This window comes from Streptomyces sp. 3211.6 (assembly GCF_003634815.1).
GTDB lineage: Bacteria > Actinomycetota > Actinomycetes > Streptomycetales > Streptomycetaceae > Streptomyces > Streptomyces katrae_A.
Map to the genome: position 1 here is coordinate 2419191 of NZ_RBXC01000001.1, position 115343 is coordinate 2534533.

A 115343-nucleotide genomic window follows, 5' to 3' on the forward strand; every position below is an offset into this window, starting at 1 on the left:
CGCCCTCGGCGGCCGTCTCGTGCACGGCTGCCAGTCCGTGCCGGACCAGACCGGCGGCGGCGTCGCGCCCTACGGCGCCTCGATGGCCAACTTCCGTGACGACCTCGCCGCGTTCAAGGCGGGCTGGATCGAGCAGGTCTACGCCCACCGCGTGACCGCCCCCGAGTAGGCCCCAGTCCGGCTTCGGGGCGGACGACACGCTCGCCCCGAAGCCGTCCATCCCCCCCTCCGGAGACACCCCCATGGACCAGAGCCTGACCACCACCCTCCTCGACGACCTGTGCACCCTCCTCCACAAGCCCGTCCCCCAACGCACCGAAATCCGTGTCTGGGGCATGTCCGGCGTCGAACGCGTCACCTTCCCCGACGGGACCACCTCCGTCTTCAAGTACGCCAAGGAGCCCTTCGACCGCGAAGCCCAGGCCCTGCGAATCGCCCACCAGCGCGGTCTGCCGGTCCCCGAGCTCCACGCCACCGCCGTGCAGGACGACTGGCTCGGGATGCTCATGGACGACCTCGGCACTCCGGTACGTGAGGCCGACGACGTAGACGGTGCCACCGCCGCCGTCCTGCTCCACCGGGCCCGCCCGGCCAACGGTCTGCCCTTCCTCGACGGCAACGGTCTGGCGTCCCTCCCCACCCGGGCCCTCGACCACCTCCAGCGCCTCCGCAAGGCCGGTCGGTGGACGGACTGCGACGACATCGAAACCGCGCTGCGAAAGACCTCCGCAGCAGCCGGGGCCCGCGCCCGGGGAGCGACACTGGACCCGTTCGGCTGGGTCCACTCCGAGTTCCACCCCACCAGCCTCCACATCGGCGAGAACGGCTGGCACCTGCTCGACTTCGCCCGCGCCTTCACCGGCCCCGGCCTGATCGACCTCGCCTCGTACCACGGCACCACCGACACACCGGACCCCGTCCGCCTCCGGGTGTTCCTCGATCAGTACGTCACCGCAGGCGGCCACGAGGACGCCCTCGCCCCCCGGGGCGGCCTGGCGGCCGAGGCATGGGCCCTGGGCTGGCACCGCATGTGGGCCGTCGAGTGGTTCATGGAGCAGGCGATCCGCTGGATCAACGATCCGACCAGGGACTTCGCTTACATCCCGGTCGTCCGCCGCCACCTGGGTGACGTGGTCCACTTCCTGGAGGTCTAGTGCTCGCCCAGGTCTCCCCCTGGTACGCCCACGCCGTCCAGCGCCTCGCCGGCGCCCCGACGCACGCCCTCACCCCTCCCGCACGGATGGAGTGGACCACCCGCCCCGGCCTGGGCCCCGGCGCGGAGCTCCTCGGCCGGGACCTGCGCGGCAAGCGCCTGCTGGAACTGGGGTGCGGCCCGGGCCACAACGTCGCCCACCTCGCCCACCACCATCAGGCCCCCACGACGGGCGTCGACCTGGTCGGCCTCCAGGTCCGCCGGGCACGCTCCCACTACGGCCACATCACCGGCACCACCTTCTCGGCCGGCCACGCCCTGCACCACCTCCAGGCCACCGCCCGGACCTTCGACGGGATCTACTCCGTCTTCGGCGCCGTAGGCCTGGTCGCCCCGGACCTCCTCCTCGCCGAGATCTCCCGCCACCTGGCGCCCGGCGGCGTCCTGGCCTTCTCGGTTCCCCACCCGGCCCGGGCCGGAAGACATCCTTCGCCGGACGACCGCCCCCGCGAGGACTACGTCACCATGCCCGACCGCACCCGCCACCCCATCGCCCGCTGGGAGTTCGACGCGCACCGCTGGGCCGCCCACCTCGCCCGCACCGGCCTGCGCATCACCGCCGCCCTCGACCTGCGCCACCCGCGCCTGGACCCGTGGCCCACCACCCTCCTGATCACCGCCCGCAAACGCTGACCGCCACCGGAGGCACCGATGCCCCTACCCCACCTCCTCCTGGACATCGACGGCGTCCTCATCCCCTTCCCGACTCCCGACGGCAGCACCCCACCAACCCACACCCGCCACACCGTCCTCCCCACGGGCCGCAACCCCGGAGACCCCGTCCCCGTCTGGCTCAACCCCGCCCACGGCCCGATGCTCACCGACTTCCTGAACAGCGGCCTGGTCGCCCCCGTGTGGTGCACGAGCTGGCGCAAGGACGCCACCGGCATCATCGGCCCGCTCCTGGGCCTGCCCCACTTCCCCTACCTCGACCTCCCCCGCCCCCGTATCACCACCAGCCACCCCAACGGCTACCTCTGGAAGCGCGACCACGTCGATCCGTGGCTCGGCGAATCGGCGGTCGCCTGGATCGACGACGACTTCACCGACCTCGACCACACCTGGGCCGCCGAGCGCACCGCCCAAGGCCACCCCACCCTCCTCGTCCAACCGGACCCCCACCACGGCCTCCAGCCGCATCACCTCGCTGAGGTATGGGAGTGGGCCTCCCACCAGATCTCGTTCGCTGCTGGCATCAGCCCAAGGCGGCCGCCAGACGCTGAGATCTGAGGAGCGCGTAGCGATCTGACGCGCCCAACGGCCCCCGACACCGCTCTGGTTGGCATGCAGTGCAGGTAGCAACCCCGGCCGGCCGCCGGCCGCCGAGACGGGAGATGCGCGTAGCGATCTGATGCGGGCGGAGGCCCCGGCTGCGCCTGATGGGGCCCGGATGCCCGGTCTGCCGGCCCCCGGTCTGCCCGGCTGGTCGCTGATCCCGCCGATTGGCCGTCTTCGGTCCGTCCCGTTCCTTTGGGGGGTTCCCGGCAGTCTTCGGCATTTCGCGGCGGGTCGGTCTGTCAAGGGTCGCCGAAGGCGATCGCGCAGCGACGCGACGAAGGAGCGCCCTTGACTGACCGGCCCGACGCGGAAGGACGATGAGACTGGCGGGAACCCCCCAACCCTCCCCGAGACCGCCAGGCTCAAGTCCCGCCCTCCCGCATCCCGGCCAGCTGTGCCGTCACCGCCCGGCGGGACCCCGCCCCCCACCCCACCGGCCCGCAGACAGGGAGGCGGGTGGGCAACCACCGACCCGCCCCCGACACCTCGAGGGGGAGATGGCGGGCCCCCGCCGCGAGAGCGCGCCCCTACGCCCCTGCCCCCAGCCGGACCGCCGCCAGGACCGGGAGGTGGTCCGTTGCCGTGCGGAGGTCGGTGGGCGGGAGGCCCGTGGGGACGCCGCAGGCGAGGACCTCCACCCCCGGGGTGGCGAACAGGGCGTCGATGCGGCGGGTCGGGGCTGTCGAGGGGAAGGTGGCCTCGCCGCCCCAGGGGGCGGCCGTCCAGCAGTCCTGGAGGGTGGCCGACAGGCGGGTGAAGGCGGGGCCGCCCGGGGTTTCGTTGACGTCGGCGGCGGCGATGACGTGCGGGGCGTCCAGGGTGGCGACCCGGTCCAGGAGGAGCTCGGCCTGGGCGGCGCGCTCGGTCGCGTCCAGGGAGAGGTGGGCGCTGACCACGCCCACCCGGGCCGCGCCGAAGCGGACGACCGCCGTGGCGAAGCCGCGCCGGTGCAGGCCGGGGGTCAGCGGCAGCAGGACGTCCTCCGTGTGCTCCACGAAGGCCCTCAGCGAGCACAGCAGCAGCGGTCCCGCCGCCGTCGCTCCGCCGCCCAGGACGACCAGGTCGGCCTTGGAGGCCAGCCGGGCGGCGTGCTTGCGCCAGCGGAAGAAGCGGGGGGCCTCCTGGACGAACACCAGGTCCGGTGCGCAGGCCCGGATCACCCGGGCCAGTGCCTCCTCGTCGTCGCGCATCGAGCGCACGTTGTAGCTGAGGACGCGGATCACGGCGGAGCCGTCCGGTTCGGTCAGGGACTTGGGCAGTGCGTCGGGTACGGCGTCGGCGTCGGGCAGTGGCTGGGGCGGGGGCAACGTGTCGGGCACCATGCCCGCAAGATACGCAGCCGCCCGCCGCTCCCACAGGGGGCGCGGCGGGCGGCTCGAGAGGTGTCCGAGCGGGGCTCAGCCCCGGCGGGCCGGCGGGTTCAGCCCTGGCGGGCCAGGTCCGCCGCGCCGACCAGGCCGGCCTTGCCGCCGAGCTGGGCGGCCAGGACCTGCGCGTGCGGCCGCCAGGCGCCGCCGATCAGCCAGCGCTTGAAGGACTTGCGGATGGGGTCGAGGACGAGGTCGCCCTCGTCGGAGACCCCGCCGCCGACGATGAACGCCGACGGGTCGAAGAGGGAGGCGAGGTCGGCCAGGCCCGCGCCGGCCCAGCGGGCGAGCTCGCGGAAGGAGTCGACGGCCACCGGGTCGCCCTGGCGGGCGGCCTGGCTGATGTGCTTGCCCTCGATGCCCTCGGGGGTGCCGTCGCCGAGGCCCAGCAGGACGGTCGCGTTCTCGGGGGTGGCGTTGGCGCGCTGCTTCGCGTAGCGGACGAGGGCGCGGCCGGAGGCGTACTGCTCCCAGCAGCCCTGGCTGCCGCACCCGCACAGCAGGCCGTCGGGGACGACCCGGATGTGCCCGAACTCGGCGGCGACGCCGAAGCGGCCTCGGCGCAGCTTGTTGCCCATGATGATGCCGCCGCCCAGGCCCGTGCCGAGGGTGATGCAGATGACGTCCTCGTGGCCCTGGCCGGCGCCGAAGCGGTACTCGCCCCAGGCGGCGCAGTTGGCGTCGTTCTCGACGACGACGGGGAGGCCGATGCGCTGCTCGACCTTGTCCTTGAGCGGTTCGTGGCGCCAGTTGATGTTGGGCGCGAAGAGGACGGTCGCGCGCTTGTCGTCCACGTATCCGGCGGCGCCGATGCCGACGGCCTCGATGGTGTGGTTGCTGCTGACCTCGGAGACGGCGGCGCAGATCGCCTCCGTCACGCCGTCCGCGGTCGGCGGGGTGGGCACCTTGTACGTCTCAAGGATGGTGCCCTCTTCGTCGACCACGCCGGCCGCGATCTTCGTGCCGCCGATGTCGACGCCGATGGTGAGTCCCATTAGTCCCTCGGTTTTCCGGTCAAGCCCCGCCACGGCCAACCGTACCCGAGCCCGGCGGAGTCTCAGTCGAGGTCGATCCGCTGGGCCGGGCCCTCGTCCGGGCCGTGGTCGTGGCCCTCGTCGCCGTCGGTGTGCTTGCGGGGGGCCGGGGGCTCGTCCCGGACCCAGCGGCGTTCGTGGCCTTCGACGGCCGAGCGGTAGGCGGCGAGCAGCTCGGAGCCGGCGGCGGCGAGGTGGCCGAACACCTCCGGGTTGCGCTCGATGACGGGTTTGGCGGCGGTCTTGGCCTGGTTGACGAACTGGCGTACGGCGTCCTGGGCGGCCGCGGCGAGCTCCGGGTTGTTGAGGGCGGAGACCTTGTCGGCGACGGCGCCGAAGAGCTTGAACAGTTCCTCGGCGGCGGTGCCGGTGGCGCCCGCGCCGGCCCCCGCGCCGGCGCCCTGCTCGCGCTCGGCCCGGCGGCGCTCCCGTTCGGCGGCGAGGTCCTCGGCGCAGGCCTTGGCCCAGGCGTCATCGTCGGTGGGGCGGTCGGTGGCCTCGCTCATGGCGGACTCTCCTGCGGCTGCGGTAGGGGCTACTTCCGACGGTACCCGAACGGAGGTACGCAGCTCAGCGCGCCCGGGGCCACAGCTGCGGGTCGGGGGTGAAGCGGATGCGGAGCACCCCGTCGGTGAGGGCGGCGCCGGAGACGGTGCAGCGGCGCAGGGCGGAGGGGAGGGAAACGGTCCTGCGGTAGGGGCCCACCGCGAGGTGCAGTTCGTCGCCGCGACGGACAAGGTCGAGCTCGCTCTTGCGGGCGCGGGGCAGGGGGACCGCCCAGACGAGCACCCCGTCCTCGGCGAGCCGGTCCTCGACCGTCCAGCCGGGGCGGGCCGCGGGGGCGGGGCCTGGGCCGGGGCTCGGGGCGAGGCCTTCGGCGCCGGCGAGCTCGCCGGGGTGCTCGGGGTCCCGGCCGAGGTGCGCCAGCGGGACCACGGGGGTCTCCTGCCGCCACTGCGCCAGGTACTTCTCCTGCTGGGCGGCGAGTCCGGCCGTCCACGGGTCGGCGGAGTCGCGCGGGACGAGCCGGTTGGCCACCAGGTCGTGGACGGGCAGCTCGTACAGGGCGAGGCCGAGCGTCCCGGTGCGCAGGGCGGCGTCGGCGGCGGGACCGGGTTCGGCGACGAGGCGGACCCGGGTGGTGGGGGCCTCGACGACGGCCTGGACGGCGGCGAGCTCCTCGTCCCAGCGGGCGGCGGTCTCGTAGAGCCACTGGGCGGGCATGGGGACCCCGGCCAGCTGGGCCAGTACGGGGCGCAGGGCGCGGGCCGCCTGGCGCTCCGCGGGCAGCAGGCGGGCCAGGTAGCGGCGCAGCTGGGCGGGGAGGGCGAGGGTGGTGAGGGCCTGGTGGAGCGGGGGCATGTCCACGACGACGAGGTCGGTGGCGGGGGTGGAGGCGGCGCGGCGCAGGCCGCGCAGGAGGGCGAACTGTTCGGCTCCGGGGAGCTCGGTGAGTTCCTCGGCGCCGAGGGGGCTGCCGCCGAGCATGGAGAGGAGGGTGGCGCCGCGTTCCTGGAGGGCGGCGAGTTCGGTGCGGAACTCGTCGCCGGAGTCGATGCGGGCGAGGCGGAGGCGGTCGGGGGCGGGGGCCGGGCCGCCGGCCCAGGGGTCGTCGGCGCACAGCAGGAGCACGCGCTGCCCGGCGCGGGCCGCGGCGAGCGCGGTGGCGGCGGCGACGGTGGTGCGGCCTGACCCGCCGGGGCCGGTGATGAGCAGGGTGTGCGGCATGGTGCGGCGCTCCGGGTCGTAGATCATCCTCCCCCGAACGCTACGCCGCCCGGCGGCGGCCCCGGCCCCGGGGGCTGTGGCCCCCGCCGCGCGGCCGGCCGGCCGGTCCCCGGGGCGTGCGGCCCCCGCCCGGCGGCCGCGCCGGTCCCGGGGACCTGCGGGCCCCCGCCGCGCGGGCGGGCTCGGCCTGGGGCATGCCCTGCCTGCGGACCTGGCCAGGCCGATCCCCGGGCGTGCGGGCCCCGCCCGGGGGCCGCGCCGGTCCCGGGGACCTGCGGGCCCCCGCCGTGCGGGCGGGCTCGGCCTGGGGGACGGCCCGCGGGGCTCTGGCCGGGCCGGTCCCCCGGGTTGTGCGGCCCCGCCCGGGGGCCGCGCCGGTCCCGGGGACCTGCGGGCCCCCGCCGTGCGGGCGGGCTCGGCCTGGGGGACGGCCCGCGGGGCTCTGGCCGGGCCGGTCCCCCGGGTTGTGCGGCCCCGCCCGGCGGCGGCCCCGGTCCCGGGGACCTGCGGGCCCCCGCCGTGCGGGCGGGCTCGGGCTGGGGGACGGCCCGCGGCTCTGGCTGGGGCGGCGCCGGGCGGGTGCCGGTCGGCGGTGGGGCGCTGCGCGGGGCGGAGTGCCCTGCCCGCCCTCCTCCGTGCCCAGGGGCTCCGCCCCAGGCCCCGTGCCGGGGCGCCGGCGAGGCTGGAGTTCGGTGCGGCCCGCCGGTCGTACGCGGCGGCATGTCGCGCAGCGGAACGTCAGCCCGTGCCGGGCGTGCCTCCCAGCGCGGCGCACCGGGCGCGCAGCGTCGGGTGCGGAGTCCCTGGCGGAACGGGGGAAGGGGTCAGGCGGCGGATTCCACGCGCTTCTTCAGGCCCGCCAGGGCGCGGTCGATGATGACCTTCTCCGCCTTGCGCTTGATCATGCCGAGCATCGGGATCTTGACGTCGACGGTCAGCTGGTAGGTGACCTCCGTGCGCCGCCCCCCGTCCAGCGGGGCGAGCCGGTAGGAGCCGTCCAGCTGGCGGAGCATCTGGGACTTGTGGAGGGTCCAGGCGACCTCGTCCTGGCCCTTCCAGCGGTAGGACAGGGTGTGGTCGTCCTTGATCGCGCCCGCGTCCAGCAGCAGGCGCACCTTCTCGGCGCGGCCCTCGGCGTCGGTGGACAGCACCTCGGCCTCCTTCACCTCACCCGTCCACTCCGGGTAGCGGGCGAAGTCGGCGATCACGGCCATGACCTCGGCCGGCGAGGCGTCGATCGTGATGCTCGAGCTGGTGTGTTCCGCCATCGCGGTCGCTCCTCCGGGGGAGAGTGTTCGGCAAGTGTGCAGGGGCCTCCGGCCGCCGCCGCGTGAAGGCTACCGCGCGTACCGGTGCCGACACTGCGGGGCCCCGGTCCGCGGGCGTGTGGTCACCACTCCAGGGCCCACGGCTTCCCCGTCGCCGCGAAGTGGCCCACGTTCACGCACTCCGTGCCTGCGATCCGCATGCGCCGCGCCATCGGCTGGTGGACGTGGCCGAAGAGGGCGTAGCGGGGCCGGGTGCGGCGGATCGCGGCCAGGAGGGCGGTGCTGCCGCGTTCGAAGCGGCGGGCGACCGTGTCGTAGCAGAGTTCGGGGACCTCCGGCGGGATGTGCGAGCAGAGCACGTCCACCTCGCCCAGCGCCTCGACCTTCGCCGCGTACTCCTCCTCGTCCACCTCGTACGGGGTGCGCATCGGGGACGGCAGGCCGCCGCCGACGAAGCCGAAGACGCGGCCGCCGATCTCCACGCGCTGCCCGTCCAGGACGGTGGTGCCGGGGCCGGCGTACTCGTGCCAGAGGGCGGGGACGTCGACGTTGCCGTAGGTGGCGTACGTCGGGCTGGGGAAGGCGGCGAACATCTGCGCGTACTGGCGGCGCACCGCTTCCTCGATCATCCGCTCGCGGTCCAGCCCGTCCCACAGCCGGCGGCCGAATTCGCGCGCTTCGGCGAAGCGGCGCGCCGTGCGCAGTTCGACGATGCGGTGGGCGTTCTCGACGCCGAAGAGGTCGGGGAAGATGCCGCGCGAGTGGTCGGCGTAGTCCAGGAAGAGGACCAGGTCACCGAGGCAGACGAGGGCGTCGGCGCCGTCGCCGGCCCGTGCGAGCGCTTCGGTGTTGCCGTGGACGTCGCTGACGACGTGGACTCGTGTACGCCTCTTGCTGGCACCCATGTCCGCCACCCTAGGGGTGCCGGTGCCCGGCTGGTAGAGCGGGGCTCGCAGGTGGCCGGACCTGCGGTTACTTCCGAGTCTCGGAGGCGGTCGACTACTGTCGGCAGCGCTGTGGCGGCGTTTGCGATGCACGGCGAAGTCCAGAATGTGACGCACGGAACATCTGGCCGGTTCCCTCTATCGGGAACCCACTACCGGTGGGTAACGTCCGGTCGGTCCACACGGTGGCGATGGCGCCCAGAGGAGCAGCAGTCTTGCGCGAGTTCAGCCTTCCGGCCCTGTACGAGGTCCCTTCGGACGGGAACCTGACGGATCTCATCCGCCGCAACGCCGCCCAGCACCCAGACACCGCCGTCATGAGCCGCAAGGTCGACGGCCGCTGGCAGGACGTGACCGCGACGGAGTTCCTCGCCGAGGTCCGGGCCGCCGCCAAGGGCCTGATCGCCTCCGGCATCCAGCCCGGCGACCGGGTGGCCCTGATCTCGCGCACCCGCTACGAGTGGGTCCTGTTCGACTTCGCGATCTGGAGCGCGGGCGCGGTCACCGTCCCGGTGTACGAGACCAGTTCCCCGGAGCAGATCCAGTGGATCCTCGGGGACTCCGGCGCCGTCGCGGCCATCGTGGAGAGCCCGGGGCACGGCGCCCACGTGGAGGCCCTGCGCGACCGGCTGCCGGAGCTGCGCGAGGTCTGGCAGATCGAGCAGGACGCCTTCGGCGCGCTCAAGGCCGCCGGGGCCGGGGTCCCGGACGCGGACGTGGACGCCCGCAGCTCCCTCGCGAACGCCGACGACCCGGCCACCATCGTCTACACCTCGGGCACCACCGGCCGTCCCAAGGGCTGCGTGCTGACCCACCGCAACTTCTTCGCCGAGTGCGGCAACGTCGTGGAGCGGCTGAAGCCGCTGTTCCGCACCGGCGAGTGCTCGGTGCTGCTGTTCCTCCCGGCCGCGCACGTCTTCGGCCGCCTGGTGGAGGTCGCGGCGGTCCTGGCGCCGATCCGGCTGGGCTGCGTACCGGACATCAAGAACCTCACCGACGAGCTCCAGTCCTTCCGGCCCACCCTGATCCTGGGCGTGCCGCGGGTCTTCGAGAAGGTCTACAACTCGGCGCGCGCCAAGGCCCAGGCCGACGGCAAGGGCAAGATCTTCGACGCCGCCGCCGAGACGGCCATCGCCTACAGCCGGGCGCTGGACCTGCCCTCGGGCCCGTCCTTCGGCCTGAAGCTCAAGCACAAGATCTTCTCCAAGCTGGTCTACAGCAAGCTGCACGCCGTCCTCGGCGGCCGCGGCGAGTACGCGATCTCCGGCGGCGCCCCGCTGGGCGAGCGCCTGGGGCACTTCTTCCGCGGCATCGGCTTCACGGTGCTGGAGGGCTACGGCCTGACGGAGACCTGCGCGGCCACGGCCTTCCTCCCGTGGGACAAGCAGAAGATCGGCACGGTCGGCCAGCCGCTGCCGGGCTCGGTGCTGCGCATCGCCGACGACGGCGAGGTGCTGGTGCACGGCGAGCACGTCTTCAAGGAGTACTGGAAGAACGAGGCGGCCACCGCCGAGGCGATGTCCGACGGCTGGTTCCACACCGGTGACGTCGGCACCCTCGACGAGGACGGCTACCTGAGGATCACCGGCCGCAAGAAGGAGCTCATCGTCACGGCGGGCGGCAAGAACGTCGCCCCCGCCGTGATCGAGGACCGGATCCGGGCCCACGCGCTGGTCGCCGAGTGCATGGTGGTCGGCGACGGCAAGCCGTTCGTGGCGGCGCTGGTCACCATCGACGAGGAGTTCCTCGGCCGGTGGGCCGCGGAGAACGGCAAGCCGGCCGGTTCGACGGCGGCGGACCTGCGCGAGGACGCGGACCTGATGGCCGCCGTCCAGAAGGCCGTGGACGACGGCAACGCGGCGGTCTCCAAGGCGGAGTCGGTGCGGAAGTTCCGCATCCTGCCCTCGCAGTTCACGGAGGAGTCGGGCCACATCACGCCGTCGCTGAAGCTCAAGCGCAATGTGGTGGCGAAGGACTTCGCGGACGAGATCGAGGCCCTGTACCGCTCCTGACGCGGCGCTCGCCCTAACGCGGGTCCTCGGCCAGGATCCGCTCCATGTTCCGCTCGGCGAGGGCCGTGATCGTCACGAACGGGTTCACGCCGAGCGAGCCGGGGACGAGCGAGCCGTCAGTGACGTAGAGCCCCCGGTATCCCTTCACCCGCCCGTAGGTGTCCGTGGCCTCGCCGAGGACGCAGCCGCCGAGCGGGTGGTAGGTGAAGGTGTCGGCGAAGGCCTTGTTGTCGCCGAACAGGTCGTAGCGGTACATGGTGAAATTTCTGAGGTTGACGCGGTCGAAGAGGTTCTTGGCCGCCGCCACCGAGGGGGCGTTCTGGTCCCGGGTCCACTGCAGGCGCGCCGAGTCGGTGGCGGCGTCGTAGGTGAAGTGGCCGCGCTCCGGGTTCTTGGTGATGGCCAGGTACATCGAGATCCAGTGCTCGATGCCCATGGGGAGCGGGGCGATCTCCGCGAAGACCGGGTTGGCCGGATTGTCCCAGTCGTCGATGCCGAGGGCGGGCATGGTGGCCTGGTTGGCGCCGACGGTGTCCCAGAGGTGATTGGCCCGGGCGGTCATGATGTTGCCGTTGGTGCCCCAGTTCTGCCCGACCCGGTCGTTGAGCGCGGGCAGGGCGCCGGTCTCGCGGGCGCGGAGCAGGATCTCGGTGGTGCCGAGGCTGCCGGCGCCGAGGAAGAGCTGGGCGCAGCCGAGTTCGCGGACCTGGGTGACCTTGCCGGTGACGTCGCTGGTCCGGACGGTGAGGACGTATCCGCCGGCCGGGTCCGGGCGTACGGCGACCACGCGCTGCATGGTCTCGATGGTGACGTTGCCGGTGCCGAGGGCGGCCGCGAGGTAGGTCTTGTCGACGCTCTTCTTGCCGTGGTTGTTGCCGTAGATGACCTCTCCGGCGAGTGCGGACTTCGTGGCCGTGCCGGCCGCCTCGCGCTGCATGTACCCGAAGTCGTAGACGTTGGGCACGAAGGTGGTCTTGAGGCCGGTGTTCTGGGCGTGCTTGCGGGAGATCCGGGCGAAGCGGTACCACTCGGTTGACTCGAACCAGTCGGGGTCGATGGTGTTGACGCCGAGCATGGTGCGGGCGCGGGGGTAGTAGGTGCCGTACATCTCGTCGGCGTCGACCTGGGGCAGCACCTCGGAGAAGTAGGAGCGGCGGGGCGTGGGCGCCATGCCGCCGTTGACCAGGGATCCGCCGCCGACTCCGCGGCCGACGTAGACGGACATGTCGCCGTAGTTCACGCGGTCGAGGACGCCGGGGTAGGGGCTGATGTCGCGGTTGACGACGTCCAGCCAGAGGAAGGTGGCGAGGGGGGCCTCGGTGCGGGTGCGGTACCACATGGAGCGCTGGTCGGGGGCGGTGGTGGGCGGGAAGACCTTGCCGTCGGGGCCGGGGGTGTCCCACAGGCGCCCCATTTCGAGGACGACGGTACGGACGCCGGCCTGGCCGAGTCTGAGCGCGGCGACGGCGGATCCGTAGCCGGACCCGACGACGATGGCGGGCGCGTAGCGGGCGGCGGGCGGGGCCTCGGCGGCGGTGGCGGTGGTCAGGCCGATCCGGGTGAGGCCGAGGGCGGCGGCGGTGCGGAGCGCGGCGAGGCCGAGTTGACGGCGCGTCAGGTTGGGGTTCATGGGCGCATCATGAGCGGATTCCGCCCAACCGGCCATAACGCGGGTTGCCACGCATCTGAGTAACAGTCAGTCATGTGCCGGACCGTAACCGGCCGCTGCTGGGGACTGCCGCTTTCCGGCCATTGCGCCCACGGCGCGACTTTCCGCCGCAGCGGGCCCGGTCCCCTGCACGCGCGGCGGGATTTCGCGGCCCCCGCCCGGGGCTACAGCAGCTCGCGGAGGCGGTCCGCCAGGAGGTCCCAGCGCCACTTCTCCTCCACCCAGGACCGGCCCGCCGCGCCCATGCGCGCCCGCAGGGCGGGGTCCTGGAGGAGGGGCACGATGCGGTCGGCCGCCGCGGCGGGGTCGCCGCCGCGGACCACCCACCCGGTCTCCCCCGGCAGCACCGCGTCCGGCGCCCCTCCCGAGTCCCCGGCCACCACCGGCAGCCCGGTCGCCGAGGCCTCCAGGTAGACGATGCCGAGGCCCTCCACGTCCAGGCCGCCCCGCCGGGTCCGGCAGGGCATCGCGAAGACGTCCCCGGCCCCGTAGTGGGCCGGCAGCTCCGACCACGGGACGGCGCCCGTGAAGACCACCGAGTCCGCGACCCCCTTCGCCGCGGCCAGCGCCCACAGGTCCGCCTCGTAGGGACCGCCGCCGACGATCAGCAGCACGGCGTCCGGCACCTGCGCCCGGATCCTCGGCATCGCCTCGATCAGGGTGTCCTGCCCCTTGCGCGGCACCAGCCGCGAGACGCAGACGACGACCGGGCGGTCGCTGAGCCCGAGCCGGGCGCGGACCTCGGCTCCGCCCGAGCCGGGGTGGAAGGTCTTCTCGTCGACGCCGGGCGGGAGTTGGACCATCCTCGCCGCCGCGGACGCCGTCACCGCCGAGGCGATCCGCGAGCGCGTGTACTCCCCCAGGTAGGTGAGGGTGTCCGTGCCCTCGCCGATCCGCCGCAGCAGCTGCCGCGCGGCCGGCAGCTGCGCCCAGCCCGCCTCGTGCCCGTGGGTGGTGGCGACCAGCCGCCGTGCGCCCGCCCGGCGCAGCGCCGGGCCCATCAGGCCGAGCGGGGCGGCCGCGCCGAACCACACCGACTCGCAGTCGTGTTCGCGCAGCAGGGACACCGCCCGCCGGGTGACGCGGGGGGTGGGCAGCAGCATCGTGGTGCGGTCGCGGACCACGGTGAAGGGCTGCTCGGCGTCGAAGGCCGCGGTGGCCTCGCGGCCCTCGGCGCTGTGCTTCCAGGTGGATGCGTAGACGACGACCCGCTCGGGGTCCAGCCGCAGCGCCATGTTGTGCAGGAAGGCCTGGATGCCGCCCGGGCGCGGCGGGAAGTCGTTGGTCACGATCAGCGTCTTGTGCATCCCCGCCAACGTACCCGACGGCCCGGGGGTGTCCGCACGGCGGCGCCCTGCGCCCGGACGCCGCGGGGCTGCGGGCGCTACTCCTCGGAGGTCCCCTGGCCCAGGTCCTCGCGCAGCGCCTGCTGCCAGGCCTTCGTCAGGGCGGGCAGGTCGGTGCCCAGGGCCTGGTCGAGGGCGGTCGGCAGGGGTTCGCGGCCGGCGAGTGCGTAGAGGCGGACGAGGGCCGCGTCCCCCCAGCGGGCGGCGATGAGCCGGCAGGCCAGCCAGGCGCCCTCGTAGGCGCGGGCCATGGCGTCCTGGCCGCCGCCGAAGGCGAAGGCCCCGTCCGCGGGGAGGGCGGCCGGCAGGTCGCCGAGGCGGACGGCCCGCGCGAGGGTGGGGGCGGCCTCGGCGGGGCCGAGCGGGCCGTCCCGGTAGGCGGCCCAGTCCGCGAAGCCCTCGGACAGCCACTGCGGGGTCCGGGCGGTGGTGGCGGTGCGGGTGGCGACGTGGGTGGTCTCGTGGGTGAGGACGGTCTGCCGGCCGGCCTGGGAGAGCTCCGCGTACCCCTCGGGGTTGACCACCACCCGGTCGGCGGGGGCGGGGCCGCCGCCGGTGGCGCCCGTGGTGACGGCCCCCATGCCCCGGTAGGCGTCGGCGGGCCGGCCCAGCAGCGCGGCCATCGCGTCGAGGGTGGCGGGGACGAGCACCACCACCCGCCGCGCCCACGGCCCCGGCCAGGCGGCGCTCGCCGCCGGGACCGCCCGGTCGGCCTCGGCGGCGATCCCCGCCAGGGTCTGCGGGCTCTGGCCGGCGCCGAGGACGAGGCAGTGGGCGCCCCGTACGACGGCGACGGGGTCCGGCTGGTCCCACAGCTGCGCCGGGGCCCCCGGTGCGGGCCGTTCGGCGGTGACCCGCCAGGCCGTACCGCCGCTGCCGCTGCCGCTGCCGCCATCACTGCGGGTCAGCGTCAGCTCGCGGGCGGAACCGGCGGCGGCGGTGTCGTAGCCGGCGAGCCGGTAGCGCAGCTCGGCGCGCACGTCGGCCCGGGCGCCGTCCCGCCGGACCGAGGTGACCTCGTAGGACCAGCCCTCCAGCGGGATCGAGGCGAGCCGTGCCGGCGGGGCCGCCGCCCAGTCGGCCACGGCCCGCCGCACTTCCGCGTCGGCGGGCGGGGCGGGCGCCGCGCACCCGGCCACGGCCACGAGCGCGCACAGGGCCGGCGCGAGCAGGCGTACGAGGGCGCGGCGGACGGGATCCATCCGCCGATCGTACGCAGGGGGCGGCTCAGGGCCGGGTGACCGCGGACACCGGCATCATCCCGACGGGGTCGTAACGGACCCGGGCGCCGGGGTAGGGGGCGTGGATGACCTGGCCGTTTCCCACGTACATGCCGACGTGGCTGGCGTCCGAGCGGTACGTCACGAGGTCCCCGGGCTGGGCCTGGGAGAGCGGCACCCGGCGGCCCGCGTACCGCTGGGCCTGCGAGGTGCGCGGCAGGGAGACGCCCGCCTGGCGGTAGGACCACACCATCAGCCCGGAGCAGTCGAAGCCGGAGGGGCCGGTGGAGCCCCACACGTACGGCTTCCCCACCGCGGCCCGGGCGGCCATCACGGCGACCATGGCCCGGCCGGAGGCCCGGCCGCCGACGGGCAGGTCGGGCAGGTCCGGCAGGACGTCGGCGCGGCCGCCGGAGCGCGAGGCCCGCTCGAAGTCGGCGCGCTCCTCGGAGGGCATCTCGTTCAGCAGCCTGCGGGCGGCGGCGAGTTTGGCGGTGACGGCCCGCTTCTGGGTGGCCACCTCGGCGCGCAGGGTCTCCAGTTCGGCGAGTTTGCGGGAGGCGTCCTGGCGCTGCCGGCCGATCCGGCCCTGTTCCTCGCGGAGTTCGCCGAGCTGTTTGGCCTGGCGGCCGCTCAGCCGGTCGAGGACGGCGGCCTTGTCGAGGTAGGCGCCGGGGTCCTCGGAGAGCATCAGCTCGACGGTGGGGTCGAGGCCGCCGGAGCGGTACTGGGCGCCGGCGAAGGTGCCGAGGACCCCGCGCATGGTGTTGACGCGGTCCTGGGCGCGGGCGACGGCGTCCTGGGCGCGGGCGATCTCGGCGCGCAGCGCGTCGGCCTTCTCCCCGGCCTGGTTGAACTTCTCGGTGGCCTGCTCGGCCTCCTCGAAGAGCCGGTCGACCTGGGCACGGGAGCTGGTGGCGGGTTCCTGCGGGAGGCCGGGCGCGGCGCTGGCGGGTACGGCCGTCATGGCCACGGCGGCGGTGGCCGCGGCGGCGGTGAGGACGGTGACCTTGGCGTTCCGGTCGAGGCCGCCGCTCCCGGGCCGGCGATGGGATCCCACGTGGCACCGCTCCCTGTCCGCTGTGCGGGCCCGGGTCCGTCCCGGTGGACGGCCGTGTGCCGGGTTCCGCGCTGGCAGACAGTAGCCGCGCCGCCACGCACCGGCCAACGACCGCCGGAGGGGCCGTAGGGGGGCGCCCCGCCTCTGGCACAGGTCAGGGGCGGGGCGTGAGGTCAGGGCGGGTCCGCGCAATTCCCCCGGATGGGCGGTGTACGGCGCGTCCCGGGGAGCCGGGGACGCGGGTCAGCCGACGCGGACGCCGAACTGGAAGGGCATGTTGCTCATGGCCTCGTAGCGCACGCCGCCGGTGGGGTTGGAGGCGTGGAAGACCTGGCCGTTGCCGGCGTAGAGGCCGACGTGGTGCAGGTCGCTGTAGAAGAAGACGAGGTCGCCGGGCTGGAGCTCGTTGCGGCCGATGCGCGTGCCGTCGTTGACCTGGGTGTAGGTGGTGCGGCTGATGCTGACGCCGGCCTGGGCGTAGGCCCACTGGGTCAGGCCCGAGCAGTCCCAGGAGTCGGGGCCGGTGTCGCCCATGTGGTAGGCGTCGCCCTCCTGGGTGATGGCGGCGGCGAGGGCGGCTCCGGCCCGGCCGGAGCCCTTGGCGGCACCGGACTTGGCGCCCCCGCCTCCGGCGGCCTTCGCGGAGGCCGCGCCGTCCTTGGCCGCGTCGCTCTTGAGTTCGCCGCGCTGCTCGGCGGTCAGGGTGTTGAGGAGGGCCTGGGCGTCGGCGAGCTTGCTCTGGGATGCGGCCTTCTGCTCGGCCAGCTCCTTGCGGACGGCGGCGAGGTCGGCGAGTTTGCCCGTGGCCTCCTGGCGCTTCTGCGCGAGGCTGCGCTGCTTGGCCTGGATCGCCGTGATCTGCTCGACCTGCTTGCCGCTCAACTGCTGGAGCGTGGAGGCCTTGTCGAGGTAGGTGTCCGGGTCGCCGGAGAGCAGGAGGGCCACGGTCGGGTCGATGCCCTCCCCGCGGTACTGGGCGGCGGCCATCGAACCGAGGGCGTTGCGCAGGGAGTTGACCTCGTCCTGGCCGCGCGCCACCTGGTCCTGGAGCTGTGCGATCTCCTTCTCCAGCTTGTCCTGCTGCTCCTTGGCCCCGTTGTACTTCTCCGTGGCCTGCTCGGACTCCTCGTAGAGGGCGTCGACCTTGGTCTTGACCTCGTCCTTGTTCGGCTTGTCCGGTGCGGGTGCGGCCATGGCCGACTGGGAGGAGAGGGCGACGGCCGCGGTGGCGAGGGCGGTGAAGACGCTCACGCGGGTGCGGGTCGGCGGCTTGGGTCGACGGTGGGACGCCACGGACGCGAGCTCCTCCTTGCTGGAGCCGCCGAAGACGGTCGGGCACTCGGCAGCACGCCTCCGTCGACACCCCGAATGAGTGACCTACCGAACGGAGGTTTGAGCAGACCCTAGTGACCCGTCTGTGATCACTTCAAATCCCGGAACGTAAAAATCCGCCCGCCTGCCGGCTTCTTTACCCGGCGCCCACGCTGCGTGCAGCCCCCTTGACGGTACGTCTCCCGGACGCACCGTCAATTCGGGCATCACGCACACTGGTCACATCAGAGGCACAAGCCGCCAAGCGCTACGAAACGCGCGCGAGCCGCTTGAGCAGCAATGCCGACGCCACGGGCCGGGCACCCGCCTTCGCCACCCCGTCGGCCACCTCGCGGTCGGTGGAGACCACGACCACCGGACGGCCCGGCGGCTCGGCCCGCACCAGCTGGCGGATCAACTCGTCCGCCGTCACACCGGCCTTGGAGAACAGCACCCGCACCCCGCGCGGCGGCGCGAGCAGCACGGGCGCCGCCAGCTCCGCCCCGTCGAAGACGCACGTCATCTCGGCGCCGGTCTGCGCGGCCAGCATCGACAGGCCGCCCAGCAGCCGCAGCCGCTGCTTTTCCAGGGGCATCGTCGGATAGCCGGTCTTCGTCACGTTGTAGCCGTCGACCACCAGATGCGCCTGCGGCAACGCCAACAGCTGGTCCAGCAGCGCCGGATCGGTCTCCGACAGGGCCCGCGCCGCGATGTCCTTCGGGGTCATCCGGCCCGGCTCCACCGCGTCCACGGTGTCCGCGGGCCGCGTCGACACCGGCGGCAGCGCCAGCTCCCGGCGCAGCCCCGCCGCCGCGTCCAGCACCGTGTCCAGCAGCAGCCGCAGCCGCATGTCCTCGACGCTGCGCCCCTCACGCGTGGCCCTGCGCGCGGTCTCCAGCGCCGACTCCGCCTCCGCCAGACGGGACTTCAGCCGGCGGGACTCGCTCTCGGCGGCGGCCACCTGCGCGGCCGCCTCGGCGCGGATCCCGTCGATCTCGCCGCCGAGCTTGCGCAGCGCCGCCTCGCCCCGCTTGACGTCGCTCAGGGCGCTGCGCAGCTTGCGCTGAAGCGATTCGGCTTCCTTGCGCGCGAGCTCCAGATCGCCCCGCACCTGCTCACTGCCGCTGCGCTGCGCCTCCCGCAGCTGCGCCAGCTCCTCGCGCAGCCGCTCCAGCTCGCGCCGGTTCTCGTCGCCCACCCGCTCGGCGTCGGCGCGCTGCGCCTCCTCGCCCGCGGCGGCCACCAGCTTGACCCAGCCGGCCGGCCTCAGCACGTAGGCGGCGGCCGCCACGTCCAGCGGGTCCGCGGCGGCCGGCGGGGCACCCGACTCCAGTGCCCCGGACAGTTCCGGCTGCGCCTCGCGCACCTTCTCCGCCACCCGGCTGCGGAAGACCCCGTCGCTCTCCACGGCGGCGGCCATGGCGTTGCCGGCGAACTTGGCGCGCCGGGTCGGGGTGAACCGGGCGTACTGGCGCAGCTGCGCGGGGAGGTCGGCGACCGTCAGGCCGCCGAAGGCGTCCGAGACGAGCGAGACGACCCGGCGCCGCACGCCTTCCGGCAGCGGGCGGTCGAGGACCTCCGCGGCGTCGCGGGCCGCGTCGGCCGGCCCGGCGCCGCTTGCTGGCTCCACAATCCGTCACCCCTACCGTGATCTACCGTGGGCCCGGCTCCGTCAGGAGTCGGCGCCCGGCCTGTCGACGAGCTCGATCTGGTCCACCGCGTTGCACCAGCGGCACCGGACCGACTCGATGGTCTCACTGACCACCTCGCGCTCCTCGACCTTGGGCTCCCCGGCAAGATCGAGGTGGACGTACTCCACGACCTTCGACGATCGGGTGACATCGAACCGCGTGAGGTTGCCGCACAGCGTGCAGCGCCACCGGGTGGTGTCGGTCGGCAGGGGAACCGTCGTCATCAGGCCGCTCTCTCCTTCGTAGCTCATTCAATTAAAGCCTTCCGCGGCGGTCTGCGGACTGCAGCACGTAACCCTACGGCCTGGCACCACCCTCAGGGGGGCCCGCCTGCGTCATGCTCTGTCGCATGATCGTAAAGTGGCGGGCCGTCCGCGAGGCGGCGCGGGGCCCCGTGGTCACCTACGCGCTGATCGCGGGCTGCTGCGCGGCCTTCCTGACGAGCCCCGCTTCCGGCCTGAACCCCTCCTTCGGCTCGGGCGAGCGGCTGATGGCGACGGGGACGGCCTACTTCCGGCACTGGGGCGTGGTCCCGGACGAGCTCTTCTCCGGGGCCGCCCGCCCCCTGCTGACCCCGCTGACGGCGCTCTTCGTCCACGGCAGCTGGCTGCACCTGCTCGGGAACATGCTCTTCCTCTACGTCTTCGGCGCCATGACGGAGCAGCGGATGGGCCGGCCGGCGTTCCTCGTCTTCTACCTCTGCACCGGTTACGTGGCCCTGGCCGTCTACGCGGCCGCCAACGCCTCCTCCGACCAGACCCTGGTCGGGGCGTCCGGCGCGATCTCGGCGGCGCTGGGGGCGTTCCTGTGCCTCTTCCCGCGGGCGCGGGTGACGAGCCTGTTCCCGTTCCTGCTGTTCCTGCCGCTGCGGTTCCCGGCGTGGCTCGTGCTGATGTTCTGGTTCGGGCTCCAGTGGCTGGCCGCGCACCGGGCCGGGAGCGGGCCGGGGGTGGCGTATCTGGCCCATGTCGTGGGCTTCTCGGTGGGGTTCTGCTACGCGTGGGCGCGATATCGCCGTACGACTAGAGTGAGGCGAACAGTCACTGCCGGCGAGGGAGACAGCCAACCGTGATCACCGCGATCGTGCTCATCAAGACCAGCGTGGACCGGATCCCCGAGATCGCCGAGTCCATCGCGCAGCTGGACAGTGTCAGCGAGGTCTACTCCGTCACCGGTACGTACGACCTGATCGCGCTGGTCCGCGTGGCCCGCCACGAGAACCTGGCGGACATCATCCCCGGCCGGATCAGCAAGATCCCGGGCGTCGAGGCCACGGACACGCACGTCGCGTTCCGCACGTACTCCCAGCACGACCTGGAAGCCGCCTTCGCCATCGGGCTCGACGCGTAGGTTTCCGCCGCACACGCCGGCGGGGCCGGAATCGCCGCGCAGCGGCGGCATCCGGCCCCGCCGGCGTCTGAGGCGCGGGGTGCAAGGCCAGAGCCCCGCTACACCGCGGGGACGCAGCGGCCGTCCTCCGTGCGGTACTGCCACTTCGCGCCGGACGTCACCAGCTCCTTGACCGCCCGCACGAAGCGGTCCACGTGCTCGTCCGGGGTACCCGCCCCGAAGCTGACCCGGATCGCGTTGAGCGACCTCTCCCCCGGCGCCGCCTCCGGCGCCCCGCACTCGCCCTGGGCCTGCGGCTCGCTGCCGAGCAGGGTGCGGACCAGCGGGTGGGCGCAGAACAGGCCGTCCCGGACGCCGATGCCGTACTCCGCGGACAGCGCCGCCGCGAAGTGCGAGCTGTTCCAGCCCTCGACCACGAACGAGATGACGCCGACGCGCGGGGCGTCGTCCCCGAAGAGGGACAGGATCCGGACCTCGGGAACCTCCGCCAGGCCCTCGCGGACCTTGGCGATGAGGTGCCGCTCGCGGGCGACGAGGCCGTCGAAGCCGGCCTCCTGCAGTGCCCGGCAGGCGGAGGCGATGGAGTAGACGCCGATGACGTTCGGGGAGCCGGCCTCGTGGCGGGCGGCGGTGGTGTGCCACTCGACGTCGACGCCGCCGTCCTCACGGCGGGCCACCGTGCGGGAGGCGCCGCCCCCGGCGAGGTACGGCTCGGCCTCCTGGAGCCAGTCCGCGCGCCCGGCCAGCACGCCCGAGCCGAAGGGGGCGTACAGCTTGTGCCCCGAGAAGGCCACCCAGTCCACGTCCAGCTCCCGCACCGAGACGGGGTGGTGGGGCGCCAGCTGGGCGGCGTCCAGCACGATCCGCGCGCCGTGGGCGTGCGCGGCGGCGGCCAGCTCCTTGACCGGCCACAGCTCACCGGTGACGTTGGAGGCGCCGGTCACGCAGACCAGGGCCGGGCCGTAGGGGTTGCGGTCGGCCAGCGCCCGCTCCAGGGTGGCGACGGCCTGGGCCGGGGTGCGCGGGGCGTCGAGGCAGGTGACCTGCGCGTCGCGCCAGGGCAGCAGCGAGGCGTGGTGCTCGGTCTCGAAGACGAAGACCTGGCAGTCGGCCGGGAGGACGGCGGCGAGCAGGTTGAGGGAGTCGGTGGTGGACCGGGTGAAGACCACCTGGTCGCCCGCGCGGCAGTCGAGGAACCCGGCGACGGTGGCCCGGCTCTGTTCGAAGAGGTCGGTGGAGAGCTGCGAGAGGTAGCCGGCGCCGCGGTGCACGCTGCCGTAGTACGGGGCGTACGCGGCCACGTCGTCCCAGACCCGCTGGAGCGCCGGGGCGCTGGCCGCGTAGTCCAGGGCCGCGTAGCCGACCTCGCCGCCGGTGACGAGCGGAACGGTGACGTCCCGGCCGAGGACGGCCAGCGGCTCGGCACAGCAGGGGTCGGCGGCGGCGGTGCGGGCGTCGGCGGTGGTGGCGGCGGTCAGGGATGCGGACATGGCGGAATCTCCCGGCAGGCAGTGCTGAATGGCTTCGGTGTGCCCGTACGCGGGTACGGCGGTGCGCGGATGCGGGGACCGGCCGTCAGGGGTACGGGAAGTGCCTCGGACGCGGTGCGGGTACGCGGAAGGGACCCTGTTTCCGAGGGGTGAAGTAGGGGCGGAGTCGCCCTATCGCATTCGCTTGCTCACGGAAAACGCTCCTCGAGAGACCAGGACCCCTGGTGTCGAGGGATCCGCGCTTGCCGTAGACCTCGCTGCCTACGGCCTGGTCATCACCCGGGGCACCCCGCCACGGAAGGAGGGTTGCCGGACAGCAAGCCGGGGCCAAAACGCTGTCACTCGTGACCTTGGAGAGCATCCTGCCACAGGGTCCTCGGAACGCAAGACCCCGGTCCACGATGTGGACCGGGGCCGTGGCGTGAAAGAACCCGTCCGGGTCAGGCGTTGCTGGCCGCCACCCAGCGCTCCAGCGCGGCCCGGGCGGCGCCCGAGTCGATGGATTCGGCCGCACGGGCCATGCCCGCGGACAGCTCCTCCTCCAGCGAGCCCGTGCCCGGGTCCAGGGCGACCAGGGCAGACGCCGCGTTCAGCAGGACGGCGTCACGCACCGGGCCGGTCTCCCCCGCCAGCAGCCGGCGGGCCACGTCGGCGTTGTAGGAGGGGTCGCCGCCGCGCAGGGCGGAGATGTCGACGGTGTCGATGCCCACGTCGCGCGGGTCGAAGGCGTGCTCGGTGATCCGGCCGTCGCGCACCCACCACACCCGGGAGGTGCCGGTGGTGGTCAGCTCGTCCAGGCCGTCGTCGCCGCGGAAGACGAGGGCGGAGGTGTTCCGCTCGGCGAGCACCCCGGCCATGATCGGGGCCAGCCGGCCGTCCGCGACGCCGACCGCCTGGGCCGTGACCCGGGCCGGGTTGGTGAGCGGGCCGAGGCCGTTGAAGGCGGTGCGGACTCCGAGGTCGCGGCGGGCCGAGGCCGCGTACCGCAGGGCGGGGTGGAAGACGACCGCCGCGCAGAAGGTGATGCCGGCCTCCTCGGCGACCTCCGCCACCCGCTTCGGGGTCAGGCCCAGGTTGACGCCGAGCTTCTCCAGGACGTCCGATGAGCCGCTGGCGGAGGAGGCGGCCCGGTTGCCGTGCTTGACGACCTTCGCGCCCGCGCCGGCGGCGACGATGGCGGACATGGTGGAGATGTTGACGGTCTTGGCGCCGTCGCCGCCGGTGCCGACGATGTCCACGGTCCGCCCGGGCACCTCGATCAGGTTGGCGTGTGCGTACATCGTCCGGACCAGGCCCGTGTACTCCTGCACGGTCTCGCCCTTGGCCCGCAGGGCCACCGCGAAGCCCGCGATCTGCGCGTCGGTGGCCTCGCCGAGCATGATCCGCTCCATGGCCCAGGCCGTGTCGTCGGCCACCAGGTCCCGCCCTTCGAGCAGGGCCTCCAGAATGCCCGGCCAGCTGCGGGCCGCCACGCTGTCGCCGCCTGCCGGGGTCGCAACGTTCATGGTCAGCTCCTGCTGCTCGTCGGGTCTTGCGATGTCGGGGCCCACGTCTGATGGGAAGGATCTCAGCCTATCCAGCCCCGGAGACGGCAATGAGCCCCCGTCCAGACACTGGACGGGGGCTCATGCCGTGGCGACACCAGGATCGACCGGAATCAATCCCTCAAGCGGTAGTGCCGGAGATCAGTGGTGGCCGTGGCCGGACTGGATCTCCTTGTACTCCTCGACGGTGGGCTTCGGAATCTGGTTGCCCTCCGCGTAGAAGCCCTTGCTGAGCTTCGCGCGCAGCTTCTCGCCGCGCGTCACCTTGCGCTCGACACCGTTCTCGTCGACCGTCGGGCCGAGCTCGAGCGGCTTGTACTGCTCGTGCGCGGTGAGCGTGTGCAGCTTGCCCTGCGGGAGCGGCTCGTGGACCTCGACGAACTCACCGTGCGGCAGACGCTTGATGATGCCGGTCTCGCGACCGTGCAGCACCTTGTCGTGGTCCCGGCGCTGGAGGCCGAGGCAGATCCGCTTGGTGGCGATGAAGACGAGGACCGGGACGACGAAGAAGCCGATCCGGACGAACCAGGTGATCGAGTTGATCGACAGGTGGAAGTACTGGGCGAACATGTCGTTGCCGCCGCCGATGAGGAGCACGATGTACTCCGCGATCCAGGCGGCACCGAAGGCCGTACGGGTCGGGACGTTGCGCGGGCGGTCCAGGATGTGGTGCTCGCGCTTGTCGCCGGTGACCCAGGACTCGATGAACGGCCAGACGGCGATCGCGCCGAGGACCAGCGGGAAGAGCAGCAGCGGGATGAACACGCCCAGGACGAGCGTGTGGCCCCACAGGTTGATCTCCCAGCCGGGCATGGCACGGATCAGGCCTTCCGGCATACCCATGTACCAGTCGGGCTGCGCACCGGTGGACACGTGGTCCGGGCGGTACGGGCCCAGCGCCCAGATCGGGTTGATCGAGGCGAGCGCCGCGATGGCCGCGATGACACCGAAGACCAGGAAGAAGAAGCCTCCGGCCTTGGCCATGTAGACCGGCAGCAGCGGCATGCCGACGACGTTGTTGTTCGTCTTGCCGGGGCCCGCGAACTGGGTGTGCTTGTGGTAGAAGACCAGGATCAGGTGGGCCACCAGCAGGCCCATCATGATGCCGGGCAGCAGCAGGATGTGGATCGAGTAGAACCGGGCGACGAAGTCGCCGCCGGGGAACTCGCCGCCGAAGAGGAAGAACGACAGGTACGTGCCGACGATCGGCACGGACAGGATCGCGCCCTCCATGAAGCGGACACCGGTGCCCGAGAGCAGGTCGTCCGGCAGGGAGTAACCGGTGAAGCCGGTGAACATGCCGAGGACCAGCAGCAGGAAGCCGAAGATCCAGTTGATCTCGCGCGGCTTGCGGAACGCGCCGGTGAAGAAGACGCGCATCATGTGCACGACCATGCCGGCGACGAAGATCAGCGCCGACCAGTGGTGGATCTGCCGGATGAGCAGACCGCCGCGGACGTCGAAGCTGATGTCCAGGGTCGAGGCGAAGGCCTCGGACATCTGGACGCCCTGCATCGGCACGTACGAGCCGTGGTACACGACCTCGTTCATGCTCGGGTGGAAGAACAGCGTCAGGTACACACCCGTGAGGATGATGATGATGAAGCTGTAGAGGCAGATCTCACCCAGCATGAAGGACCAGTGGTCCGGGAAGATCTTGCGCATGTTCGCCTTGGCGAGGCTGTAGATGCCCAGGCGGCCGTCCGCCCAGTCGGCTACGCGCTCACCGCGCGGCGCTTTGCGCTCGGTGGTGGTGGCAGTGCTCATCCGCGCTCCCAGAATGCAGGACCGACGGGCTCTTCGAAGTCGCCGAGCGCTTCGAGGAAGCCTTCGTCATTCACGCCGATCCGCAGCTGCGGAAGCGCGTGACCGGCCGGGCCGAAGATGACACGGGCGCCGTCGGAGAGGTCGAAGGTGGACTGGTGGCACGGGCAGAGCACGTGGTGCGTCTGCTGCTCGTACAGGCTGATCGGGCAGCCGACGTGGGTGCAGATCTTCGAGTAGGCCACGATGCCCTCGTGGGACCACTCGAGTTCCTGCTTGTCCTTGATGTCCTCCGGCTTGATCCGGACGAGCATCAGGGCGGCCTTGGCGATCTGGTTCTGGAAGTCGTGCTGGTCCTCCTCCAGGCCCTCGGGCATGGCGAAGGTCAGCGAACCGACCTGAACGTCCTCGGGGCGCAGCGGCTCCATGGTGTTCTGGTTGATGATCAGCTTGCCCTTGGCCCACATGGTCTTGCGGAGCTTGTCCTCGGGCAGCGTGCCCAGGTCGCGCAGCAGGACCACGCCGGAGAGCGGCACGAGGGCCAGCGCACCGAGCAGGGTGTTGCGGATCAGCGGTCGGCGGGCGATGCCGGACTCGTTCGCACCGTCGGCGAAGTCCTGCATGACCTTGGCCTTGACGTCCGCCGGCGCCGCGATCTCGTGGCGGTCGTCGGCGACCTCGACGTCGGACATCAGGGTGCGGGCCCAGTGGACCGCGCCCGCGCCGATGCAGAACAGGGCCACGCCCAGGGTCAGGCCCAGGGCGAAGTTCAGCGCGCTGACCTTGCCGATCGGGAAGACGTAGATGATCTTCTCGACCGGGATGGACACGTACGAGGCGATGAAGCCGACGGTGGCCAGCATCGACAGCGTGAACAGCATCGCGACCGTGCGCTCGGACCGCCTGGCGGCCCGCTCGTCGATGTCCTGGATGCGCGGCTTGTGGACCGGCAGGCCCGGGTCGGCGAACGGGTCGTCCGCGACCGCTACGGCACCGTGGTGCGCGTCGCCCTGCTCGCTCGGCAGGTGCTTGTCTTCGGGAATGTCTTGGCTACTCATGACTTCTTGGCCTTAGCGGTGTGGGCCGCGACCCAGACGGCGACAGCGATCAGCGCACCCAGACCGAAGATCCAGCCGAACAGACCCTCGGAGACGGGGCCGAGGCCACCGAGCTTCAGGCCGCCAGGGCTGACCGACTTCTCGCCGTTCACGTTCTGGAGGTACGCGATGATGTCCTTCTTCTGCTTCTCCGGCATCGTGCTGTCGGGGAAGGAGGGCATGTTCTGCGGGCCGGTGAGCATGGCCTCGTAGATGTGCTTCGGCTCGACGCCCTCGAGGTTCGGGGCGTACTTGCCGTTCGTCAGCGCGCCGCCCTCGCCGGTGAAGTTGTGGCACTGCGCGCAGTTGTTGCGGAACAGCTCGCCACCGGCGGCGATGTCGGCACCGGCCGGGTCGTACTGCTTCTCGGTCGGCGCGATCGGGCCGGCGCCGAGAGAGGCGATGTACGCCGCGAGCTGGTCGATCTGGGCCTGGGAATAGATGTTCCGCTTCTTCGGCACCTGGGCGCCGGGCTGCTGGGCGGGCATGCGGCCCGTGCTCACCTGGAAGTCGACGGCCGCGGAGCCGACGCCGACCAGGCTCGGGCCGTCAGAGGAACCCTGACCGCCGGTTCCGTGGCAGCTTGCGCAGCCCACGGCGTAGAGCTTCTTGCCCTCCTCGATGGCGAGGGACTGGGCGGTTTCATCGGCCTGCGCCTTGCCCGCGGGCGCGAAGGCGGCGTACAGCCCCCCAGTGACCGCCAGCGCGAAGAGTAGAACGACGACCGCCGCCAGCGGATGGCGTCGTCGTGCGGAGAGCTTTTTCACGGATTACCCCGGTGTCAGGATCTTCTGCGTCGGTGTTTCTGGATGGTGAGCCGGGCTCGGGCCCGGCGACGTGTTCGCTACTTGATCAGGTAGATCGTCGCGAAGAGGCCGATCCAGACGACATCGACGAAGTGCCAGTAGTAGGACACGACGATGGCCGACGTGGCCTGTTCGTGGGTGAACCTCTTGGCCGCGTACGTCCGGCCGAGGACCAGCAGGAAGGCGATGAGACCGCCCGTCACGTGCAGACCGTGGAAGCCGGTGGTCAGGTAGAACACCGTGCCGTACGGGTCGGACGAGAGGCTCAGGCCCTCGTGCTTGACCAGCTCGGTGTACTCGAACACCTGGCCGCCAATGAAGATCGCACCCATGACGAACGTGATGATGAACCACGTCCGGAGCTTCTTCACGTCACCGCGCTCGGCGGCGAACACGCCGAGCTGGCAGGTGAGCGAGGAGAGCACCAGGATCGTGGTGTTCGTCGCCGAGAAGGGCAGGTTCAAGGCCTTGGCCTGTTCTGCCCAGTGCTCGGCGCCCATCACGGATCGCAGGGTGAAGTACATCGCGAAGAGGGCCGCGAAGAACATCAGCTCGGAACTCAACCAGATGATGGTTCCGACGCTGACGAGGTTCGGCCGGTTGACCGTCGGGTGCGCGTGCCCGGTATCTACTGTCGTTGCTGTCGCCACGACCGACATTATGTCGGTCGCTTATCCCGCCCTCACCCCGGGGGGTGCCGTTCGGAGTGTCAGGGGGGTGTGCAAGGCCCGAACGGCCCATCAGATCACCCCTGCGCGGCCTCTCCTGCCAGGCTGCCGGAACCGATGTTGACAGGGGGTCGGACGGAGTAGCATCCCGCGCATCATCAGCGTGATTCACGGACACGTGGAGGAACGAAATGCGGGCGACTGCGCGGGTTCTGGTCTACAGCGACGACGCGGGCACCCGGGAGCAGGTGCGGCTGGCGGCCGGGCGCAGGCCGGCCGCGGACCTGCCGCCGGTGGAGTTCCTGGAGTGTGCCACTCTTCCAGCCGTCCTCAAGGAACTGGACGCCGGCGGCATCGACGTGTGCGTGCTGGACGGCGAGGCGGTTCCGGCCGGGGGCATGGGTGTGTGCCGGCAGATCAAGGACGAGATCTTCCGGTGTCCCCCGGTGCTGCTGCTGATGGGGCGCCCCCAGGACGCCTGGCTGGCCACGTGGAGCCGCGCCGACGCGGCCGTCACCCTCCCGGTGGACCCGGTGGAGTTCCCCGAGGCCCTGGCGGCTCTGCTGCGCGCCCGGCTGGCCCCCAACGCGGCCTGAGCGGCCCCTCGGGCCCGTCTGGAGGCCCGGCCCGGCCGGCGGGGAGCCGGCTCGGCCGGCCGGGCCGCAGGGGCCGCAGGGGCCGCGCCAGCGAAGGCGCACGCCCGCCCGGAGCCGGTGCGGACGGCCCCGGGGGCGGGGCCGGCCCCGGTCAGACCGTGGGGCGCAGGCGGGCCTGGTCGACGGGGCTGCGGCCCTCCTGGGTGCCCTTGAGGAGGTAGCTGCCCTCGCGCCACTCCTTCCAGTCCAGGTTCCAGTCGCCGAAGCCGTTGCCGAAGGGCTCCATGTCCTCGCCGATGCTGTTGATCACCCGGACGACGTCGCCCTCGGTGATGTTCTCGTAGAACCAGGCGGCGTTGCCCGTGCTCATGCCGGTGCACCCGTGGCTGACGTTCTCGTAGCCCTGGGAGCCGACCGACCAGGGCGCGGCGTGCACGTACTCGCCGCTCCAGGTCACGCGGGTGGCGTAGTAGACGGGCAGGTTGTAGTACTCGCTGCCGCCGATGCCGACGGTGTCCCCGCGCATCTGGACGAAGTACTGCTTGCCCAGCACCACCTTGACCCCGTTGCGGGTGGAGAAGCCGGGCTTTCCGGTGGTCACCGGAATGGTGTTGATCACTTCTCCGTTGCGCTCGAACGTGAGGGTGTGCGCGGCGGCGTCGGTGGTGACCTCCACGCGGTCGCCGATCTCCAGCTTGAGGGGCTTGGACGCGGATCCGTGGAGGTCGTCCTCGATCTTGACGCCCTCCAGGTTGCTCCGTACGGAGACCCAGGAGTGGGCGGGCCAGTACTCCTTGGGGCGGAAGTGCAGGTTCTTGTCGTCGACCCAGTGCCAGGCGCCCTCGACGGGTTCCGGGGTGTCGATGACCAGGCCCCGTTCGACGAGGGCGCGGGCGGCCTTGTCCTTGACGGGTTCGCTGAGTTCGGCCGTGATGGGCTGTCCGACCCCGTATTTGCCCTCGTCCGGGCCGAATTCGACCTTGAGGACCTTCTTGGCCGGGGTGGTGTCGAAGGCGAGCGTGCGCTGCCCGGGGGCCCCGTGCTGGTCCTCCGTGCTCACCGTGACCGTGTAGTGGACGCCGGCGGCCATGGGAGAGGTGCTGTGCCAGCGGTCCCCCTTGGCGGAGAGTTCGCCCGCCAGGCGGCGTCCGTGGGTGTCCACGGCCGTCACGTCGGTGATACGGGACTTCGTGCCCTTGGCGGTGACCTCGAGGGGTTTGTCGGGGTCGGCGGCGCGGCCGCTGCCGGGTGGCTGGTTGAAGGCCACCTGGTCGCCCGCGTCGTACGGGCGGGCGGACAGCGGGTTGTCTGCGGACCCCCCGCATGCGGTGGCGCCGGCACCGAGGGACGCGACCAGCAGGGAGCAGCCGAGTACCGTCCAAAGACGCGGTGAGTGCTTCATGCGCACAACGCTATGAACATATGACTATTACGTCGCGCGGGGTGACTGCAAACGAGGGGCCCGGACTCCTCCGAAAAGGTGTCCGGGCCCCTCTGCACTGCTTCTGTACCGCCCCTGCAGGGCTGGTACGGCTACCGCCTACTGGTTCTGGTTCTCACCGCGGTAGTACTCGTACACCCAGCCCCACAGGCCGATCAGGATGATCGGGGCCGAGAAGTACATGAGCCACCAGCCGAAGATGACGCCCATGAACGCGAGCGCGCCGCCGATGCCCAGCGAGAGCGGCTGCCAGCTGTGCGGGGAGAAGAACCCCAGCTCGCCCGCCTCGTCGGCGACGTCGGCCTCCAGGTTGTCCTGGGCCATCTCGTCCACGCGCCGGGCCGTGAAGGCCAGGTAGTAGCCGATCATGGCGCTCAGGCCGAAGGCCAGCGCGAGAGCGGTGGTTCCGACCGGCTCCTTGGACCAGACGCCGTAGACGACGGTCATGACCAGGATGAAGACGGAGAGCCAGAGGAACATCTTGCCCTGGATCTTCACTTGCCGGCCTCCTTGCCACCGGTGACGGCCTTCGCCGGGGCGTGGTCCTCGAGGTGGTCGAGGGCCGCGATCTCCGGGTGGTGCAGGTCGAACGCCGGCGATTCACTGCGGATGCGCGGCAGGGTGAGGAAGTTGTGCCGCGGCGGCGGGCAGGAGGTCGCCCACTCGAGCGAACGGCCGTAGCCCCACGGGTCGTCGACCTCGATCTTCTTGCCGTACTTGGCGGTCTTCCAGACGTTGTACATGAACGGCAGGAAGGAGAGGCCGAGGACGAAGGAGCTGATCGTCGAGATCGTGTTCAGCGTGGTGAAGCCGTCGGCGGCGAGGTAGTCCGCGTAGCGGCGCGGCATGCCCTCGGCACCCAGCCAGTGCTGGACCAGGAACGTGCCGTGGAAGCCGATGAACAGCGTCCAGAAGGTGATCTTGCCGAGGCGCTCGTCCAGCATCTTGCCCGTGAACTTCGGCCACCAGAAGTGGAAGCCGGCGAACATCGCGAACACCACGGTGCCGAAGACGACGTAGTGGAAGTGCGCGACGACGAAGTACGAGTCGGAGACGTGGAAGTCCATCGGGGGCGAGGCCAGGATGACGCCGGTCAGACCACCGAAGGTGAAGGTGACCAGGAAGCCGATCGTCCAGAGCATCGGGGTCTCGAAGGACAGCGAGCCCTTCCACATGGTGCCGATCCAGTTGAAGAACTTCACACCGGTCGGGACCGCGATCAGGAAGGTCATGAAGGAGAAGAACGGCAGCAGCACACCGCCGGTGACGTACATGTGGTGGGCCCACACGGTCACCGAGAGGCCGGCGATCGCGATCGTCGCGGCGATCAGGCCGATGTAGCCGAACATCGGCTTGCGGGAGAAGACCGGGATGATCTCGGAGACGATGCCGAAGAACGGTAGCGCGATGATGTACACCTCTGGGTGTCCGAAGAACCAGAAGAGGTGTTGCCACAGCAAGGCGCCGCCGTTGGCCGCGTCGAACACGTGCGCACCGAACTTGCGGTCGGCCTCCAGCGCGAAGAGCGCGGCGGCCAGGACCGGGAAGGCCAGCAGGACCAGGACACCGGTCAGCAGCACGTTCCAGGTGAAGATCGGCATGCGGAACATCGTCATGCCCGGAGCGCGCATGCAGATGATCGTGGTGATGAAGTTGACCGAGCCGAGGATCGTACCGAAGCCGGAGAAGGCCAGACCCATGATCCACATGTCGGCGCCGATGCCCGGCGAGCGGACGGCGTCCGACAGCGGGGAGTAGGCGAACCAGCCGAAGTCGGCCGCACCCGAAGGGGTGACGAAGCCGGCCACCGCGATGGTCGAACCGAAGAGGTACAGCCAGTAGGCGAACATGTTCAGCCGCGGGAACGCCACGTCGGGCGCGCCGATCTGCAGCGGCATGATCCAGTTGGCGAAACCGGCGAACAGCGGGGTCGCGAACATCAGCAGCATGATCGTGCCATGCATGGTGAACGCCTGGTTGAACTGCTCGTTCGACATGATCTGCGTGCCCGGACGGGCCAGCTCGGCGCGCATGAAGAGCGCCAGGATGCCGCCGATCAGGAAGAACACGAACGACGTGACCAGGTACATCGTGCCGATGGTCTTGTGGTCGGTGGTGGTGAGCCACTTGACGACCACGTTGCCCGGCTGCTTGCGCCGTACCGGCAGCTCGTTTTCATACGAGTCGGCGGCGGCACCCTGGGATTCGTTGAGGATGCTCACAGTTTGTTCACTTCCGCATTCCGGGCGGGGTCAGTCTGCTTGATGCCGGCCGGCAGGAAGCCGGTCTGACCCTTCTCCGCCAGCTGCTTCAGGTGGGCCTGGTACTCCGCGGGGGAGACGACCTTCACGTTGAAGAGCATGCGGGAGTGGTCGACGCCGCAGAGCTCGGCACACTTGCCCACGAAGGTGCCTTCCTGGGTCGGGGTGACCTCGAAGACATTGGTGTGACCGGGGATGACGTCCTGCTTGAACAGGAAGGGCACCACCCAGAAGGAGTGGATGACGTCGTTCGACGACAGGATGAAGCGGACCTTCTCGCCCTTGGGCAGGTAGAGGGTCGGCCCCGGGTTGTTGGTGTCCGCGTTCCGGTCGCCGGGGACGCCCTTGTCGTAGACGCCCTCGGCGCCCGCGGGGAATTCCTTGGTGAACCGGTCCGGGAGGGAGGCGAGCTCCTTCGGAACCACACCCGCCTTCGGAGTAGCGGCGTCGCCGTCGACGTTCTCGACGTAGTTGAAGCCCCAGCTCCACTGGAAGCCGATCACGTTGATCGTGTGAGCCGGCTTCGCGGAGAGGGTGAGGAGCTTCGACTCATCACGCGCGGTGAAGTAGAAGAGCACCGAGACGATGATGAGCGGGACCACCGTGTACAGCGCCTCGATGGGCATGTTGTACCGGGTCTGCGCGGGGACCTCGATCTTCGTCCGGCTACGCCGGTGGAAGATGACGCTCCACATGATCAGGCCCCAGACCAGGATGCCCGTGATGAGAGCGGCCGCCCAGGATCCCTGCCACAGGGAGAGGATGCGAGGCGCCTCCTCCGTGACCGGGGTGGGCATACCGAGGCGGGGGAAGCTTTTCCAGTTGTACGAGCAACCAGTGGCGGTCGCCAGGACCACGCCCGCAGTCAGCGCCTGCAGCAGCTTCCGCCGCATCGGGCGCCGCGGCGAGCGGTCGGAGCCGTAGGGACTCACGTAGCGCCTTCCCGAGAGTCTCGGCCCGCGCGGCCGGCCGCGGCCGTGTTCGGGTCGGTCGCCGGCCCTGACGCAGGCAGGGGTTTGGATGTTTATGCGGACCAAACCCTACTGGACGCTATTTGAGGCCGCGCGGGGAGGGTGCCCAACGCGCCGCTACTGCCCCCGAAGGGATGGATCCGCCGTACGGGGGACGGGCCGTCCGGCCCTGAACGGCGGGCTGCGGACGGCATCTGACGGCCCCTGAACCCGGCCCTGACCAGGGCGGCGTCCCGGGACGGGACCCGCCGAGAGGGGCGGGACCCCCTCAACCCCCCTGCCCCCGCCGCCCCTGCCTTACGGTGGCCGGATGCCGTACTTCGACACCGCGTCCGCCGCCCCGCTGCACCCCGTGGCCCGGCAGGCGCTGCAGGCCGCACTGGACGAGGGCTGGGCGGACCCGGCCCGGCTGTACCGGGAAGGGAGGCGGGCCCGGCTGCTGCTGGACGCGGCGCGGGAGGCCGCGGCCGAGGCGGTGGGATGTCGCCCCGACGAGCTCGTGTTCACTCCTTCGGGGACGCACGCGGTTCACGCGGGGGTCGCGGGGGCGCTCGCCGGGCGCCGGCGGGTCGGCGGCCACCTGGTGGTGTCGGCGGTCGAGCACAGCTCCGTTCTCCACGCGGCGCAGGCGCACGCGGCCGCCGGGGGGACGGTGACGGAGGTTCCGGTGGACCGCCTCGGCGCGGTCGCGCCCGACGCGTACGGCTCCGTCCTGTCCTCGACCACGGCTCTGGCGTGCCTCCAGTCGGCCAACCACGAGGTGGGCACGGTCCAGCCGGTGGCGGAGGTGGCCGAACTCTGCGCGGCGGCGGGGGTGCCGCTGCTGGTCGACGCGGCGCAGTCGCTGGGCTGGGGCCCGGTGGAGGGCGCCTGGTCGGTGCTGACGGCCAGTTCCCACAAGTGGGGCGGCCCGCCCGGGGTCGGCCTGCTGGCCGTCCGCAAGGGGGTCCGCTTCGCCCCCCAAGGGCCCGCCGACGAACGGGAGTCGGGCCGCTCCCCCGGCTTCGGCAACCTTCCGGCCGTCGTGGCGGCGGCCGCCTCCCTGCGGGCGGTGCGGGCCGAGGCGGACGCGGAGGCGGCGCGGCTGAGGGTGCTGGTGGACCGGATCCGGCGGCGGGTGGCCCGGCTGGTGCCGGACGTGGAGGTGGCCGGGCACGCGGACCGGCGGCTGCCGCACCTGGTGACGTTCTCCTGCCTGTACGTCGACGGCGAGACCCTGCTGCACGAACTGGACCGCGCGGGCTGGTCGGTCTCCTCGGGCTCCTCGTGCACGAGCTCCACGCTGACCCCGAGTCACGTGCTGCGGGCGATGGGGGTGCTGTCGGAGGGGAACGTACGGGTGTCGCTGCCGCGGGGCACCACGGCCGAGGAGGTCAACGGCTTCCTGGAGGTGCTGCCGCGCGCGGTGGCCGAGGTCCGGGCGAAGCTCGGCGTCCCGGACGCCGCGCCCTCCGCCCCGCCGGTGGCGGAGTCGGTGGAGGTCGACGCCCTCGGGCTGCGCTGCCCGCAGCCGGTGATCGAGCTGGCCCGGGCCATCCTCACCGTTCCCGTCGGCGGGACGGTGACGGTGCTGTCGGACGACGAGGTGGCCCGGCTGGACATCCCGGCGTGGTGCGTGCTGCGGGGGCACGACTACCTGGGCGAGACCCCGCACGGCGAGGCCGTCGCCTACCGGGTCCGCCGGGCGGTCTGACCCCGGGGGCGCTGCGCGGAGCCGTCTCCCGGCCCCGCGCAGCGCCCCCGGGAGCGGCGGCTACGCCTGCAGGTGGGCGCGGACCTCGGCGGCGGCGTCGTCGCCGTACGCCTTCGTGAAGCGCTCCATGAAGTGCGCACGGGCCAGCGTGTACTCCTGGGTGCCCAGGGTCTCGATGACCAGCGTGGCCAGCATGCAGCCCAGCTGCGCGGCCCGCTCCAGGCCGACGCCCCAGCCCAGCCCGGTCAGGAACCCGGCCCGGAACGCGTCGCCGACGCCGGTCGGGTCGACCTTCGCCGTCTCCTCGGGGCAGCCGACCAGGATCGGCTCCTGTCCGGCCCGCTCGATCCGCACGCCCTTGGCGCCCAGCGTGGTGACGCGGGTGCCGACCTTGGCGAGGATCTCCTCGTCGGTCCAGCCGGACTTGCTCTCGATGAGGCCCTTCTCGTACTCGTTCGAGAAGAGGTACGTCGCCCCCTCCATCAGGGTGCGGATGTTGTCGCCGTCCATGCGGGCGATCTGCTGCGAGAAGTCCGCGGCGAAGGGGATCCCGCGGGTGCGGCACTCCTCCGTGTGACGGAGCATCGCCTCGGGGTCGTCGGCGCCGATGAGGACCAGGTCCAGCCCGCCCACCCGGTCGGCGACGGCCTTCAGCTCGATCTGGCGGGCCTCGCTCATCGCGCCCGTGTAGAAGGAGCCGATCTGGTTGTGGTCGGCGTCCGTGGTGCACACGAAGCGCGCGGTGTGCAGCACCTCGGAGATCCGCACGGAGGCCGTGTCCACCCCGTGCCGGTCCAGCCAGGCGCGGTACTCGTCGAAGTCGGAGCCGGCCGCGCCGACGAGGATCGGGCGGCTGCCGAGCTGGCCCATGCCGAAGCAGATGTTCGGGCCGACGCCGCCCCGCCGCACGTCGAGGTTGTCGACGAGGAAGGAGAGGGAGACCGTGTGGAGCTGGTCGGCGACGAACTGGTCGGCGAAGCGGCCCGGGAAGGTCATGAGGTGGTCGGTGGCGATGGAGCCGGTGACTGCGATGCGCACGGCGTGGATGCTCCTGCGGATGACGGCGGGTGACAGTCAAAGTTACCGTTCCGCGCGATGGCGGTCACCATCGGCCGGAACCCTGCGCACCGGCCTGGCCGGATGTCCGCCCCGCCGCCCCGGGGCGGCCCCGTCCCGTGGTCGCGGGACGGGACGGGGCAGCCGCGTGCACGGGGGCTAGGCGGCCGGGTCTCCGAAGCGGACGGAGCGGACCTCAAGGGCGTCCCGGGCCGGCTTGCCGTGGGCCTTCAGCCCCCAGCTGGCGCCCTTGCAGCCGGCGCCGAGGTAGACGGTCACCGGGGTGTCGGTCTCGTTGTGCGGGCCGTAGCCTGGCAGCTCGTCGTCGTCGCCGACGGCGTGGAGGTTGATGCAGTGGCCGCTCTCCGGGTCGTGCAGCGTGACGACCCGCTCCTGGCCGTAGCCGTCGAGGTACTTGTAGTGGAAGTTGCCCTCGGCGGCCTGGGCCGGGCCGGCCATCGACAGGAGAAGGGTGAGGGCGCCGAGGCAGGCGCCCAGGGTGGTGCGCGGCTTCATGGGGGTCCGTTCCTCAGATGATCAAGGATGGTGCGGGCCCGACCCTAGAAGGGGCGTGCGGTGCCGAATCGATCCGCCCGGCCGCGCGTCCCCGCGCGTCCCGGGCCGCCACCCGTTCGGAGGCATCCCCCGCGCCACCGCCCGTCCCCGCGCCCCGGCCGACCGGCCGAAACTACCCCGTAGTAGGACTTCCTTCGCCCGACGTGGCGTGCCTACCGTGCCCCCATGACCTCTACCGATGGTTTCGGTTACACCGAGTACGCCGCCGACCCGCGCCCCGGCTTCGCCCGGCTCCTCGGCGACTGCGCCCGTATGGCCCCGCACTGGGCGGTCCCGCCGGAGCCGCGGCCGGTCCGGGTGGCTCCGTCCCAGATCCACGGGGTCAGCGTCCCGCCCGCCTCCGCCCGGCTGATCGCCGCCACGGCGGAGTACGGAGAGTAGGGGGAAAGAGAGGGGAACCGGTTTCGCGGTCGGCGCGTCACACCCGCATCACGTACGGCGGGACACGCGAAGGAGCGAGCGGTGACCAGCGAACAACCCGATACATCACGCGCCACACGACGGCGGCCGGCCTGGGCCATCGGCTCTATCGCGGCCGCCGTCCTGCTGGCCGGCGGCGGTACGGCCTACTGGGCGTCGACGGCCTACGGCGACGCCCCCGGCGGCCGCGCCCGTACGGGTGACACCGCGGCCGTCGCCCCGCGGGATGCCGGGTCCCCCTCCGGGCCGGGCATCGCCCCCGGGGAACCGGACCCCAACGGCGCCGGGGTGACCTACCGGGCGGACGTGCCGCTCCCCCAGGGCCCGGCGTCCGCGCCCTCCTTCGCCGCTTCCGGGGAGGTCGGCGCGGAGGAGGTGGCCCGGCTCGCGCAGGCCCTCGGGATCTCCGGCGCGCCCCGGCTCAGCGGTGAGCAGTGGCTGGCCGGGGAGTCCGGCGACGGCTCCGGGCCCCGGCTGAGCGTCACCCGCAAGGCCCCCGGCACCTGGAGCTTCTCCCGCTTCCAGGGCGGCGGCACGGGCACCGGCGCGGGCGACGACTGCGTGCGCGGGAAGGACACCTGCGGCCCCGCCACGCTCCCCGAGGGGGCCGGCGGGGCGAAGCCGGCCGCGCCTCAGGACACGGGCACGGGCTCGGGCACGCCGGTCTCGGAGCAGGCCGCGAAGGCAGCGGCGGCCCCGGTCCTCGCGGCCGCCGGGCAGGGCGACGCGAAGGTGGACGCCCGCCTGGTGACGGGCTCGGTACGGGTGGTGGTGGCCGACCCGGTGGTGGGCGGTCTGCCCACGCAGGGCTGGTCCAGCCGGGTCACGGTCGGGGCGGACGGCGCGGTGGTGGCGGGCAGCGGTGAGCTGAAGGCGCCGGTCCGCGCGGCCGAGCAGCGCGTGATCGGCGCGGCCGAGGCCCTCAACCGGCTCAACGCGGCGAGCAGGCCCGGGAACGGCACCGGCACCGGCCCGAGCGGCTGTGCGACCTCGGTGCCGCTGACCCCGGACACCGCGACGGGGGCCACGGACACCCTCCCCTGCAACCCGGAGCCGCGCCCGATGAAGCCGCCGAAGACGGAGAGCGTCAAGGGGGCGGTGCTCGGGCTGGTCGGGGGCTCGGTCGACGGCGGGCGGGGCCTCGTGCCGGCCTGGCTGTTCGAGGTGGCCGGCGCGGACGGCAAGCCGGGCCGCACGGTGGTCCAGCCCGCGGCCGAGGAGGACGGCGCCACCACCGCTCCGGTGCCCCCGCAGGGCCGCACCGTTCCCGGGTTCTCGTACGCGCAGGCCGACCGGACGCTGACGGTCAACTTCTGGGGCGGGGTGTGCAGCACCTACGCCCTGGAGGCGCGGGAGGAGGCCGGCTCGGTGCTGGTGAAGATCACGGACACCCCGAACAAGCCCGGCCAGGCCTGCATCATGCTGGCGAAGGAGATGTCCGTCACGGCGCAGCTCCAGCAGCCGCTGGGCGAGCGCAAGGTGGTCGACGCGACGACGGGCAAGACGCTGCCCCGCCAGTAGGCGGGCCCTGCGGCAGGGGAACGGAACGGAACGGGCGAGGGCCCGGGCCCGGTCGGATCGACCGGGGCCCGGGCCCTCGTCGTGCGCGTTCAGCCGGGTTTAGCTGAAGGAGTCGCCGCAGGCGCAGGAGCCGGTGGCGTTCGGGTTGTCGATCGTGAAGCCCTGCTTCTCGATGGTGTCGACGAAGTCGATGGAGGCGCCGCCCAGGTAGGGGGCGCTCATGCGGTCGGTGACGACCTTGACGCCGTCGAAGTCCTTGACGACGTCGCCGTCGAGGGAGCGCTCGTCGAAGAAGAGCTGGTAGCGCAGGCCGGAGCAGCCGCCGGGCTGGACGGCGACGCGCAGCGCCAGGTCATCGCGGCCTTCCTGCTCGAGCAGGGTGCGGACCTTCTCGGCGGCGGCGTCGGACAGGAGGATGCCGTCGCTCACAGTGGTCTTGTCGTCCTGTACGGACATCTGCATTCACTCCCGAAGTGGGCGGCTCCCCGCCTGAGGCTGGGGAAACGTCGGACTCTTGCCGTCGGTGGCAACCAGCGGGACCGCGGTTTCATTCCGGGTCCGGCGCCTTGTTTCAGATATTCATGCTCGCACACCCGTGGGGAGCGGTGGACCCCTTGCGGAGGGCCGGTGGAGTGTGCCGCTCCGGAGCGGGCGAATGCGTCACATCGACACTATCGCCATCGTCAAAGTGACGTGAAGCGGCTATGATAGATAGCGTCATATAGACGAGAAGTCGAAGTGACGCCTTCGGAAGCCCTCTTCGGAAGGCACCTAGTCGCAGAACAGAAAGGGTGCGTGTCGTGACCACCGCCCAGCCCTTGGACGTCCAGCCGACGCCCCTTGCCCTGCTGCTGCTCGGCCGCGAGTCCGACCCCAAGAGCGAGCGCGGCGTGGAGTGCCCCGGCGACCTGCCCTCGCCGTCGGACCCGGACCTGGTGGCCCGCGCCCGCGCGGCCAAGGAGAAGCTCGGGGACAAGGTCTTCATCCTGGGGCACCACTACCAGCGTGACGAGGTCATCGAGTTCGCCGACGTCACCGGCGACTCCTTCAAGCTCGCCCGCGACGCGGCCGCCAAGCCGGAGGCCGAGTACATCGTCTTCTGCGGCGTGCACTTCATGGCCGAGTCCGCGGACATCCTGACCTCCGACGACCAGAAGGTCGTCCTGCCCGACCTCGCGGCCGGCTGCTCGATGGCCGACATGGCCACCGCCGAGCAGGTCGCCGAGTGCTGGGACGTGCTCACCGAGGCCGGGATCGCCGGCAGCACCGTGCCCGTCTCGTACATGAACTCCTCCGCCGACATCAAGGCCTTCACCGGCAAGCACGGCGGCACGATCTGTACCTCGTCCAACGCGAAGAAGGCCCTGGAGTGGGCCTTCGAGCAGGGCGAGAAGGTGCTCTTCCTCCCCGACCAGCACCTGGGCCGCAACACCGCGGTCCGCGACATGGGCATGTCCCTGGACGACTGCGTGCTCTACAACCCGCACAAGCCGAACGGCGGGCTGACCGCCGAGCAGCTGCGCGGCGCGAAGATGATCCTGTGGCGCGGGCACTGCTCGGTCCACGGCCGGTTCAGCCTGGACTCGGTCAACGACGTGCGCGAGCGGATCCCGGGCGTCAACGTGCTGGTGCACCCCGAGTGCAAGCACGAGGTCGTCGCCGCCGCGGACTACGTCGGCTCGACGGAGTACATCATCAAGGCGCTGGAGGCGGCCCCGGCCGGCTCCAAGTGGGCCATCGGCACCGAGCTGAACCTCGTCAAGCGGCTGGCGAACCGATTCGCCGCCGAGGACAAGGAAGTCGTCTTCCTCGACAAGACGGTCTGCTTCTGCTCGACGATGAACCGCATCGACCTCCCCCACCTGGTGTGGACCCTGGAGTCCCTGGCCGAGGGCAACCTCGTCAACCGGATCCAGGTCGACAAGGAGACCGAGAGCTTCGCCAAGCTCGCGCTGGAGCGCATGCTCGCCCTCCCGTAGGCGGCCCGGACACGCACGAAGGGGCGCCCCCCGGTGAGGGGGCGCCCCTTCGGCGTTCACGGGGTCAGACCTTGACCCGGTCCTCGTCCACCGACGGGACCACCGTCAGCTTCGCCTCCCGCCTGGCCGAGCGGCGCTCGCGGCGGCGTTCCTTGCGCAGCTCGATCGCCGTGTACAGGGTCGGGACGAGCAGCAGCGTCAGCAGGGTGGAGCTGACCAGGCCGCCGATGACGACCACCGCGAGCGGCTGCGAGATGAAGCCGCCCTCACCGGTGACGCCCAGCGCCATCGGGAGCAGGGCGAAGATCGTCGCCAGGGCCGTCATCAGGATGGGGCGCAGACGGTGCCGGCCGCCCTCGACGACCGCCTCGACCACGCCGAGGCCCTGGGCCCGGTACTGGTTGACGAGGTCGATCAGGACGATGGCGTTGGTGACCACGATGCCGATGAGCATCAGCATGCCGATCATCGCGGGGACGCCCATGGGGGTGCCGGTGACGATGAGCAGGCCGAGGGCGCCGGTGGCGGCGAAGGGGATGGAGACCAGCAGGATCAGCGGCTGGACCAGCGAGCGGAAGGTCGCGACCAGCAGCATGAAGACGATCGCGACGGCCGCGAGCATGGCCAGCCCCAGCGAGCCGAAGGCCTCGTCCTGGTCCTGGGAGACGCCGCCGATGGAGGCCGTGGCCCCTTCGGGGAGGTCCAGCGCCTTGAGCTTGGTCTGCAGGGCGGCGCTCACCGCGCCGGTGTTGTCGCCGACCGGCTTGGCGGTGATGGTGGCGGCGCGGGCGCCGTCGATCCGGGTCATCGCGACCGGGCCGGGGACCTCCTTGACCTCGGCGATGTCGCCGAGCCTGGCGGGGCCGACGGGCAGGTCCCGGAGTTCGGCCAGGGTGGTGGCCGGGTGGGCGGAGCGGATGACGATGTCGCGCTCGGTGTCGTCCAGTACGGCCTTGCCCGCCGGGTTGCCGCGGACGGCCTGGGCGACGATCGCGCCCAGCGCGGCCTGGTTGAGGCCGGCCTCGGCGGTCTTCGGGGTGGCGGTCACCGAGATCCGGGGCACGGACTGGGCGAGGTCGCTCTGGACGTCGGTGACGTCCTTGAGGGTGGCCACCTCGGCGCGGACCTGCTCGGCGGCCTTGGCGAGGACGGCGCCGTCGCCGGCCTTGACGACCACGCTCAGGTTCTGGCTGCCGAAGCCGCCGCCCGCCGAGACGGAGGTGTCGCCGATGCCCTGGAGCTTGCCGAGGGCGTCCTGGATGCGCTGCTTGACGTCCTCGGAGTGCCCGGCGTCGTCCAGCGTGACCTGGTAGGAGGCCTGGTTGGTGCCCGTACCGCCGCCGAAGGCCGCGAGGAAGCCGGAGGAGCCGACGGTGACCTGGTAGTCCTTGACCCCGTCGACGGAGGCCAGGGCCCGCTCCACCTTGCGGCTCGCCTCGTCGGAGGCGGCCAGGGAGGTACCGGCGGGCAGTTCCTGCTTGACCGTCAGGACGTCCTGCTCGCCCTGGTCGAAGAAGTTGGTCTTCAGCAGCGGGGTCATCCCGAAGGTGGCGACCAGGACCACGGCCGCGATCGCGATGCTGGTCAGGCGGCGCCGGGTGGCGAAGCCCAGGACCCGCACGTAGAGGCGCTGGAGGCGGCTGTTCGCCTCCTTCTCCTCGGCCTCGCGGCGGGCCTTCGCGCGGCTTTCGGCGTCCGCCGACGAGACGCCCTTGGGGGCGCGCAGGAACCAGTACGAGAGGACCGGGACCACCGTCAGGGAAACCAGCAGCGAGGCCAGCAGGGCGGCGGTGACGGTGAGCGAGAAGGAGCCGAAGAGCTCGCCGATCATGCCGCCGACCAGGCCGATCGGCAGGAAGACGGCGACGGTGGTGAGGGTGGAGGAGGTGACCGCGCCGGCCACCTCCTTGACGGCGGCGGTGATCGCGGCCTCGCGCTCCTCGCCGTAGCCGAGGTGGCGCTTGATGTTCTCCAGGACCACGATCGAGTCGTCGACGACGCGGCCGATGGCGATGGTGAGCGCGCCCAGCGTCAGCATGTTGAGCGACAGGTCGCGGGTCCACAGCACGATCAGGGCGAGGACCACGGACAGCGGGATGGACACCGCGGTGACCAGCGTCGAGCGGATCGAGGCCAGGAAGACCAGGATCACGATCACGGCGAAGGCCAGGCCGAGCAGGCCCTCGGTGGTGAGGCCGGAGATGGAGCGGGCCACGGCCGGGCCCTGGTCGCTGACGACGGTCAGCGCGGCGCCGGAGCCGAGCTGGGAGCGCAGCTCGGGCAGCTTGTCCTTCACGGCGTCGGAGATGGCGACGGCGCTGCCGTCCTTGTCCATGGTGAGGACGACGGCGAGGCTGGGCTTGCCGTTGGTGCGGGTGATGGAGTCGGCCGCGGCCGGCTCCTGCCTGACGGCGGCCACGTCGCCGAGGCGCACGGCCGGCTTGCCCGGGCCCGCGGTCAGCCGGAGGTCTTCCAGCTGGGCGAGGGAGGTGTAGCCGGAGCCGACGCGGACGGTGCGGTTCTTGCCCTGCTCGTCGAAGGAGCCGGCGGGGACGGCCGCGCCGCCCGCCTTCAGGCCCTCGGCGAGGGCGGCGCCGTCGAGTCCGGCGGCGGCGAGCTTGGCGTTGTCGGGGGTGATGGTGACCTGGAGGTCGCGGACTCCTTCGACGCTGACCCGGCCGACGCCGTCGAGGTCCTCCAGGACGGGGACGACGGAACGGTTCAGCTGGTCGGCGAGCGCCTGCTGGTCCTTGTCGGAGGTGACGGCGAGGACGACGGTCGGGATGTCGTCGGTGGAGCCGGCCACCACCTGCGGGTCCACCTCGGCGGGCAGCCGGACGCGGGCCCGGTTGACGGCCTGCTGGACGTCGGCGACAAGCTGCTTGGTGCCGCTGTCGCCGTAGTCGAAGGTGGCGCGGATGAGGGCGTTGCCCTCGCTGGCGGTGGAGGTGATGCCGGTGATGCCGTCGACGCCCTTGAGGGTGTTCTCGATGGGCTCGACGACCTGCTTCTCGACCACGTCGGGCGAGGCGCCCTGGTACGGCGCGAGCACGGAGACCATCGGCAGTTCGATGGACGGCAGCAGCTGCTGCTTGAGCTGCGGGACGGCTATGGCACCGAAGAGCAGCGCGACGATCGACACGAGGCCGATCAGGGCTCTTTGGGACAGGCTGAAGCGGGACAGCCAGGACATGGGCGTGGGTTCTCTCTGCTGTGACGTGGGCGAGGGTCCTCCAGCCTCACCCACGCCGGACCGCGGCTGCGTCGGCCCCAGGTCCCGTCCTTATGCGCGGCATACCGCGCCCGCAGTACGCCGTCCTACTGCGGGACCGGCGCGCCGTCGCCCGTCTCAGTCGGCGCGCGGGCGGACGAGGCCCGATTCGTACGCGACGACCACCAGTTGCGCCCGGTCCCGGGCGCCGAGCTTGGCCATGGCCCGGTTGACGTGCGTCTTGACGGTCAGCGGGCTGACCTCCAGGCGGGCGGCGATGCCGTCGTTGGACAGGCCCGCGGCGACCAGGACGAGGACTTCGCGCTCGCGGCCGGTCAGCGCGGCGAGCCGTTCGGCGTGGGCCGAACCGGCGGCGGGGGCGTCGGCGCGGCCGCCCTGGGCGAGGAAGCTGGCGATCAGGCCCTTGGTGGCGGCCGGGGAGAGCAGGGCCTCGCCCGCCGCCGCGAGGCGGATGGCGTTGAGGAGTTCGTCGGGCTCGGCGCCCTTGCCGAGGAAGCCGGAGGCTCCGGCGCGCAGGGCCTGGACCACGTACTCGTCCACCTCGAAGGTGGTCAGCATGACGACCCGGACCCCCGAGCACTGCGGGTCCTCGCTGATCATGCGGGTGGCGGCGAGCCCGTCGGTGCCGGGCATGCGGATGTCCATGAGGACCACGTCCGCCCCCGCCTCGCGGGCGAGGGCGTAGGCCTGGGCCCCGTCGGAGGCCTCCCCGACGACCCGCATGTCGGGCTCGGAGTCGACCAGCACCTTGAACGCGCTGCGCAGCAGCGCCTGGTCGTCGGCGAGCAGCACCTTGATGGGGTCCGCGCCCCGCTCCTGAGCCTGGGTCTGATCCACCCCGAAAGCGTACGCGGGCGCCGTGGCGGCCGGTCAGCCCAGGGCGAGGACGACCAGGACGGCGGTGGCGGCGGTTTCGCAGAGGGCGCCGAAGACGTCGCCGGTGACCCCGTCGAAGCGGTGCACGCAGCGGCGCAGCAGGAGTTCGGCGGCGAGCAGGCCGGCGAGGACGGCCGCCGCGTGCTGTGCGGCGGCGGGCAGGCCGGCCGGGAGGGCGGCCAGGGCGGCGGCGGCCAGGACCAGGGCGGACGCCCCGGCCGCCGTCCGGTGCGGGACCACGCCCGCGACCGCCGCCCCCAGCCCCTCGGGCCGGGCGGCGGGGACGCCCCGGCGGGAGGCCAGGGTCATCGCGAGCCGGGCGGTGACGGCCGCGGTCGCGGCGGCGAGCGCGCCCCGGGCCCACGAGCCGGCGTACGCGTGTTCGAGGGCGGCGACCTGGATCAGGAGGACGAAGAGCAGGGAGATGACGCCGAAGGGGCCGATGTCGGACTGCTTCATGATCCGCAGGGCGTCCTCGGCGGGCTTGGCGCTGCCGAGGCCGTCGGCGGTGTCGGCCAGGCCGTCCAGGTGGAGCCCGCGGGTCAGGACGGCCGGGACGGCGGTGGTGACGGCGGCGGCGAGCAGGGGGCCGCCGCCGAGGACCAGCAGGAGGACGCCGGGTACGGTGGCGAGGAGGCCGACGGCGAGGCCGGCGAGCGGGGCGCAGGCCATGCCGGTGCGGGCCGCGGGCCGGTCCCAGCGGGTGATGCGGGCGGGCAGGACGGTCAGCGTGCCGAAGGCGAAGCGGATCCCGTCGGTCAGGGTGGCGCGCTCCTCGGGCGGGAGCGGCGGTCGATCGTCGGTCGAATCTGTCATCGGCGCGAACGCTACCCGCTTACGGTGAGCGGTAAATTGCTCATTACGTGTCATATCGGGAGCGGGTGTCGTGGGTCACTGGTGGGTGCGCAACATCGTCGAGCCGGGCAAGCTCCCGCTGCTGCTCGCGTTGTTGTCGTTCGTCCTGTCGTTCCTGGTCACGCGTGTGATCACGCGGCTGATCCGGGCGGGACGGGGCCCCTTCAAGAACATCACCCCGGGCGGCCTGCACGTCCACCACGTGGTGCCCGGCGTGGTCCTGGTGATCATCGGCGGGTTCGGGGCGGTGGGCAGCGGCGGCCACAGCTTCGGCGCGGGCCTGTCGGCCGTGCTCTTCGGACTGGGCGCCGGGCTGGTGCTGGACGAGTTCGCGCTGATCCTGCACCTGGACGACGTCTACTGGAGCGAGCAGGGCCGCAAGAGCGTGGAGCTCGTCGTCCTGACGGCCGCGGTGGTCGCCCTGGTCCTGGGCGGGTTCCTGCCCTTCGGGGTCAACGAGCTGTCGCCCGGGGAGCGCCACAGCCGCGGGCTCGTCGTCATGAACACCGCCACCAACTTCTTCCTGGCGCTGATCGCCCTGTGGAAGGGCAAACCGCGGACGGCGGTCTTCGGGACGGTCATCCCCTTCGTCGCGCTGATCGGCGCGATCCGGCTGGCCCGGCCCGGCTCCCCGTACGCGAAGCGGTTCTACGCCAACCGGCCGCGCGCCCGCGCCAAGGCGGGACTGCGGGCCTTCCACCACGACCGGCGCTGGGCCCGGCCGCGCCGCAGGTTCGAGAACTTCATCAGCGGACTGTCCGATCCGGACCGCGAGCGGCACAGGAGCGGCGGCGGCAGCGCGGACGGTCCGGGGCACGGCTGCGGATGACACGGGGGCCCGCCCCGACGCGGCGTCCTGCCGGGGGGCGGGCCCTCGTATCCGTGTGTCAGTGTCCGACGTACGGCGTCCGGTGCGCGCGGGAGCGGTCAGCCCGGGATCAGCCCGTCGTCGCTGAGCATCTCCCGCACCTGCGCCAGCGTCGCGTCCGGGGCGGGCAGGATCAGCTCGGAGGGCTCCAGGGCGGCGTCGGGCAGCGGAGTGCCCAGGCGCCGCACCGCGTCCAGCAGGGCCGTCAGCGTGCGCCGGAAGCCCGGCTCGTCGCCGGACTCCATCTCCTCCAGGAGCTCGTCGTCCAGCTTGTTCAGCTCGACGAAGTGGCTGTCGGCCACCTTGAGCTGGCCTTCCCCCATGATGCGGACAATCATGACGGGCCCCTGTCCTACTGCTTGTCGAACCGGTGCTGGGTCTGCTGCGGCTGGGCCGCGCCCGGGGCGCCGCCCTCGATGGCCTGCTGCTGCGCGGACGGGCCGCCGGCCAGCTCCGCCTTCATCCGCTGGAGCTCGAGCTCGACGTCGTTCCCGCCGGAGAGGCGGTCGAGCTCGGCCTGGATGTCGTCCTTGGAACCGAGGCCGCTCTGGTCGTCCAGGGCGCCGGAGGCCAGCAGCTCGTCGATCGCGCCCGCGCGGGCCTGGAGCTGTGCCGTCTTGTCCTCGGCCCGCTGGATGGCCAGGCCGACGTCGCTCATCTCCTCCGAGATGCCGGAGAAGGACTCCGCGATGCGGGTCTGCGCCTGGGCGGCCGTGTAGGTGGCCTTGATGGTCTCCTTCTTCGTACGGAAGGCGTCCACCTTGGCCTGGAGGCGCTGGGAGGCCAGCGTCAGCTTCTCCTCCTCGCCCTGGAGGGTCTGGTGCTGCACCTGGAGGTCGGCGACCTGCTGCTGGAGCGAGGAACGCCGGGACAGGGCCTCGCGGGCCAGGTCCTCACGGCCCAGCGCGAGGGCCTTGCGGCCCTGGTCCTCCAGCTTGGCGGACTGGCTCTGGAGCTGGTTGAGCTGGAGCTCCAGGCGCTTGCGGGAGGTCGCCACGTCGGCGACGCCGCGGCGCACCTTCTGCAGCAGCTCCAGCTGCTTCTGGTACGAGTAGTCCAGGGTCTCGCGCGGGTCCTCGGCCCGGTCCAGGGCCTTGTTCGCCTTCGCGCGGAAGATCATCCCCATACGCTTCATGACACCGCTCATGGGCTTCGCGCGCCCCCTTCTAGACGGACTGTGGTGCAGGTCACCGACAGGACCCACAGTACGGGCCCTGCTTCCATTACCGCACTGTTCGAGTACGGATGCGCTCCTCCTCCAGGACGAGTACCCCTGTGCCGTATCAGGCGTAAGGAGTAGTAGGTGATCCCCGAGGGCCTCAGGAGCCTCGTAACGGGAAGACGCCCGCCGTTGCCGGATCGTTCCCCGCCGAGGTGGGCCGCCCGCCCTCGACCACGTAGGGTTGTCTCTGTGTTTGGTAGCCGCTCCTCCAAGGAAGAGAAGGCCGCCGCCACCGACAAGGTGAGCGCCGACCTCTCGCAGCCCCGTGACCCGCAGGCCCCCAAGGGCCGCCCGACGCCGAAGCGCGCTGTGGCCCAGTCGCAGCGCCGGGCCGTCGTGGCCTCGACCGGCAACCGCAAGGAGGACGCCCGGCGGGCCCGCGAGCGCCGCCGGGAAGAGATGGCCCGCCAGCGCGAGGCGCTGGCCAACGGTGACGAGCGCTATCTGCCCGCGCGCGACAAGGGCCCGGTCCGCCGGTTCGTCCGCGACTTCGTGGACTCCCGCTTCTCCGTCGCCGAGATGTTCCTGCCGCTGGCCGTGATCATCCTGGTGCTCAGCATGATCCGGGTCCCCTCGATCCAGAACGTCGCGCTGCTGCTGTGGCTCGGTGTGATCGTCCTGATCATCCTGGACTCGATCGGCCTGGTCTTCCGGCTGCGCAAGGCCCTCAACGAGCGCTTCGCGAACGAGCCCCGCCGCGGCGCCATCGCCTACGGCCTGATGCGCACCCTCCAGATGCGCCGCCTGCGTCTGCCCAAGCCGCAGGTCAAGCGCGGGGAACGGCCCTGACCGGAGCGACGCCCGGACCGTCTGGGGCGTCGAAGGGGGAGGGCTTCTCGGGGGGAGCCAGGCTCTGGCTGGAGGGCCTGGGCGGACTGCGCAACGCCGTCCGCCAGGAACTCGTCGGCCGGCAGGTCGAGGAACAGATCACCCAGCGCTTCCCCGTCGGGCAGCGGCTGCGCGTCCTCGACGTCGGCATGGGCCAGGGCACCCAGGCGCTGCGCCTCGCCCGCGCCGGGCACATGGTCACCGGCCTGGAACAGGACGCCGCCATGCTGGCGGTCGCCCACGCCGCGCTGGCCGCCGAACCGGCGGGGATCCGCGACCGGGTCGAACTGATCGAGGGAGACGGCCGGGAGACCGGCGCGCACTTCGGGCCGGGCAGCTTCGACGTGGTGCTGTGCCACGGAGTACTGATGTACGTGTCCGAGCCCGACGCCATGCTCGCCGGGCTGGCCCGGATGCTGGCCCCGGGCGGACTGCTGTCCCTGCTGGTGCGCAACGGCGACGCGCTCGCCCTGCGGCCGGGGCTGTCCGGGGACTGGTCGGGGGCGCTGGACGCCTTCGACACCGTCGACTACACGAACCGGCTGGGCCTGCAGGTACGGGCCGACCGGCTGGCCGACCTGACGGCCACCCTCTCGGGGATCGGCGCGCCGCTGCACACCTGGTACGGGGTGCGCGTCTTCACCGACGGGACCGAGGCCGCGGCGGAGCTCCCGCCCGAGGAGGAGCTGGAGCGGCTGCTGGCCGCCGAGGAACGGGCCGGGCGCACCGATCCCTACCGGTCGGTGGCGGCGCTGCTGCACCTGTGCGGGGTCCGGGGATAGTCCCCCGGGACCCCGCGACGGGCGGCGCCGAAGGAGAGGAAACCCCCGGGTCCGCCCCGGGGGTTTCGTGCGCTCAGGCCTCCGCGGCGGCGCTGAGGCTCATCTCGTAGATCTTCGTGTCGTCCTCGAACAGCGTGACCCGTTCCGCGCCGCCGTCCAGGAGCTCCTTCCAGACCTCGCCGATCCAGGACTCCGCGTCCCCCTGCGTGGTGAACTCCTCCGGTTCCACCGCCGGGCTGGTCTCGCTGCCGTCGGCCGCCTCGAACCGCCACGTCCACACCATGTCCGCCTCCGTTGCTCGTCCGCTACTCGCCTTGAGTGTGCCCGCAGAGTAACCGGGCGCGCACCACTACCGGCGAAGCGAGAAGATCTCCGTGTGGAACTCACTCTCCTCGGCACCGGTACCCCCGAAGGACTGCCCCGCCCCGGCTGTCCCTGCGCGGTCTGCGCGGTCTCCGTCGGCACCCGGTCCCGCGCCGCGACCTCCGTCCTCGTCGACGGCGCGCTGCTCCTCGACCTCACCCCCGGCGCGGTGCTCGCCGGGGCCCGCGCCGGGCATTCGCTGGCCGGCGTGCGGCAGGTGCTGCTGACCCACCCGCACGACGGGCCGGCCGTCGAGCTGCCGCCCGGGCTGCCCGCCGCCGGGCGGGTCCCCGACGGGCGGGAGCTCGCCGTGATCAGCGGGCACCGGGTGCGGGCCGTGCCGATGGACTCCCCCGGCACCGGGTACGAGGTCACCGGCCCCGACGGGGCCCGGCTGCTGTACCTGCCGCCCGGCGGGGCACCGGCCGGCACCGAGGGGGTGCCCGCCCGGCACCCGTACGACGTGGTCCTCGCCGACGTGCTCGGCCGGCCCGAGGCCCTGGCCCGGCTGCGCTCCACCGGCGCCGTCGGCCCCGCCACCGACGTGATCGCCGTCCACCTCGACCACGACACCCCTCCCGGCGCGGAGCTGGAACGCCGCTGCGCCGCCGCCGGGGCCCGCGCCGTCCCCGACGGCACCACGGTGACCACGGGCGAGTACCACGCCGTGCCGGACGTCCCGCGCCGCACCCTGGTGCTGGGCGGCGCCCGCTCCGGCAAGTCCGTCGAGGCGGAACGCCGCCTGGAGGCCTTCCCCGAGGTGACCTACGTCGCCACCGGCGGCACCCGCGACGGCGACGCGGAATGGGCGCAGCGCGTCGGCCTCCACCGCGAGCGCCGGCCCGCCCACTGGCGGACCGCCGAGACCTGCGACCTGGTGCCGCTGCTGGAGCTGCCCGGGGCGCCCCTGCTGATCGACTGCCTCGCGCTGTGGCTCACCGACGCCATGGACCGGGCCGGGGCCTGGGACGACGCCGTGTGGGCGGCGGACGGGCACAAGCGACTGCGCGCCCGCACCGCGGAACTCGTGGCGGCCGTCCGCGCCACCCGCCGCACGGTGGTGCTCGTGAGCAACGAGGTGGGTTCCGGGGTGGTCCCGGCGACCGCCTCGGGGCGGCGGTTCCGCGACGAGCTGGGCCGCCTCAACAACGCGGTGGCGGGCGAGTGCGAACACGTCCTCCTCGTGGTCGCCGGGCAGGCCCTCGTCCTCAAGGAGCCCCCGTCGTGACGGATCGACGGCCACCCCCCGGAGGAGGGTCCGGGCGGCTGTAATCTCTGGCAGATGACCACGCTGAATCTCGACGACTTCTCCGATCTGATCGAACGCCCCGACGGGGGCGTCCGGCGTGACGCCGAGGAGCGTCGTGGGCGCCTCGCCCCGCCGCCCGGCGCCCTGGGCCGGCTCGACGAGCTCGCCGAGTGGCTGGCCGCCGCGCAGGGCCGGGTACCGGTCAAGCCCATCGAGCGGCCCCGCGTGGTCCTGTTCGCCGCCGACCACGGCATCGCCGCCGCCGGGGTCTCCGCCCGGCCCGCGGGCAGCGCCCACGAACTGGTGCGGGCGGTCCTCGACGGGACCAGCCCGGTCTCGATCCTCGCCGGACGCTTCGGCGCCGGCATCCGCGTCGTCGACGCCGGCCTGGACTGCGACCCCGCCCTGCTGCCCGAGGACGTCGTCCGCCACCGCGTACGCCGCGGCAGCGGGCGCATCGACGTCGAGGACGCGCTCACGGCGGAGGAGGCCGAGGCAGCGCTGAAGCTCGGCATCAAGATCGCCGACGAGGAAGCCGACTCCGGGACCGACCTGGTCGTCCTCGGCGACCTCAGCGTCGGCGGCACCACCGTCGCCGCCACCCTCGTCGCCGCCCTGTGCGGCACCGACGCCTCGGTGGTCACCGGCCGCGGCGGCCTGCCCATCGACGACCTGGCCTGGATGCGCAAGTGCGCCGCCATCCGCGACTCGCTGCGCCGCGCCCGCCCGGTGCTCGGCGACCAGACGGCGCTCCTGGCGGCGGTCGGCGGCGCGGACGTCGCCGCCCTCACCGGCTTCCTGCTCCAGTGCGCGGTGCGCCGTACGCCCGTCATCCTCGACGGGGTCGTCTCGGCCGCCTGCGGGCTGGTCGCCCAGCGGGCCGCCTTCCGCGCCCCCGACTGGTGGCTGGCGGGACAGAGCAGCGGGGAGCCCGGCCAGGCCAAGGCACTTGACCGGATGGCGCTCAACCCGGTGCTCGACCACGGCGTCACAGTGGGAGAGGGAACCGGAGCCCTGCTGGCGCTCCCCCTGGTCCAGGCGGCCGCCGCGCTCGCCGCGGAGCTCCCCGAGACCGCGTCCGGGGAGCCGCCGGCGGACCAGAAGACGGACTGAAAGCACCGGGCACCACGGGCCTGACCAGTCCGCAGTGCTCGTACGGCCTGCGGACCGGTGACGCCCATATCATCGCGTTTCATGGGAGAGGTCCGCTTGACCAGCGTAGAAACCGACCGGAACAGCCTCGATCAGGCTTCCGGCAAGGGTTTGGACAACAAGAAGCAGAAAGAGAGGGAGCAGGGAAGGGAACAAGGAGGGGACACCTCCGCGAAACCCGAGACCCGCAGGGGGAGCCCGGCCTCGCGGCGCGGCGCCGCCTTCGCCGTCTGGTACCTCCGGGCCGTCACTTTCGTCAACTTCCTGAGCGCGGTGTGGCTCTCGCTCGGGCAGGACCTGCGCCGGCACAACACCGCCGACTTCTACACCCCGTACCTGCTGACGGCCGGCTTCGCCTCCGGGCTGTTCTCGCTGCTGCTCGCGGTCACCATGGGCCGCCGCAAGCGGGCCGCCTGGATCCTGAACCTCGTGGTCAGCGGCCTGCTGCTGCTGGCGTTCGCGATCGCCGCCTTCGCCCCGTGCACCGGCGGCGAGTTCAGCCTGTGCTACCCGGAGTTCCGCGAGCACGCCCAGAACTGGGTCTCGCTCGCCCTGACCGCCGCCTTCGTCGGCGCCCTCCTGGTGGGCCGCCACGAGTTCTACGCCAAGGGCGACCGCTCCAACCCCAAGCTGGCCACCGCCGTCGCCGCCGTCGGCCTGCTGCTCACCTCACTCGTCGCCGCCCTCCTCGTCGGCGCGACCAACACCGACCCCGACCGGGCCGACGCCACGTTCCTGGCCCGCTGGCGCTACGGCGTGATGCGGCTGATCACCCTGGCGCCCGACGACAAGGCGTACCAGTCGATCACCACCCCCGCCTGGGTGGACGTGTTCATCAACGTCATGTCGATGCTGCTGCTGCTCGCCGTGCTGTTCGCGGCCTTCCGCTCCCGCCGCGCCGTCGACCCGCTCACCCCCGAGGACGAGGAGAAGCTGCGCGCCCTCCTGGCCAAGCAGGGCGACCGCGACTCCCTCGGCTACTTCGCGCTGCGCCGCGAGAAGTCCGTCATCTGGTCCTCCACCGGCAAGGCCGCCGTCACCTACCGCGTCGTCGGCGGGGTCTCGCTGGCCTCCGGCGACCCCATCGGCGACCCCGAGGCCTGGCCCGGCGCCATCGAGCCCTGGCTGGCCGAGGCCCGCGAGCACGGCTGGGTGCCCGCCGTGATGGGCGCCTCCGAGGAAGCCGGACAGATCTACGCCCGGCACGGGCTCGACGCCCTGGAACTCGGCGACGAGGCCATCGTCGAAACCGCCGAGTTCACGCTGGAGGGCCGCGCCATGCGCACCGTCCGGCAGGCCTACAACCGGGTCAAGCGCGCCGGCTACACCGTCCGCATCCGCCGCCACGCCGACATCCCGGCCGAGGAGATGGCCGTCCTGCTCCAGCGCGCCGACGACTGGCGCGACGGCGCGACCGAGCGCGGCTTCTCCATGGCCCTGGGCCGCCTCGGCGACCCGGACGACGGCCAGTGCGTGATGCTGGAGTGCACCGACGGCAACGGCGACCTGCGCGCCGTGCTGTCCTTCGTGCCGTGGGGCCCCAAGGGCCTGTCGCTGGACCTGATGCGCCGTGACCGGGACTCCGAGAACGGCCTGATGGAGTTCATGGTCATCGAACTCCTGGAACGCTCGAAGGAGATCGGCGTCACACAGGTCTCACTGAACTTCGCCATGTTCCGTTCCGTCTTCGAGCGGGGGTCCAAGCTCGGCGCGGGACCGGTGCTGCGCATGTGGCGTTCGCTGCTGAGCTTCTTCTCCCGCTGGTGGCAGATCGAGTCCCTCTACCGGGCCAACGCCAAATACCGTCCGATCTGGGAGCCGCGGTTCATGCTCTTCGAGAAGAGTTCCGACCTGCTGCGCATCGGAATCGCGGCGGGCCGGGCCGAGGGCTTCCTGGAGGCGCCCGGCCTGCCGAAGTGGCTGCACCGCAGACATCTGGAGACGATTCGTTGACGTCGTGGACGACGGCCTCACCGCGGCGGTTCGCCCGCCGCGAGTGGGGCCCCCTGTTCTGGACCCTCAGGGGCGCACTCGTCCGCGACAAGTGGCGCGCCGTCCCGATGACCCTCGGGGCGGTCTGCCTCACCTCGGTCTTCCAGATCGTCCAGAACACGTCCTGGGGCTTCCAGCCCGTCCAGAACCTCGGGTCCGTCAAGGCCGTCGACCCCCTGTGGCTCGCGCTGCTGCGCACGCCGCTCTCCCTCTTCGTCCCCGCCCTCGACCTTCCCGTGTGGGGGGCGCTCGCGCAGATCCTGCTGGTGTTCGGGATCGCCGAGATCTGCATCGGCTGGTGGCGCACCCTGCTGATCGGCTACATCGCCACCCTCGCCGGCACCACCTACGCCCGCATCGGGCTCTCGCTGGGCCCCGACCACCCCCTCGGCCTGCCGGTGACCGACCGCGTGGTCAACGACACCGGCCCGTCGGCGGCGGTGGTGGGCCTGGCCCTCTACGTCTGCTGGCGCTACCGGGCCTACCTCACCGGCACGCTGGTGATCCTCGTGATGATCGGGGAGGTGCTCGTCAAGGACAACCTGGCGGGCAAGGAACACCTCGCGGCCATCGCCGCCGTCATGGCGGTGTGCGTGGTCCGCGCGAAGTGGGGGCCGCCCCGGTCCCGGGCACCGCTGGGGGTACGGGCCCCGGCGGCGCCCGGGGGGACGGGGGCGGGCGGGGGTGGGTGAGGGGGTGGTGGGTGAGGGCCGCGGGTGTTGCCTGCCGTGAGTACCGCCTCCCTCCACCGCCGACCCCGCCGGGAGCACCGGCGCCCGTCGGGTTCGGTGGTGCCACCCGGGGCCGTACGGGCCTCCCGGGGCCGTACGGGCCGCGGGCGTGAGCCCGTACCGTATCCGGGTGACGACCACAGACCTCGGGCCCGGGCCCTTCCCCACCGGGCGGCAGTGGATGCGGGCCCATCCGCTCGCCACCGACGCCGTGCTGGCGCTCGGGGCGCTGGTCTCCATGGTCCTCGGGTCCTTCGTCGACCCGCACGGCCCGCTCGGGCCCGCCTTCCGCACCCGCGCCCCCGAACCCGTCTCGCTGCTGCTGATGCTGTTCGGTGCGGCCGCCCTCGTCTTCCGCCGCCGCAGCCCGCGCACCGTGCTTGCCGTCACCTGCGGGCTGTCGCTGGTCGAGCTGGCCACCGGTGAGCCGCGGGCGCCCGTCGCGATGAGCGCCGTGATCGCCCTCTACACGGTGGCCGCGCGCACCGACCGTCCCACCACCTGGCGGACCGGCCTGCTGACGATGGCGGGCCTGACCGGCGTGGCCATGCTGGCCGGACCGCTGCCCTGGTACGCGCAGGAGAACATCGGCATCTTCGCCTGGACCGGCATGGCCGCGGCCGCCGGCGACGCGGTACGCAGCCGCCGGGCCTTCGTGGACGCCATCCGGGAACGGGCCGAACGCGCCGAGCGGACCCGCGAGGAGGAGGCCCGGCGCCGGGTCGCGGAGGAACGGCTGCGCATCGCCCGGGACCTGCACGACGTGGTGGCCCACCACATCGCCCTGGTCAACGTGCAGGCGGGCGTGGCGGCGCACGTCATGGACAAGCGGCCCGACCAGGCCAAGGAGGCCCTGGCCCACGTACGGGACGCGAGCCGGTCCGCCCTGAACGAGCTCCGGGCGACGGTGGGCCTGCTGCGGCAGTCCGGCGACCCGGAGGCCCCGACGGAGCCGGCGCCCGGGCTGGCCGTACTGGACGAGCTCCTCGACACCTTCCGGCACGCCGGCCTGCCGGTCGAGGCCACCGTCCAACTGGGGGCGGGGGCGGGGGCGGAGGCGCAACCGCTGCCGGCGGCGGTGGACCTGGCGGCGTACCGGGTGATCCAGGAGGCCCTGACCAACGTCCGCAAGCACGCGGGCCCGGGCGCACAAGCCCAGGTCAGCGTGGTCCGGGTGGGCGCCTCGGTGGAGGTGACCGTCCTGGACGACGGCGGCGACTCCGCCGACTCCTCCCCGGGCGACCCGGGAGGCGGCCACGGCCTCCTGGGCATGCGCGAACGCGCGGCCGCCCTGGGCGGCTCCTGCTTCACGGGCCCCCGCTACGGGGGCGGATACCGGGTCCACGCGATCCTGCCGGCCTGAGCCCGGGCCCGCCATCGCCCCCTCGAGGCGTAGGAGCCGGGCGGTGTCTGCCCACCCGCCTCGCGGCGGTACCCGACCGTGCCAGAACCAGACAGCGGACCGGCACCCAGGAGGTCGGAGCCACACTCGGCGGTCTCAGGGATGGGTTGGGGCTTTCCCGTCAGTCTCATCGTCCTTCCGCGTCGGGCCGGTCAGTCAAGAGCGCTCCTTCGTCGCGTCGCTTCGCGATGTCGCTGCGCTCCACTCTTGACAGCCCGTCCCGCCACGGAAAAACGAAGACTGCCGGGAAACCCCCAAAGGAACGGCACGGTCCTACCTTGACCATCCGGCTCCCTCAGCGACCAGCCGGGGGGCCGGGGGCCGCCTCGCCAAGCATCCGGGCCGACGAGGCAGTTCCTCGGGGCCGAGATCCGCGACAGATCGCTACGCGCTCCTCTCATCTCAGCGTCCGGCGACCGTCTGGGGTCGCTGTCCGCAGGAAAGGACGACAGGATCGTCATCCGGGGCCGGTGGGCGCATCAAATCGCTACGCGCTCCTGCCTTTTCGGCGTCCGGCGACCGCCTGGGGACGCTGCCCGCACCAAAGTGCGACGGAATTGGCATCTGGAGCCGCCAGGCGCGTCAGATCGCTACGCGCTTCTCTCTTTTCGGCGTCCGGCGGCCGCCTGGGGCTGATACCTGCACCAAATGACGAACAGAGCAGCATCCGGGCTTGTGGGCGCGTCAGATCGCTACGCGCTGCCGAGATCCCGGCGTCCGACGGCCGTCCGTGGCTGTTGGCGGCATCAAAAGCAGATCCGCAGAGCATCCCGGCCCAAGACGGCCGTCAACCGCCGAGATTTGAGGAGCGCGTAGCGATCTGACGCGCCTGAGGTCGCCTGATGGCCTTCTCATCAGCATCGCGTGCAGGCAGCAACCCTAGACGGCCGCCGGACGCCGAAAAGAGGGCAGCGCGTAGCGATTTGTCGCGTCCCCCGGCCCCGGATGCCGAATCCGTCGGCTTTTGGTGCGGGCAGCGGCCCCAGGCGGTCGGCGGACGCTGAGACGAGAGGAGCGCGTAGCGATCTGTCGCGGATCGCGGCCCCGATGAACTGACTCGTCGGCCCGGATGCTTGGCGAGGCGGCCCCCGACGACCCCGAAGGGTCGCTGATACGGCCGCATGTCCAATGAACATCCGTCCCGTTCCTTTGGGGGTTTCCCGGCAGTCTTCGGCATTTCGTGGCGGGTCGTGCTGTCAAGGGTCGCCGTAGGCGATCGCGCAGCGACGCGACGAAGGAGCGCCCTTGACAGGGCGGCCCGACGCGGAAGGACGATGGGACTGACGGGAAGCCCCCAACCTTCTCTGAGACCGGTCGGGGAGGTCCCGCCCCTCCCCCACCCCGGTCCACTGTGCCAGTGCCGCTCGGCGGGGTCTCGTCCCCGCCCCGCCCCCGGGGCCGGGTCAGCAGGGCTTTCGCCAGGGGCCCAGTTCGTATTCCTTTTCCATCGAGCTCAGTTTCAGTTCGCGTGAACGGTCGCAGAACTCGTCCGTCGGGACTTCGTATTCGACGTGGAAGACCGCCTTGTTCGCCTTGATGAAGGGGGTCAGGCGGTCGCATTCCTCGTACTGGGCACACTGTTCGTTGACCGCGAAGTCGAAGTCAGCGAGGAGTTGCGGGATTTGGTCCAGGTCGTTCTTCAAGCCGACTGCCATGCCCCGGTCGTGGGCCAGGCGGGCGATCAGGCGGTTGTAGGCCAGCTGGTGGTCCGCCGTCAGGGGGAAGCCCGTCTTGTTCTTGTAGCCGTCCATGTTGTCCGGTTCGACCGCGTCGAAGCCCTTCTCCCGGCACATGTCGAAGCGTTTGGCCATCAGGGGTTCCAAGGCGGACGTCTGGCGGATGTCCAGCCAGCGTTCGCCCTTCCAGCCGTTGCCCTCCCCCAGCAGGGGCTTGGGGAAGGCGTCGGCGTCGGAGCGGAAGTCCTCCCAGGCGCCCGTGGAGACGTAGCAGATGGTCCTGCGGCCGGCCGCCTTCAGCTCCGCCACCTGTTCCTTCGTCGTGTTGAACCCGTCCACGTCGTACACCGGCACCTTCACCGAGGTGTCCAGCTTCCCCGAGAGCTGCCACTGCCAGGCCGTCCCCGGCCGGGGCTGCCAGCGCTCCCCCGGTGCCTGGGAGGGGCCGGGCTCCGGGGTCTCCCCGTCGGCATCCCCGTCGTCAGGGCCCGCCGTGCAGGCGGCGGTGAGGAGCAGCAGGCCCGCCACCGCGGCGGCGGTGAAACGCTTCATCCGGCGGTCTCCAAGGCGTACGGGAGGCTCCCCCACGGGTGGGCGCCGGTGCCGGGGACGGCGCAGTGGACCCCCGCGTGCCGTTCGGCGGCCAGTTCGGCGGTCGGGGCGTTCGGCGGGACGGCGTAGACCAGGTGGCAGAAGCGGTCGGCCGGGTGGTCGGCGGTCCAGGGGGGCGGGGTGGCGGAGCCGTCGCGGTAGGCGTCCCAGGGGCCCTCGAAGGTGACGAGGAGGTCGGCGAGGGCGGCGTAGCCGGGGTGCGGGTGGACTCCGTGGTTGAGGACGAGGGTGCGGGCCCCGGCCGCGCGGGCGGCGATGGTGAGGCGGCCGTAGTGGGGCAGCAGTTCGGGGCCGGAGGCGGCCTGGTCGAGGAAGGCGCCGTCGGCGGCGTACCAGTCGCGGTGGCGCAGCAGGTCCTGGACGACGTCGGCGTGGGGCCGGCGTCCGTAGTCGGTGTCGGTGTAGCCGAGGACGGGCACGCCGGCGTCCCTCAGCCGGGCGGCGACGGCGGCGAAGCGCTCGTCGGGGGCCTCGCCCGGTCCGCTGGCGGGGTTGAGGACGACGGAGTGCAGCCGGCGGGCGGAGGCGATGAGCCGTTCCCACACCTCGGGCCGGTCGGCGGGATGCTCGTAGAGCGGGACCAGGAGCATGGAGCCCTTCTCGGGATGCGAGGGGTGGGAGGGGTAGGAGAGGTGGGAGGGGTAGGAGAGGTGCCAGGAGTGCGAGGCGTGCGGGGTCATCGGTGGGCGGTCGCGCGGCCGAGGAGGAGGCAGACCAGGACGGACAGTACGCCCGCCGCGGCTCCGGCCACCCCCAGCTGGACCAGCCGGGGCTGTCCGGTCCCGGTCAGCAGGGCCAGGCTCTGGGCGGCGGCCGCGGCGGCGCAGACCACGGCGGCGGGGCGGACGGCGCCGAAGGACTGCAGGAGCAGGCCGGTCCACATCACGGCGCCGAGCAGCAGCAGGGTGGCGACGCGGTCCCAGGTCAGGCCCGGGGCCTGCGGCCACAGCAGGGTTCCGGCGGTGCCCAGCAGGAGCAGCACCGCCAGGTAGGCGGCGAGGCAGCGGGCCAGGGTGGTGAGCATCCGCCGCCGGAACGCCCGGGGTGAGCGGGCCGCGCGCAGCCCGGCCAGGCTGCCGCTGCGGAAGCGGTGCAGCAGCCATTCGGCGGGCCCCATGCTGAGGGTGAGGGCCACCGCCGAAGGGGCCGCGACGGCCTCGGCGGGGCCGCCGGTGAGCACCTCCCCCAGGGCGGCGTACAGCACGAGCAGGCCGGTCCCCAGGCCGAACACCCCGTAGGGCACCGAGTCCCCGATGCGGGGCCCGCGCCGGGTGTGGTCCTCCTCGGCGCCGCGCAGCATCCGCCAGCGCACGGCGCCCCCCTCGCCCGGGTGGCGCCGCGTCCAGTGCAGGATCCTGCGCACCGCGGCCCGTGCCCCCTCGGCGAGCGGGAGCTCCCGCAGGGCCAGGGCGCACGCGGCCGTCAGGGAGACCAGCAGCAGGGCCACCCGCAGCGGCACGGGAGGGTCGGCGAACAGCGCGAGTACCGATCCGGCGGCCATGGGGCCGAGGGCGGCGAGCAGCAGTCGTTCCCTGCGCAGGACGAGCAGGACGGTGGCGGCCCCGACGTACAGGGCCTGTCCGGCGGCGAAGGCGTAGGAGAACGGGGGCCCGCCCGGTACGGCGAAGGCGGCGGCGGTGCCGAGCAGGGCGCCGGCCGGGGCCCCGACGAGGAGGGTGCGTCCGGCGGCGGCGCGGTCGCCGAGGCCGAGCCAGGTGTAGGCGCGGTGGGACAGGGTCTGGTCCCAGACCCAGCCGATGAGGGCGCCGGCGAGCAGGGTGAGGGTGCCGGCGGGCAGGCCGAGCCGGTCGGGCGGCCCTTCGAGGAGGGGTTCGCCGAGGAGGTAGGCCAGGCCGGGCAGGGCGAAGATCAGTCCGCGCAGCAGGCAGGCGGTGAGGGAGACCCGCCAGGGGTCGGGGAGGGCCTCGGGCTCGGGGAAGGAGCGGGGGACGCGGGCGTAGAGCTCCTCGGCGAGGGTGAAGGAGTCGGGGCGGCCGTAGGTGAGGCGGATGTACTCGTCGGTCAGGCCGTCGGATTCGAGTACGGCGGCGATCTCGTCGGGGTGGACGGCGGAGGCGACGAACGCGTCGAGGCGCCCGGCGAGCTCGTCCATGGGGTCGGCGGCGCCCGCCCCCGCTCCGGCGCGGCCGGGGCGGGGGAGGACGGGCAGGGTGTCCGTGGTGCCCGCCGCGGCGCCGGGGCGCGGGCGGCGGGCGGAGGCCGCGTGGCCGACGTGGACCCAGGAGCCTTCCGGGCCGGGCGGCTTGAGCCAGAGGGATCCGCTCACCACAGGCTCCCGTCGGCCGCGAGTTCCTTGTACCAGGGGTCGGCGAGGTGCTGGTCCCACTGGCCGCCGGGGTGGACGGGCAGGACGGGGCGGCCCGCACGCCTTTGCTCGTCGAGGCCGCGGTAGATGTGGCGGAAGCCGTCCACGGACCGGTGGAGGGTGAACTTCTCGACGACCCGTTTGCGGGCCATGCGGCCGAGTTCGGCGCGGCGTTCGTCGTCACGGAGCAGGGCGAGCGTGGCGCGGGCCATGGTTTCGGGTTCGCGGGGCGGGACGACCAGGCCGGTGTCGGCGACGGCTTCGCGGACGCCGCCGACGTCGGTGGAGACGGTGGTGCGGCCGCAGGACATGGCTTCGATGATGCTGAAGGGGAAGCCTTCGCTGATGCTGGAGAGCATGACGACGCTGCCGGCGGCGTAGGCCCTGGCGACTTCGGCGATCCGGCCCTCCCAGGCGATGCCGTCGGCGACGCCGAGTTCGGCGGCGAGCTTCTCCAGGCGGAGCTTGTACTCCTCGCAGCCGGCCGGGACCGGGCCGAAGAGGCGCAGCCGCAGGGCGGGCAGTTCCCCGCGCATGAACGCGTAGGCACGGATGAGGGTTTCGAGGTCCTTGATCGGGTCGATGCGGCCGCACCAGCTGAGGGTGGGCACCTCGGGTTCGGGGCCGGCCTCGGGGAAGACGTGCGGGTCGACGCCGTTGTAGACGGTGCGGATGCGTTCTGCGTCGGCTCCTCCGCGTTCCTCCCAGCGGCGGTTGTACTGGTTGCAGGGGGTGATGAGGTCGGCCTGGCGGTAGCCCTCGGTGTTCAGCTCCCGGTAGAAGCCGAGCATCAGGGCCTTGACCGGCCAGCGCTGGGCGGCGGTGCGGTAGCCGAGGTAGCGCTCGCGCAGGTAGATGCCGTGTTCGGTGAGGAGGAAGGGGACCTCGTCGAGGTGTTTGGCGGCGAGGGCGGGGAGGGTGGCGAGGCCGCTGCTGACGGCGTGGGCGACGCTGTCGGGCGGGATCCGCACGGCGAGCGGGCGCAGGGCGTGTTCGAGCAGGTCGGTGGCGGTGAGCGCGTCGTGGACGGTGGGGTCGGCGGCGGCGGTGGCCAGGCCGGGGCGGGTCCACACGTCCATCAGCAGGCGCAGGACGGCTTCGGAGCGCAGGGCCGGGGCGAGGCGGCCGGCGCGGGCGAGGCGGGCCAGTTCGGCCAGGGCTTCGGAGAATCCCCCAGCTACCGCTGGGGTGTGCCCCCTGCCGTGCTCGGGGTGGATCAGGGAGAGCAGGAAGGTTTCGTAGACCTCGGTGAAGCGGCGGTGGGCCTTGCCGCGGAGGGTGGTGCGGCGGGCTTTGGGGGGCGGCGGGCCCCACAGCGGGACGGCGGTGTGCCGGTAGACGTTGCGCGGCAGCTCCCAGGTGACCGGCTCGCGTCCGGAGCCGGTCAGGGCTATGACGTTGAAGTCGACCTCCGGCATGCCGCGTACCAGTTGGTCGCACCAGGTGCTGACGCCCCCGTGGACGTGCGGATAGGTGCCTTCGGTGAGCATGGTGACATGACGCCCATGGCTCATGTGCTGAGTCCCCCCAGGACTGAAAAGGGGCCGGCGCCCGTGGTGGGCGGACGCCGGCGCTGGGTACTGCCGGGTGGAGCGGGTGGCTCGGAGCGGGCGGCTCGGAGCCACCGGCTCAGAACGGGCGGCTCGGGAGCAGACGGCTCAGAGCAGGCGGCTCAAAGCAGACGGCTCAGAGCAGACGGCTCGGAGCAGGCGGCTCAGAGCGGGTGGCTCAGAGCAGGTGGAGGGTGACCGCCGACTGGAGCAGGTCGGGGCCCGTCCAGGTGGAGCGGGTACCGGCGTAGGCGGTGCCGAAGTCGGCGGTGCCGAGCAGGAGCTGCTTCTTGGTGCCGTTGGGCGCGGTGACGGGGGCGAGGATGCCGGAGGGCGCCTTGACGGTGACGTCCTTGCCGATGCGGTAGGCGGTGACCTGGCCCGCGTCGAGGGCCTTGTTCCAGGCGGCGCGGCGCTGGAGCTCGGTGCCCGTGGCCTTCATGCTCTGGTTGACGATGGGCGCGCTGGGTGCGTAGAGGGAGCGGTAGGTGTCGAGGACCTGGTTGAGCACCGGGTAGAGGGTGCGGTCCTCGGCGAGGTTGGACTGGTGGACGTAGTGCGGCTTCGGGTCGTTGGCCAGGACGTGGCGCAGGGCGGTCTTCGCCTCGGTCGGGACGATGTAGTCCAGGTAGCCGGTGCCGGCGTCGAGCGGGGCCGGCAGGCAGGTGGAGGTGCCCGGGTTGTCCTCGCAGAGGCCGCTGCCGCCGTCGGCGCGGCTGGTGTAGATCCAGTTGTACTCGTCGGCCATCTCCGCGTTGGTGCCCGTGTTGTAGTACACGTTCATCGGGTAGCGGGGGACGGTGAGGGCGGCGCCGACGGCCCGCTGGTCGGGTTCGCGGGAGTTGTCGCTGCCGGCCCACTTCACGCCGTTGTCGGCGAGGGCGCCGGCCAGGTTGGGGTTGTCCTGGGGCTGCTGCGGGAGCGTCTTGAGACCGGAGTGCTCGCCGGTGACGAGCTCGGTGCGGTCGGTGGTGAGGCCCTTGGAGGCGGCCCAGTTGTTGTTGTCGCGGATCTGCGCCGAGATGTCGGCCCGGCTCATCCAGTTGGTCTGGCCCTGGGCGTTCTTCGTGCAGGTCCAGGGGACGACGCTGACGTCCTGGGTGCAGCCGAGGAAGAGGTGGGTGTAGGTGTGGTTCATCCAGCGGTACTTGGCCTTGTCGGCCAGGAGCTGGGCGGTCAGGGCGTCGGTGCCGCCGTTCTCGGTCTTCCATTCCTCGCCGGCGCCCGCGTTGAAGAGCAGGTCCAGCTTGAAGTCCTTGGAGGCCTGCCACTGCGCCAGGTACTGGGCGTCGGCGGCGGTCATCCGGATCGTGGACTCCTTGCCCTCGCCGCCCGCGCAGGCGTAGTCGCCGGGCGTGCAGTTGAGGGCCTTGTCCCAGCGGGCGTCCGGGGCGAAGACGTCGTCGACGTGGACGGCGAAGTAGTTGCGCTCCTGGCCCAGGTGGACGCCCTGGGTGAGCCACTCGACGATGCCGCGGGCCAGCAGCCGGAACTGCTGCTGGTACTGGTTGTAGCCGAAGGTGACGACCAGTTCGCTGCGTCCGTCGTGGGCGTACTCGCCGACGAGCGAGCCCCGGCCGGAGCCGACGGGGGCGTCGACGTAGCTGGTGTAGCCGGCCATCGGCTTGGCGATGAACCCGTAGCTCTCCGGAATCAGGGAAGAGTTGTCCTCGAAGGTCACTTGACCGCCGAGGTAGCCGAAGGGGCCCGCCTTGCCGGCGGTGGTGACGGCGGCCTGCGTGCCGTCGAGGGTGCCTGTGTAGCCGCCGTTGTCGGTGTATTCCAGGCCGACCTCGGGGTGGGCCCAGGTGTAGGCGTCCACCTGGCGGATCCCGTACGTCGTCTCGTACGCGGCGAGCGCGGCCATCTCGGCGGAGCCGGTGCCGAAGGGGTTCTCGTTCGGCAGGACCACGCCCTGGTACTTGGCGCGCGGCCGGCCGCTGACGGTGTCGCTGAGGAACGCGGCGTCGATCGTCGGGCGGCCGGCGCTGCCCAGGTCGATCCGCGTGAACGGGACTCCGGTGTCCCGGAGCTCCGCCGTGATCGCACCGACCGAGCTGCCGCCGTCGTCGACGACCAGCACCTTCAGGTCGATCCGCGGTGCCACGGTCGCCGCGTGGGCGGTCGTGGCGGGTACGGCAACCGACATCAGCGCCGCTACGCCCATGGCTGCCGCGGCCCTGTTCATCCGGTTCTTGTTGACCATTTCGGCCTTTCCCCCCGCAGGCGTCCCTTGGCGCGGCCCATGGCGGACGGCCGGGCCGGGGAGGCTCTGTGGAAATCATGCAAAAGGACCCCGCGTCCTCTTGCGAGAGTGGCTCGATCCTCTCGGACCTCGTCAGGTGTAGGCGGCAAACCTGGAGCAGAGTCCACAGATGGGTGAACCTGACGGCCCTGCGGTCGAACAACTTGACAAACCTTCGAGTGACGTACGGATGACGGGCTGCGCGTAGGCTCGTTTCCGGCGGCCGTCGGGCCCGAATACGATCGCTGCGGAGCGGCCGGCGACCCCGACGCGACAGAAGCGCCCACATAACACAAACGGAAGCGAGACTTCACCACCGTGACTGCTCTGACTCTCAGCACTGCCGGCGCGGCGACGCTGCGCGCCGACGCCCTCGTGGTCGGCGTGGCGAAGGGCCCGAAGGGGCTCGTCGTGGCCGCCGGCGCGGAGGCCGTGGACACGGCGTTCGACGGAAAGCTCGCCGCCGTGCTCGACGCGCTCGGCGCTTCCGGCGCCGAAGGCGAGATCACGAAGCTGCCCTCTCCGGCCGGCCTCAAGGCCCCGGTCGTGCTGGCGGTCGGCCTGGGCTCCGCGCCCGAGCAGGACGAGTCCTTCGACGAGGAGGCCCTGCGCCGCGCCGCCGGCTCCGCCGCCCGCGCCCTGCACGGCTCGAAGAAGGCCGCCTTCGCCCTCCCCCTGGAGGACGCCTCCGCCGTCACCGCCGTGGCCGAGGGCGCGCTGCTGGGCGCGTACGCCTTCACCACCTACCAGGGCGGCGAGAAGAAGACCGGCAAGGCCGAGAAGAACGGCGGCCCGAAGCAGCCGCTGGCCGAGGTGGCCCTGCTCGGCGCCAAGCCGCGCGACAAGGAGCACAAGGCGGCCGCCGAGCGCGCGACCGTCGTCGCCGCCGAGGTCAACGTCGCCCGCGACCTGATCAACACCCCGCCGAACGACCTCACCCCCGCCGCCTTCGCCGCGATCGCCGCGGCGACCGCGAAGGAGCTCGGCCTCAAGGCCCAGGTCCTCGACGAGAAGGCGCTGGTCAAGGGCGGCTACGGCGGCATCATGGGCGTCGGCAAGGGCTCCGAGAACCCGCCGCGCCTGGTGAAGATCGCCTACACCCACCCCGAGGCGGAGAAGCACCTCGCCTTCGTCGGCAAGGGCATCACGTACGACTCGGGCGGCATCTCCCTGAAGCCGGCCGGTCACAACGAGACCATGAAGTGCGACATGTCGGGTGCCGCCGCCGTGTTCTCCTCGGTCGTCGCCGCCGCCAAGCTGGGCCTGAAGGTCAACGTCACCGGCTGGCTCGCCCTCGCCGAGAACATGCCGTCCGGCTCCGCCACCCGCCCCGGTGACGTCCTGCGCATGTACAGCGGCAAGACCGTCGAGGTCCTGAACACGGACGCCGAGGGCCGCCTGGTCCTGGGCGACGCGCTGACGAAGGCCTCCGAGGAGAACCCGGACGCGATCGTCGACGTGGCCACCCTGACCGGCGCCATGGTGCTGGCCCTGGGCGACCGCACCTTCGGCATCATGGCCAACGACGACGCCTTCCGCACCTCGATCCACGAGATCGCCGAGGAGGTCGGCGAGGCCTCCTGGCCGATGCCGCTCCCCGAGGACCTGCGCAAGACCATGGACTCCCCGACGGCCGACATCGCCAACATGGGCGTCCGCATGGGCGGCGGCCTGGTGGCCGGCCTCTTCCTCCAGGAGTTCGTCGGCGAGGGCATCACCTGGGCCCACCTCGACATCGCGGGCCCCGCCTTCCACGAGGGCGCCCCGTACGGCTACACCCCGAAGGGCGGCACGGGCTCCGCCGTCCGCACCCTGGTGCGCCTGGCCGAGCGCACCGCCACCGGCGACCTGGGCTGACCCGCCCCCTGCGCCACCCGCCCGCGGGCGCGTTCCACCTGGTGGGACGCGTCCCGTGACGGGCGCCACGCCCCGGGACCGAGACCTCGGCCCCGGGGCGTGTTCGCTCTGGAAGAAATCTTGAGGATCGGTAGGTTTCTACGCCCGGGTAACCCGGACTTCGGGCGGAACGACGGTCCACACCCGGGGCCCGGCGTCCCGCGTTCCCCCGACAAATGCGAAGATGGGTTCTCGGCAGGACAGGGCCCCCACCACAGGGCCGAAGAAACAAGCGGCCGATTACCAGCCGCCGCCCGGTCACAGAGGACCGGTGCCCGGCGCACATGCATGGAGGACGTGACGTGGCGAACGACGCCAGCACCGTTTTCGACCTAGTGATCCTCGGCGGTGGCAGTGGCGGCTACGCCGCGGCGCTCCGCGCATCCCAGCTGGGTCTCGACGTTGCGCTGATCGAGAAGAACAAGCTCGGCGGCACCTGCCTGCACAACGGCTGCATCCCCACGAAGGCTCTGCTGCACGCCGGTGAGGTCGCCGACCAGGCGCGCGAAGCCGGACAGTTCGGTGTCAAGGCCTCTTTCGAGGGCATCGACATCGCCGGTGTGCACAAGTACAAGGACGAGGTCATCGCCGGCCTGTACAAGGGTCTGCAGGGTCTGGTCGCCTCCCGCAAGGTGACCTACATCGAGGGTGAGGGCCGCCTCTCCTCCCCGACTTCCGTCGACGTCAACGGCCAGCGCGTCCAGGGCCGCCACGTCCTGCTGGCGACCGGCTCCGTGCCGAAGTCCCTGCCCGGCCTGGACATCGACGGCAACCGCATCATCTCCTCGGACCACGCGCTGGTCCTGGACCGCGTGCCCCAGTCCGCGATCATCCTGGGCGGCGGCGTCATCGGCGTCGAGTTCGCCTCGGCGTGGAAGTCCTTCGGCACCGACGTCACCGTCATCGAGGGCCTCAAGCACCTCGTCCCGGTCGAGGACGAGAACAGCTCCAAGATCCTGGAGCGCGCCTTCCGCAAGCGCGGCATCAAGTTCAACCTCGGCACCTTCTTCCAGAAGGCCGAGTACACCGAGTCCGGCGTCCGTGTGACCCTCGCCGACGGCAAGACCTTCGAGGCCGAGGTGCTGCTGGTCGCCATCGGCCGCGGCCCGGTCTCGCAGGGCCTGGGCTACGAGGAGCAGGGCGTCGCGATGGACCGCGGCTACGTCCTGGTCGACGAGTACATGCGCACCAACGTGCCGACCATCTCCGCCGTCGGTGACCTCGTCCCGACCCTCCAGCTCGCGCACGTCGGCTTCGCCGAGGGCATCCTGGTCGCGGAGCGCCTGGCCGGTCTGAAGACCGTCCCGATCGACTACGACGGCGTTCCGCGCGTCACGTACTGCCACCCCGAGGTCGCTTCCGTCGGCATCACCGAGGCCAAGGCCAAGGAGATCTACGGTGCGGACAAGGTCGTCGCCCTGAAGTACAACCTGGCGGGCAACGGCAAGAGCAAGATCCTCAAGACCGCGGGCGAGATCAAGCTCGTCCAGGTCAAGGACGGTGCCGTGGTCGGCGTCCACATGGTCGGTGACCGGATGGGCGAGCAGGTCGGCGAAGCCCAGCTGATCTACAACTGGGAGGCCCTGCCGGCCGAGGTCGCGCAGCTCATCCACGCGCACCCGACCCAGAACGAGGCCCTCGGCGAGGCCCACCTGGCCCTGGCCGGCAAGCCGCTTCACGCACACGACTAATCCACAGTCACGGGCGCGACGACCACTTCCGCACTTTCGTTAGGAGCAACAGAAACCATGCCGGTTTCCGTAACCCTTCCGGCGCTCGGTGAGAGCGTCACCGAGGGCACTGTCACCCGTTGGCTGAAGGCCGAGGGCGAGCGCGTCGAGGCCGACGAGCCGCTGCTCGAGGTCTCGACCGACAAGGTCGACACCGAGATCCCCTCCCCCGTCTCCGGCATCCTCGCGTCCATCAAGGTCGCCGAGGACGAGACCGTCGAGGTCGGTGCCGAGCTCGCGATCATCGACGACGGCTCGGGCGCCGCTGCCCCGGCCGCCGCTCCGGCCGCCGAGCCCGCCGCCGCCCCGGCGCCCGTCGCCGAGGCCCCGGCCGCCCCCGCACCGGCCGAGACCCCGGCTGCCCCGGCCCCCGCCGCCGCTCCGGCCGCGTCCGGCACCGATGTCGTGCTCCCCGCCCTGGGCGAGTCCGTCACCGAGGGCACCGTCACCCGCTGGCTGAAGGAGGTCGGCGAGTCCGTCGAGGCCGACGAGCCGCTGCTCGAGGTCTCCACGGACAAGGTCGACACCGAGATCCCCGCGCCGGTTTCCGGCACCCTGCTGGAGATCCTGGTCGCCGAGGACGAGACCGCCGAGGTCGGCGCCCGTCTGGCCGTCATCGGTGTCGCCGGCGCCGCCCCGGCCGCTGCCCCGGCCGCCGCGGCTCCGGCTCCGGCCGCCCCGGCCGCTCCGGTCGCTCCGGTCGCCGCCCCGGCCCCGGTCGCCCCCGCGGCGCCCGCTCCGGCCCCGGTCGCCCCGGCTGCCCCGGTGGCCGCTCCGGCTCCGGTGGCTCCGGCCGCTCCGGCGCCGGTCGCCGCTCCGGCTCCGGTCGCTCCGGCCGCCCCCGCCGCCCCGGCCCCGGCCGGTGACGAGGGCGCCTACGTGACCCCGCTGGTGCGCAAGCTCGCCTCGGAGTCCGGTGTCAACCTGGCGACGGTCACGGGCACCGGTGTCGGTGGCCGTATCCGCAAGCAGGACGTCCTGGCCGCCGCCGAGGCCGCCAAGGCCGCCGCCGCTCCGGCTCCGGCCGCCGCCGCCCCGGCCGCCGCCAAGGCTCCGGCCGCGGTGTCCGAGCTGCGCGGTCAGACGGTCAAGATGACCCGCATGCGCAAGGTCATCGGCGACAACATGATGAAGGCCCTGCACTCGCAGGCGCAGCTCAGCTCCGTGGTCGAGGTGGACATCACCAAGATCATGAAGCTGCGCGAGAAGGCCAAGGCCGGCTTCCTCGCCCGCGAGGGCGTCAAGCTGTCCCCGATGCCGTTCTTCGTCAAGGCCGCTGCCCAGGCGCTGAAGGCCCACGCGGTCGTCAACGCCCGGATCAACGACGACGAGGGCACCATCACCTACTTCGACTCGGAGAACATCGGCATCGCCGTGGACTCCGAGAAGGGCCTGATGACCCCGGTCATCAAGGGTGCTGGTGACCTCAACCTGGCGGGCATCTCCAAGGCGACCGCCGACCTGGCCGCCAAGGTCCGCGGCAACAAGATCACCCCGGACGAGCTGTCCGGCGCGACCTTCACCATCAGCAACACCGGCTCGCGCGGTGCGCTGTTCGACACGGTGATCGTTCCGCCGAACCAGGTCGCGATCCTGGGCATCGGTGCCACGGTCAAGCGCCCGGTGGTCATCGAGACCGAAGAGGGCACCGTCATCGGCGTCCGCGACATGACGTACCTGACCCTGTCCTACGACCACCGCCTGGTGGACGGCGCGGACGCGGCCCGGTACCTCACCGCCGTGAAGGCGATCCTCGAGGCCGGCGAGTTCGAGGTCGAGCTCGGCCTGTAAGGACCGAGCGCGCAGTGATCTGCCGCTTACGGCGCCCCCGCCCGGATTCGTCCGGGCGGGGGCGCCGTCGTTGTGCCGCCTCGCGCCGCCGTTGTAACGAGCCTCACCCTGCGTCCCTGACCACGAACGCATCGGAGCAGGCCACGGCGGCCTTATTGTCTAGGCATCAGGCCCCGCGTGTCCGCACACACAGGAGTTGAACCCCGATGATCACCCCACCCGTCGTGCACTCGCTGCGCGAGCAGATCCGCGAGCACATCGTGGAGGGGATCGTCAGCGGCCGCTGGAAGCCCGGCGAGCGGATCGTCGAGCGGCGGATCGCGGTGGAGCTGGAGGTCAGCCAGACGCCCGTGCGGGAGGCCCTGCGCGAGCTGGAGACCTTGCGGCTGATCGAGTCGGCGCCGAACAAGGGCGTGCGCGTGCGCAACCTCTCGGCGGCCGACCTGGAGGAGATCTACCCCGTCCGGGCCGGTCTGGAGCAGATCGCGGCCGAACTGGCCGCGCCGCGGCTGGCGGCCGACTGCTCGGCGCTGGAGCCGCACGTGGCGGCCCTGTGGGAGGCCGACCGGGTCCAGGACGGCACGGCGCAGGTGCGGCACACGGTGGGCTTCCACCGGGAGCTGGTGCGGGCGGCCGGGAACAGCGTGCTGCTGCACACCTGGGAGAGCCTGGGGATCGAGGTCTTCACGGCCCTGTCGATCCGGTGGCTGGGAACCGTCCAGAAGTCGTACGCCGAGGAGCACGAGGCGCTCGTCGCGGCCTTCCGCAGCCAGGACCCGGATATCGGGGTGCTGGTGAAGCGGCATGTCCTGGGCTGTGCCCCGCGGAGCGCCTGACCCCGCCGACCCCTCCCTGACCTGCAGTTTTCGGCGATCCTCCAGGGGATCTCCAGCGTTTTGGCGTGTACTGATGAAACCGGCACGGCGTGCCTGTGTTCATGGCACCCGGTGCCGACTTTCGCCAGAGCGTCGAATATTCGTCACTTTTATTTGATCGATCATCGATCAGGGATTTACAGTCACTGCGGGCCCCAACCCGGGCCCTTCGGCCCTGTCCTGCCCGTCAGGGTTTTCTTCACCACCTCCTCTCCTTTGTCCGGAAGGCGGCGCACACCGATGTCCGACCCCGTAGGAAAGCTTCCGAGCGAGCTCGACCAGCTCCCGGACCGCGACACCGAAGAGACCGCCGAATGGGCGGCCTCCCTCGACGCCGTCGCCAAGGCCGCCGGTACGCGCCGCGCCGAATACCTGCTCCGCCGCACGCTCCAGCACGCCGAGGCCGCCGGCCTGGCCCTGCCGAAGCTGCTGGAGACGGACTACGTCAACACCATCCCCACCTCCGCGGAGCCCGAGTTCCCGGGCGACGAGGAGATGGAAGCCAAGATCACCGCCTGGAACCGCTGGAACGCGGCCGCCATGGTGACCCGCGGCTCCAAGTACGGCGTCGGCGGCCACATCGCCACCTTCGCCTCGGCGGCCTGGCTCTACGAGACCGGCTTCCAGCACTTCTTCCGCGGGAAGGAGGCCGACGGATCGGGCGACCAGCTCTACATCCAGGGCCACGCCTCCCCCGGCATCTACGCCCGCGCCTTCCTCGACGGGCGCATCTCCGAGCAGCAGCTCGACAACTTCCGCCAGGAGTCCGGCGGCAACGGCCTGCCGTCCTACCCGCACCCGCGGCGCCTGCCGTGGCTGTGGGAGTTCCCCACGGTCTCCATGGGCCTCGGCCCGCTCTCCGCGATCTACCAGGCGCGCTTCAACCGCTACCTGCAGAACCGCAACATCAAGGACACCTCCAACTCGCACGTCTGGGCCTTCCTCGGCGACGGCGAGATGGACGAGCCCGAGTCGACCGCCGCCCTGGCCCTGGCCTCCCGCGAGCAGCTCGACAACCTGACGTTCGTCATCAACTGCAACCTGCAGCGCCTCGACGGCCCGGTCCGCGCCAACTTCCGCGTGGTCCAGGAGCTGGAGGCCCAGTTCCGCGGTGCCGGCTGGAACGTCATCAAGACCCTGTGGGGCTCCGCCTGGGACGAGCTGTTCCAGCTCGACACCACGGGCGCCCTGGTCCGCCGCATCCGCGAGGTACCGGACGCGCAGTTCCAGACGTACGCGACCCGCGACGTGGCCTACATCCGCCAGCACTTCTTCGGCGCCAACGCCGAGCTCGTGCAGCTGGCCGGCGTGCTGTCCGACGCGAAGATCGCCGAGTGCTTCCACAGCTCCCGCGGCGGCCACGAGCCCCGCAAGGTGTACGCCGCGTACAAGGCCGCCCTGGCGCACAAGGGCGCGCCGACGGTGATCCTGGCGCAGACCGTCAAGGGCCACACGCTGGGTGCCGGGTTCGAGTCGAAGAACGCGAACCACCAGATGAAGAAGCTCACGGTCGACGAGTTCAAGGACATGCGCGACCTGCTGGGCCTGCCGATCCCGGACAGCGCCTTCGTCGACGGCAAGGTCCCGTACGGCCACCCGGGCGCCGACAGCCCCGAGGTGCGGTACCTGCACGAGCGCCGCGCGGCCCTCGGCGGCCCCGCCCCGGCCCGCAAGGTCCACCACGTGGCCCTTCCGGCCCCGGCCGAGCGCTCCTTCGCCCCGCTCATCAAGGGTTCCGGCAAGCAGGAGATGGCCACCACCATGGCCTTCGTCCGCCTCGTCAAGGACCTGATGCGGGACAAGGAGACCGGCAAGCGCTGGGTGCCGATCGTCCCCGACGAGGCCCGTACCTTCGGTATGGAGTCCCTGTTCCCGTCGGCCGGCATCTACTCGCCGCTGGGCCAGACGTACGAGCCGGTCGACCGCGACCAGCTGATGTACTACAAGGAGGCCAAGGACGGCCAGATCCTCAACGAGGGGATCACCGAGGCCGGCGCCATGGCCGACTTCATCGCCGCCTGCACGTCGTACGCGACGCACGGCGAGCCGATGATCCCGTTCTACATCTTCTACTCGATGTTCGGCTGGCAGCGCACCGCCGACCAGATGTGGCAGCTCGCCGACCAGCTCGGCAAGGGCTTCATCGTCGGCGCCACCGCCGGCCGCACCACCCTGACCGGCGAGGGCCTGCAGCACGCGGACGGCCACTCGCACCTGATCGCGTCCACGAACCCGGCGTCGCTCAACTACGACCCGGCGTTCGCGTACGAGATCGCGGTCATCGTCAAGGACGGCCTGCGCCGGATGTACGGCGAGCAGCCGGAAGACGTCTTCTACTACCTGACGGTCTACAACGAGCCGAAGGTGCAGCCGGCCATGCCCGAGGGCGTGGAGGAGGGCATCCTCAAGGGCCTGTACCGGTTCAACACGGCCGCCGCCCTGGAGGCCGCCCCCGGCGCCGACTCCCCGAAGATCCAGCTCATGGCCTCGGGTACGGCGATCCACTGGGTCCTGGAGGCGCAGCAGCTGCTGGCCGCCGACTGGAACGTGGCCGCCGACGTGTGGTCGGCCACCTCGTGGGGCGAGCTGCGCCGCGACGCGCTGGAGTGCGACGAGGCCCTGCTGCGCGGCGAGGAGCGCACCCCGTACGTCACCCGCGTGCTGGAGGGCGCCCCGGGCCCGGTCCTGGCGGTGTCCGACTGGATGCGCCAGGTCCCGGACCAGATCAGCCAGTGGGTCCCGCAGGACTACACCTCGCTGGGCACGGACGGCTTCGGCCTCTCCGACACCCGTGAGGGCGCCCGCCGCCACTTCGGCGTCGACGCGCAGTCCATCGTGGTCGCGGCCCTGGCCCAGCTGGCCCGCCGCGGCGAGGTCCCGGCGTCGGCCGTCAAGGAGGCCCGCGAGCGCTACGGCCTGTAGGCCCGGGCCCGTCCGACCGTGAGGCGGCCCGTCCCTTCGGGGGCGGGCCGCCTCATGTCGTCCACCGGCCCTCGTCCCCGTCGGCCGCCATCTGCCGGAGCGACACCGCGCCTCCACGCTCTGCCGCTTCGAGTATGCGGCCGGGCGGGGGACCGGGGACCGGCCTTTGGCCGTATGAGCGGTGGCGGGGCGGGGTGCGAGCCCGGATGCTGTATTCCGTGATGGACGAGACGGAGTTCTGGGAGATCGTCGACCGTACCCGTGAGGCCGCCGGGGGCGACCCCGAGGAGCACGCGGAGCTGCTCGTGGAACGGCTGACGCAGCTGGATCCCGACTCCGTGCTGGATTTCGCGCGGCACTTCGAGTCGCGGTACAACCGCGCGTACACCTGGGACCTGTGGGGGGCCGCCTGGGTGCTGCTCGGCGGGGCCAGCGACGACGCGTTCGACTACTTCCGGTGCTGGCTGATCGGGCAGGGCCGGGAGGTCTTCGAGGGCGCGGTGCACGATCCGGACCAGCTGGCGGAGCTGCTGGGCGAGTTCGACGAGGAGATCGACGGGGACGGGGAGGAGCTGGGGTACGCGGCCGACGAGGCGTACGAGCAGCTGACCGGGGCGGTGGCCCCGGACCTGGGGATCCCGTTGCAGGCGGAGGAGCCGGAGGGCGCCCCGCTGGACTTCGAGAACGAAGCCGTGCTCGCGGAGCGCTTCCCCCGGCTCTGGGAACGCTTCGGGGGCTGATCCCTAGGGCGTGCGTGCCGGGCGGCCCGGACCCGGCGGGAATTGTCAGACAGGCCCTAGTGTCCTGAGTCGGTAATTCGTCGGCAGTACGAGGCGAGGGATTCGAGGATCTGGTCGGCAGTCTTGGTCCAGATGAACGGCTTGGGGTCTTCGTTCCATGAGTCGATCCAGGTGCGGATGTCCTTCTCCAGCGCCTGGACCGACTTGTGGACTCCTCGCCGTATCCGCTTGTTCGTCAGCTCGGCGAACCACCGCTCGACCAGGTTCAGCCAGGACGAGCTGGTGGGCGTGAAGTGCATGTGGAACCTGGGATGGGCCAGCAGCCACTTCTTGACCGCCGCGGTCTTGTGGGTCGCGTAGTTGTCGCAGATCAAGTGGACCTGGAGTCCGGCAGGGATCTCCTTGTCGAGCTTGTTCAGGAACTTCCTGAACTCCTCGGCCCGGTGCCGGCGGTGGAGGGACCCGATCACCTTGCCGGTGGCCGCGTCGAAGGCCGCGAACAGCGTGGTGGTGCCAGCGCGGACGTAGTCGTGACTGGCCCGCTCGGGCACCCCGGGCATCATCGGCAGCACCGGCTGGGACCGGTCCAGCGCCTGGATCTGCGACTTCTCGTCCACACACAGCACCAGCGCCCGCTCCGGCGGATCGAGATACAGCCCCACCACGTCATGGACCTTGTCGACGAAGAACGGGTCCGTGGATAGCTTGAACGTCTCGGACCGGTGCGGCTGCAAGCCGAAAGCCCGCCACACCCGGGAAACGGTCGACTGCGACAGCCCGGTCTTCTTCGCCATCGACCGGGTCGACCAGTGCGTGGCGTTCTCCGGCTTCGACTCCAGCGTCCGGGCGATCAGATCGGCGACCTGCTCGTCCATCACCGTGCGGGGCCGGCCCGGACGCGGCTCGTCCGACAACCCGTCGAGACGGTCCGCCAGGAAACGCTTACGCCACTTCGAGACGGTGTCGCGGGACACCCCGACCCGCTCCATCACCGCACGCGTCGACACGGGAAAGCCGTCCTCCCCGACATCGTCACAGGCCAGGATCACACGGGCCCGCATCGCCATGTCCTGCGCGGACTTACGCCGCCGCACCCACCCCTCCAACACTGATCGCTCAGCATCAGTCAAATCCAGCGGCGCAAGCTTCGGTCCCGGGCGCGTCATGCCTCAACTATATGGAAATTTAAGACTCAGGACACTAGAAGACTGATGAAGATCTTGTTGAGGGGCCGTCCGGCCGTAGGCCGGGCGGCCCCTCTGGTTATGTGATGGCTGGTGCGAGGTGCCAGGTGCCGCCTGTGTGGGTGAGTCCGAGGTTGATCAGGCGGCGGAGGTTGAGGGCGGCTGCTCGGGTGTGGAGCCAGGCGTTGTTGCTGATGGTGCCCCGGTAGCGGAGTCGGCGGTTGCCGTGGTGGACGAGCCAGGCGACGGCACGTTCGACTGGTGGCCGCCAGCGGCGGTAGTCGGCCTGCCAGGCGGGGTCGGTGGCGGCCTGGCGGCGGGCCGCGGCTTGGAGATCGTGGTGGGGGCGGATGGTCAGGACGCGTCCGGCTTTGGCCTTGGTGCACTGCTCACGCAGCGGGCATCGGGTGCACACGTTCCCGAAGACGGCCCTGCGCTGGTGGTGGCGGCCGCCGGGCTCGGACAGGCCGACGGTGTGGCCTTGGGGGCAGGTCACGGTGGCGGCCGAGGTGTCGATGGCGAAGTCGTCGAGGGTGAAGCCGTCTGGGACGGCCGGCCGCAGCGGGGCGGGTTTGAGGAACAGCCGGTGTCCGGCCTCTTCGAGGGCCTGGCGGGCGTCGCCGGTGGAGTAGGCGGTGTCACCGAAGGCGTCCACCGGGGTGTCCTCCTCGGCCAGCAGTTCAAGGCCGACGGCTGCCTCGTGGTGCTCTGGCCCGGCCCCGGGCCGCAGGGCGACGGCGGTGTATAACCCGGTCTCCGGCTCGACGGCGAGGTGGGCCTTGTATCCGTCCTGCTGATGGGAGCGGGTCTTGTGGATGTGCCGGGACTCGGGGTCGACGGTGGAGATCATCCGGTCCGGGGCGGTCCCTTGGGTGATGCGCCAGCGGCCGTCACGGCCGTCGGAGTCCTCGGCCGGTTCCACGTCCTGCCCGGCGACCAGCGCGAGGATGCCGACCGCGTTCGCTGCCTTCTCGCCCAGTTCCTGCTCGGGCAGATGCCCGAGCAGTCTGACCGCGTCGCCGACGAGCGCGTCGACCAGGTTGGCTCGTGCCTGGGCATCGTTCCAGGTGATGCGGGGTTTGCCCGGGTCGGTGTAGTCGTGGGCGGTGCACTGCGCGGCGGCAGCCTCGGCGCCGCCGGGGACTTCCCGGATCACCACCCGGATGGCGCCGATGATCTGGGTGACGGTGTCCTGGGTGGCGACCGCGTCGTCCAGCACGGTGGAGTCCAGTGCCCGCCGGTGCTTGCCCTTCAACACCCCGGTGGCCTTCACGACCTCCCGCACGGCCTCGAAGGCCCGGTTCGGGCTGGTGGAGCGGGCCAGCCGGCGCCGGAAGTACGCCAGAAGCGACGGGTCGAACGCGGTGTCATGCAGTCCCAGCCCGCACGCGGCCTTCCACCGCAGGTCACACCGCAGTTCCTGGACCGTCTCGAAGTCCGACATGCCGTGCAGGGCCTGCAATGTGATCGCCGCGGCCAGAATCTGCGGCGGCATGGACGGCCGCCCGTTCGCCGACGGATACATGTCCGCGAACATCGCCGCGGGGAACAACCGGCCACGGTGCTCGGCCAGGAACGCGAACACACTCCCAGCCGGAATCAACTCCCGGCACGTCGCCCACACATCAGGTCCGACCGTCTCCCCGACCCACTCCCCTTGAACCACAACACGAGTCTGGCCCCACCGCTGACGCGGCGGGGCCAGAACCCAACATCTTCATCAGTCTTCTAGTAGTGGGTGCCGCCGTCGATGCGGATCTCGGTGCCGGTGATGAAGGCGCCGTCCTCGGAGCCCAGCATCGCGACGACGCCGGCGACGGTCTGGGGGCCGGCGAAGCCCTGGCCGAGGGCGGGGGCCAGCTTGGTGAACAGGGACCAGTCGGTGTCCTCGGGCAGGCCCGGGCCGGTGCCGGTGGTCATGCCGCTCTCGATGGAGCCGGGGGCGACGGAGACGAAGCGCAGGCCCTGCTTGCTGTACTCGGCGGCGAGGGCGTGGGTCATCGACTGGATGCCGCCCTTGCTGGCCGCGTAGGCGGACATGTAGGGGTGCGCGAAGCTCGCCGAGGTGGAGCTGAAGTTCACGACGACCGGCTGGTCGCCCGCCAGCAGGGCGGGCAGGGACTCGCGGATCATCAGGAAGGTGCCGGTCAGGTTGACCGCGATGACCTTGTTCCAGAAGTCCAGGGTGGTCTGGTGGGTGTGCGCGGAGCGCAGGATGCCCGCCGCGTTGACCAGTACGTCGAAGCTGTCGCCGCCGAGGGCGTCGACGGCGGCGGCGACGCCCTCCTTGACCGAGGCCTCGTCGGATATGTCCAGGACGGCGGTGGTCAGCCGGCCGGCGTGGCCGTCGGCGGCCGCCTGCTCGGCGGTGGCCTTGAGGCCGGCCTCGTTGACGTCCACGGTGTGGACGCGGCCGCCCTCGGACAGAATGCGGTGCACGGTGGCCCGGCCGATGCCGGAGCCGCCGCCGGTGATGAGGACGCGACGTCCTTCGTAACGGTTCATGGGGTGCAGCGTACCGAGAAGATGACACGTTTTGCCAGACTGGCATCAATTGCATCCATCTGATCGGACTGGCGGTACGCTTCACCCGTGAGATCTCCCCGCCCCTACTCCCCCCAGAGCGGCTCCGGAGCCCAGTCGCTGACGGAGCGCCGCAAGGCCGCCACCCAGCTGGACATCGCCCGCGCCGCCTGCGAGCTCTTCGCCGCGCACGGCCCCGACGGGACCACCGCGGAGGACATCGCGCACCGGGCGGGGGTCGCGCTGCGCACGTTCTACCGCTACTTCCGCAACAAGCAGGAGGCCGTGGCCCCGCTGCTCGCGGGCGGCGGCGACGCCTGGCGCGCCCTGCTGGCCGAAGAGGACCCCGCCACCCCGCTGGCGCAGGCCCTGGAGCGGGCCGTGACCCGCGCCCTAAGCGATTCCAAGGCCGTCGAGGAGGGCCTGGAGGTCACCCGCGGCCTGCTGCGCGCGGCCGCCACGGACGAGGCCCTGCGCGCCGTCTGGTACCGGGTGAACCAGGAGTCCGAGGAGCGCCTGGTGCCGATCGTGGCCCGGCTGGCGGGTCCGGAGGCGGACGAGATGTCCGTGCGCCTGGTGTCCGCGGCCGCCACCGGCGCGATCCGCGTCGCACTGGAGCTGTGGTCCGCCGGCGACGCCCCGGTCTCGGGCCCCGGCTCCCCCGCCGACCTCGCGGTGCGCTGCCTGCGGGAGCTGACCGGCGCGATGCCCCTGCTCCGCTGAGCGCGGGGCAGGGGCACCGGGAAGAGATCGAGCGCTTCGGGCGGGGTCAGCGCCAGCCGCCCCAGTCGTCACTCCAGTTGGCGTTGTCCCAGCGGCCCCAGTCGTGGTTGCCGTGGTGGTGCCAGCCGCTGCGCCAGTTGCCGTTGCCGCAGTCGTCGTCATCGTCCCAGTTGTTGGCCCACCGGGAGTGGCTAGAGCGGTTCCAGTTGCCGTCGTGGTCGTGGGCGGACGCGCTGCTCAGCGGCAGCAGCGCCAGGGTGATTCCCGCGGCGCCCGCGACGGCGGCACCGATGATCCTACGGCGCATTGTCATGCACCTCCGAACATGTATCGCTTATCGGGCTTATCGGGCTTTTACGTCCCAATCAACCGTTACTCCGGTTGGGCGGCCTGTCAAAGGCAGGAGGCCCCCCGCCGCTCTCCGAAAAGAGCGGCGGGGGGCCTCCCAGCAGGCACGATCCCGCCTCAGCGGGCCGATTTACGACTTTTTTTACAGGTCGAAGTAGAGCTCGAACTCGTGCGGGTGCGGACGCTGCGCGATCGGGGCGATCTCGTGCGTGCGCTTGTAGTCGATCCAGGTCTCGATCAGGTCGGGGGTGAAGACACCGCCGGCCAGGAGGTACTCGTGGTCCTCCTCCAGGGCCTTGAGGACGTCCTCGAGGCTGGTCGGGACCTGCGGGACGTTCGCGTGCTCGTCCGGGGAGAGCTCGTAGAGGTCCTTGTCGATCGGCTCCATCGGCTCGATCTTGTTCTTGATGCCGTCGAGGCCCGCGAGGAGCAGCGCCGAGAAGGCGAGGTACGGGTTCGAGGACGGGTCCGGCGCGCGGAACTCGACGCGCTTGGCCTTCGGGTTCGAGCCCGTGATCGGGATGCGCATGGCGGCGGAGCGGTTGCGCTGCGAGTACACCATGTTGACCGGCGCCTCGAAGCCCGGGACCAGGCGGTGGTACGAGTTCACCGTCGGGTTGGTGAAGGCGAGGAGCGACGGGGCGTGCTTGAGGATGCCGCCGATGTAGTAGCGGGCGGTGTCCGACAGGCCCGCGTAGCCGGCCTCGTCGTAGAAGAGCGGCTCGCCGCCGGCCCACAGGGACTGGTGGACGTGCATGCCCGAGCCGTTGTCACCGAAGATCGGCTTCGGCATGAAGGTCGCGGTCTTGCCGTTGCGCCAGGCGACGTTCTTCACGATGTACTTGAAGAGCATCAGGTCGTCGGCCGCGGCGAGCAGCGTGTTGAACTTGTAGTTGATCTCGGCCTGGCCACCGGTGCCGACCTCGTGGTGCTGGCGCTCGACCTGGAGGCCCTGGGCGTCCAGCTCGAGGGAGATCTCGGCGCGCAGGTCGGCGAAGTGGTCGACCGGGGCTACGGGGAAGTAACCACCCTTGTAGCGGACCTTGTAGCCGCGGTTGTTCTCCTCGGAGCCCGTGTTCCAGGCGCCGGCCTCGGAGTCGATGTGGTAGAAGCCCTCGTTCGCGGAGGTCGCGAAGCGCACGCTGTCGAACACGTAGAACTCGGCCTCGGGGCCGAAGAACGCGGTGTCGGCGATGCCGGTCGAGGCGAGGTAGGCCTCGGCCTTCTTCGCGATGTTGCGCGGGTCGCGGCTGTAGGCCTCACCCGTGATCGGGTCGTGGATGAAGAAGTTGATGTTGAGCGTCTTGTCCTTGCGGAACGGGTCCAGACGCGCGGTGGTGATGTCGGCACGCAGCGCCATGTCCGACTCGTGGATCGCCTGGAAGCCGCGGATCGAGGAACCGTCGAAGGCGAGCTCCTCCGCCGGGTCGAACGCTCGCGCCGGGATGGTGAAGTGCTGCATCACACCAGGCAGGTCGCAGAAGCGGACGTCGACGAACTTGACGTCGTTCTCCTCGATGTACTGCTTCACTTCGTCGGCGTTCTTGAACATCCAACTCCTCCTACTCCCGGTCCCCGGGGCAGGGACGGGCTTTATAGCTCGTGGTGCGGTGCGTCAGTGCGGTGCCGCACGCTGACCGACCATAAGCAGACGGGATTTCCCAAGCATGACCCATTTGTTTCGCACAAGTTAACCAGGGTCCCGTCCAGGTCGCGTCGAAGCGCACCGGTACCGTGGTGGAGTGGACAACAGGCAAGCAATCGGTTCCTGGCTCTCCGGCCCCCGCGCGGCCGCCGAGGAGATGGGCGTCGACTTCGGCTATCCGGGCCAGCAGCTCGGCCTGCCGCAGTCGGGCCCCGGCTCCGTGGCCCGCTTCGGGCGCCGGCTCGGCGCGGTGGCCATCGACTGGATCGGCTGCCAGCTGATCGCATACGGGCTCATCACCCATGGCGACCTGGCCTCGGCCGGCAACTGGACGCTGGGGCTCTTCGTGGTCCTGTCGATCCTCACCGTGGGCACGGTGGGCTTCACTCCCGGCAAGCGGATCCTCGGCCTCCGGGTGATTTCGCAGCACGGCGGCCGCCTCGGCCTCCTGCGCGTGGCGTTCCGTACGGTGCTGCTGGCCCTGGTCGTCCCGGCGCTGGTCTGGGACCGGGACGGCCGCGGACTGCACGACCGGCTCTCGGGCGCGGTCCAGGTCCGCATCTGACACGGAAACGAAAGCGAACGCGGGAGCGCCCTGCGGGCCGGACGGCTCGCAGGGCGCTCCTGTTTTTCGTATACGTGTGGCGAAGGGCGTACGAGCGTACGGTCAGCGCGGGCGCTGGCCGCGCATGCCGCGCCCGGGGACCGGACCCTTCGGGATGGGCATGTTGCTCATCAGGTCGCCCATGGCCCGCAGCTTGTCGTTGACCTGGGTGATCTGGGGGCCCGCCAGGACGCGCGGCAGCTTCAGAAGCGTCGTGCGGACCTTCTTGAGCGGCACCTCGCCCTCGCCGTTGCCCACGATGAAGTCGTGGACCGGGACGTCGGGCATGATCCGGGCCAGCTTCTTCTTCTCGGCCGCGAGCAGGGACTTCACCCGGTTGGGGTTGCCTTCGGCGATCAGGACCACGCCCGCCTTGCCGACGGCCCGGTGGACGATGTCCTGGCTGCGGTTCATCGCGACGGCCGGGGTGGTGCTCCAGCCCCGTCCCACGTTGTCCAGTACGGCCGCGGCAGCGCCCGGCTGCCCCTCCATCTGCCCGAAGGCAGCCCGCTCGGCCCGCCGTCCGAAGACGATCGCCATCGCGAGGAACGCCACCAGGAAGCCCAGGATGCCCAGGTAGACCGGGTGGCCGATCAGGAAGCCGATCGCAAGAAAGACACCGAAGGTGACGATTCCCACGCCCGCGACGATCAGACCGACCTTCGGGTCGGCCTTGCGCGTCATCTTGTACGTCAGGGCGATCTGCTTCAGTCGCCCGGGGTTCGCAGCAGTCTCTGCGTTTGACTTCCTCGCCATGAGGCGAAGTTTACGTGGCCTGCGGGGTACGGGTGGCCGCGGCCTCGAGTACGTGCTCGGTTTCCACCCGGTCCTTGGCCCTGCGGCGGTCCTCCAGGACGGCCGTCCAGGCGTTGCGGCGGGCACCGCTCATGAGCAGCGATTCGATGCCGCGGAAGGCCTCACTGAAGGACGGAATGGCGATGGCGCGGACGGGCGCGGCCTGCATGATGTCGGTCCCTACTCTCGGTACTCGCATCGGTGGCGTGTGCGGTGCGTGGATCCAGCGTCACTCACTGGTGTTACCAGGGCATGACCGGTGGGTCAAACGTGATGAAAGATTGACGCGGCCCGCCGGGCTCTCCCAATGAAAGAGCCTAGGGGCCGCGCCATCACGCATTACCGATTAGTAAGTTATTGTGCCCGACTTCACACGGAGTGTGACGAAGTGGATCACGCTTCCGCGCGCTTCTCCATCGCCTGCGCGTAAAGACGGCCCGCGCGGTAGGACGACCGGACCAGCGGGCCGGACATCACGCCGGAGAAACCGATCTCCTCGGCCTCCTTCGCCAGCTCGACGAACTCGGCCGGCTTCACCCAGCGCTCCACGGGGTGGTGGCGCGGCGAGGGGCGCAGGTACTGGGTGATGGTGATGAGCTCGCAGCCCGCCTCGTGCAGCTCCTTCAGCGCCTCCGAGACCTCCTCGCGCTCCTCGCCCATGCCCAGGATCAGGTTGGACTTGGTGACGAGGCCGTAGGCACGGGCCTGCCGGATCACGTCGAGCGAGCGCTCGTAGCGGAAGCCGGGGCGGATCCGCTTGAAGATCCGGGGCACGGTCTCGACGTTGTGCGCGAAGACCTCGGGGCGGGAGGCGAAGACCTCCTCCAGCAGCTCCGGGACGGCGTTGAAGTCGGGGGCCAGCAGCTCGACCTTGGTGTGGCCGCCCTCGCGGCCCGCCGTCTGCTGGTGGATCTGGCGCACGGTCTCCGCGTACAGCCAGGCGCCGCCGTCGGCCAGGTCGTCGCGGGCGACGCCGGTGATGGTGGCGTAGTTCAGGTCCATCGTGACCACGGACTCGCCGACGCGGCGGGGCTCGTCACGGTCCAGGGCCTCGGGCTTGCCCGTGTCGATCTGGCAGAAGTCGCAGCGCCGGGTGCACTGGTCGCCGCCGATGAGGAACGTGGCCTCGCGGTCTTCCCAGCACTCGTAGATGTTCGGACAGCCGGCTTCCTGGCACACCGTGTGCAGCCCCTCGCCCTTCACGAGGTTCTGCATCTTCGTGTACTCGGGACCCATCTTCGCCCGGGTCTTGATCCACTCGGGCTTGCGCTCGATGGGGGTCTGGCTGTTGCGGACCTCCAGGCGCAGCATCTTGCGTCCGTCGGGTGCGACTGCGGACACGACCGGCTCCCTGTGACTTCGATTCTTCGGCGCCCACCAGGGTACGCCCGTAATTCGTACGCTCTTACGTCCGGCCAACCCGGGGACCGCCGGACGCATTCCCCCCGGCTTCCCCCCCGGCCGTCAGCCGGCGGCCGGGGCGGGCTCGGGCCGGGCCTCGCGCTCGATCTCGCGCGGCTTCAGCTCGGCGTGCTCCAGCACGTCCTTCAGGTGCCGCTCGACGACCGGCAGCACCTCGGCGATGGTGATCTCCCGGCCCAGCTCGTACGAGAGCGAGGTCACACCGGCGTCCCGGATCCCGCAGGGGATGATCCGGTCGAACCAGGTGCTGTCCGGGTTCACGTTGAAGGAGAAGCCGTGCATCGTGACGCCCTTGGCGACGCGGATGCCGATCGCGGCGAGCTTGCGGTCCTCGCGGCGCTGGCCGGCGTTGGACGGGGCGTACTCGGGGCCGTTGAGGCGGGCGTCGAACTCGTCGTCGCCTATCCGGGGGTCGAAGTCCAGGGACAGGCCGCCGATCTTCGGGCGCTCCTCCACGGGGTCGCCGAGCACCCAGACGCCGGAGCGGCCCTCGACCCGGGTGGTCTCCACGCCGAACTCGGCCGCGGTGCGGATGAGCGCCTCCTCCAGGCGGCGGACGTGGGCGACCACGTCGACCGGGCGGGGCAGCTTCATGATCGGGTAGCCGACCAGCTGGCCCGGGCCGTGCCAGGTGATCTTGCCGCCGCGGTCCACGTCGATGACGGGGGTGCCGTCGAGGGGGCGCTCGCTGGGGTCGGTGCGCCGGCCGGCGGTGTAGACGGGCTCGTGCTCCACCATCAGGCAGGTGTCGTCGATCTCGTCGGCGAAGCGGGCCGCGTGGACGCGCCGCTGCTCCTCCCAGGCCTCGGTGTACTCGACGGATTCCGGCCCGAAGCCCAGATGGACAAACCGAAGCTCAGTCACCGCAGCGCCTCCTCGTTGAACCTGCTGTGTGCACGTATCCGCACCGGTCCAGAGTACGGCGGCCCCCGCGCGGCCCCTCAGGGCCCCGGGACGGCAGCGGGACCAGGCCCGGTGGTGGGCTCGGTGCCGGGCTCGGTCGTGGGACCGGGGGCGGGCTCGGTCGTGGGCTCGGTGCCGGGCTCGGTCGTGGGACCGGGGGCGGGCTCGGTCGTGGGCTCGGTGCCGGGCTCGGTCGTGGGACCGGGGGCGGGGAGGAGGCGGGGGCGCCTGCGGCCGGCCGGGGGGCGGTCCGGGTCCTCGTCGGCCCGCGGCAGCCGGCGGTGGCCCTCGGAATGGTCGTTGACCCAGCCGCACACCCCGCAGGCGTAGCGCCCGTCCAGCCCCGCGATGTGGGTGCCGCAGCGGCGGCACTGCCCCTCGGTCAGCTCGGGGGCGGGCAGCGGGGCGCCGGGCTGCGGGTTCGCGTGCGCGTCGGGCGGATGCGCCCCGCGAGGTCGGCGGCTCATGGGGGCGCAGCTTACGCGGAGGTCGTGGACCCGTCCGTAAAGCACCCCACACATTCTGCACACGATCGGATGAATGTGGGGCAGAGAGGGCGGCACAGGCGGAGTTCGCCGCTACATTCACGCCGTTCACAGGGCCGGGACTCCGGTCCGTCACGTACGGGAACCGTGGAGCCGATGACGGAACGACCTGCCCAGCGCGTCCCCAACCGGCAGCTCGCCGCGCTGATCGCGGAAGCCGGGTTCTCCAACGCAGGGCTCGCCCGCCGCGTCGACCAGCTGGGGCTGGAGCACGGGCTGGATCTGCGGTACGACAAGACCTCCGTGACCCGGTGGCTGCGCGGCCAGCAGCCCCGCGGCACCACGCCCGCGCTGATCGCGGAGGTCTTCACCAGGCGCCTCGGGCGGCGGCTGTCGGCTCAGGACCTGGGCCTGGACGCGTGCGCCCCCGTGTACGCGGGGCTGGAGTTCGCGGCCACCCCGGAGGAGGCCGTGGACATCGCGAGCGGGCTGTGGCGCAAGGACTCCGGTTCGCACGCGGAGCTGCGCAAGATCGCCTTCACCCCGGCCGGGCTGGTGGTGCCCAGCCGCGACTGGCTGATCGGGCGGCCCGACGAACGGGTGGGACGCGGCGCGGACCCCGCCGCCGCCGGCCGGGTCCCGGCGCAGGGCCGCACCACGGTGCCCCGGCAGCGGCAGATCGACCGGGGCCCCGGGCAGCGGGTCACGAGCGGTGACATCGCGGCTCTGAGGTCGGTCAGCGAGCTGTTCCGCACCCTGGACCACGCCTACGGCGGCGGCCACGCCCGCCAGGCCCTGGTGCGCTACCTGGAGCACGAGGCCGAGCCGATGCTGCGCGGCACGTACGGGGAGACCACCGGGCGCCGGCTGTTCTCGGCCGCCGCCGACCTGACCCGGCTCGCGGGCTGGACCTCGTACGACATCGCCGCGCACGGGCTGGCCCAGCGGTACTTCGTCCAGGCGCTGCGGCTGGCGCAGGCCGCCGGGGACCGGCCGTACGGGTCGTACGTGCTGGTCACGATGAGTCGCCAGGCGGTCTACCTCGGGCACGGCCGGGAGGCGGTGCAGCTGGCCCGGGTCGCCCAGCAGGGCGTGGGTTCCGGTCCGCCGCCGGTGGTGCAGGCGCTGCTGCACGCGGCGGAGGCGCGGGGGCACGCGGTGCTGGGCGAGGTCCGGGCGGCGACGGCCTCCCTGGTGCGGGCCGAGCGGTCGCTGGGCGCGGCCCGGCCCGGGGACGACGTACCGCACTGGGCGCGGGCCTTCGACGAGGGGCAGCTGGCCGACGAGTTCGGGCACTGCCACCGCGACCTCCAGCAGTACCGGGCCTCGGCCCAGCACGCGGAGCGCTCGCTCCAGCTGCGCGCGCCCGGGTACGCGCGCTCGCGGCTGTTCTGCCGGGTGGTGCTGGCGACGGCCCGGCTGGGGCTGGGGGAGCTGGACCAGGCGTGCGCGCTGGGGGCGGAGGCGGCGCAGCAGGCGAGCGAGATGCGGTCGGTGCGGGCGGTGGAGTACGTGCGCGACTTCGAACGCCGGCTGGAACCGTACCGGGACGCGGCGGCGGTCCGGACGTACCGGGACCGGGTGTCGGCGCTGCCCTGACCCGGCCGGGGTCCGCACGGGCGGACCCCGGCCGGTGGCGGGCTGGACCCCGGCCGCTGCCGTCGGGCCGGGCTCGTCAGGCCGCTGCCGTCGGGCCGGTGCCAGGCCGGGCCAGTGCCAGACCGGGCCGGTGCCCTCAGGCCGCTGCCGGGAGGACCGGCTCGGGGTGGCTCTGGAGGGGGATGCCGAAGTCGCGCAGCAGGGCCGTGGCGGCGCGGCGGGCGGAGTGCAGGGCGCCCTGGACGGTGTTGGAGTCGCGGTGGTCACCGCAGACGTAGAGCCCGGCCAGGACCCGTACGGGCCGCTGCCGGTCGTGCGGCGGGGGCATGGCCGGGACGGCCTCGGGGGTGTGGTGGACGGCCAGCGGCTCCCAGTCCCGGGTCGCGGTGTCGTAGAGCCGGGCCAGGCGGGCCGCGACCGTGCGGGCGGGCGGCGGGGGGCCGTGCACGGTGGTGGTGACCAGGCTGCGGCCGGCCGGGGCCCGGGTCGGGTCGACGGCGCTCATCACGGTGGTGTGGGCCACGGGCCACTTGGGGTCGGCGTCCAGGAGCAGCGAGCCGTCCCAGGGCAGCGGCTCCGGGGTCGCGTGGTGGATGACGGTGACCTCGTGGAAGGCGGGCACCCGCAGCCCGGGCAGCAATTCGGCCGCGGCGCGGGCGCCGGTGGCGAGGAGGACGGAACGGCAGGCGAAGTCGCCGTGCTCCTCGGTGGTGACGAGGTTGGTCGCCACCGACCGCACCCGTATCCCGGTCCGCACGGTGCCGGGCGGCAGGCCGGCGGCGAGCAGGTCGGGCAGGGCGGCGGCGCCGCCCTCGGGCACGGCGAGGCGGCCGCGGGCGAAGGTGCGCAGCGCGAGGTCGGCGACGCGGCTGGAGGTGGTGAGCTCCGGGTCGCGCAGCAGGGCGGAGAGCAGGGGCCGCAGGATCCCGTTGATGGTGCGCGGGGGCAGGCCGCGGGAGCCGAGGGCGGCGAGGGCGGTGCGTTCGGGCCGGGCGAGGAGGCGGTCGGTGGGCAGCGCGGCGAGGCGGGCGAGGGCGGCGCTGAGCCGGGCCTGGTCCAGGCTGCCGCTGGCCAGGGCGCGGGCGGGGGTCAGGGCCCCGGCCCGCTGCCGCTTTCCGTCGGCTCCGTGCACCAGGACCCCGGGCGCGAAGGGGCGCAGGCTGAGCGCCTCCAGGCCCGGGGTGCGGGCGGGTTCGGTGTAAGCGGTGTTGAGGAGCTGGCCGACCCGGTCGAGACGGAAGCCGTCGGCCGATGCGGTGGCCATGCGTCCGCCGGGGTCGTCGGCGGCCTCCAGGACGCTGACGCTGACCCCGGCGGCGATCAGGTGGTGCGCGGCCGCGAGTCCTGAGACTCCGGCTCCTACGATGACGACGTCGCTGCTGAGCACGTGCCCCTCCCCGAGGTCGGCGCGGCGGCTGTGTGGGGATCCTTCTTCCCCCAACGGACTCCAGGAGAACCCGAGTCCGGCGCGGTATTGCGCACAACTCCGGTCGCACGGCGGTCGCATGCGGGTCACAACCGGTCGCACGCGGACGGGGGGTGCGCCGGACCAGCGCCTGGACCACAGGGTGGGGACGGCGGCCAGGTCGTCTAGGCGAGGGCGGCCTTGATGGCCTCCTCGATGCCGGGGTGGGCGAAGGTGAACCCGGCCTCCAGCAGGCGCTTCGGGCGGACCCGCTGGCTGCCCAGGACGTCCTGCGAGAACTCCCCCAGCACGACGCGCAGCACCGGCGCGGGGACCGTGCACAGCGTCGGCCGGTGCAGTACGCGGCCCATCGCGGCGGTGACCTCACGGTTGGTCAGCGGCTCGGGGGCGGTGAGGTTGAACGGTCCCGACAGCCCGGGGGTTTCGGTCAGGAAACGCAGGGCGGCGATCTCGTCGTGCATCGAGATGTACGACCAGTACTGCCGCCCGTTGCCGAGCCGGCCGCCGATCCCGGCCCGGAAGAGGGGGAACAGCCGTCCCCACGCGCCGCCCTCGGCGGCAACCACCAGCCCGGTACGGGCGAACACGGTCCGGATCCCGGCGTCCTGCGCCGGGGCGGCGGCCGCCTCCCACTCGACGCAGACGGAGGGCAGGAACCCGGTGCCGGCGGGGGCGGACTCGTCGACGGCCCGGCTGCCGGTGTCGCCGTAGTACCCGACGGCGGACCCGCACACGAACACGGCCGGCGGTTCGTCCATCCCGGCGAGCGCGCTCGCGAGGGCGGCGGTGCCGAGCACCCGGCTGTCGCGGATCTCCCTCTTGTAGGCGTCCGTCCACCGGTGGTCCCCGACCCCGGCCCCGGCGAGGTGGACCACGGAGTCACACCCGCGCAGCCCGACGGGGTCGACGTACCCGGCCCTGGGGTCCCAGCGCGCCTCGTCCGGGGCGGCGGGGGTACGGCGGACGAAGCGGACGGTCTCGTGGCCGTCGGCGTGGAGGGAGCGGAGCAGGGCCCGGCCGATGAGTCCGGAGGCTCCGGTGATGGCGATGCGCATGCGCCCAGTCTTCCCTTCTTGACGCGCCGCTCGCGCGGTGCGGCCCCGGCGGGCCTCACCGGCTTCGCCCTCTACAGCCCCGCCGGCGTTTGAGGCGCGGGGGTCCGGGGGAGGAGCCCCCGGGAAGCGGAGAAAGGGCGGGGCGGGGAGACGGCTCCGCGCGGCGGGACCGGCGCCGCCCGGGGTCAGCCGGCGCCCAGCCAGGTGCCCACCGCATAGGTGACCGCCATCGCCAGGCCCCCGCCCAGCACGTTCCGCAGCACCGCCCGCGGCACCGGCGCCCCACCCAGCCGCGCACTCACCACCCCGCACAGCGTCAGCGCCCCCAGCACCGCCCCCACCGTCACCGGCACCCGCCCCGAGGCCCCCGGCAGGACGATCGCCAGCAGGGGCAGCAGCGCCCCCACCGTGAAGGCGACCAGGCTGGCCAGCGCCGCGTGCCACGGGTTGGCCAGTTCGTCCGGCTCGATGCCCAGCTCCACCCGCGCATGCGCCCTCAGCGCGTCCCGTTCCGTCAGCTGTTCCGCCGCCTCCCGGGCCACGTCCCGGGTCAGGCCCCGCGCGGCCAGCAGCTCCGTCAGTTCGGCCAGCTCCGCCTCCGGGTCGTCCGCCAGCTCGCGCCGTTCCAGGTCCAGCGCCGCGCGCTCCGAGTCCCGCTGCGAGCTCACCGACACGTACTCCCCCACCGCCATCGACAGCGAGCCCGCGAGCAGCCCGGCCACCCCGGCCGTGAGGATCTCCGCGCGCGAGGTGGTGGCGCCGGCCACGCCCACCACCAGGCCGGCCGTGGAGATGATCCCGTCGTTCGCCCCCAGCACCCCGGCCCGCAGCCAGTTCAGCCGGGTGCTGATCGCCGCGCTCTGCGTCTGTGTCACGGCTCCACTGTCGCGGCCGCCGCCCGCCCCGGCCAGCCCGCCGGGGCCACCCGGCGTGCGCCGCCCCGGACCCCGTACCAGGGTGGAGGGGTGAGAGCTGGGGCGCGACGGAGGGCGAGACACGCAGGGGACGAGCCAGGCTGGCTGCACGGGGCCCCGCCGCCCCGCTGGGCCAGGATCGCGCCCGTGGTGGCACTGGTCGCGCTCTGCGCCGCCCAGTGGACCACCTCCACCGCGGAGCTCGGCTACTTCCTGGCGGCCCTGCCCGCCGTGGCCGCCTTCTCCTACGGGGCCGCCGGCACCGCCTTCTTCGCCGTCCTCGTCCTGGTCCTGCTCGGGGTGCCGGAGCTCGGCGTCGGGCACGCCCGCGGCGCCGACCTGGCCACCGTGGCCACAGTCGGCCTGCTGAGCGTGGTCATCGCCTGGGTCCGGCGGCGCCGCGACGCCCAGCTGGTCAGCGTCCGGACCGTCGCCGAGGCCGCCCAGCTGGCGGTTCTGCCGCCGGTCCCGGAGCGGGTGGGCGGGGTGAACTGCTCGGGGCTGTACCGGGCGGCCCAGCGGGGCACGCTCGTCGGCGGCGACCTGTACGACGTACGGGCCGGGCCGTTCGGGGTCCGGGCGGTGGTCGGGGACGTCCAGGGGCACGGGCTGGCCGCCGTCGGCACGGTGGCCTCGCTGCTCGGCGCGTTCCGGGAGGCGGTGCTGGACGACCCGGGGCTGGCGGCGGTCGCGGCCCGGCTGGACCGGCGGCTCGCGGCCGACGCGGCGGCGGACTCCGTGGCGCACCCGGAGCTGTTCGCCACGGCCGTGCTGCTGGAGTTCCCGCCGGGGCTGGACCTCGTGCGGATCGTGTCGTGCGGCCATCCGCCGGTGCTGCTGCTACGGGACTTCACGGTCACGGAGGTGGCCGCGGAGCCGGGGCCGCCGCTGGGCCTGGGCCTGTCGGGGCCGGCCGTCCCCGAGATCGCCGAACTGCCGCTGCTGCCGGGCGACCGGCTGCTCGCGCACACCGACGGGGTGACGGAGGCCCGCGACGCGAGCGGCTGCTTCTACCCGCTGGCCACCCGGGTCCCGGTCCTGGCGGGCGCCCCTGAGGGCCTCGTACCGGCGCTCTGGCAGGACCTCGCGGCCTTCAGCGGGGGCGGGCCGGGCGACGACGTGGCACTGCTGGTGCTGTCGCCCGATCGGCGGCTGTCCGGCAGAAGGGCGCGGCACTAAATTCAGGGGGCATGCACTGAGCGTTCTCGTCCCAGACCCAGGGGAGCCGCCATGCCCATGCCGATGCTGTTGATCCGGGGGACCTTCCGCGCGAAGGGGTTCGAGCCGGACGGCGACACCGTCAACTTCACCCCCGACGACGTGGCCGACTGGAAACTCGTCCCCGGCTCCAGACCCGTGGTACCGCGGGCGTTCGGCAACGCCCCGATCCGGCTCGAGGGCATCGACGCGCTGGAGACCCACTACGGCCTGGACGACTCCCCCTCGGGCGTGCAGCACCAGCCCCGGTCCCTGGCGCACCAGGCGGCGGACGCGCTGCTGACGGCGCTCGGCTTCACCTCCGTCGTCCGGGACGACCCCAAGCACCCCGAGAAGGTCACCGCCACCACCCCCGAGGTCGTGCACGGCTACATCCTCACGCGCGGGGCGGACATCTTCGGCCGGTGCGTCGCCCTCGTCGGCAAGGACTCCCAGCCGGCCCTCAACGGCTCCTTGGTGCAGGTCGACGAGCGCGCGCTGAAGAACACCGTCAACTACCAGCTGATCAAGGCCGGCCTGGCCTACCCGACCTACTACAGTGAGTTCCCCGAGCTCCTGCGTGCCTCCCTCACCGCCGCGGCCGCGGCAGCGGCAGCGGCGCCGGAACCGGGCAAGAGCATCTGGGAGAAGGACACGACCACCACCGGTACGAAGGTCACCGGACTGCAGTCCCTCACGGCCGACGACGGGGCGGTGATCCTCCCGAAGCTCTTCCGCAGGCTGAAGGACTACCTGGACCTGAGCCCGTCGGACCCCTCCCTGTCCTGCTTCCGCGCCTACCTGGCCGGGGCCTCGGACGACCAGTTCTACATCCAGGGGAAGCCGGAGGTCTTCAGCGGCATGCACCATGTCGTCGAGGTCACCGGCGACACCGTGAGGATGACCTGCGGGCCGACGGAGATTGTCTTCGTCGAGAAGTGAGCGGGGCGGACGGCCGGCCGGCAGGGCAGCCGGCCGGCCGTCGGCGCGCCTGTGCCTCAGCGGGCGTTCGCGACGATGAAGGCGCGGACCATCCGGCAGGTGAGGTTGGACGGCCGGTGGATCCCCACCCGGACGGCCATCGTCCGTATCTTGCGGTTGGTGGCGCGCTTGGCGTCGTACGTCCCCGTGTCGAGCAGGGAGATCGCCAGCCGCATGGCCTTCAGACGGCGGTTGTGGTTCTCGTACCACTCGCGGGGCAGCCCCGCCGGCAACGGCTTCTTCCTGGGCATCACAATGCTCGCGGCAGCGGCCATCTACAGCCTCCCAAACGGTAGTTGGCTTCCTGTCGTTCTCCCTCGATTTTACCGGGGGGCACTGACAAAAGCCCTGGCCGGACGGGACGCGCACGGGAGGCCGACGGGGATCTGGCTAGGCTTGCGGGCATGGAGATCTGGATCAATCCCGCCTGTTCGAAGTGCCGCAGCGCACTGACCCTGCTGGACGCGGAAGGCGCCGAGTACACCGTGCGCCGCTACCTGGAGGACGTGCCGTCCGAGGCCGAGATCCGCGAGGTGCTGGGCCGGCTCGGGCTGGAGCCGTGGGACATCACGCGCACCTCGGACCCCCTGGCGAAAGAGACCGGTGTACGGGACCTCCCGCGCGAGGAGACGGACGAGGCCCGCGCCCGCTGGATCGCCCACCTGGCCGCCCACCCGAAGCTGATCCAGCGCCCGATCATCACCGCCGAGGACGGCACGGCGCTCGTGGCCCGCTCGGAAGAGGCGGTCCGCGAGGCCCTGTCCCGCAAGGGGTAGGCGGGGCCGGTCAGGGGGCGAGGAGGCGGGCGACCTCGCCGGCCGCCGTCAGCGGCAGCGCGTGGTGCGAGACCCCGCGCAGCAGCCGGACCCGCGCCCCCGGCAGCGCACGCGTGGCGGCGGCCAGCGCCTGGAGTGAGTCGTGGCAGCGGGCACGCTCGGCGAAGAGGACGTCGAGGGCGAAGGGGGCGAGCCCCGTCAGGTCCGGCCGGGGGCCGGTGACGGGCCGGGCGGCGGGGAAGGCGGCCGTCTCGTCCTGGAGCCGCAGCCAGGCCGGGTCGAGCACGGCCCCGCCGGCCTCCCAGGCGAGGAAGGAGCGGATCCGCTCCGGGGTGGGCCGCACCAGCATGGGCAGGGACCGCAGTACGTAGCGGGGGCCCAGCCCGGTGAAGACCTGGGTGGGGTCGAGCAGCACGAGGCGGTCGAGCCGCCGGCGCGGGGCGTACCAGCCCGCGCGGCGGTCGGCGTAGTGGGCGGCGATCCAGGCCCCGTAGGAGTGTCCGGCGAGGGTGACCCGCCCCTCGGGCACGAGCCCGTCCAGGACCGCGTCCAGCCATACGGCCAGGTCCTCGGGCGTCCGCAGCCTCCGCCCGGGCTCCGGGACGCTCAGCCCCGGCTCCCCCATCAGGTCCACGGCGTGGACCCGCCGCTCCCGGGCGATCCCGGCGGCGACACAGGCACCCCACACGGTGGAGGTGGCCCCGCCGCCCGGGAGCAGCACCAGCGGGGGCGCGCCGACGGGACCGCAGCTGTTGACGCGGGTCACCCCGTAGGGCGTGGGGACCTCGACGGCCTCGACGGGGACGGGCCAGCGGCCGAGGGCCTCGTCGTAGGCGGCTCGGAAGGACGCCCGGACCACTTTCCCCACTCTGCTCCACCTCTCCATCTCTCGCTGGGCGATAATCTCGCTCAGCGAGGGATCCTAGACGGGAGGCGACGTGGACGACAACCACCTGGAACTGGTGCACCTGCTGCGGAAGGTGACGGTCGAATTCGGCCTGCGGCAGGCGGAGTTCGCCGCCGCCAACGGCATGCACCCGACGGACGTACGGGCCCTGATCTGCCTGCTGGACGCCGCCCGCGCCGCCGAACCGGCCACGGCGGGCCTCCTGGGCGCCCGCCTGGGCCTCAACTCGGCAGGCACGACGGCGGTGATCGACCGCCTGGAACGGCTGGGCCACGTGACCCGCACCCGCGACTCCGGCGACCGCCGCCGCGTCCTGCTGTCCGTCACCCCGCAGGCGGCCCGCCTGGGCCAGGACACCTTCGGCCCGGCGATCGAAACCCTGGCCGCGACCTCGGCCGCGTTCACCCCGACGGAACGCGAGGCGGTACGCCACTTCCTGACGACGGCTTACGCGGCGTTCGGCGGGGCCTGACGAGGCTCAAGCCGGACACTCGGCCCGTCGCGCTTGTTCGTGGCGGGTTGAGGCGGCAGCAAACCCTCGGCATCGTTCTCGTGACGCCGCCCGGGGCGCTGATGGACGACGAGCAAGTCGGCCTGGAGGCGACACCTCTTCGTCCCGTACTTGGGTGCCCCGCTGTTCGTCATCTGGTGCGGGTATCAGCCCCAGGCGGGCGGCGGACGCCGAGACAGGGGAGCGCGTAGCGATCTGTCGCGGATCGCGGCCCCGAATGGCATGGATGTCGGCCCGGATGCTTGGCGAGGCGGCCCCCGACCATCCCGCCTGGTCGCTGATCCCGCCGCATGGCCCATGAACATCCGTCCCGTTCCTTTGGGGGTTTCCCGGCAGTCTTCGGCATTTCGCGACGGGTCGTCCTGTCAAGGGTCGCCGCAGGCGATCGCGAAGCGACGCGACGAAGGAGCGCCCTTGACAGGGCGGCCCGACGCGGAAGGACGATGAGACTGACGGGAAACCCCCAACCCCTCTCTGAGACCGCCCAGCTGGGACCCGGATCATCCCCCATGCCGCCCCGGCTGTCCGGCCCCGCCACCGGCTGTCCGACCCCCGCCCCGGCTGTCCGGCGCCCCGCCCCCCGCTCTTCACCTCGCCCCCACCCGCCCGCCTCGTAGGGTGAGGGATACACCAAAAGGAACAAAAGTCATTAATCGCTACACGAGCCGAGCCCAGGGACCGCCATGACCGAAGAGCAGCATCTGCAGCCCGCCGCCGCGCCCCTCCCGCCACCCCGGCGGGGGGCCGACTGGATGTTCGGTGGGGTGTACGGGACCGTGCTGGCCAGTGGGTTGCTGGCCGCGCTCGATCGGAAGGGCGGGGAGTACACCCCCTTCTACGACGCCAGCTGGGTCCTCGTCACCGCCGCCACCGCCGGGCTCGCGCACGGGTATTCGCACCACATGACCACCCACCGGGCCGGCTCGGCGGCGCACCGGTGGCGGTTGCTGGCGCGGGCGCTGTGGAACGAGTGGCCGATGATCGCGGCCACGCTGCCCACCGTGCTCCTGCTGGTCCTGGCGGGGGTCGCGCACTGGGAGTCGTACGGGGTGACGGCCGTCGGGCTCGGGCTCAACACCGCGCTGCTCTTCGCCTGGGGTTCCTTCGTGGCGGTCCGGGTCGGCTACCGGCTCGCCTCGGCGTTGCTGATCGGCCTGGCCGACGCCACGATCGGCCTGGCCATCATCGTCGCCAACGCCCTCATCAAATAGCCCGCCTCAGACGGCCGGCCCCAGCTCCGCCTCGGCCTGCGCCAGGATCTCCGTGAGCCGGGCGCCGAACTCCGCCCCGCACGGGTCCGGGACGCCCGTGCGCGCGGCGGTGAGGACGGCGTCGAGGGCGCGCCCGTACGCGCCGGGGACGTCGCTCCAGTCGGGCAGCGCGAACACCCCCTCGGCCCCGCGCAGCTCCAGCCCCACTCCGGCCGCCGCGCGCGGCGAGCTCAGGCTGAGGACGGCCGTGCTGGCGGCCCCCGAGGCGTGCCGCAGGGCGAGCTGGACCAGGTCGGACGGGCCGCGGGCGGCGGTGACGGCGGTGACGTCGCCCAGGACCGGGATCAGGACGGACAGGGCGTGCGGGCCGACGTCCCACAGGCCGCCCTTGGCCTTGCGCCAGGGCGACTCGGCGTACGCGCTGGGCTCGCCGTCGGGCGGGTAGACGGCGCCGAGCCAGTGGGCGGAGGCGGTGAACCAGCCGCTGCGCTTGGCCTGGTCGAGGACCCACCCGGCGGTGGGCTCGGCGAAGCGGAGGGTGAGGAAGACGACGGAGGCGACGCCGTGCGCGGCGGCGGCGTCGGCGACGGCGCGGGCGTCCGCGACCGTCGTGGCGACGGGCTTGTCGAGCAGCAGGTGGCAGCCGGCGGCGGCCGCGCGCACCGCGAGCGGGGCCTGGACGTCCGGCGGCAGGGCGAAGGCCACCACGTCGCAGTCGGCGAACAGCGCGTCGGGGTCTTCGTACACCTTCACTCCGTACGCGCCCGCCAGCTCGGCCGCCGCTTCGGGGCGGCGGCCCCAGACGCCGGCGAAGTCGGAGCCGGTGTGGGCGGCGAGGGCGGGGGCGTGGGTGCGGCGGGCCCAGGGGCCGGTGCCGAGCAGGCCGACGCGGGGGCGGGGGCGGCCGGGGGCCCGCTCGGAGCCCTCGCCAGAAGAGTTGAAATCGTACGAAATGCTCACCTGCTCAGTCTGCCCCACTCGGACGGGTGCGCGGCCGGCGACCCGCGCACACCACCCCACCTGCGGCGTAAACCCCGGTAACAAGGGATTCACACACGGGCAACGGACGAGAAATCGCCGAGGGGGACGCTTTCGGCCAAGACCGCAGCACCCGCGCAGCACCCGCAGAGTCAGGATGGATGGGCCCGTGAGCTACAAGGCTGAGTACATCTGGATCGACGGCACCGAGCCGACGGCGAAGCTCCGCTCGAAGACGAAGATCCTCGCGGACGGCGCCGGGCTGCCCGTCTGGGGCTTCGACGGCTCCAGCACGAACCAGGCGGAGGGGCACGCCTCCGACCGCGTGCTCCAGCCCGTGTTCTCCTGCCCGGACCCGATCCGCGGCGGCAAGAACATCCTCGTGCTGTGCGAGGTACTGAACATCGACATGACCCCGCACGAGTCGAACACCCGCGCGCTGCTGCGTCCGGTCGCCGAGAAGTTCGCCGCGCAGGAGCCGGTCTTCGGCATCGAGCAGGAGTACACCTTCTTCGACGGCGCCCGCCCGCTCGGCTTCCCGGTCGGCGGCTTCCCGGCGGCGCAGGGCGGCTACTACTGCGGTGTCGGCGCGGACGAGATCTTCGGCCGCGAGATCGTCGAGAAGCACCTGGACCACTGCCTCGCCGCCGGTCTGGAGATCTCCGGCATCAACGCGGAGGTCATGCCCGGGCAGTGGGAGTTCCAGGTCGGTCCGGTGGGCCCGCTGGAGGTCTCGGACCAGCTCTGGATCGCGCGCTGGCTGCTGTACCGCACGGCCGAGGAGTTCAACGTGTCGGCGACGCTGAACCCGAAGCCGGTGAAGGGCGACTGGAACGGCGCGGGCGCGCACACCAACTTCTCCACGAAGGCGATGCGCGAGGACTACCGCGCGATCATCTCGGCGTGCGAGGCGCTGGGCGAGGGCAGCAAGCCGCTGGACCACGTCAAGAACTACGGCGCGGGCATCGACGAGCGCCTGACGGGGCTGCACGAGACCGCTCCCTGGAACGAGTTCAGCTACGGCGTCTCGGACCGCGGCGCGTCGGTCCGCATCCCGTGGCAGGTGGAGAAGGAGGGCAAGGGGTACATCGAGGACCGCCGTCCCAACGCGAACGTGGACCCGTACGTGGTGACCCGGCTGATCGTGGACACCTGCTGCACCGGTCTGGAGCGGGACGGACTGGTCTGACCCCCTGCCCGTGCGCGTGGGACGGATCCGCCCACGATGCGATACGCGGGTTCGGACCCGACGGACGGAAGCGACTTTCCTCTTGACGGTTTGTCGGGATTGTGACGACCTGACGAAGACTTAACGACGGAATATGAGATTCCGATCCAGTAAGTGAGACGCAACCTGCCTCGGGGCTGCGGTTTCTGCTTCAATGACGCCCATGGCCAGCCATCCGTACACCCCGACAGGTCGCAGCGACCTGGAGCCGTTCTGGCCGTCCCGTCAGGACCACGACTTCGACCGGGTGTGTTGCCGCGCCGAGAACGCGCCGGCCCTCTAAAGCCTTCCGGGACCTCTCACCAGACCCGCCCGAGGCCTTCGGTCTGCGCGGTACGCAACGACTACGTGCACACGCACACGTGCTCATGCACACGTACGTCTTCTGCCGACCACTCCGCGTGAAAGAGCTGACCACTCATGGCTAACACCCGCTCCATCGCTTCTGCCGCCTCCGCTGCGACCTCCGCTCCCCTGCCCTTCCCGCCGTTCCCCGCGGCCGGTCCGCGCCATCGCCTGCGGGCCGTGGACCGGGACGAGGTGGCCCGGGTGGTGGACCTGCTCCCGCCGGGCGCCACCTGGCTTCCCGCACCCCAGCACGCCGTGCCCACGCTGCCGGGCCAGCCGCCGATGGTCGGCTACCTGGTCCTGGTACCGGCCGACCAGCAGCCGATCGCCTTCGCCCCGCACTCCGTCCCGGTCTCGGTACCGGTGCAGGGACCGGGGGCCGGTGCCGTGGCGCCCGTCCAGCCTGCGCCGCAGCCCTCGACCACGACCGGAGACGCGCTGGTGCGGATCGACGCCGCGCAGCGCACGGCCGAGGTGGACGGCGAGCTGCTCGACCTCACCTACCTGGAGTTCGAGCTGCTCGCCCACCTGGTGGCCCACCCGCACCGGGTGCACAGCCGGGACCAGCTGGTGACCACGGTCTGGGGCTACGGCCACGTCGGCGACGGCCGGACGGTCGACGTCCACATCGCCCGCCTGCGGCGCAAGCTGGGCGCGGCGCACCGGGGCGCGATCCAGACCGTCCGCCGCGTGGGGTACAAGTACACGCCGTGACGCCGGGACGGCACGGCTCGGGATGGTGGTGGGCCCGTACGCGCCGGGGCGGGTACGGGCCCACCGTCCTCCCCGTTACGCGGCCTTCGGCGCCCGCCTGCGGGTGGCGAAGCCGAGGGCCCCGTCCACCACGAGGAACGCCAGCAGGCTGAGGCCCAGCAGCGGAACGAACCAGCCCACCACCACGGTCACGGCGGCGAACGGCAGCAGCACCGTCACCGGGAGCCTGCGCCAGGCCCCGCGCGGCTGGGCGCGGCCGACGGAGAGCGCGCGGTCCTTGGTGGGCCGGCGCATCCACCACATCCGGTAGCCCCAGACGATCAGGAACATCACCGCGACGGCGAGCGCGGCGAGCGCGAGCTGGTTGGCGATCCCGAAGGTCAGACCCATGTGCAGGTCGATCCCGAACCGGGTCAGCTGCGCGAGCAGCGGGTAGTCCGCGAAGCGGAGCTCGTCCATGATCCGGCCGTCGGCGGGGTCGACGGCGACCGAGTCCAGGTGCACGGGCAGGGTCTTGTCGGCCTCCTTGACCACGTAGCCCTTGCCCTTGGCGGGCAGGGTGACGCGCAGGCTCTCGGTGACCCCGGCGGCGCGGGCGGCGGCGACGGCCTTGTCGACGCCGATGTCGGTGGCGGGCATCGGCATGGTCATCTCGGTGCCGTCGGGCATGATGTGCCCGGCGTGCTCGCCGCCGCCGTCAGAGGCGCCGGCGCCGGCGCCCGGGTCAAGGGTGGCGGAGAGGGCGGGGGTGGCCCCGCCGAGCCGGTCCTGGAGCTGCCCGATGTTCTCCCCGGCGTACTTCGACCAGGTCAGACCGGTCGCGGAGAGGCCGACGAGGCCCACGGCGGCCCAGAGGCCGATGCTGCCGTGCCAGGAGAGGGTCTTGCGGCGGCCGGTGGCCTTCCGGTCGGGTACGACGAGCAGGGCCTTGCGGCTGCGGCGCCGGCCGATCCACAGGGCGAGACCGCCGAGGGCGACGATCCAGAGCCAGCTGGCCGCGAGTTCGCTGTAGTTCCGGCCGAACTCCCCGAGCTGGAGGCTGGCGTGGAACTCGCTGAGCCAGGCCCGCAGGGGCAGCGCGTCACCGCTGGTGGTGAGCTGCCCGCGGACCTCGGCGGTGTAGGGGTCGACGAAGACGGTGCGGGTCTCGCCCTCCGCCAGGCCCGGGGCCTCCATGATCACGCGGGTGGTGGCGTCGGCCTCGGGCGCGGGCCACACGCCGACGACCTTGCCCTGGGGCTCGGCGGCCTTGGCGGCCTTCACCTGGGTACTGAGCGGGACGGCGGCCTCGCCGACCCGGTCGACGGTCAGCTCGTGGGAGTAGAGGATCCGCTCGGCCTGCCAGGACCCGGCGTAGAGCAGGCCGGTGGCGGCGGCGAGGAAGAGGACGGGGGCTATGAGCAGCCCGGCGTAGAAGTGCACGCGCAGGAGCAGCGGCCGCAGGGCGGCCCACCCCTTGGCTCCGCCGGTTCCGGGGGCGGGTGCGGATCCCGACGCGGGCGCGGTGTCGGGCGGTGTGGACGCGGATCCGGACTCAGAGGCAGGCGCGGGCGCGGACGCGGGCGCGGGCTCGGGGGCGGACGCGGACTCAGGCGCGGGCGCGGACGCGGGCGCGGGCTCGGGGGCGGACGCGGACTCAGGCGCGGACGCGGACGCGGACTCAGGCTCGGGGGCGGACGCGGACTCAGGCGCGGACGCGGACGCGGGCTCGGACGCGGACGCGGGCGCGGGCGCGGGCGCGGGCGCGGACTCAGGCGCGGGCGCGGACGTGGACGCGGACTCGGACGCGGGCTCGGACTCGGACTCGGACGCGGGCTCGGACGCGGACTCGGACGCGGGCTCGGACGCGGACGCGGACGCGGGGGTGGGGGCGGACGCGGGGGTGGGGGCGGACGCGGACGCGGGGGTGGGGGCGGACGCGGGGGTGGGGGCGGACGCGGGGGTGGGCGCGGGCGCCGGGCCGGACGCGGGGGTGGGTGCGGGCGCCGGGCCGGACGCGGGGGTGGGTGCGGGCGCGGGGGTGGAGTCGGGCGTGGGGGCGGGCTCGGGGGCCCGCCTGGGGGCGTCCGTGAGGTCGTCAAGGGACATGTCGGTCCTAGGGTTCGGCGAAACAGGGGATCGGCCCCCGGGTCTCGCCACCCCCTCGCGGACGGAGGTGCGCCGGTCAGGCGGCGCGGGCAGGCAGCGGCCGGAGGGCCGTGGTGCGGGTGTCTCGCCGACGGGGCGGGCCCCGGCGGACGGCCGTATGGGCGTGCACGGCCCCGCGCAGGCGGCGCGGTGGCCGCTCGTACGAGGGGCGCTGCGCGGGCGGACCCGGCACCGGGGCGGGCCGGGTGCGGAGCAGCGCGAGGACCCGGGCGAGCGGCCGGGCGGCCAGCAGGGCGGTGGCCCCGAGGGCCCCGGCCAGCCGGAACACGGCGGCCTCGCCCCAGACCAGCCAGAGGGCGCAGAACAGCCCGGCCAGCAGGTGCGCGGCGACCATGCCGAAGCCACCGTGCCCGGCCATCCCGAGCAGATGGCCGAACCCGGCCGACATGCCGTCGGCCGTACCTGTGGCGGAGGCCATGCCGTCGGCCATCCCGGTGGCGGAAGCCAGCCCGTCCGCCATACCGGTGGCCGAGGCCAGCCCGTCCGTCATACCGGAGCCGGAGCCCATCCCCGTGGCATGGGCCATGCCGGAGTGGGCCATATCGGTGGCGGCGTGGGCCAGGCCGGCGGGGTCGGCCAGGGCGGCCGGGTCGGCCAGGCCGGCCGAGTGGGCCAGAGCGGCCGGGTCGGCCAGGCCGGCCGAGTGGGCCAGGGCGGCCGGGTCGTGCAGTCCGGCCGAGGGGGTCGCCCCGGCGGCGTCGGCCAGCCCGGAAGCATGGGCCGCCCCGGCGTCAGCCGGCCCCGGGGCGTGGCCGAGCCCGGTGCCGGCGGCATCCGCGGCGTGGGCCGGGCCGCTGGCGGCGCCCTCCCCGGCACGGGCCGTCCCGGACCCGGCGGCGTCCGCCGAGTGGCCCGCACCCGCGGCGTCCGCCCGGCCCGTGCCGCCGGCCGGCATCGGCATCGGCATCGAGTGGTGGTGGCCCGCCATCGGGGCGGAGCCGTGGGCGTGGCCCTGGCCCGCCGAGAAGGCGACGTGCAGGGCCCCCTGGACCGCCAGCAGGGCCGTCGTGATGCCCAGCGGGCCGCAGCGGCGGCCCGCGGCCGTCCACGCGAGGGCGGCCGTGACGGCGAAGGCTCCCAGGAGCCAGGGCAGGGGGACGTCCGTACCCGACATGTGGGCGTGCCCCACGGCGGCCAGCGCCACGCACACCGCCGCGAACATCGCGGCGCGCGGGGCGCGCATCGGCACGCGGGGGCGGGATTCAGACATGTCCCGGTCATGCTCTCACGGGGCCCGCCGCCGTACGCGCCGGGCCCGTATCCGATCATGAACGGGTGAATCCACTGCCATGGTCATGGTCCGCGCTCCCTCTGGGGCCGCTGGGCGCGCTCTACACCGGCGGGGTCCAGCTCGGGGCCCACGCGCTGGAGCGGCTGGCTCCGGCGGAGCGGGAGCGGATGCTGCGCGACTGCTCGACCAACGTCGACAACCTCGACCGCGGCCGCTGGGAGACCTTGCTGAGCAGCGCGCTCGTCGTCGAGGAGCCGATGCCGCTGCCGTACGCGCTGCTGCTGGTCGCGGTGCTGGGCTACGCGGAGTACGCGTACGGGGCCTGGTGGACGGCCGCGGTCTTCCTCTTCGGGCACGCCTCGGCGACGCTCCTCGTCTACGGGGTGCTGCGCCGTACGGCCGACCGCGACACCCGCCGGGCCGTGGACGTCGGCACGAGCTACGGGTTCAACGCCGTGCTCGGCGCGCTGACCTCGGCGCTGCCGCGCGGGGCGGTGCGCACGACGGCCCGGGCCGGGCTGCTGGCCCTCGCGGTGCGGCCGGTGCTGCGGCGGGAGCGGACCTTCACCGACGCCGGGCACCTCGTGGCGCTGGGCCTCGGCCTCGGGGTCTCGTTCGCCGTCGATTATCTTTCCGGGTCGAACCATCGGAAAATCGCTCATATATGAGCAAGGGACGCGACGGCGGCCGCCACCGCCCCGCGACCCGCAGGACCCGCAGAACCCGCAGAACCCGCAGAACCCGCACCACTCGCACGACACGCCCGACACGAGTCACCTCACCCCGCGCGGCCGGTTCTTCCCGCCCCGTGCGCACGACGCTGGAGCCGCCACGATGACCGCCACGACCTCCACCACCGTCGCCAACCTCCGCGACCTCGGTGGTACCCCGCTCGCCGGCGGCCGCACCGTCCGCTCGGGCCTCGTCCTGCGCTCGGCGGCCCTCGACCGGCTCGACCTCGACGCCGACCCGGCGATGGCCGCGCTGGGCCTGCGCACGGTCATCGACCTGCGCAGCGACGCCGAGCGGGCCGACCACCCGGACCGGATACCGCAGGGTGCCCGGCTGCTCGTGCGCGACGTCCTGGCGGACAAGATCAGCGAGGCGCGGATGCCCGCCGCCGCGCAGCTCAAGGACCTGCTGGCGGACCCGGTGGTGGCCGAGGAGCACCTGGGCGACGGCAAGGCGCGGGCCCTGTTCGGCTCGGTCTACCGGTCCTTCGTCACCACCGCCTCCGCGCACGCCGCGTACCACACGCTGCTGACCGAGGCCGCCGACCCGCAGGCGGGTCCGCTGCTGTTCCACTGCACGGCCGGCAAGGACCGTACGGGCTGGGGCGCGACGGTGCTGCTGTCGGTGCTCGGGGCGGACGACGAGACCCTGATGGCCGAGTACCTGTCGGTGAATCCGGCGGTGAAGGCGGCGTTCGCCCCGATGATCGAGGGCTTCACCGCCGCCGGCGGGGACCCGGACATCGCGCTGGCGCTGATCGGGGTGTTCCCCTCGTACCTGGAGGCGGGCCTGGACGAGCTCTACCTGCGCTTCGGGTCGATGGAGAAGTACGTGCGCGAGGGCCTGAAGGTGCCGGACGAGACGGTCGAGGCGCTGCGCGCGCGACTCGTCGTGTGACCGGCCCGGCGTCACGCCCGGCGGGCCGGGTTCATCCGAACGTGTGCGCCGCTGCGGGTGACCGTCCCGCGATTCGCTCGTTCTGCTGAACGTGACTGCGCCGGATACCGCCACCCGCTCCCTGCCCCCCGACGTCGAGCAGGCCGAGGCCGCCATCGTCGAGCACTACCCGCGGCTGGTGCGGCTCGCCTACCTGGTGCTGCCGCCCTCCCTCGGCCGCAACCGGCGGGTGCTCACCGCCCACTCGCTGGCCCAGCGCGCACTGCCGCGCGGGCGGCGGGCCTCCAATGCGGAGGCGGCGGTGCAGGGCGGGGTGCCGGCGCAGCGGGGCGGGCTGGGCGGGCCCGAGTCGGGGTACGCGTACGTACGGCTGCGCGTGCTGCGGTCGGCCCTGGAGGCGGGGGTCCCGCTGACCTTCCGGGCGCTCCCGCTGCGCGGGCAGCTGCCGGCGCTGCTTCCGCAGGTGTGGGGGCTGCGGCTGTTCCCGCGCGCGGGCGGGGCCGAGGAGCTGGCCCTGGACCAGTGGCTGGCCACCCTGAACGGCCCCGGCCGGGCGGCGTGCGTCCTGCGGGCGCTGGAGGGGCTGGCGGAGCCGGACGTGCTGCGGGTGCTCGCCGAGGCCGGAGTGGCCGACCCGGCGGCGGCCGTGGCGGAGTCCGGGGACCCGGCGCACGACGCCCTGTTCGCCTCCCCCGAGTTCGACCCCTGCGTGCTCCAGGCCCGGCCCACCGACCTGCTGCGCCGCCGCCGCTTCGCACGGGCGGCCCTGGCCGGGGCGGCCGCCCTCGCGGTGTGCGGGGCGCTGCTGGCGCTGCCGGGCGGCGGCTGGGGGGCGGACGGGCCCGCCGCGCCGCTGTACGCGCAGAACGCGGTGGCGCAGCAGGCCCTGGACCCGGGGCAGCTGGTGCGGGTCGCGGCCACGGCGTGGCGCACCTCCTCCCGTGGGGACTACTCCGTCTGGCCGGCGCGCGGCGACCGGGCCACGGACACCGAGCTGCTGCGGCGGGCGCTGGCCGTGTGGGCCCGCCCGGGCAAGGCGGTGGTGGTCTCGGCCACTCCCGGCACCCCGTCGGGGCCGCCGATGGGGCCGCCGCAGCTGCTGTTCGCGGGGACCGTCGACCAGGCGGTGGTGGTGTTGCTGTACGACGGGCTGCGCGTGGTGCGGTACGCCGAGCCGCGCAACGGGACGGCGGGTGCGGCCCTGGACTTCGCGCGGACCGACGGGGCGACGCCGGACACCGCGACCGCCCTGGTGCTCAGCCGGGTCGACGGCAACGTCCGCTACCTGACGGCCCCCTGGGTCACCGGCGCCGCCGTACGGGACCTGCTGAAGCCCGGTGACCGGCCGACCGCGCTGAAGCTCACCCCGGACGGGCTGACCCCGCCGGTGCTGGGTCCGGCGGCGAACGGCGAGTGCACGAGCTGGAACGCGCTGGCCCTGACGGGTGACGGGGCCACCCGGCTGGTCACCGACCTGGGCGAGCTGACCCCGGCCCGGCTGACCTCGGGCGCGCCGGGTGCCGCGCGGGACGTGACGGAGGCGGCGGAGCTGGGCGAGTGGTCGAAGACGGCGTGCCTGCTGCCGTCGGTGCGCTCGCACGGGGTGCGGTCCGTGAACGCGTGGACGTACGCGAAGCAGCCGTTGCCGGAGGGCGACGGGGCTGCGACCTGGCTGTGCAGCCGGGCGGAGACCTGGCAGGGGGCGGCGGACCGGGTGCAGGTGCAGTTCCTGGCGCCGGGGGCGGCGCTGGCCGCGCAGGCGGCCAAGGCGGAGGGCTCCCCGGCGTGCGGTACGCGGGAGCCGAGGGTGCTGGCCGGGGTGCTGTGGAAGTCCCGGGCGGGGCAGTGGTACGTCCTGGCGGCGGGCAGTGCGCAGTTCACGTCCCTGACGGCGACGGGCAGCGGGGTGAACGGCAGCGCGAACGGGAACCGGCTGGCGGTGAAGGCGCCGGAGGGGGCGCAGGTGGACCTTTCGGGGAAGCTGACGGACGGGAGCACGGCCGGGGCGCTCCGCTAGGCCGGGCCGCTCCCCTACCCACCCTTCCTCCGTTCCCCGGGGGCTCCGCCCCCGGACCCCCGCGCCTCAAACGCCGGCGAGGCTGAAAGATGCGGGAGCGGCAGTGCCGGAGGGGTTTCCCTCTCCCGTACCCCTCAGTACATTGACGCCATGTCTAATACGCCGCTCGCGCCCGCCCCCGTGGAGTCGGAACACATAGACCTCCGGGCACGGAACGTCTCCTTCTCCTGGGAGGACACGCCGCTGCACTGGCTGCCCGGCGAGCCCTTCGCCGGGCACACCATCAACGTGCTGCACCTGCTGCTGCCCGCCGGTGAGCGGTGGTTCGTGCACGTCTACAAGCAGGTGCTCCCCCACGTCACGGACGAGCGGCTGCGGGCGGACGTCGTCGGGTTCATCGGGCAGGAGGCCATGCACGCCGCCGCGCACGACGACGTGCTCCCCCACCTCAAGCGCCTCGGTCTGGACCCCACCCCCTACACCGCGCAGGTCGACTGGCTCTTCGAGAAGCTGCTCGGCGACCGCACCCTGCCGCCCGGACGGGCCCGGAAGTGGTGGCTGATGGAGCGGGTCGCGATGATCGCCGCCATCGAGCACTACACGGCCTTCCTCGGCGACTGGGTGCTCAACGCGAGGGAACTCGACCGGCGCGGGGCCGACCCGATGATGCTGGACCTGCTGCGCTGGCACGGCGCCGAGGAGGTCGAGCACCGCTCCGTCGCCTTCGACCTGTTCATGCACGTCGACGGCAACTACCGCCGCCGGGCCCGGACCTGGGCCACCGCCTTCGCCGCCCTGGTGTTCCTGTGGCAGCGCGGCGCCCGCTTCTTCATGGAGAACGACCCCCTGCGGCCCGGCGCCAAGGCCTCCCTCGGCCAGTTCGTCCGGGCCGGGCGCAAGGGGGTCCTGCCCTCGACGGGGGCGATGCTGAGGTCGATCCCGACGTACCTCTCACGGACTTACCACCCCTCGCAGGAAGGTTCCACCGCCCAGGCCGTGGCCTACCTGGCCTCCTCCCCCGGCGCGAACGGCGGGGTGCGGCCGTGAGGCGGGCCCTGGCCGTCACGGCGGTGGCGGGGGCCGCCGTACTGACCCGGCGGGCGCTGCGCAAGCGCATCGGCCGCTCCCCCCTGTGGCCGCTGCCCGCGCTGGAGACCCCCGTGTCGGGCCACTCCCCGCGGCGCTGGCTGCGCGCCCTGATCGTCTCGCGCAGCGAACCCGCCGAGGGGGTGCTGCGGCTGGTGCTGGAGTCCGGTGAACTGCCGGCCTGGACCCCGGGCGCGCACGTGGACGTACGGCTGCCGTCGGGGCTGGTGCGCCAGTACTCGCTGTGCGGGGACCCGGCCGACGCCGGCCGCTACACCATCGCGGTCCGGCTGGTCGAGGACGGGCGCGGGGGCTCGCGCGAGGCGCACGCCCGGCTGGTGGAGGGCGCCGGGCTGGACGTGCGGGCGCCGCGCAACCGGTTCGAGCTGCTGCCCGCGCCCTCGTACGCCTTCGTCGCGGGGGGCATCGGGATCACCCCGGTCCTGCCCATGCTCCGCGCGGCGACGGAGGCGGGTGCGGACTGGACCCTGCTGTACGGGGGGCGTTCGCGGGCGTCGATGCCGTTCCTGCCCGAACTCGCCGCGTACGGGGAGCGGGTGACGGTCGCCGCGCAGGACGAGGCGGGCCTGCCGGACCTGGCCCCGCTGGCCGGGATCCGGCCGGGCACGCTGGTCTACTGCTGCGGCCCGGAACCGCTGATGCAGGCGGTCCGGGCGGCGGCGCCCGACCCGTCGGCGGTGCACCTGGAGCGGTTCGGCGCGGCGGCGACCGGCCCGACCCGGCCCTTCACCGTCGAACTCGCCCGCACGGGCGCCACGGTGGAGGTCGGGGCCGGCGAGTCGGCGCTCAGCGCGGTGCGCCGGGTCCTGCCCGACACCCCGTACTCCTGTGAACAGGGCTTCTGCGGCACCTGCCGGCACCGGGTCCTGGCGGGAGCGGTCGACCACCGCGACGAGCTCCTGACGGACGGGGAGCGGGCGGACTCGATGCTGCTGTGCGTCTCCCGCGCCGCCGAGGACCGGCTGACGCTGGACCTCTGAACAAGTGGCCCGCCCTCCCTCGAAGTAGGGTGTTCGCCATGACGACCGGGGTGCGGCGCAGGATGGGTGTCGAGGAGCGGCGGCAGCAGCTGATCGGGGTTGCCCTGGAGCTGTTCAGCCACCGCTCCCCCGACGACGTGTCGATCGACGAGATCGCGGCGGCGGCCGGGATATCCCGGCCGCTCGTCTACCACTACTTCCCGGGCAAGCTGAGCCTGTACGAGGCCGCGCTGCGGCGGGCCGCCGACGAGCTGGCCGAGCGGTTCGTCGAGCCGCAGGAGGGTCCGCTCGGGGCCCGCCTGCTGCGGGTGATGGGCCGGTACTTCGCGTTCGTCGACGACCACGGCCCCGGTTTCTCGGCGTTGTTGCGCGGCGGCCCGGCGGCGGGCAGCAGCCGGGCCAACGCGATGATCGACGAGGTGCGGCAGGCCGCGTACGAGCAGATCCTCGCGCACATCGGGGTGGAGGAGCCGCCCGCCCGCCTGGAGCTGGTGGTGCGGTCGTGGGTGTCGCTGGCCGAGTCGACGGCGCTGCTGTGGCTGGACGGGCGGCGGATCCCGCGGGCCGAGCTGGAGCTCCAGCTGGTGCACGACTTCGCCGCGCTGGCCGCGGTGAGCGCGGCGTACGACGCGGAGATGGCGGGGATCCTCGTACGCATCCTGGCGGGCGAGCCGGCCGACGGGCCCTTCGGGGAACTGGTCGGGCGGCTGGCGGCGCTGGTGCCGGGGCCGCGCGAGGACGCACGGGAGATGTGACGGCCGCCGCCGGGGTGTCCGATGGATCTGCGGGGGACGCCGCGACGCCGCGGAGGTCCGACGGACAGCCGGGTGGGGGCGGGTGGGACCGGGCGGCGCCGCTGGCGATAATGCCCGCGTGATCATTGACGACGGGATCGTGTTCCGGGCGGCCGGGGAGAAGGACGCCGGAATCCTGGTGAAGCTGTACGACCAGGCCGCCCGGTGGATGCGCAAGCAGGGCATCGACCAGTGGAAGCCGGGCGAGAAGGACGCCGCTCACTTCCGCGGGAAGATGCGCGACGGGGAGGTGTGGCTCGCGGCGGACGCCGACGGGCAGGTCGTCGGGGGGTACGAGCTGTGGTGGTCCGACGAGGAGGCATGGGGGGTCCAGCCGCCGGTCGCGGGCTATGTGCACCGGCTGATGGTGGACCGTGAGACGGCCGCGCCGGGAACCGGCCTGCGCATCCTGGAGCACGCCGAGCACCGGATCGCGCGGACCGGGCGGGAGCGGGCGCGGCTGGACTGCGTGTCGACCAACCCGCGGCTGCTGGCGTACTACCAGGGCGCCGGCTACCGGGTCGTGGGCGAGTTCCCGTCGAAGCAGGGCAAGGACGGCCGGGTGTACGGGGTGATCCTCCTGGAGCGGCGCCTCGACGTATGAGACGCGGGGACCAGGGTGGGAGGGCAGGCCCCGGCCGCGGGGCGCCGGCCCGCCGCGCCCGCCGGACCGGGGCGGCTCTCGGCCGTCCGTGCGGGGACCCGTTGTCCGGGTGCCCGGCCCGCCGGTACTGATGGTCGCGACCAGTCGGTACCAGGAGGGGAAAACGATGGGGAATTCCATGGGCAGGTCCGCGGGCGCCGTGTTGGGGCTGGCACTGGCGGGCGTACTGGGGGCCACGGGGGTGGCCGGGGCCCAGCCGCGGCCGTCGGCGCCGAGCGGGAGTGCCGGCGCGGTGGCCGTGGCACCGGCCTCGGTGGTCGCGGACGTCGAGGCGGCGGCCGCCCGGCAGCACGCGCTCGCGCCGGCCGCGCGGGTCGTCTGCTACGCGGCGCACGTACAGGACATCGGCTGGCAGTCGGCGGTGTGCGACGGTGCCGTGGCCGGTACCACCGGGCAGAGCCGCCGGATGGAGGCGCTGACCGTGGCGACCAGCGGGACGGGCGGGGTCTGTGCCGACGCCCATCTGGCCGACATCGGCTGGCAGGGCTGGCGGTGCGCGGCCGACGGGAAGGCGGTGACGGTCGGCACCACCGGGGAGTCCCGGCAGATGGAGGCGCTGGGCCTCCAGGTCGGCAGCGGCGGCGTGTCGGCGCAGGCGCACGTGGCGGACCTCGGCTGGCTGAACGCGCTCGCCGGGAACCCGGTGTACGTGGGCACGACCGGGCAGGCGCGGCGGATGGAAGCCGTCCGGATCTGGGTCTGAGCCGGACGGCGTGACGGGGTGGTGCCGGGCCGCGGCCGGTACCACCCCGTCTGCGGGCGGGTGCGTCAGGAGCGCTTGAACACCGCGACCGTGCGCGCCGGGGTGGTGAACTCCCCCGTCGCCCGGTCGTACGCCGCCGCCCTGGCCGCCGGGTCGGAGCCGCCCGCCTGGGCCGGGTGCAGGGCGTAGCCGGTGCCGGCGAGGGCGGGGAGGCGCTGGGCCTGGGCGGTGGGTGTGGCGTTGAAGACCACCACCAGGTCGCCGAGGGCCATGGTGAGGACGCCGGGCGTCTCGGCCGGGCCCGACAGCGGGAACGACAGCCGGTCCTGGACCTGCTGGGCCGTGGTGAGGCCGAAGGCGGGTTCGGTCGTGCGGATCCGCAGCAGGTCGCGGTAGGCGGCCGAGGCGCCGTCGATGTCGGCGCAGCCGGGGGCCGGGCCGGTCAGCAGGGACTTGGCGTAGGGCCACTTGGCGCGGTTGTCGGCGGCGGGCGGCAGGCCCCGGCCGAAGCCGTTGCCTTCGCGGCAGTCCCAGTGCAGGGCGTTGAACCAGTCGCCGCTGTCGAAGGAGTTGCGGTCCAGGGACTTCGAGCGGAGCAGGTCGCTGCCCGCCTGGGAGAGGGCCGGGCCCTGGGAGAGGGCGGCCGTGGCCATCGCGAGGACCTGCATGCGGGCCCGGTCGGCGGTGGAGGTGCCGGCGGGGAGCTTGTAGGCCAGGGCGTCGTACAGGGACTCGTTGTCGTGGGCGTCGGCGTAGGCGAGGGCGTCGCCGGGGGCGGCCGCGTAGCCGGCCGGGGCGCCGTTGTAGTCCAGCTCGGAGCCCGAGGTGTGGCGCCCGGTGGAGTCGGTGAAGGCGTACGCGGCCAGGTTGCCGGTCAGGCCGACCTTGAGCAGGTCCTGGTCGTGCAGGAGGCGGGCCCGCTGCTGCTCCGGGGTGCCGTTGGCCGGGGAGCCGTTGGGGTCAGTGAACAGGCCGGTGGCGAAGCCCTGGACGCGCGGGTCCTCGTCGAAGGGGCCGCCTCCGCGCACGGCGTCGCGGGCCCGGTCGGAGAAGGTGGCGATGCCGGTTCCGGCCATGTTCTTCTGGGTGGCCTGGACGAACCGGGCGTCGTCGGCGACCTCGCCGAAGTTCCAGCCCTCCCCGTAGAGGACGATCTTCTTCCCGTCGATCCCGTCCTTGGCGACGGTCAGCTCGTCGAGGGCCTTGCGGACGGCGAGGATGTTGGTCTTCGGGTGGTGGCCCATGAGGTCGAAGCGGAAGCCGTCGACCTTGTACTGCCTGGCCCAGGTGACGACGGAGTCCACGACGAGGCGGCCCATCATGGCGTTCTCGGGCGCGGTGTTGGAGCAGCAGGTGGAGGTGGCGACGCTGCCGTCGGCGAGGAGGCGCTGGTAGTAGCCCGGCACGATGCGGTCGAGGACGGACTGGTCGGCCTGCCCGGAGGCGACGGTGTGGTTGTAGACCACGTCCATCACGGTGCGCAGCCCGGCGCCGTTGAGGGACTGCACCATCCGGCGGAACTCGACCGTGCGGGCGGTGCCGTCCGGGTCGCTCGCGTACGAGCCCTCGGGGACGGTGTAGTGCAGCGGGTCGTAGCCCCAGTTGAAGCCGTCCTTGGCGGCGGCGGCCGTCACGCAGGCCTGCTGGGACTCGGAGTCGGGGGCGTAGGAGGTGAGGTCGCAGGCGGGTGCGGTGCGGGCCTTGGGGTCCTCCGGGACGCTGCCGAAGTCGAAGGCCGGGAGCAGGTGGACGTAGGAGGTGCCGGCGGCGGCGAGTTCGCGCAGGTGGCGCATGCCGGCGGAGTCGGTGTCGGTGAAGGCCAGGTACTGGCCGGGGTGCTTGCTGGTGGGGTCCGCGATGGAGAAGTCGCGGATGTGGAGTTCCTGGATCTGGGCGCTGGTGAAGGGGACGGGGGCGGGCTTGCGCAGGTCCTTCCAGCCGGGCGGGGCGAGTTTCGGGTCGGCCAGGTCGATGACCAGGCTCCGGGCGGAGTCGGTGGTCAGGGCGGTGGAGTAGGGGTCGGTGACCAGGTTGCGGACGATCTGGCGGGTGCTGGGCGCCCAGACGGTGACGGCGTAGCGGTAGGGCTTGCCGGTCCAGGAGCGCTCGCCGCGCACCGACCAGACGCCGGTGGTGTCGTCGCGGCGCATGGGGACGGTGCGGCCGTCGAGTTCGAGGGCGACCTGCTGGGCGGTGGGGGCCCAGACGGCGAGGGTGGGGCGGCCGTCCTTGAAGACGGGGCCCAGGGCGGTGTTGGTGGCGTACAGGTCGTCGAGGACGCCGGCGAGCTGGACGCCGGTGGCGGCGAGGACGGCCCCGCCCGCTGCGCGGGCGCTCGCGACGAGCTGGCCGCGCAGGGCCTCGCGGACCCGATCGCGGTCGCGGGGGTCGACGGTGAAGGCGGTGTACGCGGCCAGGTGCGGGAACTTCTGCTTCTGGGCCGGGGTGAGGGCGGTGCGGGTCAGGCGCAGCCACTGGGCGCCCGCTGCGTGGAGGACTCCGCCTTCGGCCGTGATGCGGCCGTCGCGGGAGGCGAGGAGCTGGGCGGAGGCGGCGGTCGCGGGGGCGTTCCAGGCGAGGGTGTCGCGGTCGATCCAGACGGCCTCGGCCTTGGTGAGGTCGAGGGCGGCGCCGGATCCCGCGGGCTGCGGGAGGAGGTACTTCTCGCGTCCGCCGAGCATCCAGACCTCGTGGCCGGTGGCCTTGAGGTCGAGGGACTGGTCGGAGGGGAGGTCCTTCTCGTCGCCCTTGTGGAGGATGTAGCTCAGGCTGGTCGCGCCGGGTGCGAGGGGGACCTCGTAGACGGCGCCGTAGGGGTCGGTGCGGGTGGGGAGGAGGGGCTTGGACCAGTCGGTGGGGGTGGCGGCGCCGGTCCACACGTGCAGGCCCCAGCCGTCGTAGGCGCCGTCGGGGCGGTGGTAGTGGAGGACGGCCTTGGCCTGGTCCTGGGGCGGGTAGGCGGGGCTGTCGGTGCGGGCGGGTTCCTTGCCCTGTTCCAGCCAGACCTCGGCGCCGCGGGTGAGGTCGAGGGTGCGGTCGGCGGGGACGTCCTTGGTGCCGTCCTTGTCGATGACGAGGTAGCCGAGGGTGGTGGCACCGGGCTTGAGGCGGACGTAGGCGAAGGCGCCGTAGGCGTCGCGGCCGGTGAAGGGGTGGCCCTCGGGCCAGGGCGTGGCCTCGCCGTCGGCGAGGTCGCCCCAGGCGTAGAGGCGCCAGTCGGTGTAGTTCCCGTCGGGGCGGTTGTAGTGGACGACGGCGTAGTCGCGCTGGGTGGCGGTGGGGGGTGTGGGCGGCGGGGTCCGGCCGGCGGTGGTCGCGGCGAGGGCGGAGGCGGTGCGGCCGGTGGTGTCGACGGCCACGGCCTTGTAGCGCAGGGCGGTGCCGGCGGGGGTGGTGGGGTCGAGGGTCTGGGTGACCTTGTAGGGGGCGTGGTCGGCGGAGCCGAGGACCTTCCAGGGGCCGGTGCCGGTCTGGGCGGCGAACACGAGGCGGTTGAGCGAGCCGCCCGAGACGTCGGCGGACAGCTCGACGGTGCCGGTGGCGCCGGGGGCCGGGGGCTTGAGGGTGAGGGCGGGCCCGGTGGCGGGGGTGGGGAGGGGGCCGGTGGCCTTCAGGACGGTGGTGGCGAGGGCGGGGACGGTGACGGTGAGTTTGCCGGCCGGGGAGGCGGTGGTCAGGCCGGTGGAGTAGAGGGAGTTGGGGCTGGTGGGCCTGGCGGCGGCGGAGCCGCCGTGGAGGGTGCGGTACCGGGCGCCGGCGGGGGCGTCGAGCTGGACCGTCTTCGGCTCGGTGCCGTTGTTGGCGGCGACCAGGTACTCGGTGCGGGTCTTGGGGTCGGTGCGGGCGAAGGCGTAGACGCCGCCGTCGGAGAGGCGTTCGCTCTGGATGCCGTCGCGCAGGGCCGGGTTGTTCTTTACCAGCTGGGAGAGGGCACTGATCTGCCGGTAGAGCGGGTGCTCCGTGTCGTAGGCGTCGCTCGCGGCGGTGCGGGTGGTGCCCAGCTCGTCGTCGTCGAGGTAGTCGGCGATCCGGGTGGCGAAGAGGGGCTGGCGGGCGTCCTTGTCGCCACCGGAGCCGGTGAAGCCCTGCTCGTCGCCCGAGTACACCACCGGGTTGCCGCGGGAGAGGAACATCAGCTCGTTGGCGAGCCGGTATCGGTCCAGCAGTTCGGCCTCGGCGGCGCCGGGCCGGTCCTGCTTCAGGAAGCTGCCGAAGCGGCCCATGTCGTGGTTGCCGAGGAAGGTCACCTGCTCGTAGGCGTTGGCCTTGTCGGTCGTGTACCGGTAGTCGTCACCGAGGACGGAGGCGAGCCGTGCGGCGGGGGCGCCCTGGGAGGCGTAGGCGCGGACCGCGTCCTGGAACGGGAAGTCGAGGGTGGCGTCGAGGCGGCCGCGGGTCACGTAGGGGGAGGTGACGGCGGTGTCGGCGGAGTAGACCTCCCCGAACATGAAGAAGTCCTTGCGGCCGTGCCTGGCCGCGTACTGGTCGAGGGCCGTGGCCCACTGGGTCCAGAAGTCCATGTCGACGTGCTTGACGGTGTCGATGCGGAAGCCGTCCACGTCGAAGTCGTGGACCCACTTCTCGTAGATCTTCTCCATGCCGCCGACGACCTCGGGGCGCTCGGTCCACAGGTCGTCGAGCCCGGCGAAGTCCCCCTGCTGCGCCGACTCCCCGGCGAAGGTGGAGTCGCCCCGGTTGTGGTACATCGCCGGGTCGTTGAGCCAGGCCGGGGACTTGAGGTCCTTCTTCGCGGCGGGGACGGTGGGGGTGCGGGGGAAGGAGCGGGCGGCGTCGACGGGCGGGAACTTCTTCTTCCCGTCGGAGTAGTCCGCGTCGTCGAAGGGGACGCCGTCCTTGGTGAGGTAGGGGAAGGCGCCCTTGGAGAGGTAGTCGTGGGAGCCCTGCTCGTAGTCGACGACGTCCGCGGTGTGGTTGGTGATGACGTCGAAGAAGACCTTCATCCCCTTGCCGTGCGCCTTGTCGATGAGGCGGGCCAGGTCGGCGTTGGTTCCGAAGTGCGGGTCGACCTGGGTGAAGTCGGTGATCCAGTAGCCGTGGTAGCCGGCGGAGGCGTTCGCCCCGTCGCCCTGCACCGGCTGGTTCTTGAAGATCGGCGCCAGCCAGATGGCGGTGGTGCCGAGCCCCTTGATGTAGTCGAGGCGGTCGGTGATCCCCTTGAGGTCCCCGCCCTGGTAGAAGCCCTTGTCGGTGGGGTCCAGGCCGGTCTGCAGGCGGGTGCCGGTCAGTCCGCCGGTGTCGTTGCGCGGGTCGCCGTTCGCGAAGCGGTCCGGGAGCACGAAGTAG

General features: G+C 72.6%; 100 protein-coding genes and 1 riboswitch (2 of these 101 cut by a window edge). Of the genes, 44 read left to right on the forward strand and 56 right to left on the reverse strand.

Going from position 1 to position 115343, the window contains the following annotated elements:
- The 4 genes from BX286_RS11235 to BX286_RS11250 form a co-directional block, all read left to right on the forward strand.
- A protein-coding gene (locus tag BX286_RS11235) for a hypothetical protein (RefSeq protein ID WP_121014924.1) crosses the window boundary here: on the forward strand, positions 1-169 show its 3' end. Its footprint begins 581 nt before the window's first position; only the last 169 of its 750 coding nucleotides appear in the window; the start codon falls outside the window, past its left edge; its stop codon occupies positions 167-169.
- 73 nt (positions 170-242) lie between these two features.
- Positions 243-1154, forward strand: a complete 912-nt coding sequence (locus BX286_RS11240) for a phosphotransferase (protein WP_121014925.1) — start codon at positions 243-245, stop codon at positions 1152-1154.
- Positions 1154-1846 carry a class I SAM-dependent methyltransferase gene (locus BX286_RS11245; RefSeq protein WP_100863789.1) on the forward strand — a complete coding sequence of 231 codons (693 nt, stop codon included), beginning with the start codon at positions 1154-1156 and terminating at the stop codon, positions 1844-1846. The genes BX286_RS11240 and BX286_RS11245 overlap by 1 nt, the downstream gene beginning before the upstream one ends.
- 18 nt (positions 1847-1864) lie before the next feature.
- Positions 1865-2443 (forward strand): HAD domain-containing protein, encoded by a 579-nt coding sequence (locus BX286_RS11250; RefSeq protein ID WP_121014926.1) that lies wholly within the window; start codon positions 1865-1867, stop codon positions 2441-2443.
- 575 nt (positions 2444-3018) lie between these two features.
- On the opposite strand, the gene BX286_RS11255 is transcribed toward BX286_RS11250, so the two are convergent.
- The 6 genes from BX286_RS11255 to BX286_RS11280 all read right to left on the reverse strand — a co-directional run bounded on the left by BX286_RS11255 (position 3019) and on the right by BX286_RS11280 (position 8793).
- Positions 3019-3813 carry an endonuclease/exonuclease/phosphatase family protein gene (locus BX286_RS11255; RefSeq protein WP_187344118.1) on the reverse strand — a complete coding sequence of 265 codons (795 nt, stop codon included), beginning with the start codon at positions 3811-3813 and terminating at the stop codon, positions 3019-3021.
- A 98-nt stretch (positions 3814-3911) separates the two neighbouring features.
- Complete coding sequence (locus BX286_RS11260) at positions 3912-4853, reverse strand: ROK family glucokinase (RefSeq protein ID WP_045946881.1); 942 nt, start codon at positions 4851-4853, stop codon at positions 3912-3914.
- A 62-nt stretch (positions 4854-4915) separates the two neighbouring features.
- On the reverse strand, positions 4916-5398 hold the full coding sequence (locus BX286_RS11265) for a DUF5304 family protein (protein WP_079426226.1): 483 nt from the start codon (positions 5396-5398) through the stop codon (positions 4916-4918).
- A gap of 64 nt (positions 5399-5462) precedes the next feature.
- Entirely contained in the window at positions 5463-6647 is a 1185-nt protein-coding gene (locus BX286_RS11270) for an ArsA family ATPase (RefSeq protein WP_261993401.1), read from the reverse strand.
- A 797-nt stretch (positions 6648-7444) separates the two neighbouring features.
- Positions 7445-7888 (reverse strand): SRPBCC family protein, encoded by a 444-nt coding sequence (locus tag BX286_RS11275; RefSeq protein ID WP_079426229.1) that lies wholly within the window; start codon positions 7886-7888, stop codon positions 7445-7447.
- Between the two features lie 122 nt (positions 7889-8010).
- Complete coding sequence (locus BX286_RS11280; protein WP_079426232.1) at positions 8011-8793, reverse strand: metallophosphoesterase; 783 nt, start codon at positions 8791-8793, stop codon at positions 8011-8013.
- A gap of 254 nt (positions 8794-9047) precedes the next feature.
- Here BX286_RS11280 and BX286_RS11285 point away from each other — a divergent pair, with 254 nt between their 5' ends.
- A complete protein-coding gene (locus tag BX286_RS11285; RefSeq protein WP_121014927.1) occupies positions 9048-10844 on the forward strand; it encodes a long-chain fatty acid--CoA ligase in 1797 nt (598 codons plus the stop codon).
- Between the two features lie 13 nt (positions 10845-10857).
- Here the strand turns inward: BX286_RS11285 and BX286_RS11290 are convergent, their stop codons facing one another.
- The 7 genes from BX286_RS11290 to BX286_RS11320 form a co-directional block, all read right to left on the reverse strand.
- A complete protein-coding gene (locus BX286_RS11290) occupies positions 10858-12474 on the reverse strand; it encodes a GMC oxidoreductase (protein WP_079426238.1) in 1617 nt (538 codons plus the stop codon).
- 203 nt (positions 12475-12677) lie between these two features.
- A complete protein-coding gene (locus BX286_RS11295) occupies positions 12678-13820 on the reverse strand; it encodes a glycosyltransferase family 4 protein (RefSeq protein ID WP_121014928.1) in 1143 nt (380 codons plus the stop codon).
- A 77-nt stretch (positions 13821-13897) separates the two neighbouring features.
- Positions 13898-15061 carry a hypothetical protein gene (locus BX286_RS11300; protein WP_079426243.1) on the reverse strand — a complete coding sequence of 388 codons (1164 nt, stop codon included), beginning with the start codon at positions 15059-15061 and terminating at the stop codon, positions 13898-13900.
- A gap of 25 nt (positions 15062-15086) precedes the next feature.
- Positions 15087-16139 carry an NlpC/P60 family protein gene (locus tag BX286_RS11305; RefSeq protein ID WP_100863785.1) on the reverse strand — a complete coding sequence of 351 codons (1053 nt, stop codon included), beginning with the start codon at positions 16137-16139 and terminating at the stop codon, positions 15087-15089.
- A 243-nt stretch (positions 16140-16382) separates the two neighbouring features.
- Positions 16383-17432, reverse strand: a complete 1050-nt coding sequence (locus BX286_RS11310; protein ID WP_079426248.1) for a C40 family peptidase — start codon at positions 17430-17432, stop codon at positions 16383-16385.
- 286 nt (positions 17433-17718) lie between these two features.
- Positions 17719-19083, reverse strand: a complete 1365-nt coding sequence (locus BX286_RS11315; protein ID WP_100863784.1) for an NYN domain-containing protein — start codon at positions 19081-19083, stop codon at positions 17719-17721.
- 39 nt (positions 19084-19122) lie between these two features.
- Positions 19123-19365: a hypothetical protein gene (locus BX286_RS11320; RefSeq protein WP_079426254.1), complete on the reverse strand. Its 243-nt coding sequence runs from the start codon at positions 19363-19365 to the stop codon at positions 19123-19125.
- A 125-nt stretch (positions 19366-19490) separates the two neighbouring features.
- Here BX286_RS11320 and BX286_RS11325 point away from each other — a divergent pair, with 125 nt between their 5' ends.
- Positions 19491-20213: a rhomboid family intramembrane serine protease gene (locus BX286_RS11325; RefSeq protein ID WP_079431671.1), complete on the forward strand. Its 723-nt coding sequence runs from the start codon at positions 19491-19493 to the stop codon at positions 20211-20213.
- Entirely contained in the window at positions 20210-20491 is a 282-nt protein-coding gene (locus BX286_RS11330) for an Lrp/AsnC family transcriptional regulator (protein ID WP_007263678.1), read from the forward strand. The genes BX286_RS11325 and BX286_RS11330 overlap by 4 nt, the downstream gene beginning before the upstream one ends.
- A 98-nt stretch (positions 20492-20589) precedes the next feature.
- Here the strand turns inward: BX286_RS11330 and BX286_RS11335 are convergent, their stop codons facing one another.
- From BX286_RS11335 to BX286_RS11360, 6 genes are all read right to left on the reverse strand, one after another.
- Positions 20590-21981 (reverse strand): aminotransferase class V-fold PLP-dependent enzyme, encoded by a 1392-nt coding sequence (locus BX286_RS11335; protein ID WP_079426257.1) that lies wholly within the window; start codon positions 21979-21981, stop codon positions 20590-20592.
- 233 nt (positions 21982-22214) lie between these two features.
- Positions 22215-22331, reverse strand: a riboswitch (SAM riboswitch).
- A gap of 90 nt (positions 22332-22421) precedes the next feature.
- The gene (gene trpD, locus BX286_RS11340; RefSeq protein WP_079426260.1) at positions 22422-23486 is read right to left on the reverse strand and encodes an anthranilate phosphoribosyltransferase; all 1065 of its coding nucleotides are present in this window, start codon (positions 23484-23486) and stop codon (positions 22422-22424) included.
- Between the two features lie 180 nt (positions 23487-23666).
- The gene (locus BX286_RS11345) at positions 23667-25292 is read right to left on the reverse strand and encodes a cytochrome bc complex cytochrome b subunit (RefSeq protein WP_079426263.1); all 1626 of its coding nucleotides are present in this window, start codon (positions 25290-25292) and stop codon (positions 23667-23669) included.
- Positions 25289-26347: a ubiquinol-cytochrome c reductase iron-sulfur subunit gene (locus BX286_RS11350; protein ID WP_079426265.1), complete on the reverse strand. Its 1059-nt coding sequence runs from the start codon at positions 26345-26347 to the stop codon at positions 25289-25291. The genes BX286_RS11345 and BX286_RS11350 overlap by 4 nt, the downstream gene beginning before the upstream one ends.
- Complete coding sequence (locus BX286_RS11355; RefSeq protein ID WP_079426268.1) at positions 26344-27153, reverse strand: c-type cytochrome; 810 nt, start codon at positions 27151-27153, stop codon at positions 26344-26346. Before BX286_RS11355 ends, BX286_RS11350 begins: the two co-directional genes overlap by 4 nt.
- A gap of 77 nt (positions 27154-27230) precedes the next feature.
- Entirely contained in the window at positions 27231-27851 is a 621-nt protein-coding gene (locus BX286_RS11360; RefSeq protein WP_079426271.1) for a heme-copper oxidase subunit III, read from the reverse strand.
- Positions 27852-28051: 200 nt separating this feature from the next.
- Here BX286_RS11360 and BX286_RS11365 point away from each other — a divergent pair, with 200 nt between their 5' ends.
- Entirely contained in the window at positions 28052-28456 is a 405-nt protein-coding gene (locus BX286_RS11365) for a hypothetical protein (RefSeq protein WP_079426275.1), read from the forward strand.
- Between the two features lie 151 nt (positions 28457-28607).
- Here BX286_RS11365 and BX286_RS11370 read toward each other — a convergent pair whose 3' ends face one another.
- The 4 genes from BX286_RS11370 to coxB all read right to left on the reverse strand — a co-directional run bounded on the left by BX286_RS11370 (position 28608) and on the right by coxB (position 33090).
- Positions 28608-29858, reverse strand: coding sequence for an Ig-like domain-containing protein (locus tag BX286_RS11370; protein WP_100863781.1), 1251 nt, complete (start codon positions 29856-29858; stop codon positions 28608-28610).
- Between the two features lie 138 nt (positions 29859-29996).
- On the reverse strand, positions 29997-30395 hold the full coding sequence (locus BX286_RS11375; protein ID WP_079426281.1) for a cytochrome c oxidase subunit 4: 399 nt from the start codon (positions 30393-30395) through the stop codon (positions 29997-29999).
- Complete coding sequence (gene ctaD, locus BX286_RS11380) at positions 30392-32119, reverse strand: cytochrome c oxidase subunit I (protein ID WP_042813652.1); 1728 nt, start codon at positions 32117-32119, stop codon at positions 30392-30394. The genes BX286_RS11375 and ctaD overlap by 4 nt, the downstream gene beginning before the upstream one ends.
- Complete coding sequence (gene coxB, locus BX286_RS11385) at positions 32116-33090, reverse strand: cytochrome c oxidase subunit II (protein ID WP_079426284.1); 975 nt, start codon at positions 33088-33090, stop codon at positions 32116-32118. The genes ctaD and coxB overlap by 4 nt, the downstream gene beginning before the upstream one ends.
- Positions 33091-33439: 349 nt before the next feature.
- On the opposite strand from coxB, the gene BX286_RS11390 reads away from it, so the two are divergent.
- Positions 33440-34822: a cysteine desulfurase/sulfurtransferase TusA family protein gene (locus tag BX286_RS11390; RefSeq protein ID WP_100863779.1), complete on the forward strand. Its 1383-nt coding sequence runs from the start codon at positions 33440-33442 to the stop codon at positions 34820-34822.
- A 60-nt stretch (positions 34823-34882) separates the two neighbouring features.
- Here BX286_RS11390 and BX286_RS11395 read toward each other — a convergent pair whose 3' ends face one another.
- Both BX286_RS11395 and BX286_RS11400 read right to left on the reverse strand, forming a co-directional pair.
- A complete protein-coding gene (locus tag BX286_RS11395) occupies positions 34883-35860 on the reverse strand; it encodes a carbohydrate kinase family protein (protein WP_079426289.1) in 978 nt (325 codons plus the stop codon).
- A 177-nt stretch (positions 35861-36037) separates the two neighbouring features.
- On the reverse strand, positions 36038-36394 hold the full coding sequence (locus BX286_RS11400) for a hypothetical protein (protein ID WP_121014929.1): 357 nt from the start codon (positions 36392-36394) through the stop codon (positions 36038-36040).
- A gap of 225 nt (positions 36395-36619) precedes the next feature.
- Between BX286_RS11400 and BX286_RS11405 the strand changes: the two genes are divergently transcribed.
- Both BX286_RS11405 and BX286_RS11410 read left to right on the forward strand, forming a co-directional pair.
- Positions 36620-36835 (forward strand): hypothetical protein, encoded by a 216-nt coding sequence (locus BX286_RS11405; RefSeq protein ID WP_079426295.1) that lies wholly within the window; start codon positions 36620-36622, stop codon positions 36833-36835.
- An 81-nt stretch (positions 36836-36916) separates the two neighbouring features.
- Positions 36917-38395 carry a hypothetical protein gene (locus BX286_RS11410; RefSeq protein WP_100863778.1) on the forward strand — a complete coding sequence of 493 codons (1479 nt, stop codon included), beginning with the start codon at positions 36917-36919 and terminating at the stop codon, positions 38393-38395.
- A 99-nt stretch (positions 38396-38494) separates the two neighbouring features.
- Here BX286_RS11410 and BX286_RS11415 read toward each other — a convergent pair whose 3' ends face one another.
- Positions 38495-38851 carry an iron-sulfur cluster assembly accessory protein gene (locus BX286_RS11415; protein WP_030029080.1) on the reverse strand — a complete coding sequence of 119 codons (357 nt, stop codon included), beginning with the start codon at positions 38849-38851 and terminating at the stop codon, positions 38495-38497.
- 335 nt (positions 38852-39186) lie between these two features.
- On the opposite strand from BX286_RS11415, the gene nadA reads away from it, so the two are divergent.
- Positions 39187-40374 (forward strand): quinolinate synthase NadA, encoded by a 1188-nt coding sequence (gene nadA / locus BX286_RS11420; RefSeq protein ID WP_079426302.1) that lies wholly within the window; start codon positions 39187-39189, stop codon positions 40372-40374.
- Positions 40375-40438: 64 nt separating this feature from the next.
- Here the strand turns inward: nadA and BX286_RS11425 are convergent, their stop codons facing one another.
- The 3 genes from BX286_RS11425 to BX286_RS11435 form a co-directional block, all read right to left on the reverse strand.
- Positions 40439-43567: an efflux RND transporter permease subunit gene (locus BX286_RS11425; RefSeq protein ID WP_121014930.1), complete on the reverse strand. Its 3129-nt coding sequence runs from the start codon at positions 43565-43567 to the stop codon at positions 40439-40441.
- A 156-nt stretch (positions 43568-43723) separates the two neighbouring features.
- The gene (locus BX286_RS11430; protein ID WP_079426306.1) at positions 43724-44443 is read right to left on the reverse strand and encodes a response regulator transcription factor; all 720 of its coding nucleotides are present in this window, start codon (positions 44441-44443) and stop codon (positions 43724-43726) included.
- A 33-nt stretch (positions 44444-44476) separates the two neighbouring features.
- Entirely contained in the window at positions 44477-45298 is an 822-nt protein-coding gene (locus BX286_RS11435) for an adenosylcobinamide-GDP ribazoletransferase (protein ID WP_079426308.1), read from the reverse strand.
- A gap of 70 nt (positions 45299-45368) precedes the next feature.
- Here BX286_RS11435 and BX286_RS11440 point away from each other — a divergent pair, with 70 nt between their 5' ends.
- Positions 45369-46166: a hypothetical protein gene (locus BX286_RS11440; RefSeq protein ID WP_079426310.1), complete on the forward strand. Its 798-nt coding sequence runs from the start codon at positions 45369-45371 to the stop codon at positions 46164-46166.
- 98 nt (positions 46167-46264) lie between these two features.
- On the opposite strand, the gene BX286_RS11445 is transcribed toward BX286_RS11440, so the two are convergent.
- Entirely contained in the window at positions 46265-46543 is a 279-nt protein-coding gene (locus tag BX286_RS11445) for a PspA-associated protein PspAA (RefSeq protein WP_079426312.1), read from the reverse strand.
- 14 nt (positions 46544-46557) lie between these two features.
- Positions 46558-47352: a PspA/IM30 family protein gene (locus tag BX286_RS11450; RefSeq protein WP_100863775.1), complete on the reverse strand. Its 795-nt coding sequence runs from the start codon at positions 47350-47352 to the stop codon at positions 46558-46560.
- 264 nt (positions 47353-47616) lie between these two features.
- Between BX286_RS11450 and BX286_RS11455 the strand changes: the two genes are divergently transcribed.
- Together BX286_RS11455 and BX286_RS11460 are read left to right on the forward strand one after the other, a co-directional pair.
- On the forward strand, positions 47617-48216 hold the full coding sequence (locus tag BX286_RS11455) for a DUF3043 domain-containing protein (RefSeq protein WP_079426315.1): 600 nt from the start codon (positions 47617-47619) through the stop codon (positions 48214-48216).
- 77 nt (positions 48217-48293) lie between these two features.
- Entirely contained in the window at positions 48294-49037 is a 744-nt protein-coding gene (locus tag BX286_RS11460; RefSeq protein ID WP_107438415.1) for a bifunctional 2-polyprenyl-6-hydroxyphenol methylase/3-demethylubiquinol 3-O-methyltransferase UbiG, read from the forward strand.
- A gap of 73 nt (positions 49038-49110) precedes the next feature.
- Here BX286_RS11460 and BX286_RS11465 read toward each other — a convergent pair whose 3' ends face one another.
- Positions 49111-49320, reverse strand: coding sequence for a hypothetical protein (locus tag BX286_RS11465; protein ID WP_079426317.1), 210 nt, complete (start codon positions 49318-49320; stop codon positions 49111-49113).
- Between the two features lie 93 nt (positions 49321-49413).
- Between BX286_RS11465 and BX286_RS11470 the strand changes: the two genes are divergently transcribed.
- From BX286_RS11470 to BX286_RS11490, 5 genes are all read left to right on the forward strand, one after another.
- Positions 49414-50628, forward strand: a complete 1215-nt coding sequence (locus BX286_RS11470) for a bifunctional adenosylcobinamide kinase/adenosylcobinamide-phosphate guanylyltransferase (protein ID WP_079426319.1) — start codon at positions 49414-49416, stop codon at positions 50626-50628.
- Between the two features lie 54 nt (positions 50629-50682).
- Entirely contained in the window at positions 50683-51762 is a 1080-nt protein-coding gene (gene cobT / locus BX286_RS11475; protein WP_107438247.1) for a nicotinate-nucleotide--dimethylbenzimidazole phosphoribosyltransferase, read from the forward strand.
- 81 nt (positions 51763-51843) lie between these two features.
- Positions 51844-53754, forward strand: coding sequence for a phosphatidylglycerol lysyltransferase domain-containing protein (locus BX286_RS11480; protein ID WP_121014931.1), 1911 nt, complete (start codon positions 51844-51846; stop codon positions 53752-53754).
- On the forward strand, positions 53751-54485 hold the full coding sequence (locus BX286_RS36510) for a hypothetical protein (RefSeq protein WP_187344120.1): 735 nt from the start codon (positions 53751-53753) through the stop codon (positions 54483-54485). Before BX286_RS11480 ends, BX286_RS36510 begins: the two co-directional genes overlap by 4 nt.
- Positions 54486-54705: 220 nt before the next feature.
- Complete coding sequence (locus tag BX286_RS11490; RefSeq protein ID WP_079431674.1) at positions 54706-55887, forward strand: sensor histidine kinase; 1182 nt, start codon at positions 54706-54708, stop codon at positions 55885-55887.
- A gap of 1442 nt (positions 55888-57329) precedes the next feature.
- On the opposite strand, the gene BX286_RS11500 is transcribed toward BX286_RS11490, so the two are convergent.
- The 5 genes from BX286_RS11500 to BX286_RS11520 all read right to left on the reverse strand — a co-directional run bounded on the left by BX286_RS11500 (position 57330) and on the right by BX286_RS11520 (position 64296).
- A complete protein-coding gene (locus BX286_RS11500; protein ID WP_100863772.1) occupies positions 57330-58154 on the reverse strand; it encodes an endo alpha-1,4 polygalactosaminidase in 825 nt (274 codons plus the stop codon).
- Positions 58151-58804, reverse strand: a complete 654-nt coding sequence (locus tag BX286_RS11505; protein ID WP_079431675.1) for a spherulation-specific family 4 protein — start codon at positions 58802-58804, stop codon at positions 58151-58153. Before BX286_RS11505 ends, BX286_RS11500 begins: the two co-directional genes overlap by 4 nt.
- Positions 58805-58890: 86 nt before the next feature.
- Entirely contained in the window at positions 58891-60501 is a 1611-nt protein-coding gene (locus tag BX286_RS36515) for a hypothetical protein (protein ID WP_159402082.1), read from the reverse strand.
- Positions 60498-62054, reverse strand: coding sequence for a GT4 family glycosyltransferase PelF (gene pelF, locus BX286_RS11515; RefSeq protein ID WP_079426325.1), 1557 nt, complete (start codon positions 62052-62054; stop codon positions 60498-60500). Before pelF ends, BX286_RS36515 begins: the two co-directional genes overlap by 4 nt.
- A gap of 214 nt (positions 62055-62268) precedes the next feature.
- Entirely contained in the window at positions 62269-64296 is a 2028-nt protein-coding gene (locus BX286_RS11520; protein ID WP_100863771.1) for a hypothetical protein, read from the reverse strand.
- A 357-nt stretch (positions 64297-64653) separates the two neighbouring features.
- Here BX286_RS11520 and BX286_RS11525 point away from each other — a divergent pair, with 357 nt between their 5' ends.
- The 6 genes from BX286_RS11525 to BX286_RS11550 all read left to right on the forward strand — a co-directional run bounded on the left by BX286_RS11525 (position 64654) and on the right by BX286_RS11550 (position 74289).
- A complete protein-coding gene (locus tag BX286_RS11525) occupies positions 64654-66192 on the forward strand; it encodes a leucyl aminopeptidase (protein ID WP_079426329.1) in 1539 nt (512 codons plus the stop codon).
- 341 nt (positions 66193-66533) lie between these two features.
- A complete protein-coding gene (lpdA, locus tag BX286_RS11530; protein ID WP_079426331.1) occupies positions 66534-67922 on the forward strand; it encodes a dihydrolipoyl dehydrogenase in 1389 nt (462 codons plus the stop codon).
- A gap of 57 nt (positions 67923-67979) precedes the next feature.
- On the forward strand, positions 67980-69752 hold the full coding sequence (gene sucB, locus BX286_RS11535) for a 2-oxoglutarate dehydrogenase, E2 component, dihydrolipoamide succinyltransferase (RefSeq protein ID WP_121014932.1): 1773 nt from the start codon (positions 67980-67982) through the stop codon (positions 69750-69752).
- 209 nt (positions 69753-69961) lie between these two features.
- A complete protein-coding gene (locus BX286_RS11540) occupies positions 69962-70588 on the forward strand; it encodes a GntR family transcriptional regulator (protein ID WP_045951851.1) in 627 nt (208 codons plus the stop codon).
- A 279-nt stretch (positions 70589-70867) separates the two neighbouring features.
- A complete protein-coding gene (gene aceE, locus BX286_RS11545) occupies positions 70868-73549 on the forward strand; it encodes a pyruvate dehydrogenase (acetyl-transferring), homodimeric type (RefSeq protein ID WP_121014933.1) in 2682 nt (893 codons plus the stop codon).
- Positions 73550-73770: 221 nt separating this feature from the next.
- Positions 73771-74289 (forward strand): DUF4240 domain-containing protein, encoded by a 519-nt coding sequence (locus BX286_RS11550; RefSeq protein WP_079431677.1) that lies wholly within the window; start codon positions 73771-73773, stop codon positions 74287-74289.
- A 56-nt stretch (positions 74290-74345) separates the two neighbouring features.
- On the opposite strand, the gene BX286_RS11555 is transcribed toward BX286_RS11550, so the two are convergent.
- The 3 genes from BX286_RS11555 to BX286_RS11565 all read right to left on the reverse strand — a co-directional run bounded on the left by BX286_RS11555 (position 74346) and on the right by BX286_RS11565 (position 77978).
- On the reverse strand, positions 74346-75455 hold the full coding sequence (locus BX286_RS11555; RefSeq protein WP_100861852.1) for an IS630 family transposase: 1110 nt from the start codon (positions 75453-75455) through the stop codon (positions 74346-74348).
- A gap of 97 nt (positions 75456-75552) precedes the next feature.
- Positions 75553-77097, reverse strand: a complete 1545-nt coding sequence (locus BX286_RS11560) for an IS1182 family transposase (protein WP_121014934.1) — start codon at positions 77095-77097, stop codon at positions 75553-75555.
- Positions 77098-77201: 104 nt separating this feature from the next.
- Positions 77202-77978, reverse strand: a complete 777-nt coding sequence (locus BX286_RS11565) for an SDR family NAD(P)-dependent oxidoreductase (RefSeq protein WP_100863768.1) — start codon at positions 77976-77978, stop codon at positions 77202-77204.
- 87 nt (positions 77979-78065) lie between these two features.
- Here BX286_RS11565 and BX286_RS11570 point away from each other — a divergent pair, with 87 nt between their 5' ends.
- The gene (locus BX286_RS11570) at positions 78066-78719 is read left to right on the forward strand and encodes a TetR family transcriptional regulator (protein WP_079426339.1); all 654 of its coding nucleotides are present in this window, start codon (positions 78066-78068) and stop codon (positions 78717-78719) included.
- 46 nt (positions 78720-78765) lie between these two features.
- Here BX286_RS11570 and BX286_RS11575 read toward each other — a convergent pair whose 3' ends face one another.
- Positions 78766-79026, reverse strand: a complete 261-nt coding sequence (locus BX286_RS11575) for a hypothetical protein (RefSeq protein ID WP_079426341.1) — start codon at positions 79024-79026, stop codon at positions 78766-78768.
- Between the two features lie 183 nt (positions 79027-79209).
- Complete coding sequence (gene glnA, locus BX286_RS11580) at positions 79210-80619, reverse strand: type I glutamate--ammonia ligase (RefSeq protein ID WP_042815812.1); 1410 nt, start codon at positions 80617-80619, stop codon at positions 79210-79212.
- A gap of 190 nt (positions 80620-80809) precedes the next feature.
- On the opposite strand from glnA, the gene BX286_RS11585 reads away from it, so the two are divergent.
- Complete coding sequence (locus tag BX286_RS11585) at positions 80810-81277, forward strand: RDD family protein (RefSeq protein ID WP_079426343.1); 468 nt, start codon at positions 80810-80812, stop codon at positions 81275-81277.
- 102 nt (positions 81278-81379) lie between these two features.
- Here the strand turns inward: BX286_RS11585 and BX286_RS11590 are convergent, their stop codons facing one another.
- From BX286_RS11590 to BX286_RS36520, 5 genes are all read right to left on the reverse strand, one after another.
- Positions 81380-82072, reverse strand: coding sequence for a DUF4191 domain-containing protein (locus BX286_RS11590; protein WP_079426345.1), 693 nt, complete (start codon positions 82070-82072; stop codon positions 81380-81382).
- Positions 82073-82082: 10 nt separating this feature from the next.
- Positions 82083-82280 carry a hypothetical protein gene (locus BX286_RS11595; RefSeq protein ID WP_079426347.1) on the reverse strand — a complete coding sequence of 66 codons (198 nt, stop codon included), beginning with the start codon at positions 82278-82280 and terminating at the stop codon, positions 82083-82085.
- A 224-nt stretch (positions 82281-82504) separates the two neighbouring features.
- Positions 82505-83452, reverse strand: coding sequence for a lipoyl synthase (gene lipA / locus BX286_RS11600; protein WP_079426350.1), 948 nt, complete (start codon positions 83450-83452; stop codon positions 82505-82507).
- A gap of 123 nt (positions 83453-83575) precedes the next feature.
- Positions 83576-84397 carry a lipoyl(octanoyl) transferase LipB gene (gene lipB, locus BX286_RS11605; RefSeq protein WP_079426352.1) on the reverse strand — a complete coding sequence of 274 codons (822 nt, stop codon included), beginning with the start codon at positions 84395-84397 and terminating at the stop codon, positions 83576-83578.
- 77 nt (positions 84398-84474) lie between these two features.
- Entirely contained in the window at positions 84475-84903 is a 429-nt protein-coding gene (locus BX286_RS36520; RefSeq protein ID WP_187344315.1) for a hypothetical protein, read from the reverse strand.
- Between the two features lie 174 nt (positions 84904-85077).
- Between BX286_RS36520 and BX286_RS11615 the strand changes: the two genes are divergently transcribed.
- On the forward strand, positions 85078-86520 hold the full coding sequence (locus tag BX286_RS11615) for a regulator (RefSeq protein WP_121014935.1): 1443 nt from the start codon (positions 85078-85080) through the stop codon (positions 86518-86520).
- A gap of 136 nt (positions 86521-86656) precedes the next feature.
- On the opposite strand, the gene BX286_RS11620 is transcribed toward BX286_RS11615, so the two are convergent.
- The 3 genes from BX286_RS11620 to BX286_RS11635 all read right to left on the reverse strand — a co-directional run bounded on the left by BX286_RS11620 (position 86657) and on the right by BX286_RS11635 (position 89876).
- Positions 86657-87907 (reverse strand): FAD-dependent oxidoreductase, encoded by a 1251-nt coding sequence (locus BX286_RS11620; protein ID WP_261993402.1) that lies wholly within the window; start codon positions 87905-87907, stop codon positions 86657-86659.
- A gap of 203 nt (positions 87908-88110) precedes the next feature.
- Positions 88111-89001 (reverse strand): TIGR01777 family oxidoreductase, encoded by an 891-nt coding sequence (locus tag BX286_RS11625; RefSeq protein WP_121014937.1) that lies wholly within the window; start codon positions 88999-89001, stop codon positions 88111-88113.
- Between the two features lie 185 nt (positions 89002-89186).
- Positions 89187-89876 carry a VIT family protein gene (locus BX286_RS11635; RefSeq protein WP_079426362.1) on the reverse strand — a complete coding sequence of 230 codons (690 nt, stop codon included), beginning with the start codon at positions 89874-89876 and terminating at the stop codon, positions 89187-89189.
- A 186-nt stretch (positions 89877-90062) separates the two neighbouring features.
- Between BX286_RS11635 and BX286_RS11640 the strand changes: the two genes are divergently transcribed.
- Entirely contained in the window at positions 90063-91094 is a 1032-nt protein-coding gene (locus BX286_RS11640; RefSeq protein WP_237292774.1) for a PP2C family protein-serine/threonine phosphatase, read from the forward strand.
- Positions 91095-91151: 57 nt separating this feature from the next.
- Positions 91152-92054, forward strand: a complete 903-nt coding sequence (locus BX286_RS11645; RefSeq protein WP_079431678.1) for a hypothetical protein — start codon at positions 91152-91154, stop codon at positions 92052-92054.
- Positions 92055-92110: 56 nt separating this feature from the next.
- Here BX286_RS11645 and BX286_RS11650 read toward each other — a convergent pair whose 3' ends face one another.
- Positions 92111-92368 carry a hypothetical protein gene (locus BX286_RS11650; RefSeq protein ID WP_079426366.1) on the reverse strand — a complete coding sequence of 86 codons (258 nt, stop codon included), beginning with the start codon at positions 92366-92368 and terminating at the stop codon, positions 92111-92113.
- Between the two features lie 129 nt (positions 92369-92497).
- On the opposite strand from BX286_RS11650, the gene BX286_RS11655 reads away from it, so the two are divergent.
- A complete protein-coding gene (locus BX286_RS11655) occupies positions 92498-92869 on the forward strand; it encodes an ArsC/Spx/MgsR family protein (RefSeq protein WP_079426368.1) in 372 nt (123 codons plus the stop codon).
- A 10-nt stretch (positions 92870-92879) separates the two neighbouring features.
- On the opposite strand, the gene BX286_RS11660 is transcribed toward BX286_RS11655, so the two are convergent.
- Positions 92880-93737 carry an alpha/beta fold hydrolase gene (locus BX286_RS11660; protein ID WP_237292776.1) on the reverse strand — a complete coding sequence of 286 codons (858 nt, stop codon included), beginning with the start codon at positions 93735-93737 and terminating at the stop codon, positions 92880-92882.
- A 70-nt stretch (positions 93738-93807) separates the two neighbouring features.
- Between BX286_RS11660 and BX286_RS11665 the strand changes: the two genes are divergently transcribed.
- Together BX286_RS11665 and BX286_RS11670 are read left to right on the forward strand one after the other, a co-directional pair.
- Entirely contained in the window at positions 93808-94248 is a 441-nt protein-coding gene (locus BX286_RS11665; protein WP_261993403.1) for a MarR family winged helix-turn-helix transcriptional regulator, read from the forward strand.
- A 722-nt stretch (positions 94249-94970) separates the two neighbouring features.
- A complete protein-coding gene (locus BX286_RS11670) occupies positions 94971-95498 on the forward strand; it encodes a hypothetical protein (protein ID WP_237292786.1) in 528 nt (175 codons plus the stop codon).
- A 6-nt stretch (positions 95499-95504) separates the two neighbouring features.
- Here BX286_RS11670 and BX286_RS11675 read toward each other — a convergent pair whose 3' ends face one another.
- Positions 95505-96452, reverse strand: a complete 948-nt coding sequence (locus BX286_RS11675) for a Gfo/Idh/MocA family protein (RefSeq protein WP_260338092.1) — start codon at positions 96450-96452, stop codon at positions 95505-95507.
- 193 nt (positions 96453-96645) lie between these two features.
- Between BX286_RS11675 and glnII the strand changes: the two genes are divergently transcribed.
- Together glnII and BX286_RS11685 are read left to right on the forward strand one after the other, a co-directional pair.
- Positions 96646-97665, forward strand: coding sequence for a glutamine synthetase (gene glnII, locus BX286_RS11680; protein WP_079426372.1), 1020 nt, complete (start codon positions 96646-96648; stop codon positions 97663-97665).
- 459 nt (positions 97666-98124) lie between these two features.
- A complete protein-coding gene (locus BX286_RS11685; protein ID WP_079426374.1) occupies positions 98125-98766 on the forward strand; it encodes a winged helix-turn-helix domain-containing protein in 642 nt (213 codons plus the stop codon).
- A 75-nt stretch (positions 98767-98841) separates the two neighbouring features.
- On the opposite strand, the gene BX286_RS11690 is transcribed toward BX286_RS11685, so the two are convergent.
- The gene (locus BX286_RS11690) at positions 98842-100188 is read right to left on the reverse strand and encodes a PepSY-associated TM helix domain-containing protein (protein ID WP_398898400.1); all 1347 of its coding nucleotides are present in this window, start codon (positions 100186-100188) and stop codon (positions 98842-98844) included.
- Positions 100189-100930: 742 nt separating this feature from the next.
- Complete coding sequence (locus BX286_RS11695) at positions 100931-102124, reverse strand: hypothetical protein (RefSeq protein WP_148710263.1); 1194 nt, start codon at positions 102122-102124, stop codon at positions 100931-100933.
- Positions 102125-102189: 65 nt separating this feature from the next.
- Here BX286_RS11695 and BX286_RS11700 point away from each other — a divergent pair, with 65 nt between their 5' ends.
- From BX286_RS11700 to BX286_RS11735, 8 genes are all read left to right on the forward strand, one after another.
- Positions 102190-102813: a rhomboid-like protein gene (locus BX286_RS11700; protein ID WP_237292788.1), complete on the forward strand. Its 624-nt coding sequence runs from the start codon at positions 102190-102192 to the stop codon at positions 102811-102813.
- A 166-nt stretch (positions 102814-102979) separates the two neighbouring features.
- Positions 102980-103774 carry a tyrosine-protein phosphatase gene (locus BX286_RS11705; RefSeq protein ID WP_100863763.1) on the forward strand — a complete coding sequence of 265 codons (795 nt, stop codon included), beginning with the start codon at positions 102980-102982 and terminating at the stop codon, positions 103772-103774.
- 91 nt (positions 103775-103865) lie between these two features.
- Positions 103866-105791, forward strand: a complete 1926-nt coding sequence (locus BX286_RS11710) for a hypothetical protein (RefSeq protein WP_398898403.1) — start codon at positions 103866-103868, stop codon at positions 105789-105791.
- 150 nt (positions 105792-105941) lie between these two features.
- Positions 105942-106838 (forward strand): metal-dependent hydrolase, encoded by an 897-nt coding sequence (locus BX286_RS11715; RefSeq protein WP_079426382.1) that lies wholly within the window; start codon positions 105942-105944, stop codon positions 106836-106838.
- Positions 106835-107878, forward strand: a complete 1044-nt coding sequence (locus BX286_RS11720) for a PDR/VanB family oxidoreductase (RefSeq protein ID WP_100863761.1) — start codon at positions 106835-106837, stop codon at positions 107876-107878. Before BX286_RS11715 ends, BX286_RS11720 begins: the two co-directional genes overlap by 4 nt.
- Positions 107879-107916: 38 nt before the next feature.
- Entirely contained in the window at positions 107917-108633 is a 717-nt protein-coding gene (locus tag BX286_RS11725; RefSeq protein WP_079426386.1) for a TetR/AcrR family transcriptional regulator, read from the forward strand.
- A gap of 118 nt (positions 108634-108751) precedes the next feature.
- Positions 108752-109276, forward strand: coding sequence for a GNAT family N-acetyltransferase (locus BX286_RS11730; RefSeq protein WP_121014941.1), 525 nt, complete (start codon positions 108752-108754; stop codon positions 109274-109276).
- 178 nt (positions 109277-109454) lie between these two features.
- On the forward strand, positions 109455-110039 hold the full coding sequence (locus BX286_RS11735) for a polysaccharide deacetylase (RefSeq protein ID WP_261993404.1): 585 nt from the start codon (positions 109455-109457) through the stop codon (positions 110037-110039).
- Between the two features lie 65 nt (positions 110040-110104).
- Here the strand turns inward: BX286_RS11735 and pulA are convergent, their stop codons facing one another.
- A protein-coding gene (gene pulA / locus BX286_RS11740; protein WP_121014942.1) for a pullulanase-type alpha-1,6-glucosidase crosses the window boundary here: on the reverse strand, positions 110105-115343 show its 3' portion. Its footprint extends 158 nt past the window's final position; 5239 of the gene's 5397 nt are visible here — the last part of the coding sequence; its start codon lies beyond the right edge, outside the window — the gene reads right to left on this strand; it ends in the stop codon at positions 110105-110107.

Excerpts from the sequence above, each read along its gene's own strand:
- BX286_RS11240 (WP_121014925.1), top strand. The coding sequence starts at position 243 with ATGGACCAGAGCCTGACCACCACCCTCCTCGACGACCTGTGCACCCTC.
- BX286_RS11250 (WP_121014926.1), top strand. The coding sequence starts at position 1,865 with ATGCCCCTACCCCACCTCCTCCTGGACATCGACGGCGTCCTCATCCCC.
- BX286_RS11255 (WP_187344118.1), bottom strand. The coding sequence starts at position 3,813 with ATGGTGCCCGACACGTTGCCCCCGCCCCAGCCACTGCCCGACGCCGAC.
- BX286_RS11260 (WP_045946881.1), bottom strand. The coding sequence starts at position 4,853 with ATGGGACTCACCATCGGCGTCGACATCGGCGGCACGAAGATCGCGGCC.
- BX286_RS11265 (WP_079426226.1), bottom strand. The coding sequence starts at position 5,398 with ATGAGCGAGGCCACCGACCGCCCCACCGACGATGACGCCTGGGCCAAG.
- BX286_RS11270 (WP_261993401.1), bottom strand. The coding sequence starts at position 6,647 with ATGATCTACGACCCGGAGCGCCGCACCATGCCGCACACCCTGCTCATC.
- BX286_RS11275 (WP_079426229.1), bottom strand. The coding sequence starts at position 7,888 with ATGGCGGAACACACCAGCTCGAGCATCACGATCGACGCCTCGCCGGCC.
- BX286_RS11280 (WP_079426232.1), bottom strand. The coding sequence starts at position 8,793 with ATGGGTGCCAGCAAGAGGCGTACACGAGTCCACGTCGTCAGCGACGTC.
- BX286_RS11290 (WP_079426238.1), bottom strand. The coding sequence starts at position 12,474 with ATGAACCCCAACCTGACGCGCCGTCAACTCGGCCTCGCCGCGCTCCGC.
- BX286_RS11295 (WP_121014928.1), bottom strand. The coding sequence starts at position 13,820 with ATGCACAAGACGCTGATCGTGACCAACGACTTCCCGCCGCGCCCGGGC.
- BX286_RS11300 (WP_079426243.1), bottom strand. The coding sequence starts at position 15,061 with ATGGATCCCGTCCGCCGCGCCCTCGTACGCCTGCTCGCGCCGGCCCTG.
- BX286_RS11320 (WP_079426254.1), bottom strand. The coding sequence starts at position 19,365 with ATGACGACGGTTCCCCTGCCGACCGACACCACCCGGTGGCGCTGCACG.
- BX286_RS11325 (WP_079431671.1), top strand. The coding sequence starts at position 19,491 with ATGATCGTAAAGTGGCGGGCCGTCCGCGAGGCGGCGCGGGGCCCCGTG.
- BX286_RS11335 (WP_079426257.1), bottom strand. The coding sequence starts at position 21,981 with ATGTCCGCATCCCTGACCGCCGCCACCACCGCCGACGCCCGCACCGCC.
- trpD (WP_079426260.1), bottom strand. The coding sequence starts at position 23,486 with ATGAACGTTGCGACCCCGGCAGGCGGCGACAGCGTGGCGGCCCGCAGC.
- BX286_RS11345 (WP_079426263.1), bottom strand. The coding sequence starts at position 25,292 with ATGAGCACTGCCACCACCACCGAGCGCAAAGCGCCGCGCGGTGAGCGC.
- BX286_RS11350 (WP_079426265.1), bottom strand. The coding sequence starts at position 26,347 with ATGAGTAGCCAAGACATTCCCGAAGACAAGCACCTGCCGAGCGAGCAG.
- BX286_RS11360 (WP_079426271.1), bottom strand. The coding sequence starts at position 27,851 with ATGTCGGTCGTGGCGACAGCAACGACAGTAGATACCGGGCACGCGCAC.
- BX286_RS11365 (WP_079426275.1), top strand. The coding sequence starts at position 28,052 with ATGCGGGCGACTGCGCGGGTTCTGGTCTACAGCGACGACGCGGGCACC.
- BX286_RS11370 (WP_100863781.1), bottom strand. The coding sequence starts at position 29,858 with ATGAAGCACTCACCGCGTCTTTGGACGGTACTCGGCTGCTCCCTGCTG.
- BX286_RS11390 (WP_100863779.1), top strand. The coding sequence starts at position 33,440 with ATGCCGTACTTCGACACCGCGTCCGCCGCCCCGCTGCACCCCGTGGCC.
- BX286_RS11400 (WP_121014929.1), bottom strand. The coding sequence starts at position 36,394 with ATGAAGCCGCGCACCACCCTGGGCGCCTGCCTCGGCGCCCTCACCCTT.
- BX286_RS11405 (WP_079426295.1), top strand. The coding sequence starts at position 36,620 with ATGACCTCTACCGATGGTTTCGGTTACACCGAGTACGCCGCCGACCCG.
- BX286_RS11415 (WP_030029080.1), bottom strand. The coding sequence starts at position 38,851 with ATGTCCGTACAGGACGACAAGACCACTGTGAGCGACGGCATCCTCCTG.
- BX286_RS11425 (WP_121014930.1), bottom strand. The coding sequence starts at position 43,567 with ATGTCCTGGCTGTCCCGCTTCAGCCTGTCCCAAAGAGCCCTGATCGGC.
- BX286_RS11435 (WP_079426308.1), bottom strand. The coding sequence starts at position 45,298 with ATGACAGATTCGACCGACGATCGACCGCCGCTCCCGCCCGAGGAGCGC.
- BX286_RS11445 (WP_079426312.1), bottom strand. The coding sequence starts at position 46,543 with ATGATTGTCCGCATCATGGGGGAAGGCCAGCTCAAGGTGGCCGACAGC.
- BX286_RS11450 (WP_100863775.1), bottom strand. The coding sequence starts at position 47,352 with ATGAGCGGTGTCATGAAGCGTATGGGGATGATCTTCCGCGCGAAGGCG.
- BX286_RS11465 (WP_079426317.1), bottom strand. The coding sequence starts at position 49,320 with ATGGTGTGGACGTGGCGGTTCGAGGCGGCCGACGGCAGCGAGACCAGC.
- cobT (WP_107438247.1), top strand. The coding sequence starts at position 50,683 with ATGACCACGCTGAATCTCGACGACTTCTCCGATCTGATCGAACGCCCC.
- BX286_RS11480 (WP_121014931.1), top strand. The coding sequence starts at position 51,844 with ATGGGAGAGGTCCGCTTGACCAGCGTAGAAACCGACCGGAACAGCCTC.
- BX286_RS11490 (WP_079431674.1), top strand. The coding sequence starts at position 54,706 with ATGCGGGCCCATCCGCTCGCCACCGACGCCGTGCTGGCGCTCGGGGCG.
- BX286_RS11500 (WP_100863772.1), bottom strand. The coding sequence starts at position 58,154 with ATGAAGCGTTTCACCGCCGCCGCGGTGGCGGGCCTGCTGCTCCTCACC.
- BX286_RS11505 (WP_079431675.1), bottom strand. The coding sequence starts at position 58,804 with ATGCTCCTGGTCCCGCTCTACGAGCATCCCGCCGACCGGCCCGAGGTG.
- pelF (WP_079426325.1), bottom strand. The coding sequence starts at position 62,054 with ATGAGCCATGGGCGTCATGTCACCATGCTCACCGAAGGCACCTATCCG.
- BX286_RS11520 (WP_100863771.1), bottom strand. The coding sequence starts at position 64,296 with ATGGTCAACAAGAACCGGATGAACAGGGCCGCGGCAGCCATGGGCGTA.
- sucB (WP_121014932.1), top strand. The coding sequence starts at position 67,980 with ATGCCGGTTTCCGTAACCCTTCCGGCGCTCGGTGAGAGCGTCACCGAG.
- aceE (WP_121014933.1), top strand. The coding sequence starts at position 70,868 with ATGTCCGACCCCGTAGGAAAGCTTCCGAGCGAGCTCGACCAGCTCCCG.
- BX286_RS11550 (WP_079431677.1), top strand. The coding sequence starts at position 73,771 with ATGGACGAGACGGAGTTCTGGGAGATCGTCGACCGTACCCGTGAGGCC.
- BX286_RS11555 (WP_100861852.1), bottom strand. The coding sequence starts at position 75,455 with ATGACGCGCCCGGGACCGAAGCTTGCGCCGCTGGATTTGACTGATGCT.
- BX286_RS11565 (WP_100863768.1), bottom strand. The coding sequence starts at position 77,978 with ATGAACCGTTACGAAGGACGTCGCGTCCTCATCACCGGCGGCGGCTCC.
- BX286_RS11575 (WP_079426341.1), bottom strand. The coding sequence starts at position 79,026 with ATGCGCCGTAGGATCATCGGTGCCGCCGTCGCGGGCGCCGCGGGAATC.
- glnA (WP_042815812.1), bottom strand. The coding sequence starts at position 80,619 with ATGTTCAAGAACGCCGACGAAGTGAAGCAGTACATCGAGGAGAACGAC.
- BX286_RS11590 (WP_079426345.1), bottom strand. The coding sequence starts at position 82,072 with ATGGCGAGGAAGTCAAACGCAGAGACTGCTGCGAACCCCGGGCGACTG.
- BX286_RS11595 (WP_079426347.1), bottom strand. The coding sequence starts at position 82,280 with ATGCAGGCCGCGCCCGTCCGCGCCATCGCCATTCCGTCCTTCAGTGAG.
- BX286_RS36520 (WP_187344315.1), bottom strand. The coding sequence starts at position 84,903 with ATGAGCCGCCGACCTCGCGGGGCGCATCCGCCCGACGCGCACGCGAAC.
- BX286_RS11615 (WP_121014935.1), top strand. The coding sequence starts at position 85,078 with ATGACGGAACGACCTGCCCAGCGCGTCCCCAACCGGCAGCTCGCCGCG.
- BX286_RS11625 (WP_121014937.1), bottom strand. The coding sequence starts at position 89,001 with ATGCGCATCGCCATCACCGGAGCCTCCGGACTCATCGGCCGGGCCCTG.
- BX286_RS11645 (WP_079431678.1), top strand. The coding sequence starts at position 91,152 with ATGCCGATGCTGTTGATCCGGGGGACCTTCCGCGCGAAGGGGTTCGAG.
- BX286_RS11650 (WP_079426366.1), bottom strand. The coding sequence starts at position 92,368 with ATGGCCGCTGCCGCGAGCATTGTGATGCCCAGGAAGAAGCCGTTGCCG.
- BX286_RS11655 (WP_079426368.1), top strand. The coding sequence starts at position 92,498 with ATGGAGATCTGGATCAATCCCGCCTGTTCGAAGTGCCGCAGCGCACTG.
- BX286_RS11670 (WP_237292786.1), top strand. The coding sequence starts at position 94,971 with ATGACCGAAGAGCAGCATCTGCAGCCCGCCGCCGCGCCCCTCCCGCCA.
- BX286_RS11685 (WP_079426374.1), top strand. The coding sequence starts at position 98,125 with ATGGCTAACACCCGCTCCATCGCTTCTGCCGCCTCCGCTGCGACCTCC.
- BX286_RS11695 (WP_148710263.1), bottom strand. The coding sequence starts at position 102,124 with ATGTCTGAATCCCGCCCCCGCGTGCCGATGCGCGCCCCGCGCGCCGCG.
- BX286_RS11705 (WP_100863763.1), top strand. The coding sequence starts at position 102,980 with ATGACCGCCACGACCTCCACCACCGTCGCCAACCTCCGCGACCTCGGT.
- BX286_RS11715 (WP_079426382.1), top strand. The coding sequence starts at position 105,942 with ATGTCTAATACGCCGCTCGCGCCCGCCCCCGTGGAGTCGGAACACATA.
- BX286_RS11725 (WP_079426386.1), top strand. The coding sequence starts at position 107,917 with ATGACGACCGGGGTGCGGCGCAGGATGGGTGTCGAGGAGCGGCGGCAG.
- BX286_RS11735 (WP_261993404.1), top strand. The coding sequence starts at position 109,455 with ATGGGCAGGTCCGCGGGCGCCGTGTTGGGGCTGGCACTGGCGGGCGTA.